Source organism: Cellulomonas sp. P2_F12 (genome assembly GCF_056403775.1).
This window is the reverse complement of the sequence record NZ_JBFUEV010000002.1, coordinates 1-115,343: the sequence shown is the minus strand read 5'-3', so window position 1 is coordinate 115,343 and position 115,343 is coordinate 1. Positions and strand designations below refer to the sequence as shown.

Genomic DNA, 115,343 nt, shown 5'->3' with positions numbered 1-115,343 from the left:
GGACCGACCGCGACGTCCTCGGCCTGATGATGGCCGGCGTGCCGCTCGAGGACGCCGTGCGGCAGGCCGCCGAGCACCACACGACGCTCGGCGAGCTGGACCTCGAGGCCGACGCGCCCGGCGCGCCGACCTCCGACCCGACGTTCCCCCAGGAGGAGCTGTGAGCAGCCCCACGCCGGACCCGCTGCCCGACGCCGCCGTGCCGCCCCCGGCCCAGACCGGGGTGGTCGAGACCGACGAGTCCGACGGCGGCCGCCGGATCCTGCACGAGATGCTGTCGAGCAGCTGGCTCGTCTCGGTGCTCGCCGTCGTCCTCGCCCTGATCCTCGGTGGGGTCCTCATCGCGGCCGCCGACCCGCAGGTCCAGGCCGCGGCGACGTACTTCTTCGCCAAGCCCGGTGACGTCCTCTCGGCCGCGTGGACCGCGGTGTCCGAGGCCTACGCGGCCCTGTTCGCCGGCGCGATCTACGACCCGCGGGCCGCGACCTTCGCGCGAGCCATCCGGCCGCTGACCGAGACCCTGACCGTCGCGACGCCGCTGATCCTCGCCGGCCTCGGCCTGGGGATCGGCTTCCGCGCCGGCCTGTTCAACATCGGTGCCCAGGGCCAGATCATCCTCGGTGGCATCTTCGCCGGGTACATCGGGTTCGCGTTCGACCTGCCCCCCGGGCTGCACCTGCTGCTCTGCGTGATCGGCGCCGCGATCGGTGGTGCGCTGTGGGCCGGCATCGCGGGTGTGCTCAAGGCGCGCACGGGTGCGCACGAGGTCATCGTCACGATCATGCTCAACAACATCGCCGTCTACCTGGTGGCGTACCTGCTGAGCCTCGACGCGTTCCAGCGGCCGGGCAGCAACAACCCGGTGAGCCCCCCCATCCCCGACAGCGCCGCCTACCCGCTCCTGCTGGGCAGCGGCTACCGGCTGCACGCCGGCTTCCTGGTGGCCATCGCCGCCGCGGTGTTCACGTGGTGGCTCATGGAGCGCTCGACCGTCGGTTTCCGCTGGCGCGCGGTCGGGTCCAACCCGCACGCGGCGCGCACGGCCGGCATCTCGGTGAACTCCACCTACATCTGGGTCATGCTCACGGCCGGTGCCTTCGCCGGTCTGGCCGGGTCGGCGCAGGTGCTGGGCACGGAGCGGGTGCTCACGGCCGGCGTCGCGGCCAGCTACGGGTTCGACGCCATCACGGTCGCCCTGCTCGGCCGGTCCAAGCCGTTGGGCACGGTCTTCGCGGGCATCCTGTTCGGCGCGCTGCGCGCCGGCGGCGTCGTCATGCAGGCGCGCACCGGGACGCCCATCGACATCGTGCTCGTCGTGCAGTCCCTCATCGTGCTGTTCATCGCGGCCCCGCCGCTGGTCCGGGCGGTGTTCCGGCTGCCCTCGCCGGACACGCCACGCGCACCGAAACCTGTGGTCCCCGTCGCCGCGAAGGAGGTCAGCGCGTGAGCGCCCCCACGATCGACGCCCCGGCCGCGGCCCGCCCCGCCGGCGAGCTCGTGCTGCCGCCCATCCGCTGGCACGCCCCCATCGCCTACGGCGCCGTCGCCCTGCTCGGCCTCGTCGTGTTCGGCCTGATGGGCGAGAGCGGTGACGTCAGCACGTTCTCCATCTCGACGTCCAAGGACTTCGTCCACTTCGACCCGTTCGCGGTGCCCTCGAAGCTCACGGCGATCGTCCTGTGCCTCGGCGCCCTGGTGCTGGCGGGCCTGTCGTTCAACGCGACGCGGCAGCGGCGCAAGGTCGGCGCGTGGCTGCCGATCACGTACGGCGTGCTCATGGTGTTCGCGTTCCTGGTGTGGGCGGTGGCCGGCAAGACCAGCGGCCTGCCCCTGACCGGGCTGCTGCAGGGCTCGCTGTTCCTGGCCATCCCGCTGGTGTTCGGCGCCCTGGCCGGTCTGCTGTGCGAGCGCTCGGGCATCATCAACATCGCCATCGAGGGTCAGCTGCTCGGCGGCGCGTTCCTGGCCGCCGTCGTCGCGACCCTCACGGGCAGCGCGTACGCGGGCCTGATCGCCGCCCCGTTCGCGGGCGCGCTCGTCGGCCTGCTGCTGGTGCTCTTCGCCATCAAGTACGTGGTCAACCAGATCATCGTCGGCGTCGTGCTCAACGTGCTGGTGATCGGCGTGACCAGCTACCTGTTCTCCACGGTGCTCAAGCAGAACCCGGACACCTGGAACAACCCGCCCGGCCTGCCCGTCATCAGCATCCCGGTGCTCTCGCAGATCCCGATCATCGGCCCCGTGCTGTTCCGGCAGACGGTGCTCGTCTACATCATGTACGTCGTCGTGATCCTGCTGCAGATCATGGTGTTCCGGTCCCGCTGGGGCCTGCGCCTGCGGTCCGTCGGCGAGCACCCGAAGGCGGCGGACACGGTCGGCATCAAGGTCAACCGGACCCGGCTGCGCTCCACGGTCCTGGGCGGCGCGGTGGCCGGTCTCGGCGGCGCGTTCTTCACGGTCGCGGCCGGGCTGGCGTTCGGCAAGGAGATGACCAACGGCAAGGGGTACATCGCGCTCGCCGCGATGATCCTGGGCCGCTGGAGCCCGAAGGGCGCCCTCGCCGCCGCGCTGCTGTTCGGCTTCGCCAACAACCTGCAGCTGCAGCTGAGCATCATCCAGACGCCGATCCCCAGCCAGATCATGCTGATGACGCCCTACATCGTGACGATCTTCGCCGTCGCGGGTCTCGTCGGACGGGTGCGCCCGCCGGCCGCCGAGGGCATCCCCTACACGAAGTGAGCTGAAGTGGACATCGACTGGGACGCCCTCCGGGCGGCCGCGACGGACGTCATGCACAAGGCGTACGCGCCGTACTCGAACTTCCCGGTCGGCGCCGCCGCGCTGGTCGACGACGGGCGGGTGGTCGTCGGCTGCAACGTCGAGAACGCGTCGTACGGCGTGACCCTGTGCGCCGAGTGCTCGCTGGTCTCGGCGCTGACCGTCTCGGGCGGCGGGCGCCTGGTGGCGTTCACGTGCGTGGACAAGCACGCCAACGTGCTCATGCCCTGCGGCCGCTGCCGCCAGCTGCTGTGGGAGCACGGGGGAGCGCGCCTGCAGGTGGAGACCACGCACGGCGTCAAGCCGATGACCGAGGTCCTCCCCGACGCCTTCGGGCCCGCTGACCTGGAGGAACGCGCATGACCGAGTCGTTCGACGCCGTGGACGTCATCGTCACCAAGCGCGACGGGCGCCGCCTGTCCGACGCGCAGATCGACTGGGTCATCGACGCGTACACGCGCGGGGTCGTGGCCGAGGAGCAGATGTCGGCGCTCAACATGGCCATCCTGCTCAACGGCATGGACCGCGCGGAGATCGCCCGGTGGACGGCCGCGATGATCGCCAGCGGCGAGCGGATGGACTTCTCGGGGCTGTCCCGGCCGACCGCGGACAAGCACTCCACCGGCGGCGTCGGGGACAAGATCACGCTGCCCCTGGCCCCGCTGGTCGCCGTCTTCGGCGTCGCGGTGCCGCAGCTGTCGGGCCGCGGGCTCGGTCACACGGGCGGCACGCTGGACAAGCTCGAGTCGATCCCCGGCTGGCGGGCGGCCCTGAGCAACGACGAGATGATGGCGCAGCTCGACGACGTCGGCGCGGTCATCTGCCAGGCCGGCTCGGGCCTCGCGCCCGCCGACCGCAAGCTCTACGCGCTGCGCGACGTGACGGGCACGGTCGAGGCCATCCCGCTGATCGCCAGCTCGATCATGAGCAAGAAGATCGCCGAGGGCACGGGCGCGCTGGTGCTCGACGTCAAGGTGGGCTCCGGGGCGTTCATGAAGGACGTCGACCGCGCCCGCGAGCTGGCCCGGACCATGGTCGCGCTGGGCACCGACGCGGGCGTGCGGACGGTCGCGCTGCTCACCGACATGTCGACGCCGCTCGGGCTGACGGCGGGCAACGCGCTCGAGGTCCGCGAGTCGGTCGAGGTGCTCGCCGGCGGGGGACCGGCGGACGTCGTCGAGCTCACCGTGGCCCTGGCGCGCGAGATGCTCGCGGCGGCCGGACGGCCCGTCGACGACGTCGAGGCGGCGCTGCGCGACGGCCGGGCGATGGACGCGTGGAAGCGCATGATCGCGGCCCAGGGGGGCGACCCGGACGCCACCCTGCCGGTGGCCCGGGAGACGTCGCAGGTGCTCGCGGAGGCGGACGGCGTGCTCGCCGAGCTGGACGCCTACGCCGTCGGCATCGCGGCCTGGCGCCTCGGGGCCGGCCGCGCGCGCAAGGAGGACCCGGTGCAGGCCGGGGCCGGCGTCGAGCTGCACGCCAAGCCCGGGGACGTCGTACGGGCCGGTCAGCCGCTCATGACGCTGCACACCGACACGCCCGAGCGGTTCGGCCGCGCGATCGAGGCGCTCGACGGCGCGGTCGTCGTCGCACCCGCCGGGACCGCCGTGCCGGTGCGGCCCCTGGTGATCGACCGCATCGACGCCTGACCCCTCGCGGCTCCGCGTCGGCGGGGGCACGATGGGGTGATGAGCACCGTTCCCGGCAGCGACTCGTGGCGGGACGCCGGACTGGCCCCGGCGGACCCCGACGTCCCTCGCAACCTCGGCGACGACGACACGCCGGACGTCACCGACCCCGAGGAGTACGAGCCCGCCTTCGCCCGGCCCGACCGCGAGGGGCTCGCCGACGAGGCCGACGTGGTCGAGCAGGACACCGAGGTGCCCGACGATGACGGGGCGGACGGCTGACCGACTGCTGGTGAACGTCCGTCCCGCTACGGTGGGGCCATGACGTCGCCCTCCGACACGCCCGAGGCCACCGATGCCGTCGCATCCCTGGTCGCGCTGATCCCCGGACTTCCCAAGGTCGTCCTCCACGACCACCTCGACGGTGGGCTCCGCCCGGCGACGATCATCGAGCTGGCCGGCGAGATCGGCTACGAGCTGCCGACGACCGACGCCGACGAGCTGGGCCGCTGGTTCGTCGAGGCCGCGAGCTCGGGGACCCTGGTGCGGTACCTCGAGACGTTCGACCACACGGTCGCGGTCATGCAGACCGAGGAGGGGCTGCGCCGGGTCGCCCGGGAGTCCGTGCTCGACCTGGCCGCCGACGGCGTCGTCTACGCCGAGCAGCGGTACGCGCCCGAGCAGCACCTGAGCAAGGGGCTCTCGCTCCAGCAGGTGGTCGACGCGGTGCAGGCCGGGTTCGCGGAGGGGATCGCCGAGGCCGCGTCGCAGGGCCGCTCGATCCGGATCGGCACCCTCGTCACGGCGATGCGACACGCGGACCGGGGCGACGAGATCGCGGCGCTGGCGCTGGAGAACCGGGACAACGGCGTGGTCGGCTTCGACATCGCCGGCGCTGAGATCGGCTTCCCGGCCGCGCGGCTGGCCAGCGCGTTCGCCACCCTGTCCGAGGCGGACTTCCCGGCGACGGTCCATGCGGGCGAGGCGGTCGGGCCGGAGTCGATCGCCGACGCGATCCACGTCGGACGCGCGCTGCGGATCGGCCACGGCGTCCGCCTGGTCGAGGACATCAGCACGGACGAGCTCGGCGACAAGCTGGGCACCCTGTCCCACTGGGTCCGCGACCGGCGCATCCCGCTCGAGCTGTGCCCGTCCTCGAACGTGCAGACGGGTGCCGCCGAGTCCGTGGCCGCCCACCCCATCTCGCGCCTGCGGGACCTCGGGTTCGCCGTGACCGTCAACACCGACAACCGGCTGCAGTCCGGCACCTCGATGACCCGGGAGCTCACGCTGCTGGTCGAGGAGGCCGGCTGGACGTTGGCCGACCTGCGCGACGTCGCCGTCACCGCCGCCCAGCACACGTTCCTGCACCACGACGAGCGCCTGGCGCTCATCGAGCAGGTGCTGCTGCCCGCCTACGCCAGCGCGCGCGGCAGCCGGCACCGCGCCTGAGCACGACGAAGGCCCGCACCCGCTGCCGGGTGCGGGCCTTCGTGCTGCCGTCCTAGATCAGGCCCTTGGTGTGCCAGACCGTCTTGGTCTCCGAGAACGCCGTGATCCGGTCCAGGGACGGCGCCGCGGCGTCCGGGCCGTTCTCGGGCGGGAGGACCCGCTTGAGGGTGTCGGCGGCCGCGATCTGCAGGTCGACCCAGTCGAGGTCGCCCGCGCCGACCAGGTCGAGCGCGTTGACGTCGGCGTGGCTGGCGAGCCAGGGCGCGATCTCGGCCGGTGACCCCGTGAGCACGTTGACGACGCCCTTGGGCACGTCGCTCGTCGCGAGCACCTCGGACAGGCTGATCGCCGACAGGGGGAGCCGCTCGCTGGCCACGACGACGACCGTGTTGCCGCCGACGAGGGCGGGGGCCACCGCGGACACCAGGCCGAGCAGCGACGAGTCCTGCGGGGCGACGATCGCGACGACGCCCGTGGGCTCCGGCACCGAGATGTTGAAGTACGGCCCGGCGACGGGGTTGGCGTTGCCGGCCACCTGCGCGTACTTGTCGCACCAGCCCGCGTACCAGACCCAGCGGTCGATGGCCGCGTCCACCTGCGCGGTCGCGACGGACGTCGACACGCCCTCGGCGTCGACGATCTCCGCGACGAACTGCGCCCGGCGGCCCTCGAGGATCTCGGCGACGCGGTAGAGCACCTGGCCGCGGTTGTAGGCCGTGGCACCCGACCAGCCACCGACCGCGGCCCGGGCGGCGACGACCGCGTCCCGGGCGTCCTTGCGCGAGGCCTTCGCCGCGTTGGCGAGGAATGCGCCCTTGGCGCCGACGATCTCGTAGGTGCGGCCCGACTCGCTGCGCGGGAACGCCCCGCCGATGTAGAGCTTGTACGTCTTGGGCACGGCGAGGCGGCTCACTTGGCGGCTCCACTCTTGAGGTACGCGGCGATGCCGTGCCGACCGCCCTCGCGGCCGTACCCGGACTCCTTGTAGCCGCCGAACGGGCTGGACGGGTCGAACCGGTTGAACGTGTTCGCCCAGATCACGCCGGCGCGCAGCTTGTCGGCGACCGCGAGGATGCGGCTGCCCTTGTCGGTCCAGATGCCGGCGGACAGGCCGTACGGCGTGTTGTTGGCCTTGGCGACCGCCTCCGCCGGCGTGCGGAACGTGAGCACGCTCAGCACCGGGCCGAAGATCTCCTCGCGGGCGATCCGGTGGCTGGTCGACACGTTGGTGAAGATGGTCGGCGCGTACCAGAACCCGTTGTCCGGGATGGTGCAGGCCGCGGTCCAGCGGTCGGCGCCCTCGGCCTCGCCGATGTCGCTGAGCTCCCGGATCCGCTGCAGCTGCTCGGCGCTGTTGATGGCGCCGATGTCGGTGTTCTTGTCCAGCGGGTCGCCGAGCCGCAGCGTCGACAGGCGGTTCTTCAGACGGTCGACGACCTCGTCGTGGATCGACTCCTGCACCAGCAGCCGGCTGCCCGCGCAGCACACGTGCCCCTGGTTGAAGAAGATGCCGTTGACGATGCCCTCGATGGCCTGGTCGATGGGGGCGTCGTCGAACACGATGTTCGCCGCCTTGCCGCCCAGCTCGAGGGTCAGCTTCTTGTTCGTGCCGGCGACCGACTTCGCGATCGCCCGGCCGACCGACGTGGACCCGGTGAACGCCACCTTGTCGACGTCCCCGTGGCCGACCAGCGCCGCGCCCGTGTCGCCCGCACCCGTGATGATGTTGACGACGCCGGGCGGAAGGTCGGCCTGCTGCACGATCTCGGCGAACAGCAGCGCGGTCAGCGACGTGGTCTCGGCCGGCTTGAGGACGACCGTGTTGCCGGCGGCCAGCGCCGGGGCGATCTTCCACGCGAGCATGAGCAGCGGGAAGTTCCACGGGATCACCTGCGCGGCGACCCCCAGCGGCGCCGGGCGGGCCCCGAGACCGACGTGGTCGAGCTTGTCGGCCCAGCCGGCGTAGTAGAAGAACCAGGCCGCGACCAGCGGGATGTCGACGTCGCGGCTCTCCTTGATCGGCTTGCCGTTGTCGAGGCTCTCGGCCACGGCGAGCTCCCGGGCCCGCTCCTGCAGCAGGCGCGCGATCCGGAACAGGTACTTGCCGCGGTCGGCGCCGGACATCCGCGACCAGACCTTGTCGTAGGCCTTGCGGGCGGCGGCGACGGCGGCGTCCACGTCGGCCTCGTCGGCCGTCGCGATGGTCGCGATGTGCTTCTCCGTGGCCGGCGAGATCGAGGCGAACGGCGCGCCGTGCCCCTCGCGGAACTCGCCGCCGATGAACAGCCCGTACTCGCTGCGCAGGTTCAGGATCGCCTGCGACTCGGGCGCGGGCGCGTACTCGAGGAATGACATCTGCGGGCCCCTCAGTCGATCGTCACGTAGTCGGGACCGGAGTAGTGCCCGGTCGTCATCTTCTGGCGCTGCAGCAGCACGTCGTTGAGCAGGCTCGACGCGCCGAACCGGAACAGGTGCGGTGTCAGCCACTCCTCGCCGACCGTCTCGGCGACCGTCACCAGGTACTTGATCGCGTCCTTCGACGCCCGGATGCCACCGGCCGGCTTGACGCCGATCTTGTGCCCGCTGAGCCGGTGCCAGTCGCGCACCACCTCGAGCATCAGCAGCGTGACGGGCAGCGTGGCGGCGGGGGAGACCTTGCCGGTCGACGTCTTGATGAAGTCGCCCCCGGCGAGGATGCCGAGCCAGCTGGCGCGGCGGACGTTGTCGTACGTGTTCAGCTCGCCCGTCTCGAGGATCACCTTGAGGTGCGCGTACGTGCCGTCGGCGCGGCGGCAGGCCTCCTTCACGGCGACGATCTCGTCGTAGACCTGGCCGTACCGACCCGCCAGGAAGGCGCCGCGGTCGATCACCATGTCGATCTCGTCGGCACCCGCGGCGACCGCGTCGGCCGTGTCCTCCAGCTTGATGGACCGCGACGCGCGCCCGCTGGGGAACGCGGTGGCGACCGCGGCGACCGAGATCCCGCCCTTGTCGGGGTCGCCGTGCGAGGCACCCAGCGCCTCCACCGCGTGCGGGACCATGTCGCCGTACACGCAGACCGCGGCGACCCGCGGGCAGCCGGGGTCGGTCGGGTCGGGCGTCAGGGCCTTGGCCACCAGCGAGCGCACCTTGCCGGGCGTGTCCGCCCCCTCGAGGGTGGTCAGGTCGATGAGCGCGATGATCCGGTCGAGCGCCCACGCCTTCGAGGTCGTCTTGATCGAGCGCGTGCCCAGGCCCGCGGCCCGCTGCTCGAGCCCGACGGCGTCCACCCCGGGGATCCCGTGCAGGTAGCGCCGCAGGTTGGCGTCGTTGGCCTCACCGCCGAGCAGCGCGAGCGCGCGGTCGGAGGGGGCGATCTGCGTGCCTGTCATGCTGAGCCTCGCTGTCCTTCGCTGGTCATGTGCTTCTCGATGAGGTTCGTGGCGGTCTCCTCGTCGGTGACCAGCACGGTGCAGAGCCCGCTGGACACGACGGCGTCGGCCACGGCGTGCTTGGCCGCCCCGGCGATGACGGCGATGCTGAGCGGCGCCGCGCGCAGGCGCTCGAGCGGGAGCCCGACGGTCCGCTCGTCCAGGCGGGGGTCGACGATCGCGCCCGCGCTGTCGATGTACCGGCCGACGACGTCGCCGACCGCGCCCCGACGCACGAGGTCCGCGACGTCGTCCGCCGTGAGGTAGCCGCTGTCGACGAGCACCGAGGTCTCGTCGGCGGCGCCGGCGCTGAAGAGGTACGCGTCCGCGGTCGAGGCGAGCTCGAGGACGGCCGCGACGGCGCGGTCGGACTCGATGGCCTGCTTGGTCTCGAGGCGCTCGAGGATCGCCGGGCTGGGCAGCAGCGCCGCCTGCCCCCGGCCCTTCTGGGCGATGGCGACCGCGGTGGTCGCCGCGGTGCCGGCCCGCCGGGTGCGGCTCACGCCGCCGTTGATCTGCACGACGTCGACGCCCGACGCCCAGCCGTCCTCGAGGTGCACCGAGATCTCGTGGAGCGTCCGGCCCCAGCTGAGCCCGAGCGTGCGCGGCACCGGACGCAGGGAGGCCAGGTAGTCGGCGGCGGCCTGGGCGACCCGCGACTGGACCTCGTGCTCGTCCTGCCCGTCGACGCCCGCCGTCGAGACGACGACCGCGTCGGTCAGGCCGCAGGTCTCGCGCAGCCGACGCTCGATGGGCAGGCGCCGGGCGCGCGGGTGCACGATCTCGATCCGGATGAAGCCGTCCGCCTTCGCCTGGGCGAGGAGCCGCCCGACCTTCCAGCGCGTGAGCTCGAGGATGGACCCGATCTCGTCCTGGGTCTTGTCTTCCTCGTAGTACAGCTCGGCTGCGCGGATGGACAGCAGCTCGTCCGACTCGATCACCTCTCCACAGTAGGCACCCTGTCGACACCTCGCAACATATGCAGCAATCTCTGCTCATCTGAGCACGCGGCTGCGGGAGCGGTCAGAATCACCCGTTCGGTGGTTGTGCCCGCGATTGACTCGTCCGGGGGCGTCGGCGACAGTGGGGCAGCCGTGCGCGGGTCCCGCCGCCGGTGGCCGTGGCGCAGGGTGGCGACCGGGTCCCGGCTCGTCTCCCGCACGCGGTCCGGTCGCACCGATCGAGGCTCTCGCCCGGCGTGCGCGCCACCGCACGGGCGATCGAGGGGACAGCAGGGCATGGGTCGGTGGGGACGCGGCGCGACGATCGCCGCCGTGCTCGCGGCCGTCCTCGTCGCCGGGCTCGGGCTCACCGCCGTGGTGCGGCACGTCCGCGACGACAAGACCGTCGTCGTGCCCGCCGCCTGGAGCGAGTCCTGGAAGCGCGCGCACGTCCGCGAGGGGCGCGACGTCGTGCTGGCGTGGGGCGACCGGGCGGGCGCCGACCCGGCGACGGCGCCGGCCGAGCTCCGGTTCGACGCGGAACGCGCGGTGGCCCAGCTCGACGCCCTGTACGACCTCGACGTGCACGACCTGGGCGTGGTGGCCGCGGACGGGGCGATCGCGCGCCACAAGGTCGTCGTCGTCGTCGACCGGACGTGGTCGGACGGCCCCGGATCGCCGACGAGCGGCGCGGTCACCCCGCAGGTGGGCGGGCTGTCGCAGGACGAGCGCGGCGCGACCGGGAGCGTGACCGACGGTGTCGGGCTGCTGCGCGTGGACGTCTCGGCGCTGACCGCCCGCGGGCACGAGTCCGCGACCGTCTCGACCGCCGGCGCGGCCCCCGTCGGCGGGTCGGAGTTCGACCCGTCCTGGGAGCTCGCCCGGGGCTTCGCCGAGGTGGTGCAGGGCTTCGCGGCCCTCGACTCGCCTGGGCACGGCTTCGCCGCCGACTCGGCGACGTTCGGGTCCGCCAGCGCCGCCTACCTCGCCACCGTCGCCGCGCCCGGCGGCATCGGGAGCACCGCGGACCTGGTGCGCAGCCCGCAGCTGCACTGGTCGAGCGCGCGGCTGGGCGACAGCAGCTGGCTCCTGCTGCAGTACCTGACGGAGCGGGACGGCGAGCAGATCCTCGGTCGGCTCTGGCGTGAGGCCCGGGCCGGGGAGGACCCGCTCGCGGCCTACATGCGGCTGACCGGGATCAGCCAGGCGGACCTGAACCGGCGCGTGGCCGAGTACGCCCTGCGGACGGTCACGTGGGACTTCGCCGACCGCAGCGCGATCGCCGCGGCCGTCGCGGAGATGGACCCGGTGCTGCTGGCGGACCGGACCACGCCCGCCGAGGCGGTCCAGGGCGATCCGGGCCACTACCGCGTGCTCGACGCGTTCGCGCCGTCCGACTACGGCTTCACCATCGTGCGGCTGGAGCCCGACGCCGGCGTGCGCGACATCCACCTGCGTCTGCGAGGTCACGGCGACGCCGCCGGCGCCGGGCTGAGCTTCGGGTTCGTCGCGGTCCGCGACGGGGCCCCTCGCTACAGCCCCGTGACGGAGAGCCTCGACCAGGAGGTGCAGCTCACCCTGCGCACCGGCGAGCGGGTGGTGTACCTCGTCGTCGTGGGCACCCCGACGGCCGACCACGCGCACGCCTCGTCCGACGGGTACGGCGACGTCGCCCGATACCCGTACGAGTTCCGCGTCTCCGGTGCGACCGTCGCCGACGACGCGGCCGAGCCCGCCACCCCGGGCGGCCACCGGCACGCCAACGGGGGCGGCTGGGTGGACGACGCCGCGACGGTGGACCCGACCGCCTTCGTCGGCCCGGACGCCGTGGTCCGCGGCGATGCGCAGGTGCTCGGCGACGCCCGGATCGAGGGCCGGGCCTGGGTCGAGGCCGGGGCCGTGGTCGAGGGCGACGCGGTCGTGCGCGACGTGGCGGTCGTCCGGTCGACGGCACGGCTGGGCGGCACCGTGGTCGTTGCCGGCGATGCCGTGGTGGGCTTCACCTGCAGCTCCGGCGCCTACGGCACCTTCGACCCGGCCCGCACCTGCGACGGCGCCCCGGCCTCGCCGGACGTCAACGCGCCGGTCACGCCCTTCACGGCCGACGACCTCGCGCTGAGCGAGGCCGCGACCCCGAGCCCGAGCCCCACGCCCGAGCCGACGACGCCGTCCGAGAGCCCGACCCCGACGCCGACGAAGCCCCCGCGGGTGCAGCAGCCGGCCCCGGCGCCGACCACCGCGGTGCCGAGCCCCACCGAGGGCGGTGTGGTGCCGCCGGAGCCGATGCCGGCCAGCCCGTGCACCGCCGTCTACACGGTCACCAACCACTGGTCGTCCGACGGGCAGAACTGGTTCCAGGGCCAGGTCGTCGTCACCGCCGGGAGCACCGGCGTGGAGGGCTGGGCAGTGACGTGGGCGCTGCCCGCGGGGGAGCAGATCACCGCCGTGTGGAACGCGCGCCTGGGCACCAGCGGCTCGCTCGCGACCGCCGAGAACATGAGCTACAACGGCAGCCTGCGCGACGGCACCCAGGCGACGTTCGGGTTCCAGGGCACCGCTCCCGGGGACGCCGGGCTGCTGGTGCCGCAGGTCACCTGCACCCGGACGCGCTAGATCCCCAGGGCCGTCCGCACGTCCGCCGCGACCGAGTCCAGGCGCTCCCGGGCCTTCTCGCGCGCGCGCCCGACGGACCTGTGGTCCGCCGAGGGCTCCACGGGCAGGACGACCTCGAGGTAGCACTTGACCTTGGGCTCGGTGCCGCTGGGCCGCACGATGACCCGGGTGCCGTCGGCGGTGAGCAGCCGCAGGCCCTCGGTGGGGGGCAGGCCGTCGCGGTCGTCGTCGGTGCCCGCCGCCAGGTCGACGACCTCGATCACGCGCGACCCGCCGAGCGTCGACGGCGGTCGGCTGCGGACGCGGTGCACGGTCTGCCCGATCTGCGCGAGGTCGACGAACCGGGCCGAGACCTGGTCCGTCAGGTGCAGGCCGTGCACGCGGGCGAGATCGTCGAGCGCGTCGACGACCGTGCGACCCTCGGCCTTGAGCCGGGCGGCCAGCCCGGCGACGAGCAGCGCCGCCGAGATGCCGTCCTTGTCGCGCACGTTCGCCGGGTCGACGCAGTAGCCCAGCGCCTCCTCGTACCCGAACACCAGGCCGTCCACGCGCGAGATCCACTTGAACCCCGTGAGCGTCTGCGCGTACCCGTAGCCCGCCGCGCCGGCGATCTTGCCGAGCAGGCGCGACGAGACGATCGAGCTGGCGAAGTACGACCCGTTCGGGTTCCCGCCGCCGGCCGCCAGGGTGGCGCCGAGCAGCGACCCGGTCTCGTCGCCGTGCAGGATGCGCCAGCCCTCGGCCTCGGCGGTGTCCGGGCCGCGGAACGACCGGTGGCGCAGGTCCTGGGCGCCCACGCCGCAGCGGTCCGCGTCCGGGTCGAGGGCGATCACCAGGTCGGCGCCCTCGTCGCTGGCCAGGCCGATGGCCAGGTCGATCGCCCCCGGCTCCTCCGGGTTGGGGAACGCGATGCTGGGGAAGTCGCCGTCCGGCTCCGCCTGCTCCGGCACCACGAGCACGTCGGTGAACCCGGCCTCGGCGAGCACCCGCTGGGCCACCTCGCCGCCGACGCCGTGCAGCGGGGTCAGGACGATGCGCAGGCGCTTGGCGGCCGCGCGGGTCGCGTCGTCGGTGGGCGCCAGCGCGACGACCGAGCGCACGTACGCGTCGAGCACCTCCGGCCCGAGGACCGTCCAGCCGCTCGCCGCGCGCGGCACCGACGCGACCGAGGGGACGTGCGCGATCTCGGCGGCGATCGCGGCGTCCGCGGGGGGCACGATCTGCGCGCCCTGGCCGGAGTCCGTGACCACCCGTCCGCCCAGGTAGACCTTGTAGCCGTTGTCCTGCGGCGGGTTGTGCGACGCGGTGACCATGATCCCGGCGTCGGCACCCAGGTGCCGGACCGCGAAGGCCAGCACCGGCGTGGGGAGCGCGGACGGCAGGACCAGCACCTCGATGCCCACGGCCGTCAGGACCGCCGCCGAGTCGCGTGCGAAGTCGACCGACTTGTGCCGGGCGTCGTACCCGATCACCACGCGCGGGGCTGGGTGCACGCCGTCGAGCTCACCGAGCAGGTAGTCGGCCAGCCCCGAGGCGGCACGGATGACGACCGCGCGGTTCATCCGGTGCGGACCGCCGCCGAGCCGCCCGCGCAGGCCCGCGGTGCCGAACTGCAGCAGGCCCGAGAACCGGTCCGCCAGCTCGGCGCGGGCCTCCGTGCGGGCGTCGAGCTCCTGGCGCTCCGTGGGGTCGGGCTCGTGGCCGGGCGCGATCGTCGGAGGTTCCGCACGCGCCAGGTCGAGCAGCCTGCGGAGCTCGTCGGCCGTCTGAGGATCGGGATCGTCGTCGATCCACGTCTGCACCCGCGCCTCGAGGCCTGCCCACGCATCGTCGCCGGTCATGGGCCCAACGTACTCAGGACGACCGGTGCGCGCTCCCCTAGAGCCTGCGGACGATCTGCGCCAGGAGGGCGCTGATGCGGGGACCGGCGGCGCGGCCCGCCTCGAGCACCTCCGCGTGCGACAGCGGCTCGGCGCTGATGCCCGCGCCGAGGTTGGTCATCAGCGAGATGCCGAGGATCTCGAGCCCCGCGTGCCGCGCCGCGATCGCCTCGAGCGTGGTCGACATGCCGACCAGGTGACCGCCGAGGATCCCGGCCATCTGCACCTCGGCCGGCGTCTCGTAGTGCGGCCCGGGGAACTGCACGTAGACGCCCTCGTCGAGCGTCGGGTCGACCTCGCGGGCCAGCGCGCGCAGGCGTGGCGAGTACAGGTCCGTGAGGTCCACGAACGTCGCTCCCTCGAGCGGTGACGTGGCCGTGAGGTTGAGGTGGTCGCTGATGAGCACCGGCGTGCCGGGCTTCCACGCGGGGTTGAGGCCGCCGCAGCCGTTCGTGAGGACGACCGTCGACGCGCCCGCCGCGGCGGCCGTCCGGACACCGTGCACGACGCGCCGCACGCCGCGGCCCTCGTACAGGTGGGTGCGCGAGCCCAGGACGAGCGCGTGCCGGTCGGTGCCCTCGATCCGGATGGACCGGGTGGTCGCGCCGTGGCCGGCGACCGCCGGGGCCGAGAAGCCGGGGATCTCGTGGCTGGGCACCTCCGCGACCGTCTCGCCCAGCAGGTCCGCCGCGCCGCCCCAGCCCGAACCGAGCACGAGGAGCACGTCGTGGCGCTCGACGCCGGTCGCCTGCGCGATGTACGCGGCGGCGGCGCGGGCGACCTCGAACGGGTCGGTGGCGGGGTCGTCGAGGTCGGGGAGGGGTGTGACGTCGCTCATGGTCCGAGGTTAACGCGGACGATCCGCCTGGCCGTGCGCGCCCGGACCGGCAGAATGGGTGTCCGTGAGCACCCCCGCGCCGACATCGCCCGCCCCCCGCGTCGTCATCGTCGGCGGCGGCCCCGGCGGCTACGAGGCGGCCCTCGTCGGCCGTCGCCTCGGCGCCGACGTCACCGTGGTCGAGGCCGCCGGCATGGGTGGCGCTGCGGTCCTGACCGACGTGGTCCCGTCCAAGACGCTCATTGCCACCGCCGAGTGGATGACCATCGCGGACCGCGCGCCCGAGCTGGGCATCCGGCTCGACGGCACGGCGCTGTCCAGCGCGGTCGGCGGCACCCTCGACGACCTGCGGCACCGCATCGACCTCGCCGCCGTCAACACGCGCGTCAAGGCGCTCGCGGCCGCGCAGTCCGCGGACATCCGGTCCCGCCTCGAGCGCGAGGGCGTGAAGATCATCCTCGGGCACGGCCACCTCGACGGGCCGTCCCGCGTCGTCGTGACCACCCCCCAGGGCGTCGAGGACCTCACGCTCGACGCCGACGTCGTGCTCGTCGCCACCGGCGCGACCCCGCGTGCGCTGCCCGAGGCGCGGCCCGACGGGGAGCGGATCCTCACGTGGACCCAGCTGTACGACCTCAACGCGCTGCCCAAGCGGCTCATCGTCGTCGGCTCGGGCGTCACGGGTGCCGAGTTCGCCGGCGCCTACACGTCGCTGGGAGCCGACGTGGTGCTCGTGTCCAGCCGCGAGCGCGTGCTGCCCGGCGAGGACGCGGACGCCGCCCAGCTGCTCGAGGACGTGTTCAAGACCCGCGGCATGACGGTGATGTCCCAGTCGCGGGCGGCGGGCGCCAAGCGCACCGCCGACGGCGTCGAGGTGACCCTGTCCGACGGCCGCGTCATCGAGGGGTCGCACGTGCTCTTCGCCGTCGGCTCCATCCCCACCACGGCGGGACTCGGCCTCGAGGAGGCCGGCGTCCGGCTGACCGCGTCCGGGCACATCGAGGTGGACAAGGTGTCGCGCACCAACGTCCGTGGCGTCTACGCGGCCGGTGACGTGACCGGGGTGCTCCCGCTGGCGTCCGTCGCCGCGATGCAGGGCCGGCTCGCGATGGCGCACGCGCTCGGCGACGCCGTGAAGCCGCTGACGCTCCGCGGCGTCTCCGCGAACATCTTCACGTCGCCCGAGATCGCGACGGTCGGGTCGTCGGAGGCCCAGCTGCAGGCGCAGAGCGTGAAGTACTCGGTCAGCATGCTGCCCCTGGCCCGCAACCCCCGCGCCAAGATGCTGGGCGTCCGCGACGGGTTCATCAAGATCTTCGCCCACTCGGCCACCGGCACCGTGCTCGGCGCGGTCGTCGTCGGCCCCCGCGCCAGCGAGTCGATCTACCCGCTGACCCTGGCGGTGACGCACCGACTGACCACCGACCAGCTGGCCGAGACCGCGACCGTGTACCCGTCGATGTCCGGCACGATCGCCGAGGTGGCCCGCATCCTGCACCACCGGTCCGAGGACTGACCCCTCGTGCGCTACCCGGCGCCGCTGCAGCGCGGCGACGTCATCGGCGTCACGTCCCCGTCGGCGGGCGTGCCCGACGACCTGCGCCCGCGCCTCGAGTTCTGCGTCGCGGACCTTCGGCGGCGGGGGTTCGAGGTCGAGGTCGGGCGGTGCATGGACGGCACCGGCCCGACGAGCGCGCCGGCCGCCGAGCGGGCCGCGGAGCTCACGGCGATGCTCACCGACCCACGCGTCCGCGCCGTCGTGCCGCCGTGGGGCGGTGAGCTGGCGATCGACCTGCTGCCGTTGCTCGACCTCGACGCGATCGCCCGGTCCGCCGCGACGTGGTTCGTCGGCTACTCGGACACGAGCACGCTGCTGCTGCCGATCACGCTCGTGACCGGCACGGCCACCCTCCACGGACCGGCGCTGATGGACACCCCGTTCGTCGTGCCCGACCCGCTGCGGCACTGGCTCGACCTCGCGTCGGCGGCCCCCGGTGCCACGGTCGTGCAGGGCGCCGCGGGCCTGGCCCAGGAGTCGTGGCCGGACTTCCGGGCGGAGCCGGACGCGACGCTGCAGGTGCTGACGCGTCCCGCGCGCTGGCGACGACTGGCCGGCGACGACGGCGGGACGCTGCGGGGCCGGCTGATCGGCGGCTGTCTGGAGACGATCTCGATGCTGCCGGGCACGCCGTACGGCGACGTCGCGGGGTTCGCGGACCGGCACGCACCCGAGGGGCTGCTGGTCTACGTCGAGGTCGCGGAGGTCGACGCCTTCAGCGCCGGCCGCATGCTCCACCACCTGCGCCTCGCCGGGTGGTTCGACCGGGCGAACGCGGTGCTGGTCGGCCGCACCTCGGCGCCTGGGTCGCCGGGGTTCTCCCAGCTCGACGCCGTGCGGGACGCCCTCGGTCCGCTCGGCCTCCCGGTGCTGTACGACCTCGACATCGGGCACGTCCCGCCCCAGCTCGCGCTGGTCAACGGGGCTCTGGCGGAGGTCACGCTGGAGGACGGCGTCGGCACGCTGGTGCAGCACCTCGTCTGACCGCTGGTCCGTCGAGCAGCCGCCGCGAGCATGTGCTTGTCGCTCTCATCCGGGCGGATGGCGGCGACAACCACATGCTCGTCGCCGGGTCAGGGGCGGGCCAGGAGCAGCTCGTTGACCGCGGCCGAGAGCGGGGCGTCCAGCTCCAGGGCCTGCAGATGGCTGACGCGGACCGAGAGCGGGGAGTCGGACGTCGCGATCGACTGCACGCGGGTCTTCAGGTCGTAGCTGATCTGCGCCCGGTCCAGCAGCGCGAACAGGCGGGCGGGCACGTCGTTCGGCGCGAGCTGCGGGTCGTCGCCGACGGTGACCGTGAACGTCGCGCCGACGGGGACGTCCTCGACGGTGAGCGAGACCCGGTCGTCGGTGCGGCGCAGGGAACCGTCCGCGGCGACGCCGTCGACGGAGGCGGTCGGGGAGCCGTCGTACGCGAGGAACGTCACGGTCCACGTGCGCGCCGGGGGCAGGCAGTCGCGCGAGCCGGTGGCCGGACCCGCCGAGAACGTGCCGGTGGCCTGCGCGAAGCCCAGAGGCGTCGAGGTGACGCCCGACGAGTCGTCCTCCGCCAGCGTGAAGGACCCGTCGGCGCCGACGACCACCAGCACCTCGAGCGACGACGGGTTCACGGGCTCGTTGCCGGGGACGGTGGCCCCGTCCAGCGGGACCAGGGCCCCGGCGGGCGCGAGCACGGGGATCGTGGACAGGTCGCGGTGCAGCAGCAGCTCGCGGCCGCCGTCGTAGACCAGGCCGGTGAAGACGTCGACCCACGTGCCGGCGGGGAGCCAGGCCCGGACCGAGGCCAGGCGCGTGCGGGTGTCGGCCGGGGTGGTCAGGGGTGCGACCAGCAGGGAGGTGCCGAACAGGAACTGGTGGGGCTGGTCGTAGGCCTCGGGAACCGACGGCCACCGGTGGTACAGCGGCTCGACCAGGGGGCGTCCATCACGAGAAGCCCGGTGGTTCATGGTGTGCAGGTACGGCACGAGCCGGTGGCGCAGGCGCAGGTGCGACGTCATCACCCCGCGGGCCTCCGGGGAGAAGGTCCACGGCTCCTTCGCCGTGAACGGGTTGGCCCCCGAGTGCAGCCGCAGGATCGGGGAGAAGACCCCGAGCTGGAGCCAGCGGGTGGCCAGCTCGTCGTCCTTGCCGCCGAACATGTGGCCGCCGATGTCGTGGCTCCACCAGCCGTAGCCGATGTTCGACGCGGTCGCGGTGAAGAACGGCTGGAACGCCAGCGAGGCCCACGAGATGACGGTGTCCCCGCTGAACCCGACGGGATAGCGGTGGCTGCCGGGACCGGCGTAGCGCGAGAACGTCAGGGGCGTGCGGCCGTCACGGGCGCTGTCGAGGAAGTGGAAGTGGTTGAGCATCCACAGGGGGTCGATGCCGGCGAGCCGGGAGTGCGGCCCGGACTGCCAGTCGAGCCACCAGAAGTCGACCCCGTCGTCCTCGAGGCCGCGGTGCAGCACGTCGAAGTAGGCGTCGACGAACGCCCTGTCGGTGACGTCGAACGCGATCGGGTCGCCGTCCGTGACCCCGAGCGCGGCGGCCATGGCGGGGTACGCGTCCTCGTGCGTGCGGACGCCGTCGGCCGGGTGCACGTTGAGGGTCACGCGCAGGCCGCGCTCGTGCAGCGACGCCAGGAACTTCGCCGGGTCGGGGAACAGCAACCGGTTCCAGGTGTAGCCGGTCCAGCCGCTGCCCAGCGCGGGGTCGATGTCGGTGACGTGCCAGTCCATGTCGATGACCGCGACGGAGAACGGGATGCCCTCGGCGTCGAAGCGGTCGAGCAGCGCCGAGTAGCTGTCGGCCGTGTACCGGTGGAACCGGCTCCACCAGTTGCCCAGCGCGAACCGGGGGAGCACTGGCGTCGGACCGGAGACGGTGTAGAACGCCTGGAGGGCCTCGTGGTGGTCGAGGCCGTACGCGAAGACGTAGAGGTCGGTCCGCGAGCCGTCGCGGGGGGACACCCAGCCGTCGTCGTCGAACACCATCGAGCGGGAGTCGTCGAGCACCGCGAAGCCTTGTCGGGACACGACGCCGGGCTCCAGCGGGATGGCGCCGTCGGCCAGGTCGAGAGTGCGCGCGGTTCCGCCGAGACCGGGTTCGTCGGAGCCGAACCGCCACACCGAGTGGTAGGAGCTGATCCCGCCGAGCACCGAGACGCTCAGCCCGCTGGTGCTGAACGGTCGGCGGTCGTAGACGAGGTGGAACCGGTCGGTGAGCACCTCGACATGGGACTCCGACTCCCGCACCCGGAACGACGGCACCGGCAGCGACCGGTTCAGCGCGAACGTCGACGCCCGGTCCTCGAAGGTCCCGTCGGGGGAGTGCTCCAGCCGCACCAGCCCGTCAGTCAGCACCGTGATCCGGTAGTGGGGTCCGACGACGACCGCTCCGGGGTCGGCGACCGGGCGGGAGGGCAGGGGCTGCCGGGGCGTCATGGATCGAGCGTCCCCCGGGACCGTCCGGGCGACAACCTGATCAGCCGGCGACCGAGAAGTGCGCGACGAGCGGGACGTGGTCCGACTGACCGGCGTCGTCCAGCGCGTCCACGTGACCGAACGTCACGCCCTGCCCGAGGACCCAGTCGATCTTGGCCGTGGGATCGAGCGACGGCGAGGTGAGCAGCGACGACTCCGCCGGGACCCAGCCGGCGGACTCCAGCAGCTGGATCTCGGGCGACCCCGGCTCGGCGTTGAGGTCCCCGGCCAGGACGGCGGGCGGGGTCACGGGCACGGCCGTGAACGCGTCGAGCTGCTCCAGCCGGGTGGGGGTGTTCGACTCGCGGTGCTGCAGGTGGATCGACGTGACCCGCACCTCGGCGCCGGAGGCGGTGGTCAGCGTGGTGGACAGAGCCGAGCGGCTCTGCGGCCCGGCGCCGTAGGGCAGCCGCTGGACGACGGCGTCGGTGAGCGCCGACCGCGCGAGCACGGCGTTGCCGAACTGGTGGTCGGCCGCCGGCGCGAAGTGGATGGTCATGCCGAGCCGGTGCGCGAGCCACGTGGCCATGTCGGCGCCGCCGCCGAAGATCCAGCCGCGCTCGACCTCCTGCAGCGTGACCACGTCCGGGTGCTGCGACTCGATGGTCGCGGCGATGCCCTCCAGGTCCACGGCGGTGCTCGGCGAGACGCCGTAGTGCAGGTTCCAGTCCACCAGCGTGAGGTCGTCGCCGGCCGCCTGAGCAGGGACGGCGGAGCCGGTGGTGCTCGTGGTCGACGGGATCAGGCCGAGGAGCGCCAGCACGATCGCCGGCAGGATCAGCAGGCGCACGGAGCTCAGGCGGGCGGGCAGCCGGTCGGGGCTGGTCAGCGCCGGGTCGGCCCCGGGCGTGCGCCGCCGCAGCCCCGAGAGCGCGAGCCCGAGCGCGGCGAGCACCACGACCCAGACGTTGTCGACCGGCAGCGGGACGTCGTAGTCGAGCATGTAGAGCAGCAGCGGCCCGATGGTGCCGAGGCCGACGACGAGCGTCGCGGCGCCAGTTCGCGGGATCCCGCGGGGAGCTGGACGGTGGGCGCTCAGGGCGGCCGACAGCACGATCCCGACGGACAGCTGGAGCACGACCACGGCGACGAGCGCGCCGATCCCGGTGAGCCACAGCGCGCAGGCGACGCCGACCACGAGCAGCACCGCGGCCCCGACGCGCACGCCCGCCGACCACGGGTTGGGCCGCAGCAGGCTCCACGCGCCCAGCGCGTTCGCGACGACCACCACGAGCCCGGCCCACCCGAGCGCCACCCCGGACTGCGACGCGACGAACGCGGGGTTGGCGACGATCATCGCGGCCAGCGCGAGGAACAGCCCGAGCGCCCAGAGCCTGCGCGGCCGGCCCGTGGCCTCCGACTCGGGGGTGGTGAACGCGACCAGCCCGCGGGCGGTGACGACGACGGCGACGGCGAGCAGGCCGGCGACGCCCCAGCCGGTCCAGCTGTCGCGCCAGAGCGCGTCCCACGTGCCGAGCACCAGCTGCAGGCCGACGGACAGCCCGCAGCCGAGCACGAGCCCGGTCGCGGCCTGCCGGCCACCCGCGGGACGGCCGGCGACGAAGGCCACCGCGAGGGTCAGCACCCCCACCGACACGGCGACGGTGACCAGCCCGACCACGTCCAGCGCGAACCCGTCGAGCGCCTGGACCACCACGCGCAGCACGGCCAGCAGGGACGCGCCGATCAGCAGCGTGCGGGCGTCGGGGGTGCCCGACGTGCGTCCGACCAGCACCAGGACGACCGCCGCCACGAGGCCCGCGCCCGCGTAGGTGCCCAGCGCGGTGACCGCGGCGTTCACCGTGCCCGCCGCGAAGGCGCGGTCCAGCAGGGGACCGCTGGCGCGCACCATCTCCAGGCACATCACCGTGAGCAGCGCGACCAGCCACACGCGGGTGGGGGTCCCGGCGTCGGGCGGCGTCCGGGCGGGGGTCTCGTCGGGCGTCGTCGTCACGCGCGCGAGATTACCCCTGCGGTCAGGCGAACAGCTGCTGCCCGACGAACGGGCTGTCGTCCGTCGTCACGGGCGTGCCGTCCGGCCCGGTGACCAGGGACCCGTCCGGCACGCCCGGCGGCACCGCGAACAGGCCGGAACCCGTGTGCGTGAGGTACTCCATGAGGGCGTCGTTGCTGGACAGCGACGTCTGCATCGGGATGAAGTGCGTGCGGGGGTCGCGGACGAACGCGAGGAAGAACAGACCGGCGTCGAGCCGGCCGAGCGCGTCGTTGCCGTCCGTGAAGTTGTAGCCGCGGCGCAGCAGCCGGACGCCCTTGTTGAACTCGGGGTGCGCGAGGCGGACGTGCGAGTCGACCGCGATGAGCGGGGCGCCGTCCTTGCCCTCGGTGGTGAAGTCCGGCTCGGTGAACTCGGTCCCGCCGGACAGGGGAGCGCCCACGCCCTTGGTCCGCCCGACGAGCGCCTCCTGCTCGCCCAGCGACGTGCGGTCCCACGTCTCGATGCGCATGCGGATCCGGCGCGCCACGAGGTACGAGCCGCCCGTGAGCCATGCGGAGTCGGTCTCGTCGGCCGTCGCAGCGTCCACCGGCACCCAGACGTGCTCCTCGAGTGCCGCGGTCTCCTCGGCCTTGACGTTGGCCGTGCCGTCCTTGAACCCGAACAGGTTGCGCGGGGTGCGCTGCGCGGTGCTCGTCGACGACGTCCGGCCGTACCCCAGCTGGGTCCACCGGATGGTCGCGGAGCCGAACGCGGCCCGGGACAGGTTCCGGATGGCGTGCACGGCGATCTGCGGGTCGTCGGCGCACGCCTGCACGACGAGGTCGCCGTCGCTGCGGGCCGGGTCGAGGTCGTCCGCCGCGAAGTGCGGGAGGTCGACCAGGCCGCCGGGCAGCCGGTCGGCCAGGCCGAAGCGGTCCTCGCCGGGCGTGCCGTCGGGCGCCGGGGTGCCGACGAACATGGACCGGCCGAATCCGAACGTGATCGTCAGCCCGGCCGGGCTGAGGTCCGCGGCCTCGCCGGTGTCGTCGGGCGGCGCGTCGTACGGCCCGGACGCGGGACCGTACGGGCCTGCCCCGAGCCCCTGGGTCAGCCGCGCGGCGACGGTCGTCCAGCGGCGCAGCAGCTCCACCAGCTCGTCGCGCGAGGTCGTGGTCAGGTCGAACGCGGCGAGGTAGAGCCGGTCCTGCGCCGGGGTGACGATGCCGGCCTGGTGCACGCCGGTGAACGGGTACGTGCCGGCGGCCGTCGCGGCGGGGGCCGGCGCGGGCGCGGTGGCACGGCCGACGCCGAAGCCGGCGGCGACACCGACGGCGGCGAGCCCACCGCCGAGCCCGAGCAGCGCGCGTCGGGACAAGCCGGTGGGCTCGTCGTGCGGGTCCGTGGGGGCGGACACGGCGACTCCTTGGATCAGGCTCCGGTGACCGTGGCGGTCAGCTGGGAGAGGGGCTCGGAGAGCGCGTCGACGGCAGCGGCGAGCTGCTTGACCTGCGCGTCCGTGAGGGCGTCGTAGGAGGTGAAGCCGGTGTCCAGCGAGCCCTGGGCTGCGAGGAGCGTGTCCAGCTCGGTGAACCGCGTCTGCAGCGTGTCGGCCAGGTCGGGGTCCTTGGCCTCGACGACGTCCGCCAGCACCTCATAGCCCACGCGGGCGCCGTCGACGTTGGCCTGGAAGTCCCAGAGGTCCGTGTGCGACCAGATCTCCTCCTCGCCGGTGACCTTGCCGGTGGCGACCTCGTCGAGCAGCTCCTTGGCGCCGTTCGCGATCTGGAACGCCTCGAAGGTGAAGTCGGGCGCGTTGACCTCGTCGACCAGCTGCTGCGTGTACTTCACCAGGTCGGCCGCGGCCGCGACCCGCTGGTCCTGGGTCAGCGGCACGTAGGTCACGCCACCGTTGGCGTCGGGCGCCGGCTGCCAGAGGTCCTTCTCGATCAGGTGCCAGCCGCTCCACGGCGTGCCCGCCTCGACGTCGGCCTCGCGCAGGTCGAGCAGCGGGTCGAGGTCGCCGAACGACTCGGCGACGGGCTCGATGCGCTCCCAGTGGGCGCGCGTGTCGGCGTACAGCGACTTCGCCTTCTCGTCGTCCCCGGCGGTGTAGGCGTCGGCGAACTCCTGGGTGCCGGCGATGAGCGCGCCCACCTGGTCCTTGACGTAGGCGACGTACGACGCCTCGGCGGCCGTGAGCTGGTCGGCGGTGTCGCCCGTGGGCCCCACCTCGGCGCCGCTGTCGGTCACCGTGAACTCGGCGCGGATGCCGTCGCCCACCATGCCCGGCTTGCAGGCCGTGTAGTACGTGCCCGGCTTGACCTGCGCGATGAGGTCGCGCGAGAGCCCGGGGCCGACGTTCTCCACCTCGGCCACGACCCGCAGGCCGTCGTCGCCGAGCAGGTAGAACTCGGTGACGTCGTCGCCCGCGTTGGTGACGGAGAATCGCACGGTGCCCGACGCGGCCTCGGTCGCGGACACGTCGCACGTGGTGTCCGTCGAGGTGACCGTGAGGCCGCCGGCGCTGCCGCTGGCGCCGGGCGTCGACGCGTCGTTGGGGACGCAGGCCGCGACCAGCGGAAGGAGGAGCGAGGCCAGGGCAGCGGCGACGGCGGTGGTGCGGGGGGACATGGGTCTCCTCGGAGAACGGGTGCTCGGCGGGTCAGGCGGCGGACGCGCGCACGGCCGGCGCGACGGCGGGGGCCGACGGGCGGGCGGGCGCGGAGCCCCACGTGATGCGGATGAAGAAGTACATGGTCGGCACGATGTAGGCGAACCAGGCGACGAGCTGGAGCCACGTGGTGGCGGGCGAGAAGTTGAAGACGCCCTTGAGCAGCGAGCCGTACCAGCTGCTGGGCGGGACGGTCGCCGAGACGTCGAACGCCAGGTTGTTCAGGCCGGGCAGGATGCCGGCCTCCTGCAGGTCGTGCACGCCGTACGACAGCACGCCCGCGGCGACGACCACCAGGAACAGGCCGGTCCAGGCGAAGAACACGCGGAGGTTGAGCTTGAGGGCGCCGCGGTACAGCAGCCAGCCGCACAGCACGGCGGTCCCCAGGCCGAGCGCCGCGCCGATGAGCGGGCCGAGGTTCGGGCTCGCGTTCACGGCGGTGCCGCTGGTCGCCTGGGCGCTGGCCCACAGGAACAGCGCGGTCTCGAGGCCCTCGCGCCCGACGGCGAGCATCGCGACCACGAGGACCGCCTTCTTGCCCGCGCTGAGCGCGTCGTCGAGCTTGTGGTGCAGGTCGGACTTCATGTGCCGGGCCGTGCGGGCCATCCAGAAGATCATCCACGTGACCAGGCCGACGGCGATGATCGAGAGCGTCCCGCCGATGGCCTCCTGCGCCTCGAACGACAGCCCCGACGGGCCGAACGTGAGGATCGCACCGAACAGGAGCGACGCGAGGACCGCGATGCCGACCCCGGCCCACAGCGCCGGCAGCTGGTCGCGGCGCCCGGTCTTGACCAGGTACGCGACGAGGATGCTGACGACCAGCGCGGCCTCGAGACCTTCGCGCAGACCGATGAGGTAGTTGGCGAGCATGGAGCGGCTTCCGAGTGCAGGGACTGACACCCGGCGGGGCGTCGGATGAGGAAAGGCTTACCTCACCGGCCGTGACACTACTCCCGCCGACGGCCCGGGCGCGACACGGGTCCAGCACCCGGCCCTGTGATGCCAGTCACCGACCGAGCTCGACCAGCCGCTCGCGCAGAGAGGGCCAGGCGTCGGCGAACGCGGGCAGCAGCGGCAGGGTCTCGACCTCGTCGACGGGCACCCAGCGCAGCTCCACGCTCTCGGCGTCGGTCACCGTGGGGTGCACGGGCTCCAGCTCGTCCGCGATCACGGTCGTGTAGGACCAGTCGGGGTGCCGCAGCACCGAGGACTCGCGGAGCCGGACGGAGACGCGGTCGATCCCGGCCTCCTCCTCGGCCTCGCGCAGCGCCGCGTCCTCGGCGGACTCGTCGGGCATCCGCGCCCCGCCGGGGACCCCCCACGTGCCGCCCTGGTCGCTCCACGTCGCGCGGTGCTGCAGCACGACCGCGAGCGGGGTGCCGTCGGCGTCGCGCCGGACCAGCAGCAGGCCGGCGGCGCCGTACAGACCCCAGTGGCGTCGGCCGCAGGCGCACTCGACCCACCCGTCGCCGGGCTGGCGTCGGTGGTGCAGCGGTGGCCCGTCCGGCACGCCGGGGTCAGCCGACGATCTCGCAGATGGCGGTGCCGGCGCTGACGCTCGACCCCACGCCCGCGGACAGCGAGGTCACCGTGCCGGCGCGGTGCGCCACCAGAGGCTGCTCCATCTTCATCGCCTCGAGCACGACGACCAGGTCGCCCTCGGCCACCACGGCGCCCTCCGCCACGGCCACCTTGACGATGGTGCCCTGCATCGGCGACGCCAGCGTGGTGCCGTTGCTGCTCGCGCCCGCGCGGGCCGTGCGGCGGACCGGGCGGCGTGCGCCGGGACCGGCGGAGCCGCGAGCGCCGCCGCCGGGCCCGCGACCGAGGGCCAGCGCGGCGGGCAGCACGACCTCGAGCCGCTTGCCGCCGACCTCGACGACCACGCGCTCGAGGGCGGCGGGCTCGTCGTCCTCGTCGTCCTCCGGCGGCGCCGCCGGGGCCAGCGCCGCGACCGTCTCGGCGAACTCGGTCTCGATCCAGCGGGTGTGCACGGAGAACGGCTGCGCGGGGTCGGTCGGCGCGAACGCCTCGGCCTCGAGCACCGCGCGGTGGAACGGGACGACGGTCGGGATGCCGACCACCTCGAGCTCCGCCAGCGCGCGCCGGGCCCGGGCGAGCGCCTGCGGCCGGTCGGCGCCGGTGACGATGACCTTGGCGATCATCGAGTCGAACAGCCCGGAGATGCTGTCGCCCTCGGCCACGCCCGAGTCGACGCGGACCCCGGGGCCCGAGGGGAAGCGCAGCGTGCTGATGCGGCCGGGGGCCGGCAGGAAGCCCGCGCCGGGGTCCTCGCCGTTGATCCGGAACTCGATCGAGTGGCCGCGCGTCGCCACGTGGTCGTAGCCCAGCGGCTCACCGGCGGCGATGCGCAGCTGCTCGCGGACCAGGTCGATGCCGCTGATCTCCTCGGTGACGGGGTGCTCGACCTGCAGGCGCGTGTTGACCTCGAGGAACGAGATGGTCCCGTCCGCGGCGACCAGGAACTCGCAGGTCCCGGCGCCGACGTAGCCGGCCTCGCGCAGGATCGCCTTCGACGACTCGACGAGCATGGTGCGCTGGGCCTCGGTGAGGAACGGCGCGGGCGCCTCCTCGACCAGCTTCTGGTGGCGGCGCTGCAGCGAGCAGTCGCGCGTGGAGACGACGACCACCGTGCCGTGGGCGTCGGCGAGGCACTGCGTCTCGACGTGTCGCGGCCGGTCCAGGTAGCGCTCGACGAAGCACTCGCCGCGCCCGAACGCCGCGACGGCCTCGCGCGTGGCCGACTCGAACATCTCGTCGATCTCGCCGGACTCGCGCGCGACCTTCAGGCCGCGCCCGCCGCCGCCGAACGCCGCCTTGATGGCGACGGGCAGGCCGTGCTCGGCGACGAACGCGTGGATCTCGTCCACGCCCTGCACCGGCTCCGGGGTGCCCGCGACCAGGGGGGCGCCGGCCTTCTGCGCGATGTGCCGCGCGCTGACCTTGTCGCCCAGCGACTCGATGGCCGACGGCGGGGGACCGATCCACACCAGCCCGGCGTCGAGGACGGCCTGCGCGAACGCGGCGTTCTCGGCGAGGAACCCGTAGCCGGGGTGCACGGCGTCCGCGCCGGACCGGCGGGCCACGTCGAGCAGCTTGGAGATGTCGAGGTACGTCTCGGCCGCGCGGGCGCCGTTGAGCGCGAAGGCCTCGTCGGCGATCCGGACGTGCACGGCCTCACGGTCGGTGTCGGCGTAGACCGCGACCGAGCCGATCCGGGCGTCGCGACAGGCTCGGGCGATGCGGACGGCGATCTCACCGCGGTTGGCGATGAGGACCTTGGAGATGGCGGGCACGGCTCACCGTAACGCCCGGCACGGGTCGGACCGGCGCCCGTGGTCCGCGCCCCCGCAAGATTGTCGATCCGGCCAACCGTCCAGGGTGCTGATTTGTAGGGATCCGCAGATGACGCGGCCGTGGTGGCGCCCATGCGGCCGCGCGCTTGTCCGAACGCCACAAGGTGGGGACGCAGAAGAGCCCGGCCCCTGGGGGACCGGGCTCGTCGTGCGGGCTGTCAGACGCGGGCGAGGAGGTTCTCCTCGGCCGGCGCGACGATCGGGGCGACGGGCTCCGTGGCGGGCGCCAGGCGGCGCAGGGCGAAGCCGATGAGGCCGAAGACCACGCCGACGCCCATCACCAGGGCGGCGACGCCGAAGGCGACGACCGAGGTGAACAGCGACGCGCGCAGGAACGAACCGTTCATGACGACGGCCTTGAGACCGTTGAGCTTGGCAAGGTCGGGGTCCTTGGCCTGGTCGGCGGGCGACACACCGTCAGCGGTGAGCTGGTCGCCGAGCGCCTTCGCCTGGGTGGAGACCTCGGCGTACGTCTGGCCGCCGGTCGCCGTGAGGGCGTGGTGCTTGATGATGTCCGCCTGGGCGAACGCCTCCCACGGGGTGTCGACGAGCGAGCCGCCGAAGTGGGCCGCGTCGGGCGAGACCGTGATCTTCTCGGCCTTGAGGTTGCTGGAGACTGCTCCCCACGTCACACCGCCCGCGACGAGGAACACGGCGCCGGCGATGATCGCCAGCAAGCCGGAGATGCGGACGAAGCGGTTGTTCTGCGCTACAGAGTTGATCGACATGTCAGTGTCCCTCGGACGCCCCTCTCGGGTCCGGCCTACCCGGCCCCGATGGGCCTCTCGGGCTGGCCCACAGGTAGATCGTTCACCTGCGGGAACGCGATTCCCTGGGACCTAGGTCAGGACCGGCTCCACAGGCTCGGGATGCTGACACCGACCTCGCCCAGCAGCTCGCGCAGCAGCGGCAGGCTCAGCCCGACCACGCCGTGGTGGTCGCCCTCGATCCTGTCGACGAACGGTCCGCCCAGCCCGTCGACCGTGAACGCACCCGCCACCGCGAGCGGTTCGCCCGTGGCCACGTACGCGTCGATCTCCTCGTCGGACAGGTTCGCGAACCGCACCGTCGTGGACGACGTCGCGCCCAGCATGGCGGGCACGTCCCGCTCGTCCATGAGCCAGTGGCCGGTGTGCAGCACGCCCGAGCGGCCGCGCATCGTGCGCCACCGGGCCGTGGCCTGCTCGGCGTCCGCCGGCTTGCCGAAGATCTCGCCGTCGAGCTCGAGCATGGAGTCGCAGCCCAGCAGGAGCAGGTCGTCCGCGTCGTCGAGCTCGTCCGGCAGGTGCCGCGAGACGTCCTCGACCTTCGCCTGCGCCAGCAGCAGCACCGCGTCCGCGGGGTCCAGCGCGCCGAACCGCTCGGTGGCCGCGGCCAGGACGGCCTCCTCGTCGACCCCCGACACCGCGACGAGCGGCTCGATCCCGGCGGCGAGCAGGGTGGCGCGGCGGGCGGGGGAGGCGGAGGCGAGCAGCAGACGGGTCACGGTGGGCGAGCCTAGTTCGTCGGCCGGCCGAAGGTCCTGGCCAGGTGCACCGCTGGGCGGGGCACAATGGGCGCGCGGTGGTCGGGTGCGCGCGGGCGGTACCGCCGGCCCGAGGTCAGGAGGAGGCGCTGTGGGTGACGCGACGAGGTCGTCGGCGAAGGACAGGCACGACGGCGACCCCATCGAGATCGACGAACTCGACGACGAGTACGTCGACCCGGACCCCGACCTGCTCGAGCCGCCGGCCCAGTCGTGGCGGACCCGGACGGCGATCGAGATGGTCATCTCGGGGGCCCTCGGCCTGCTGGCGTCGTTCGTGCTGTCGATCGACGCCCTGAAGCTGGCGACCAACCCCGACGCCGCGCTCGGGTGCTCGATCAACTCCGTCATCGACTGCAAGGCCGTCGCGCTGACGTGGCAGGCACACATCCTCGGCGAGTTCTTCCCCAACGCGTTCCTCGGGATCGCCGCCGAGTCCGTGGTCATCACCGTGGCGGTCGCCATCCTCGGCGGGGTGCGGTTCCCGCGCTGGTTCATGCTCGGCGCCCAGGCGATCTACACCGTCGGCTTCCTGTTCGCGTGGTGGCTGTTCTTCGAGGCCTACTTCGTCATCAAGGCCCTGTGCCCGTGGTGCCTGCTCATCACCGTCACCACCACTCTCGTGTGGGCAGGGCTGACGCGGCTCAACGTGCGGGACCGGGTGATCAACTTCCCCGGGACGTGGGGCGGCTCGGCCCGGCGGTTCGTCGACCACGGCAACGACTGGTTCGTCACCGTCGCGCTCATCGTGCTGCTGGCGGCCGCGATCGTGCTCAAGTACGGCTCGTCCTTCCTCTGACGGGACGCCCCTGGTCCGGGGCCCGGACGCACGGACGGCCGGTGGCATCGCGCCACCGGCCCTCCGTCGTTCGTCGTCAGCCCGCGAACGCGGCCTTCAGCACGTCGAGCGGCAGCGCGCCCATGCCCAGCGCGCGGGCGTGGAAGTCACGCAGCGAGAACTCCTCGCCCTTGGCCTCCGCCTTGGCGCGGGCCTCGTCGCGCGTCTCCTCCCAGAGCCGCTGGCCGATCTTGTACGAGGGCGCCTGGCCGGGCCAGCCCAGGTACCGGTTCCACTCGAAGCGGATGAACGCCTCGGGCATGTTGACGTTGGCCTTGAGGAACTCCCAGCCCTTGTCGGCGTCCCAGGTGCCGCCGCCCCACTCCTCCGGAGCCTCGAGGCCGAGGTGGACGCCCAGGTCGAACACCACGCGGGCGGCGCGCATGCGCTGGCCGTCGAGCATGCCGAGCCGGTCGCCCGGGTCGTCGAGGAAGCCGAGGTCGGCCATGAGCCGCTCGGCGTACAGGGCCCAGCCCTCGCCGTAGCCCGAGGTCCACGACGCCAGCCGGCGCCAGCGGTTCAGCGTCGCGCGCTCGAACACGGCCTGGCCGACCTGCAGGTGATGGCCGGGGACGCCCTCGTGGTAGACCGTCGTCTTCTCGCGCCACGTGTTGAACGTGGTGACCTCCGGCGGCACCGACCACCACATCCGACCGGGACGGCTGAAGTCGTCGCTGGGCGCGGTGTAGTAGATGCCGCCCATCTGGGTGGGCGCGATGCGGCACTCGAGCGTGAGGACGGGCACGGGGATCTCGAAGTGCGCACCGTCGAGGGCGTCGATCGCCGCGTCCGACGTCTCCTGCATCCACGCCTGGAGCGCGTCGGTGCCGTGCAGGGTGCGCGTCGGGTCCTGGTCGAGCAGGGCGACGGCGTCCTGGACCGAGGCGCCGGGGCCGGCGATCTGCGCGGCGACCGCCTCCTGCTCGGCGACGACGCGGGCGAGCTCCTCGAGCCCCCACCGGTACGTCTCGTCGAGGTCGACCGTGGCGCCCAGGAACTCGCGGGACCACAGGGCGTAGCGCTCGCGGCCGACGGCGTCCTGCTGCGGGGCCTGCGGGGCGAGCTCGTCGGTGAGGAACGCGGCGAGGGTCGCGTAGGCGGCACGGGCCGCGGTCGCGCCGTGCTCGAGCTCGGCGCGCACCAGCGAGCACGCGGCGGACTCGTCGAGGACCGAGTCCACCGCGTCGCCGGTGACGAACGTGGTGAAGAACGAGGTCTCCGGGTCGGCCAGCTCGGCCGCCTGACGGGCGCACTCCTCGACCTGGCGTGCGGCGGCGACGGCGCCGTTGCTCGCGGCGAGCTGCAGGGACTCGATGTACCCGTCGACGGCGCCGGGCAGGGCGTTCAGGCGGGCCGCGATGTTCGACCACGCCTCGACGTCGCCCGTCGGCATGAGGTCGAAGACGTCGCGCAGGCCCTGCACGGGCGACGCGATGTTGTTGAGGTTCCGCAGCAGCTCGCCGGCCTCGTGCAGCTCGAGGTGCAGGCCGAGGCGCTCCTGCATGGCGGCCAGGGTGATCCGGTCGATCTCGTCGGTCGGGGACACGCCGTCGAGCGCCTGGAGCGTCGTCCGGGCGAGGTTCGCGAGCGCGTCGAGCCCGGCCGGCGAGAGGTCCGTCATCTCGTGGTCGTGGCCCGCGATGCCCATCTCGGTCGCGGCCAGCGGGTCGAGGGTGGCGAGCTGCGTCACGTAGGCCTCGGCGATCGCGTCGATCGGGGAGGCGGGGCGCGGGTCTGGTGTGGTCGTCGTCGAAGTCACCCGGACGACACTACCGGGGGGTAGCACGTGCTTATCGGGTCAGCCCCGCAGGCTCCAGCGCCACGCGTCCGGGCCTGGTCGCAGGCCCACGCGGGTGCCCCGCATGGTGCGGCGGCGGTCCGCCCACGGCGCCGCGACGGCCCGGTCCGTGACCTCGGCGAGGCGCGCCCGCTCGGACGCGGCCGCCATCAGGCCGGCGACGAGGGCCGCCAGCTCCATGTCGTCGGGAGTGCCCCGGACGACCTGGACGTCGGCGTCAGTCATCCTCGTCCTCGTCCTCGTCGTCGTGCTCGTCCTCCTCGAACGCGACGGCGGCCCCGCGGGACACGCCCCACTCGCCGACCTCGAAACCGGCGTCGACCAGGTGCTGCGCCAGCTCGGCGCCGCCCTGCTCGACCAGGTCCAGCACGGAGTCGAGCGAGAGGTCCGACGTGCCGGGAGGGGGGCCGACGACGAAGCCGAGGTGGAATGTGTCGATCTCCGCGTCGCTGGGCGGGGCGTCCGCGTCGCCGTGCTCGTCGTCGCCCCAGGACATGCCCGTGAGGTCGGCGTGCAGGCCGAGACGCTCGTGCAGGAGGTCGTACAGCTTGGCGTTCAGGCCGCCGATCTCCGACTCCAGGGCCAGGACGCGGGGGTCCTCGTCGGCCTCGGTGGACCCGAACTCGGCGCGGACGCCGACCGCGACGTCGACGTAGCCGTGCAGCGCGGTGGCCAGCGCGGCGACGGCGGCGTGCAGGTCCGCCGGGTCGACGCCGACCAGCGGCTCCGGGCCGTGCGCCGGGTCGTCGTGCCCGCCGTGCTCGTCCGAGTGGTCGTGCGCGTGCTCGCTCACAGCGGGATGTTCCCGTGCTTCTTGGGCGGCAGGCTGGCGCGCTTGGTGCGCAGCAGCCGCAGGGCCTTCGTGATCTCCGCGCGCGTCTGCGCGGGCGCGATGACCGCGTCCACGTAGCCGCGGTCGGCGGCGTCCCAGGGGTTCACGATGGCCTCCTCGTACTCGGCGGTCAGGCGTCGTCGCTCGGCCTCGACGTCCCCGCCCGCGTCCGCGACGGACTTCAGCGCGCCCCGCTGCAGGATGTTCACCGCGCCGCCCGCGCCCATGACGGCGATCTGCGCGGTCGGCCAGGCCAGGTTGACGTCGGCGCCGAGCTGCTTGGAGCCCATGACGATGTACGCGCCACCGTACGCCTTGCGGGTGATGACGGTGACGAGCGGGACGGTGGCCTCGGCGTAGGCGTAGATGAGCTTGGCGCCGCGCCGGATGATGCCGTTCCACTCCTGGTCGGTGCCGGGCAGGAATCCCGGGACGTCGACGAACGTGAGCACGGGGATGTTGAACGCGTCGCAGGTCCGCACGAACCGCGCGGCCTTCTCGGCGGCGTTGATGTCCAGGGTGCCCGCCATCGACATGGGCTGGTTGGCGACGATGCCGACCGGGTGCCCCTCGACGTGGCCGAAGCCGATCAGCACGTTCTGGGCGTACAGCGGCTGCACCTCGAGAAGTACGCCGTCGTCCAGCACGTGCTCGATGACGGTCCGCATGTCGTACGGCTGGTTGTCGGAGTCGGGCAGGAGGGTGTCCAGCTCCTCGTCCGACTCGTTGGGGGACAGCTCCGCGACGTGGTCGAACGTCACCGGGTCGGTGAGGTTGTTCTGCGGCAGGTAGGTCAGCAGCGCGCGGACGTAGTCGAACGCGTCGTCCTCGTCGGAGGCCATGTAGTGCGCGACGCCTGACCGGGTGTTGTGCGTGGTGGCGCCGCCCAGCTCCTCGAAGCCGACGTCCTCGCCGGTGACCGCGCGGATGACGTCGGGGCCGGTGATGAACATGTTGGACGTGCCGTCGGCCATGACGATGAAGTCGGTCAGTGCGGGGGAGTACACCGCGCCGCCGGCCGACGGGCCGAGGATGAGGCTGATCTGCGGGATCACCCCGGACGCGGCGACGTTGCGGCGGAAGATCTCGGCGAACTGGGTCAGCGCCGCGACACCCTCCTGGATGCGCGCGCCGCCACCGTCGCTGATGCCGATGAGCGGGACGCCCGTGCGCAGGGCCAGGTCCATGACTTTGGTGATCTTCTGGCCGTGCACCTCGCCCAGGCTGCCGCCGAAGACCGTGAAGTCCTGGGAGTAGATGCAGACCGGGCGGCCGTCGACCGTGCCGTGCCCGACGACGACGCCGTCGCCCTCGATCCGCTTCTTGTCCAGGCCGAAGTTGGTGGACCGGTGCCGCACGAACGCGTCGACCTCGGTGAACGAGCCCTCGTCGAGGAGCTGCTCGATGCGCTCGCGGGCGGACCGCTTGCCGCGTGCGTGCTGCTTGTCGACGGCCGACTGCTCGGCGTCCCGGGCGGCGTCGTAGCGTTCGGCGAGGTCCGCCAGCTTGGCAGCCGTGGTGCGCGGGGCCGTGTCGACGGGCTGCTGGGTGTCTGTCACCCGACCGAGGCTAGTTGTCGATGCCCTCCATGCACGTGCAGGCGGATCACGGTGTTGCCCGCGTCGGGGTGTCGGGTTCCCACAACGCACGCCATCATGGGCGCCATGCCATCGCTGCGTGTCGCCGAGCTCCGCGACCTCCTGCTCGCCCCGGCCGGACCGCTCTCGCGGGTCGAGATCGTCGAGCGCACGGAGTCGACGAACACCGACCTGGCCGCCGACCTGCGGGCCGACCCGCAGTCCTGGCCGGATGCCAGCGTGCTGGTCGCGGAGCACCAGGCCGGCGGGCGAGGCCGGGCCGGGCGCTCGTGGGAGACCCCCGCCGGAACCTCGCTGACCTGCAGCTTCGTCACGCATCCGCCCGTGCCCGCGGCGTCGTTCGGCTGGATCGGTCTGCTGGCCGGGCTCGGCGCCGTGAACGCGCTGCGGGCCACCGCCGGGGTCCCGGCGACGCTCAAGTGGCCCAACGACCTGCTGGTGCCGGCCGACACCGAGGTGGAGGGCTGGGGGGCGGCGCGCAAGATCGGCGGGATCCTCACCGAGGTCGTCGCGCTGCCGGACGGGCAGTCGCCGGCGGTCGTCATCGGCATCGGGATCAACGTCAGCCAGACCCTCGAGCAGCTGCCGGTGCCCAGCGCCACGTCGCTCGCGCTCGCCGGTGCCCAGCACGTGGACCGCGAGGGGATGCTCGTCGCGCTCGTCGCGGCGCAGCTCGAGGTGGCCGGGCGGTGGCGCGACTCGGGTGGCGACGCCCTCGGGTCCGGGTTGGCCGACGAGATCGCCGCGGTGTGCGGCACGCTCGGGACCGTCGTGCGGGTGGAGCTGCCCGGCGGCGGCTCGGTGAGCGGCCTCGCGGAGCGGCTCGACGACGACGGCGCGCTCGTGGTCGTCGACGACGCCGGGGTCAGCCACCGCGTGCTCGCGGGTGACGTGCGCCACGTCCGCGCCGCCGGGTGAACTACCCTCGACCCGTGCCGGACGATCGATCGCAGGACCTCGACTTCGTGGAGTCGACGGTGGGTGAGCTGGACGCGGAGCTGCTGGGCGGGGCCCGCACCCTGAGCGCCCGGGACCTGGCGGAGCGCGCCGGGATCGAGATCGACGTGGTCCGCGGGTTCTGGACCACCATGGGGCTGCCGCACGCCGACCCGGACGACCCGATCTACACCGAGCGCGACGCCGAGGCGATCGACCGCGCCGCCGCCCTCGTGCGCGAGCACGGCCTGGACCTGCGCACCGTCATGACCGTCACCCGGGCCCTCGGGCACACCTCCGACCGCCTCGCGCTGTGGCAGGTGGAGGCGTTGGTCGAGGACATGGCGGGGCGGTACGAGCTCGACGACACCACCGCGCGGCTGCTCGTCCTCGACCGGCTGGCCTCCCTGGCGCCGGTGCTCGAGGCGCAGCTGGTGCACTCGTACCGACGACAGCTGGCGGCGATCGCCGGTCGGTACGCCGGCGAGTTCGGGCAGCTCCGCGCGCCCGGCCCCGACAGCTCCGCCCTGCCGCTCGCGCGCGCCGTCGGGTTCGCCGACATGGTCTCGTTCACGCGCCGCACCGCCGGGCTCGGGTCCACCGACCTCTCGCAGTTCGTCCAGCGGTTCGAGGCCGCGGCGCGCGACGTCGTCTCCGCCGCCGGCGGGCGCGTCGTGAAGACCATCGGCGACGCCGTCCTCTTCGTCGCCGACAGCCCCGGCACCGGTGCGGTCATCGCGCTCGGTCTGGCCGACGCGCTGGGCAAGGAGCTCGACGTCGACCGCGAGACCACGACCGGCGGCCTGTTCGAGGGCGCTCGCGGCGTCACCCCCGTGCGGGTCGGGCTGGTCTGGGGGCGGGTGCTGTCGCGGTTCGGCGACGTGTTCGGGCCCGACGTGAACCTGGCCGCGCGCCTGACCGACATCGCCGATCCCAGCACGGTGCTGGTCGACGCCGCCACGGCCCAGGCGCTGTCGGACGACCCGCGCTTCGTGCTCGAGCCGCGGCCCGCCCGGCGGCTGGCGGGGATCGGGACGGTCCACCCGGTCCGGCTGCGGTCCGCGGGAGCGTAGGCGTGACCCGGGACCAGGAGAGCGCCGCATGATCGAGATCCTGAGCCCCGCCGAGCTGGTCAGGGCGCGGGCCACGGGCGCCCTCGTCGCCGACATCCTGCAGGCCGTGAAGAGCCGCACGACGGTCGGCACGAACCTGCTGGACATCGACCGCTGGACCCAGGCGATGATCGGCGAGGCCGGGGCGCAGTCCTGCTACGTCGACTACGCCCCGTCCTTCGGGCGCGGGCCGTTCGGCCACTACATCTGCACGTCCGTGAACGACGCCGTGCTCCACGGTCTGCCCCACGACTACGCGCTGGCCGACGGCGACCTGCTGACCCTCGACCTCGCCGTGTCCCTGGGCGGCATCGCCGCGGACTCGGCCGTCAGCTTCCTCGTCGGCGACGCGCGGCCGCCGGAGAGCGTCGCGATCATCGACGCGACGCAGCGCGCGCTGCGTGCCGGCATCGCCGCGGCCGGACCCGGTGCCCGGATCGGCGACATCTCCCACGCGATCGGCACGGTCCTCAGCACGGCTGGCTACCCGATCAACACCGACTTCGGGGGCCACGGCATCGGGTCGACGATGCACCAGGACCCGCACGTCGTGAACACCGGGCGGCCAGGCCGCGGGTACACGCTGCGCCCCGGGCTGCTCCTCGCACTGGAGCCGTGGGTCATGGTGGACACCGACGAGCTCGTCACCGACGCCGACGGGTGGACGCTCCGGAGCGCGACGGGCGGCCGGACGGCACACAGCGAGCACACGATCGCGATCACGGACGACGGGGCCGAGATCCTCACGTTGCCGACGCGGGACTAGCCGGTCGGCTCCGGCTCCACCTCGTCCACCAGCGACGGGCCGTTGTTCGCGACGGTGTTGACCGCCGTCGAGACCGGCGTGGCGACGATCTGCGGCGCGGGGGCCTCCAGGAGCTCGCGGGCACCGTCGGCGCCGACGGCCGGGTCGAGCCACGCCGACCACGCCTCGGGCCGCAGCATGAGGGGCTGGCGGTCGTGGATGTGCGCGAGCTCGTCGGAGGCCGGCCGCGTGATGACGGTCGCGCTGACCACCCAGCGGTCGGGGTCGTCGTCGGCCTTGCTCGGGTCCTTCCAGAACTCGTACAGCCCGGCCAGCGCGACGACGTCGCCGTCGGCGGGGTGCAGGTAGAACGGCTGCTTGCGCTTGCTGCCGGTCGCCGGGTCGGGCTTCTTCCACTCGTAGTAGCCGTCGGCGGGCAGCAGGGCGCGGCGGACCGCGAAGGGGCGGGCGAACGCCGGCTTGTCCCCGATCGACTCGACCCGGGCGTTGATCATCCGGTTGCCGACCGACACGTCCTTCGCCCACGACGGCACCAGACCCCACCGAGCCACCCGCAGCTGGCGGGTGATCTCACCGGTCTCGCGGTCCGCGCGCTCGACCACCATGCGCACGCCGTCGGTCGGCGCGACGTTCCACGAGGGCGGCAGGAGCCGGACGTCGTCGGCGATGGTGGCGATGGCGAACTCGTCGGCCAGCGCCTGGTCCTCGCGGAAGGAGGCATAGCGACCACACATGCACTCAGCGTGCCAGGAGGCACCCACGCGCGCCGGGCCGGCGGGGCGCCCGAGGATCGAGACGAGATCGAATCGATTCGTTTTCTGTGGGAGGATGGGGCCCGATGACTTCTCGCACCACCCCTCCCGCACCGACCGACCCAGCGCCGGCCGCCGGCGTCGTACCCCCGGGAGTGGTGCCGGTCGTCGGGACCGCGCCCGCCCCGCAGTACCGTCCCAACGCCAAGTACGTGCTGCTGCTGGGCCTGATGTGCGCGCTGCCGGCCATCTCCACCGACATCTACCTCCCGTCGCTCCCCGACGTCGCGCGCGACCTCCACACGTCGGCCACCGCCGCCCAGCTGACCATGACGGCGATGCTCATCGGCGGTGCCGTGGGCCAGCTGGTCATCGGGCCGCTGTCGGACCGCTTCGGCCGCCGCAAGCCCGTGCTCATCGGCGTCTCGCTGCACGTCGTGACCTCGTTGCTCTGCGCGCTGGCCCCGGCGATCGTGCCGCTGATCGCGCTGCGCACCATGCAGGGGTTCTTCAACGCGTCCGCCAGCGTGGTCGCGATGGCGATCATCCGGGACCGGTTCGTCGGCGCTGACGCCTCGCGCCTCATGTCGCGCCTCATGCTCGTCATCGGCGTCGCCCCGCTGTTCGCGCCGTCGATCGGCGGGCTCATCGCCGGGGAGTGGGGCTGGCGCGGGGTGTTCGGTGCGCTCGCGCTGTTCGGCGTGGTGCTGTGGGTCGTCGTCTGGCGCCGGCTGCCGGAGACGTTGCCGCCGGAGAAGCGTCGCGAGGGAGGCCTCACAGCCGCGTTGTCCGGGTACCGGCGGCTGCTGCGGGACCGGCACTTCGTCGCGCTGGCGATCCTGCCCGGCCTCGGCGTCGCCGTGCTGATGAGCTACGTGGTCGCGTCCCCGTTCGTGCTGCGCGAGGGGTACGGGCTGTCCGCGCACCAGTTCTCGCTGCTGTTCGCCGTCAACGGGATGGGCCTGGTCGCCGGCGCGCAGGTCAACGCGTCCCTCGTCCGGCGGGTCGCGCCCATCCGGATCGTGCGCGTCGTGCTGCCGGTCTCGTTGGGCCTGACGCTCGTGCTGCTCGCCATCGCGATCACGGGCTGGGGCGGCCTGACCGCGCTGCTGGTGGTCCTGTGGCTCATCCTCGCGATGGTCAACTTCGTGCCGCCCAACGCCTCCGCGCTCGCGCTCAGCCGGCACGGGGAGGTGGCGGGCACCGCCGCGGCGGTCATCGGGGCCACGCAGGCCGGCGTCTCGGGCATCGTCAGCCCGCTGTCGGGGCTGCTCGGTGGGGACGCCGTGGCGATGGCCGCGGTGATGGTCGGCGCCTCGGCCGCGGCACTGCTGGTGCTCGCGCTTGCCACGCCCGCGTACCACCGCGACGGCGCCTGGGCGGTCTGAGCCTCCCCGCCCGATACACGTTCGAGTGACGCCGAGACGGCCTGCTGACCAGGCGTTTCGCCCATGCCGGGACAAGTCGCACGGGTGAATTGCGGTTGCACCGCCCGGTGACCCGTCCGGCCCTGCCGTGCATCTGCCGATGTCTTTAGCGTGCCCGTCGACCCCCGCCTCGACGACCGCACGCCGGGAGACCCCCTGAGCGTGTGAGGCCGCCGGAAGGAACCGCATGCTGCGTCGCCTCGTGCTCAGCCTCCTCGTCGCCGTGCTCGCGCTCGGCGGTGCCGCCGTGCCCGCCGTGGCCTCGGGCAGCGCCGACCTGTTCCCCCGCGTCGGTACCTCCGACGCGGCGTGCGACGCGAGCCACCCGTGCCGGGCTGCGCTCGAGTGGAGGACGAACGCGTACGGCCCCGCGGGGGACACGCAGATCCAGCGCCGCACGCTGTTCACGGTGTTCGCGCGGGCCGGCGAGCAGATCCTCACGGGCTCGTCGTCGATCGGGACGGGCAGCGCGGACATCGCGATCTGGAACCCCGGCGTGATCACCGACACCGAGGCCGGCACGCTGCCGGTGGTGGTCGACGGCACCAACGGGTTCAGCTGCGCGGCGCACCGGGTGGACGCGGCGAGCCTGGTCGGCAAGATCAGCGCGCGGAACCAGGAGCTGTCGCGCGCGCAGTCGGTGGACGGGACGCAGCACACCGCCGGCTACGTGCCGTGCGTGTACACCGCGCCGACCACGGGCCTCTACCGCGTCGCGTTCTTCGGGTCGGCGGGGATCAGCAACGCCGCCGATGGGTCGCCCGACCGGGACCTCAGCCCGTCGGGCGGCTTCACCGCGGCGGCCGGCTCGTCGGTCAACGCCTGGGACCTCACGGTCCGCGCGGGCACCTCCGCGTCCTCCGTGGTCGACATCCCGGGGCGCGCGTTCACGTACGTGCTGGCCGGGTTCACGGGCGGCAACCCGCGCCCGGTGACCATGAAGCTGTTCCTCAACACGCTCGACGGCTACCGCTACGCGGTGGACACCCACGGCTTCGACCCCAACGGGTTCGTGTTCTACGGCAACCGCGAGGGGTTCCTCGACGCCGACGGGAAGACGCCCCTGAACCACGACGTCGTCGGCACCGGCACCGCCCCGCAGACGCTGCCGTCGCTGGTCGGCGGCGTGCACCTGGCCAAGGCGCAGTACCCGTTGTCGTTCGAGCCGCTGGCGCCCGAGACGCTGACCGCCCTCGGCATCCCGACCACCCCGGTCCCGCCGACGCTGAGCGCCGTCGACTTCAGCGGGCTGGCCACCACCCACGGCAGCTACGTCGGCCAGGGCGGCACGTTCCGGCTCGACGCCGGCTCGGGCGGCACCTACGAGATCGTCATCTCGCGCGACGGCGCCAACTTCGACGCCGGTCTGCCCGGCAACCGCGCGCTCCGCGGGGTCGTGCCCGCCGGCACGTTCACCGTGACCTGGGACGGCAAGGACAACAGCGGCGTCGCGCTGCCCGTGAAGAACGGGTACGCGGTGCGGGCGGTGCTGCGCGCCGGGGAGTACCACGCGCCCATGCTCGACGTGGAGAGCTCGACCCAGGGCGGTCCCAGCATCACGCTGCTCAACCCCCCGGCCGGCGTCTGCCCCTTCACCGGGGCGGCCAGCACGGGCACCAACTGCACGCGGGTGTTCTACGACGACCGCACGTACCTGTCGAGCACCGGCGTCCGCGTGGGCGACCTGACCTCGGGCACGGTGTGCGCGGCCTTCTCGACGCCGCTGCCCGCCCAGCGGTTCGCCGACCCGGTGACCGGCGTCGACAGCACCACCAACTCGCGCGCGTTCGGCGACGGCGCCGGCCTCAACGCCAACCAGTACTGCCCGACGACGGGCGGCACGCTCGGGGACGCCAAGGGCCTCGACCTGTGGACCTACTTCCCGTCCAAGCAGACCGCGACCCAGCTCGACGTGCTCCCGGTCCCCACCGCGCCGGTGCCGGTCGACGACGCGACGACGACGCCGGTCAACACGCCGCTGGTGCTGCCCGCCCCGGGTGTGCTGGTCAACGACGCGGGCACCCGGCTCAGCGTGGTGACGTCGGCGACGACGACGCCCGGGCACGGCACGGTGACGACCAACCCCGACGGGTCCTTCACCTACACGCCGGCGACGGGCTACGTCGGGCCTGACCAGTTCCAGTACACCGTCACCGACGACTACGGCCAGAAGGCCACGGCCACCGTGCGGATCACGGTCACGCCGGTCGCGGGAGACGACGCGTGGACCACCACGGTGAACACGCCGCTCACCGTCCCGGCACCCGGCGTGCTGGTCAACGACGTCGGCACGGGCCTCACCGCGGGCTCCCCGTCGACCCCGGCGCACGGCACCGTGGTCCTGGACCCGACCGGCGGGCTGCGCTACGAGCCCGACCCCGACTTCTCGGGGACGGACACCTTCACGTACGTCGCCTCGAACGGTCCGCTCTCCGACGGGGCGACCGTGACGATCACCGTCACGCCGCAGGCCGCGGACGACGACCTGGGCACCGTGCCGGCCAACGTGACCACCACCGGCGACGCCCCGGGCGTGCTGGTCAACGACTCCGGCTCGGACCTCGAGGTGACCGCGGTCGGCCCGCCCGCGCACGGGACGGTCTCCATCGCCCCGGACGGGAGCTGGGCCTACACGCCGACCCCGGGCTGGGGCGGCACGGACACCTTCACCTACACCGCGACGGACTCCTCCGGGCAGACCACGGACGCCACGGTGACCGTCCACGTGACGGCGCCGGTGCAGCTGGCCCACGCCGTCGACGACACCGCGACGGGCGTGCCCGGGCAGCCGACGACCCTCACCGAGCTGATCAACGACGTGCCCGGCGACAACCTCGCGTGGGACCCGACCAGCGTCCAGCTGCTCGACCCGGTGAGCGGCCTGCCGGTGAGCTCGGTGACCGTGCCGGGCGAGGGCACCTGGACCGTCGACGACGGCCTGGTCGTCTTCACGCCGGTGCCCGACTTCCAGGGCGACGCGCACCTCGACTACCAGGTGACCAACACGGCCGGGCAGGACGTCACGGCGACGATGACGGTCACGTACCCGCCGCCGCCGATCTCGACGCTGGCGGCGCCGCCGGTCCTCCAGGTGACGGTCACTGTGCCCGCGGGGACGCCGGCGCCCGCGACCCCGAAGCCGGCCGCCCACCCGACCACGGTGAAGGTCACCGTGCACATCTCCGGCGGGGCGCACCCGACCTCGCTCGCGCACACGGGGTCGGACCCGGTGACCGGGCTCCTGGTCGCGTTCTCGCTGGTGGGCGCGGGTCTGGCTCTCGCAGTGGGACGACGGCGGCTGGCCGCCCGAGGCTGAGGCCGTCAGGCCCGGTGCAGCCGGTGCAGGCCCTCGACGGCCTGCGCCAGCACCTCGTCGCGCTTGACGAAGGTGAACCGGACCCACGGCCGCAGGGCGGTGTCGACGTCGGACCCGGCATGCGTGAACGCGGACACGGGCACGCCGACCACGCCGGCGAGCGCGGGCAGGTCCCGGCACAGCGCGGCGCCGTCGGTGTACCCGAGCGGGGTCGCGTCGGCCAGGACGAAGTAGGTGCCCTGCGGCCGGACCACCGCGAAGCCTGCGTCCTCCAGGCCGCCGCACAGCAGGTCCCGCCGGCGGGACAGCGAGGCGGCGAGCTCGACCACCCAGGCGGCGACGTCCGGGTCGCGCAGCGCGAACGCGACCGCGGGCTGGAACGGCGCACCGTTGACGTACGTGAGGAACTGCTTCACGGTGCGCACGGCGGTGACCAGCGGTTCCGGGCCGGTGACCCAGCCGATCTTCCAGCCGGTGAACGAGAACGTCTTGCCGGCCGACGAGATGGTGAGCGTCCGCTCGGCCATGCCGGGCAGGGTCGCGATCGGGACGTGCACGGCGTCGGACCCGTCCAGCACCAGGTGCTCGTACACCTCGTCGGTCACCACCAGCGCGTCGTGCGCGACCGCCAGCCGGGCGATCGCCGCGAGCTCGTCGCGTGTCAGCACAGTGCCGGTCGGGTTGTGCGGGGTGTTCACCAGCACCAGCCGGGTCCGGGCGGTGAACGCCCTGGTCAGCGCGTCGAGGTCGAGCCGGAACCCGCCGGCCGTCGCGCGCAGGGGCGCCGTGGTGTGGGTCGCGCCGGCCATGGCGATGACGGCCGCGTAGGAGTCGTAGAACGGCTCGAGCGTGAGCACCTCGTCGCCCGGGCCGGCCAGCGCCAGCACGGTCGCCGCGATGGCCTCGGTGGCGCCGGCGGTGATCAGCACCTGGGTGCCGGGGTCCCAGCGCAGGCCGTACCGGTCCCGCTGGTGCTCGGCGACCGCCTCGCGCAGGGCGGGGATCCCCGGGCCGGGCGGGTACTGGTTCGCGCCCGCGGCGATCGCCTCGGAGGCGGCCCGGGCGACGGACGCGGGGCCGTCGACGTCGGGGAATCCCTGCCCCAGGTTCACGGCGCCGGTGCGCGCGGCGAGCGCCGACATCTCCGCGAAGACGGTGGCCCGGGGGACGCCGTCGTCGCCCATCAACCCGGTCGCGCGGGCGACGTCCTGCCAGCGGGGTGCAGTCATGCACCGAGGTTAGGGGGTGGCGGGGAACCGACCCGTCGCCGACGGGTCGTGAGCGGGTGCGCTCAGCTCACCAGTCCGGACGCGGCGGTGAGGCCCGCGACCACGACCAGTGCAAGGGACGCCCAGGCTGCGACGATCCACCACTCCACGTGGTGTCTCCGCAGAACCCGCTGCGCCTGACGTTCGGCCATACCTAGAAGATCGGCACGTCCCGCCCCAGGTACAACATCCCGCGCCGACGAGCATCGAATTCACCCTTTCGGCGCGCAACGGATCGCCGACTTGCGACACGATGCCGTCGTTCGTCGTCGCTGGACCGTGGAGAGGCGAGCGCGCAACGGATCGCCGCTCCACGACACGATGCCGTCGTTCGCGGCCGCCGGGCCGTGGAGAGCGAGCGCAACGGATCGATCAGCTGCCGGCGGCGTCCAGCTTGTCGCTGAGCGTGGCGAGCTGCTGGGAGATCTGGTCGAGACCGTCGGCGGCGGCGCCGGTGGCGTTGCCCTTGGCGGTGTCGAGCTCGCTCCTGGCGTCGGCCAGCTGGGCCTTGGCGTCGTCGAGCGACTGCTGCGAGGCGGCGGACCCGTCGGACTTGGCCTTCTCGAGCGCTGCCTGGGCGTCGGCGACGGCGCTCTGTGCGTCGGTGACGGCCTTGGTCGCGGAGTCGTCGAGGGTGCCCAGCTGGGTCTTGAGGTCGGTGATCTTCTGCGCGGCGGCGTCGGCCTCGGCCTGGGCGTCGGCGACCTGGGACTTGAGGTTGTCGACCGCGGTCTGCGCCTGGCTCGCGGCGTCCTTGGCCTTCTGCTTGGCGTCGTCGATGTCGGAGCTGGAGCACGCTGCCAGGCCCGCGGCGAGGAGGACGGCGACCAGCGGGGCTCCGACGCGGGCGAGTCGAGGGCGGATCGGGCTGGGCATGCGGTCCTCCGGTGCTCGGGTCAGGTCGGGCCCACAGTCTGCCTCTCTGCGCACCGACACGCCCAGCGAGAAGGGGCCGACGCCCCGCCCTCTGTGGAGGCGGGGCGTCGGCGGCGAGCGGCTACAGCGCGGGGGAGGGGACCCGCTCGGCTGCTGCCTGCTCGCTGCGGCGGGCACGGACGTCTCCCAGGGACGTGCCGTAGTACGCCGCAGTCATCAGGTCCTTCATGTCGCCGATCATCGGCATCCGGGGGTTCGCGGGGGCGCACTGGTCCTCGTAGGCACCCATCGCGACCTCGTCGAGCCGAGCCAGGAACTCCTGCTCGTCGACACCCTGCGCCTGGAACGACGACGGGATGCCCACGCGAGCCCGCAGCGACTCGACCGCCAGCGCGTACGACTCCACGCCCTCGGCCGGGGTCGACGCCGGCAGCCCGAGCGCGGCGGCGAGCTGCTGGAACCGCTCCGGTGCCACGTAGTGCTCGTACTTGGGCCAGCTGGTCAGCTTGGTCGGGACCGTGCCGTTGTAGCGGATGACGTGCGGCAGCAGGGTCGCGTTCGTGCGGCCGTGGACCAGGTGGTAGGTCGAGCCGACGACGTGCGCCATCGCGTGCACGATGCCCAGGAACGAGTTCCCGAAGGCCATGCCGGCGATGGTGCCGGCGTTGTGCATGGTCGCTCGCGCGTCCTGCGTCGCGGGGTCGGCCGGGTCACCGTTCACCGACATCGCGAGGTTCTCGAAGATCAGGCGGACGGCGTGCAGTGCCATGCCGTCGGTGAAGTCGTTGGCGTAGACGCTGACGTACGCCTCGGTGGCGTGCGTGAGGGCGTCGAAGCCCGAGTCGGCCGCCAGCGAGGCCGGCATCTTCGCGGTCAGGACCGGGTCGATGATCGCGACCGACGGGGTCAGCGCGTAGTCGGCCAGCGGGTACTTCTTGCCGGCCTCCGGGTCGCTGATGACCGCGAACGGCGTGACCTCCGCGCCGGTGCCCGAGGTGGTCGGGATGCACACCAGCTGCGCGAGCTCGCCCAGCACGGGGAACTTGAACGCGCGCTTGCGGACGTCGAAGAACTTCTGCTTGAGGTCGGAGAAGTTGATCTCCGGGTGCTCGTACAGCAGCCACATGACCTTCGCGGCGTCCATCGGGGAGCCGCCGCCCAGCGCGATGATCGTGTCGGGGCGGAAGTGGCGCATCTGCGCGGCCCCGGCCTGGACTGTACGGACCGACGGCTCGGGCTCGACCTGGTCGATGATCTGCAGGGCGACCTTCGAGGAGCGGCGGTTGAGCACGTCGATGATCTTGTCGACGAACCCCAGCGTGGTCATGGTCGAGTCGGTCACGATCGTCACGCGCTCGACGTCGGGCATGTCCGCGAGGTAGCGGATGGCGTTCGGCTCGAAGTACGTCTTTGCCGGCACCTTGAACCACTGCAGGTTGTTGTTGCGACGCCCGATCCGCTTGACGTTCACCAGGTTCACCGCCGAGACGTTGTTGGACACGGAGTTGTGGCCGTACGAGCCGCAGCCGAGGGTCAGCGACGGGATGAACGCGTTGTAGATGTCGCCGATGCCGCCCAGCGACGAGGGCGCGTTGGCGATGATGCGGACGGCCTTGACCCGGCTGCCGTACTCGTCGGTCAGGGCGTCGTCCTGCGTGTGGATCGCGGCGGAGTGACCCAGGCCGTCGAACTCGACCATCTGCTCGGCCAGGCTGATGCCGTGCTCGGTCGACGTGGCACGCAGCACCGCGAGGACGGGCGCGAGCTTCTCGCGGGTCAGCGGCTCGTGCGGCCCGACGGAGCCGACCTCGACCATGATGATCGAGGTGTCCTCGGGGACCGTGAAGCCCGCCTGCTCGGCGATCCACTGCGGGCTCTGACCGACGACGGACGCGTTGAGCTTGGCGCCGGCGCAGTTCTTCCCGTCGGCCTCGACCCCGAAGATGAAGCGCTCGAGCAGCGTCTTCTCCGTGGCGTTCGCCCGGTAGGCGTGCAGCACGGCGAACTCGGCCATCGCGGCGTCGTAGATGACGTCGTCGATGATGACGGCCTGCTCGGAGGCGCAGACCATGCCGTTGTCGAACGCCTTGGACAGCACGACGTCGTTGACGGCCCGCTGCAGCTTGGCGGACTTCTCGATGTAAGCGGGCACGTTGCCGGCGCCGACGCCCAGGGCGGGCTTGCCGCACGAGTACGCGGCCCGGACCATCGCGTTGCCGCCGGTGGCCAGGATCAGCGCGATGCCCGGGTGGTTCATGAGCGCCGTGGTCGCGGCGATCGACGGCTGCTCGACCCACTGGATGCAGTGCTCGGGGGCGCCTGCGGCGACCGCGGCGTCACGCACCACGCGGGCGGCCGCGACGGACGAGGCCTGCGCGCTGGGGTGGAACGCGAACACGATCGGGTTGCGGGTCTTGAGCGCGATGAGCGCCTTGAAGATCGTGGTCGACGTCGGGTTGGTCACCGGGGTGACGCCGCAGATGACGCCGACGGGCTCGGCGATCTCGGTGATGCCCGTGAGCTCGTCGCGGGAGATCACCCCGACGCTCTTGAGGTTCGCCATCGAGTTGGTGACGTGCTCGCACGCGAAGATGTTCTTCACGGCCTTGTCCTCGAACACGCCTCGGCCGGTCTCGTTCACCGCGAGGAGCGCGAGCTCACCGTGCTTGTCGAGGGCGGCGACCGAGGCCTTCTTCACCAGGTGATCGACGTCCTCCTGCGTGAAGCGCGCGTACTCGGCCAGCGCCTTGGCGCCCTGCGCCACCAGCTGGTCGATCGCGGGCGCCGGGTCGGACTCCTGGGGGGTCGGGCTGCCCTTCGTGGCGGTCGTGCGGGACGTGGTGTGATCCGTGACGGTCACCGGTCTTCTCCCTGTCGAGGCCATGTCGAGACCTTGCGGCTCGACGTTCTCGACGTTACGCAGCGGGGAGCGTCCGATTGTGGGCCGAACGTCCTCTCATGCCCGGCGCACCCGCTCGACCCACGACGACGACAGGCTCTCGTCCTCCAGGTCCAGCTCGCGCATCATCCGGCGCATGACGGTCTCGTCGAGCTCTCCGGAGTCCCGCTTGTCCATGAGCACGTCGCGCTGCGCGGCCACGATCTCGCGGCGAAGCCGCTGGGTGCGCAGGCCCTCCTCGGGGGTCGGCACGCGCGCCGGGCTGACCTCGCGGATCGCGCCGGACACGCCGGTCAGCTCGGGCGGTGGCTCGTCGTCCGGCACCAGCTCGTCGGCCGAGGAGGGGTCGAGCATCACGGCGGCCGCCGTCGCGCGGGCGCGCCAGACCCCGGAGAGCCGGTCGATGAGCTCGCCGGCCCGCTCCGGGCCGAGGTTCCTGCTCCAGTCCTCGCGCTGCCGCTCGAGCACGTCGTGCACGGCGTCGGCGGTGGCCACCCGGACGGCGGCCTCCTGAGCGGCGTCCTGCGCGGTCTCGTCGGCCGACCCGACCCCCAGGCGCCGGATCACCCAGGGGAGCGTGAGCCCCTGGACCAGCAGCGTGCCGATGGCGACGGTGTAGGCGGCGAGCTGGATGGTGGCCCGCTCGGGGAACGGCTGACCGGCGCTGGTCAGCGGGATCGCGGCGGCCGCGGCGAGCGTCACCACCCCGCGCATGCCCGCCCACGACACGACCGCCGACTCACGCGCGGTCAGCTTGTCCTTGGCGGGTCGGTGGCTGCCGCGCAGGCGCAGATGGTCGAACCGGGCCGTGGCGAAGATGTAGGCCGGCCGGACCAGGATCGCGACGAGCAGCACCATCAGCGACACCGCGACCCCGTGCCGCAGCCCCTGGTCGGAGGCGATCACGTCCCGCACCACCCACGGCAGCTGCACGCCGATGAGAGCGAACGTGAACGACTCCAGCACGAGGTCGACCGTGGACCAGATCGGCTCCTCGTAGAGCCGGGTGGCGTAGCCCGCCTGCGGGGAGGTGTGCCCCAGGTACAGCCCCGCGGCGACGACCGCGAGCACCCCGGAGCCCTTCAGCTCCTCGGCCAGCCAGTAGGCGGCGAACGGGGTGAGCAGCCCGATCGCGGAGGCCACCACCGGGTCGTCCAGCCGTAGCCGGACCCGGTGCACCACGAACGCGATGACGAGCCCGACGGTCACCCCGGCGGCGACGGCCAGCGCGAACACCGCCACCCCCTCGGCGAGCGCCCAGGTGCCCGTCGCGACGCCGGCGAGGGCCACCTTGTAGAGCGTGAGCGAGGTCGCGTCGTTGATGAGGCTCTCGCCCGAGAGCAATGTCATGACGCGCCGGGGCAGGCCCAGGCGTTTGCCGACGGCGGCCGCGGCGACCGCGTCCGGCGGTGCGACGACCGCGCCGAGCACCAGGGCGGCGGTCAGCGGCACGGCCGGCTCGGCCCACCAGAACACGAGCGCGACCGCGATCGCGCTGACCAGCACGAGCCCGACACCGAGCCGGGTGATCGAGTTCAGGGACGACCGGAAGTCGCGGTACGAGCTGGACAGCGCCGCGGAGTACAGCAGGGGCGGCAGCACGAACTCGAGCAGGATCTCCGGCTCGATCTCGTACCGCGGCACCCCCGGCACGAACGACACGACGATCGCGACGGCGACCAGGACCAGCGGGGCGGGCCACCCGCGCCGCCGGCACACCGCGGTGACCGCGACGGCTCCCGTGACCAGCACGAAGAGCTCGACGTTGTGCACGGAGCGGCCCCTCTGGTCACGACTGGTGCGGTCGTAGCGACCCTACCCAGCAGACCCGGAGAGTGAATCTCCAGCGGGCCGGGCCTCCGCTGTCCGGCGCCGCCCGAGCAGCGCCAGCACGACACCGACCACCGCGACCACGACCCCGACGACGGCCAGCGCCGCGGGCAGCCAGGTGGGGATCCCGAGGTAGACGGTGATGCCGAGGATCCGCGAGAGCCCCCACGGCAGCAGGGCCATCTGGTCGTTCCACACGGTCAGGGCGTGCTCCAGCCCGATGGCCGCGACGGCGCCGGCGGCGATCGCGAGCGTGAGCCCGCCCGCCACGGCCGTGAGCCCGACGGCACGGGCCGAACGGAGCCCGTACGCGCGCCGCAGGACGACGGCGACCACGACGAACAGCCAGCAGAAGGCGCCGAACGCCACGGTGATGTACGCCGTGCGCGCGGTCGGGGCGGTCCAGAAGCCGAACCAGTAGCGGCCCGGGCCGCGGACGGACAGGGCCACGAGCAGCACGACCGTCCGCAGCAGGATCACGCCGCCGAGCGCGGCCCACAGCAGGAACGGGTCGCGACGGCCGACGAGCAGCCGCAGCAGGAGCGCGAGCACGAGCCAGGAGCCGAGCGCGATGACGAGGTGAGCCGGCGCGGCGAACCAGGTGTAGACCTCCCGGCTGGCGACCAGGACGACGGCGGGGACCGCCCACACCAGCACCCGGTCGGTGCGCGTCGTCGGCGCGGGGACCTGCGTGATCCGCCACGGGCGGGTCGCCGCGACGAGCAGCGCGCGGAACGCCGTCGCGCCGGGGACCCGCCGACCGAGACGGGTGCCGAGCGCCAGGGCGGCGAGCGTGAGCAAGAGCAGGACCCGGGCGAACCAGGCCATGGCCGGGTCGCGGTCGGCGCGGTCGCTGCCCAGGTCCGCGGCGGTGAAGCTGTACGCCGGCAGGTCGACGTCGCCGCCGTACCGCGAGACGTGCTCGGCCCGTGCCGTCCGGTACTGCGCCTCCGCCTGGCGCCACTCGTCGTAGGCGGCGCCGCTGCCGGTGTCGAGCCACTGCGCGTGCCGCAGCACCATCGTGCGGTACGGCGCCAGCGTGCCCAGCAGGTCGGTCTCGTAGTCCAGGGCGCCGACGAACGAGTCGTAGAGCTCGGGCGAGAGCCACGAGCCGGGGTCGGTGGTGGCGACCTGTGCGCGCATCCCGGCGGCGACGTCGGCCGCTCCGGCACCGTCGGTGATGGCGGACTCGAGCTCGCTGCGGCTGACCGCGTAGATGCTGTCCAGCGCCGCCGAGTCGCCGGTGACGATGTCCCACTCGAAGATCCACATCATCGGCGGGGGCTCGAGGCCGAGCGCCTTGACGCTCTGCTCCGCGTACGGACCGATGTACAGGCCGCGGGTGATCGCCTCGCGGGACCGCCCGAGGGCGTCGGTGATCGCCGCGGAGGTGGCCGGGTCGTCCGACAGCGTCTGCCGCACCCAGTCGGTGGTGACCTGCGCCGGGTCGGAGTCGGGGTCCCAGGCGAGCCGCCCGGCCCCGTAGGTGTTGAGGTCGTACATCTGCCAGAACCCCGTGCGCAGGTACAGGGTCATCGGGCCGGCCCGCAGCGGGCCGCCGTCCTGCGTCCAGTTCCAGATGCCCTCGACGTGCGGGTTGGCCGCGAGGAACTGCTGGAGCGCCTGCGCCTCCTCGGCGACGAGGTCGTTCGGCAGGGACCCGAAGCCCTCGAACTCGCGCCGGGCCTGGAACTCGACGATCCGGCGCTGCGTGCCGACCGCGAGCGTGGGGTTCAGGGGCAGGTGGCTGTAGAAGTCGCCCATCGTGTACTTGGTGGACACGATCAGGTGCGGGTCGTCCAGGTCGCCCAGCACCGACTCGTAGGAGTCCGGGTTGGTGTGCAGGTCGCCCACGGCGCCGACCCCGACGGTCCAGGTCCGGAAGATGATGTCGCGGTCGTGCGCTCCCGCCGTCTCCAGGAGCGCGTGCAGCATCGCCCGCACCGACGACTCGGAGGTCACCGCGAGCTTCGAGGAGTAGTCCCAGCCGGCCTGGTAGACCGAGCCGCCCTCGCCGATGCGGACCATGAGCCCGTCGACGAACGGCAGGCTGTCGAACAGCTCGGACAGTCCCGCCTGGTAGACGGACCACAGCGCCGGGTCGTCGACGTCGAGGCCGCCGACGGTCCGCTCGAGGTAGGACTCGAGCGGCGGCGAGACGGCGAGCATGTCGGTCAGCAGGTAGACGTGCATGCCCATGTCGGCGGCGTACTGGAACACCGGCCCGAAGGCCGCGACCATCGCCTTCGCGCGGTCCACGTGCGGGTCGCCCTCGGGGTAGACCTGGTGGCCGTCGCCCACGCCGCTGAACGTCACGTACTCGAGGAATCCGGGCACGACGACGCCGTTGTACCCCTGCCGCAGCGCGTGCTGCACCAGCTGGCGGAACTGGGTGTCGATGCGCGCGACCGCCTCCTGGTCCACCCATGGGGCGGCCGGCAGCACGGCGCCCGCGACCACGTCCGTGTTCAGCGAGTAGTCGTCGCCGGCGGCGAACGCCTCGGGGTCCGCCTCCCGCCCGACCGAGCCCGAGTCGGTCAGCCGCAGGCCGAGCCGCGGCTCCTGCGTGGCCCCGTCGGCGACCACGGCGGCCCCGGAGCGGATCCGGTCGGCGGTCGCGTACAGGCCCGCGGCTGCCCCGGCCGGGCCGGAGGCCTGCAGCTCGTACCGGCCGTTCGCGTCCTGCTCGATCCGGTACGCCTCGTCCGAGTCGGCGAACGCCGGGACGATACGCACCGTGAGGTCGGCGTCGCCCGTCGCGGTCCCGACCGCCGGAGCCGGCAGGCCGCGGGCGGTGAGCGCGTCGGTGACGGCGGTGGCGGCCAGCCCGACCCGTTCGTCGGCCGGCACGTCGATCGTCGCGATCTGCGGCGCGGGCGCGAGGGCTGTCACCGCGCCGCCCGGCGACGCGGTGGGCGGCGTGTCCGCGGGCGTGTAGCTCAGCCCGAGCGCCTGCCCGACGCCCATGGCGACGGCGGCGCCGAGCGCGAGGACGACGAGGGCCGCCACGAGGGACGGCCAGGCGCGGGAGCGGGGCACCGCGGCAGTGTAGGAACGCCACCCGGGCGCGACGTGCCGCGGGTCCCACCGGCGTCAGGCCCGTGAGGGACAAAAGCCGTCGAACCGGTCCGGCGATCAGCCCCGTTCACCCGAACGGAGCAACCGAACGTGCCGGGACCCTCGGCCACCCGACGAGGCGGCAGGTCCGCATGCTGAGCAGTCGCGGGGACGTGTTGACGCTGGTCGGTGGGGTTCCTACGGTCCGCCGGAATCACCGCCCGCGCGTCCGGCGCGGTTGCGGGACCGTCGTCGACCGGAAGGCTCCTCGGTGACCGAACGTCAACGACGTCTGGCCCTGGCGTGCTGCCTCGGCGCCGGCTTCGCGACGCTGCTCGACTCGGTGGTGCTCAGCTTCGCCGTCCCCAGCATGACCGCCGCGCTCGGTGCGAGCACGGGGCAGGTCCAGTGGGTGCTCGCGTCCTACTCGTTGACGTTCGGGCTGGGCCTCGTACCCGGGGGACGGCTCGGCGACGCGTTCGGCCGGCGCGGGCTCTTCGTCGCCGGCCTGGTCGTGTTCGTCGTCGGCGGGTTCGCGGCCGCCGGCGCCGGGAACGTCTGGTGGGTCGTCGCCGGCCGGCTGGTCCAGGGGTTCGGCGCGGGCCTGATCAGCGCGCAGGTGCTCGGCGTCATCCAGGACCTGTTCGTCGGGGCGCGGCGGGTCCGGGCGCTCGCGGCGTACACCAGTGCGGGCGCGGCCGCCGCGCTGGTCGGACCGCTGGCGGCGGCCGCGGTGCTGTCGTTGCTGCCGCCCGCGTGGGGCTGGCGCGGGGTGCTGCTGCTCAACGTCCCGTTCGCCGTCGCCACGCTCGTGCTCGCGCTGCGCTGCCTGCCGACCGCGGCCCGCGGTGGACGGCGGCCGGACGTCGACGTCCCCGGCGTGGTGATGCTGGGCGCGCTCGCGGTCCTGGCCACGCTGCCGGTGATCGACCCGGGCGCCCATCCCGCGGCCCTGGTGCTGGTCGCCGTCGCCGTCCCGGTGCTGATCCTGGTGCTCGCCGGCTGGGAACGGCGGTACGGGCGGCGCGGGAAGGTGCCCCTGTTCGCGCCCGCCCTCGTGCGGCAGACCGGCTTCCTCGCAGGCAACGGCGTCGCGCTGCTGTGGTTCGGGTCCGTCATCTCCCACGGCACCGTCCTGACGCTCTACCTGATCCAGGGTGCCGGCCAGCCCGCCCTCGCCGTCGCGCTGGTGCTCGTGCCGTCGGCGGTGAGCCGGATCGTGGCCTCGTCGGTCGCCCCGCGCGTGTTCCACCGCCGTGGCACCCGGACCGTCCCGGTCGCGCTGCTGGGGCAGGTCGCGTGCCTGGTCGGCATCGCCGTCGCCGCGCGCGGCCTGGAGGGCGGCGAGTTCCTGGTCGTCGTCGCGGCGATCGAGGTGCTGCTGGGCTTCGCGAGCGGGCTGGTCGAACCGCCGCTGCGGGCGATCACGCTCGGGTTCGCGCCGGCCGGCTTCCACGGCGTCGCCGCCTCGTTCCTGCAGCTGACGCAGCGCCTGTCGGCCACGTTCTGCGTGGCGGTCGCGTCGGGCCTGCTGTTCAGGGGCGCCCAGGCGGTCGTGACCCCAGGGTCGTTCGTCGTGTCGCTGCTCTTCTGCGCGACCTTGCTGGTCCTTGCCGCAGGGATCGCCTGCACGCCGTGGTTCCACGCGAGCGACGGCGGATCCACCATGCGAGACGACGCCGGACAAGGGTTGGCACGGGCCGCCGCAGACCTATCGTCACCGCCGTCTCAAGACCCGCAGGGGTCGCCCCGACGTCGCAAGGAGTGCTCCATGGCGAGCGACCGTGCCCACCACCCGATCGTCGCCGTCGCGCTCGAGGGCGCCGGCTGGCACCCGGCCGCCTGGCGCGAGGACGCCGCCCGCCCGGAGGCGCTCACGGACGGCGCGTACTGGGTCGACCTGACCCGGCGCGCCGAGGCCGGCGTCGTCGACCTGGTGACGTTCGAGGACAGCTTCGGCGTCCCGGCCGACCCGCGGGACGACCCGGCCGGCGAGCGCACCGATCGCGTGAGAGTACGGCTGGACGCCGAGCTCGTCGCGGCCCGGGTCGCACCCGCGACGACCCACGTCGGCCTCGTTCCTGTCGTGACGACGATCTACACCGAGCCGTTCCACGTCGCCAAGGCGCTGGCCACGCTCGACCACACGAGCCGCGGTCGCGCGGGCTGGCAGGTGCGGGTCTCGGGGCTGACCGACGAGACGTCGCTGACGGGTCGGCGCGACTTCCCGACGCTGACGATCGAGGACTACCTGGCGGGTCGTGGGGCCGAGGCCATCGGCGAGCGGTTCGACGAGGCCGCCGCCGTCGTCGACACCGTCCGCGCCCTCTGGGACAGCTGGGAGGTCGACGCCGAGATCCGCGACGCCGAGACCCGCCGGTTCATCGACCGCGACAAGGTGCACCGCGTCGACATCGAGACGCCGTGGTTCTCCGTGCGCGGCCCGTCGATCACCCCCCGCCCGCCCCAGGGCCAGCCGGTGGTGACCGCGCTCGCGCACGCGACCGTGCCGTACGAACTCGCCGCGCGCTCGGCCGACGTGGTGTTCGTGACGCCGCACGACGACTCGTCGGCGGCGTCGATCCTGGCCGAGGTCCGAACCGCTGAGGACTCCGTCGGGCGCACGGGCGAGCCGCTGCGCGTGGTGGCGGACCTCGCCGTCGTGCTGGACGCGGGCGGCGAGACCGGTGCCGCGCGGCTCGCTCGTCTCGACTCCCGGGCCGGGGGCTGGGCCACTGACGCGCGCATCGTCACCGGGTCTGCGCGCGACGTGGCCGACCTGGTGGAGGCCTGGACGCGGCTCGGGTACGACGGCGTGCGGTTCCGCCCCGCCGTGCTGCCGGACGACCTCGACGCGCTGGTGGCCGACGTGCTGCCCGAGCTGCGCCGCCGCGGCCTGGCCCGCACCGCGTACGACGCACCGACCCTGCGCGGGCTGCTGGGCCTGCCGACCGACGTCCCCAACCGCTTCGCCGCGGCCGTCTGAGAGCGAGAGAAGCCATGACCAAGCCCCGCAAGCAGATCATCTTCGGCGCCTACCTGGGCGGCGTGAACCACCACACGCTCTGGCACCTGCCGGAGTCCGGCAGCCAGATCGACTTCTCGTCCTTCGAGCACACCGCCCGCACGGCCGAGCGCGGGAAGTTCGACTTCTTCTTCCTCGCCGAGGGCCTGGCGCTGCGCGAGCGCGACGGGCAGGTCTTCGACCAGGACATCATCGGCCGGCCCGACACGTTCACCGTGCTCGCCTCGATCGCGGCGGTCACCGAGCACCTGGGCCTGGCCGGCACGATCAACGCCACCTTCAACGAGCCGTACGAGCTGGCGCGGCAGCTGGCGAGCCTGGACCACCTCTCGGGCGGACGCGCGGCCTGGAACGTCGTCACCAGCTTCGACGCATTCACGGGCGGGAACTTCCGCCGGGGCGGGTTCCTCGACCGGTCGCAGCGGTACGAGCGGGCGGCCGAGACGGTGGCCGTCGTGCGCGAGCTGTGGGACTCCTGGGCCGCCGACGACCTCGTGATCGACAAGGACGCGGGCGTCTTCGCCCGGACCGGAGCCGGCGCGTTCGCGCACACCGGGGAGCAGTTCGACGTGTCCGGGCGGTTCGGCGTGCCGCGATCCCCGCAGGGCCACCCGGTGATCCTGCAGGCCGGCGTCTCGCCGCAGGGACGGGACTTCGCGGCGGCGAACTCGGACGCGATCTTCTCGCCCTACGGCCGGTTCGAGGAGGCTCGGGCGTACTACGACGACATCAAGGCGCGCGCCGCCGGGTTCGGGCGCAACCCCGACCACCTCAAGATCCTGCCCAGCGCGTCGTTCGTCCTCGGCGCCACCGCGGCCGAGGCCCGCGAGAAGGACGAGTGGGTGCGCGAGGAGCAGGTCACCGGACGCACGGCGCAGATCCTGCTCGAGCAGATCTGGAACCGCGACCTGTCCGGCTACGACCCGGACGGCCCGCTGCCGGACGTGGAGCCCGCGCTCGACGCGCCGTCGTTCATCGCCGGCCGCGCGCTCACCCACGCGGACCGGCCCGGGACCGTCGCGCGCCTGCGCGCCCAGGCGGAGGCGAACGGGTGGTCGCTCCGACAGACCGCGATCGAGGAGTTCACGCGCGGCAGCTTCGTCGGCACGCCGACCCAGGTGGCGGACGCCCTCGACGACTTCGTGCAGAACGACGGCTCGGACGGGTTCGTCATCGGCTCGCACCTGGTGCCGATGGGGCTCGACGAGTTCGTCGACGACGTCGTGCCGCTGCTGCAGGAGCGCGGCTCGCTGCGGACCGAGTACTCGGGCAGCACGCTGCGCGACAACCTCGGCCTGCCCGTGCCCGCCCCGCAGGTCCCCGCGACCGCCGGGGTGTGACCGCCGCCGTCCCGGACCACCGCGGGGAGTGGTCCGGGACGGCGGCGTCTGCTGTCAGTCCGGGTGCTCGACCTCGGTGCCTTCGGGGGACGCGGCACCCTGCGCCCGGTGCGCCTCGACCGCGCGGTGCACGCTCCCGTGGATCCGGTCCGTGCCCAGCCGGTCGACCACGCCGTCGCGGGCCAGCGTCGCCCGGACGGCGGGCTTGAGCCGGGCCAGCCGGACCACCACGTCCGAGTCCCTGGCCAGGTCGAGGATCTCGTGCAGGGTCGCGGCGCCCTGGGCGTCGATCACCGCGACGGCCCCGCAGTCGATCACGATCACGCGGGCGTCCGGCTGCGCGTCGGCGACCTCGCGCACCCGGTCCTGGATCGCGTCCGACGTCGCGAAGAAAAGCCCCCCGTCGATGCGGATGACCGCGATGCCCTGCTCGGGCTGGTCGTCCGGGTACTCCTCGTGCTCGCGGAACACCTGGGTCCCCGGCTCGCGGGCCATGAGCGGCAGGGACGGCCGGGTGGTGACCGAGACGAGCCACAGCAGCGACAGCCCGATGCCGATGAGGACGCCGGCCAGCACCCCGACGACGAGCGTGCTGACCAGGGCGGCGATCGCGATCCAGAAGTCGAAGCGCTGCACCCGGAACAGCCTGCGCAGCCCGGCGACGTCCATCATGCCCATGACGACCGCCTCGATGATGATGGCGGCGAGCACGGCGGTCGGCAGGCCCGAGAACAGGGGGGCCAGCAGCACGAGCGTGAGCAGCACCATCACGCCGGACGTCAGCGACGCGACCGGCGACCGCGCACCGGTGCGGTCGTTGAGCGAGCTGGCCGAGAGGCTGGTGGAGACGGGCATGCCCTGCAGGAGCCCGGCCCCCACGTTCGCCGCGCCCTGCGCGAGGGACTCCTGGTCGATGTCCACGCGGTAGCGGTGCCGGGCCGCGAACATGCGGGCGTCGCCGGCCGTCTGCGAGAAGCCGATCATCACCAGCGCGACGGACGCGAGGCCCACCGTCGCCGCGTTGTCGAGCAGCAGCAGGGGATCGGGGACCACCACCGACGGCAGCCCGCGCGGCACGTCCCCGACGAGCGCGACGCCGTGAGCCCCGAGGTCCAGCAGCCAGTTCGCCAGCAGGCCGCCGACCACCAGGACGAGCGCGCCCGGCACCCGCGGCGCGATGCGGCGCAGCCCGAACACCGTGACCAGCGCGATCCCGCCGACGAGGACCGTGGCCAGGTTCGCCTCGCCCAGGGTGCCGAACCAGGACACCAGCTCCTGCGGCGGCGACGAGCCGTCCACGCTGGTGCCGGTGATCTTGGGCAGCTCCCCGATCACGACGTCGATCGCCGCCCCGAACAGGAAGCCCGTCACCACGGCCCGGGACAGGAACTGCGCGATCCAGCCCATCTTGAGCACGGCCAGCAGCACGAAGATCAGGCCCGAGACGAGCGTGATCCCGGCGACGAACGACGCGACCTGGTCCCCGACCAGCCCGGCCGCGACCACGGCGCTCGCGGCGACGGCGGCCAGCCCGGAGCTCGGGCCCGTGGAGATCTGGCGGCTGGTGCCGAAGATCGCGTAGAGGATCGCCCCCGCGGCCGCGGCGTAGAGGCCGTTCTGCAGCGGGATCCCCGCGATCCCGGCGTAGCCCAGGTTCTTCGGGACGATCAGCGCGGCGACCGCGACCCCCGCGGCGATGTCCGTCCGCAGCCAGCGCCGGTCGTACCCGCGCAGGGCCCCGACGATCGGCACGCGGTCGGACCAGCGGCGGCGGGCGCGGGTCGACGGTTCCTGGGGCGCTGTCATCGGGTGATCACGAGGCCAGCCTCTACCCGAGTGCCCGGTGGTGTCAGGTAGTTCGTGAGCCGTGTCGCGGGCGCAAGGGTCGATGTTCCCGCAGTTCAGAAGGCGAGGTCGGACGAGTGTCGTCCGCGTGCAATACTTCGTCCTACAGTATCTGTAAGAGAAGATACTTCACCGAGAGGGAGTGTTCGTCCGTGACCACAGCTCTGACCTACCGTGCGGCGGTCGCCCGCAGGTTCGGACCGCCTGACGCGCTGGGGGTCGAGGATCTGCCCGTCGGCCCACTGGCGCCGGGGACCATCCGGGTCGCCGTCCGGGTCGGAGGCGTGAACCCCGTCGACGCGACGATCCGCTCGGGGGCGTTCGGTGGGGGAGTGCCGTTCGTGCCGGGCACCGAGTTCGCGGGTGTGGTCGTCGAGCTCGGCGCGGGCGTCTCGGGTGTCACGGTCGGTGACGAGGTCGTCGGATTCGGCACGCCCGGCGCGGACGCGGACCTGGTCACCACGACGCCCGACCGCGTGGTGCGCAAGCCGGCGGACCTGTCGTGGGAGCTCGCGGGTGCGGTGGGCGCGGTCGGCCAGACGGCGCTGACGGTGCTCGATGCGCTGGCCCTGCCCGCGGATGCGCCTGTCGTCGTCCACGGCGGCTCGGGCGGGGTCGGCACGATCTTGGTGCAGCTGCTCGTGGCGGCGGGGAACCCGGTGGTCGCCACCTCGAGCGCCGCGCGCGCCGACTACCTCACGAGCCTCGGTGCACGGCCGATCGCCTACGGTCCCGACCTGGCCGCCCGGCTGGCCGCCGAGCACCCGGTCGGCTTCGCCGCCTCGATCGACCTCGCGGGCAGTGCGCAGGCCGGCGAGATCGGCAGCGCCGTGCGGACGGCGGGCGGCAAGGCCGTCACCATCGTGCCTGCGACCACGCAGAGCCACCGGATCCCGCTGATCCAGGTGCAGCGGTCCCAGGGCCGCCTGGCCCGGCTGCTCGCCGACGCGGCCGACGGCACGCTCCGGATGCCGGTGCAGACGATGCCTCTCAAGGAGATCGTCGAGGTGCACCGCCGCCTCGACGCCCGGCACGCCGTCGGCAAGACCGTCCTCGACCTGTCCGACAACCCGCACCTCCCGGAGGCCTGACCGTGACCACCCTCTCGCTGATCGGCCCGGGCCGTCACGGCACCGCGATCGCGCAGCTCTTCGCCGCCCACGGCGTCGAGGTGACGCTCTTCCACTACCGCCCGCAGAAGGCCGAGCAGGCCGCCCGGACGATCACCGCGGTCGTGCCGGATGCGGCGATCAAGCTCGCCGAGAGCCTGGAAGCGGCGGTCGACAGCTCGGACGTCGTCGCTCTGACCACGCTCTGGGACGCGCCGCAGCGGGAGGTCCTCTCGCGCATCGGCGACCGGCTCGTCGGCAAGGTGCTGCTCGACGTGTCCAACCCGCTCGACGTCACTCCGGCCGGGATCTTCTTCCGCACGCCGGTCGACGGGTCCGCGGGCCAGTTCGTCTCCACGCTGCTGCCGGCCGGGGCCGGACACGTCAAGGCGTTCTCGAACGTGGCGACAGCGGTGCTCGGCGCGGCCGCCGACCAGCAGCCCTGCGCGGTCCTGCCCTACCTCGCCGACGCGGTGGCCACGGCCCACCGGGTGAAGCCCCTGCTGGAGCTGACCGGGTGGCAGCCGCGGTACGTCGGCGACATCCAGCGTTCGGCGGACCTCGAGATCGGTGGCCGCTACAACAAGGTGGCCGGCCGCCTGGGTCGTACTGTCCTCGACGTGCGGGAGTTCACCGAGCAGTTCGGGCCAGAGCGGCTTCCGCGGCGCTGACGATGACGACGACCGTGGAGGAGGGGCGAGTGGACGCGGAGCGGGAGAGCCGGATCGCGGTCTGGCGTGACCTGGTGGCCGCGCACGACCGGCTGATGAAGCAGTTCCAGACGGAGCTCAAGGCCGAGTTCGACCTGTCCGTGCCTCAGTACGACGCCCTGCTGCGTCTGTCGCTGGCCGGAGGGACGTGCCTGCGGATGGGTGAGGTCGCCGACGCGCTGCTGTTCAGCAGCGGCGCCGCGACCAAGGTGTTCGACCGGCTCGTCGAGCGCGGGCTCGTCGAGCGCGGCGCCGATCCCGGCGACCGGCGCACCGTGCTCGTCGGGCTGACCGATGCGGGCCGTGAGCTGTTCGCCCGGGCTCAGGGGTCCCACGGCGACAGCATCCACGACACGCTCGGCCCGTTCGCCTCGGCCACCGAGCGCCGGCACGTCGAAGCGTTCCTGGAGCGGCTCGCCGCGGCGAGCTGATCTACGCCTTGCGGACCTCGGCCCAGAGCTGCTCGTAGCACTGCGCGACGCGGCTCGTCGGGGCGAAGGCGGTCACCGGCGACTGCCGCTCGGCCATCTGCTCCACGATCGACAGGGCCGGGATCTCGGTGCTCGCGATGCGCGTGCCCTCCCGGGGGGCGGAGTCGATGACGTCGCGGTGCAACCGCTTGCGACGGTCGACCATCGAGAAGAACGCCACGAGGTTCGGTCGCGGCTTCTCGGACTCGGCCACGAAGCCCTTCAGCTGCTCCAGCGTCCGCATCGAGAGCGTCGCGGGGATCAGCGGCACCAGCAGCGTGTCAGCGGCGTGCAGGACGTTCTCGGACATCAGCGAGATGCTCGGCGGGCAGTCGAGGAACACCACGTCGTAGTCGTCGGAGACGTCGGCCACCAGCTGACGGAGCCGGCGGGTGCGCTTCTTGGCGTCGTCGAGCTCGAGGTCCAGGTTGCGGTAGCTGAAGTCGGCGGGCAGCAGGTCCAGGTTGTCGAAGTGGGTCGACTTGAGCGCGTCGTCCATCGCGCGCTTCCCGGTCACCAGCGCGTGCCCGCCGCCCTTGACGCGTGGGCGGACCCGGAAGATGTAGGTCGCCGCGCCCTGCGGGTCCAGGTCCCACAACAGCGTCCGTCGCCCCTCGCGCGCGGACAGGTGGGCGAGGTTCACGGCCGTGGAGGTCTTTCCCACGCCGCCCTTGATGTTGTACGACGCGAAGACCTTCACCGTCGGCCGCTCAGTCGCCGACGGTGTGGCGGCCGCGCTGGACGATCAGCGGGTCGACCTCGCCGATGACGGCCTCGTCCTTGCCCTCGTACGAAAACTGGCTGAGGAAGGAGCGCATGGCGTTGAGCCGGGCGCGCTTCTTGTCGTTGCTGCGGATCGCGATCCACGGCGAGGGGTCGGTGTCCGTGCCCGCGAACATCGCCTCCTTCGCCGCGGAGTACTGCTCCCAGCGGTCGAGGGACTCGAGGTCCATCGGCGAGAGCTTCCAGCGGCGCACGGGATCGATCTGGCGGATGGCGAAGCGGGTGCGCTGCTCGCGGCGGGTGACCGAGAACCAGAACTTGGTCAGGTGCGTGCCGTCGTCGACGATCAGCCGCTCGAACTCCGGGGCTTGGCGCATGAACGCCGCGTACTCGTCGTCGGAGCAGAAGCCCATCACCCGCTCGACGCCCGCGCGGTTGTACCAGGACCGGTCGAACAGCACGATCTCGCCGGCGGTCGGGAAGTGCTGGACGTACCGCTGGAAGAACCACTGGCCCCGCTCGGTCCGCGTGGGCTTGGTCAGCGCCACGACGCGTGCCGCGCGCGGGTTCAGGTGCTCCATGAACCGCTTGATCGTGCCGCCCTTGCCCGCCGCGTCGCGGCCCTCGAACACGATGATGTGGCGCTCGCCGTTGTCCTCCGCCCAGTACTGCAGCTTGAGCAGCTCGATCTGGAGGCGGTACTTGGCCTCCTCGTACTCCTCGCGGTCCATCAGCTCGTCGTACGGGTAGTCCTCGCGCCAGGTCTCGACGGCCTTGCCGCCCGGGTCGATGAGCACGGGGTCCGCACCCTCGCCGCCGGACACGGTGTAGCCCTCCGCGACGAGCCGGTCGATGTACTCGCGCAGGCTGTCCTCGGCCCCGGGCCGGTATCCGTCGAGATCGAGTGTCGAGTCCATCACGTCCTCCTGACGGGGCTGGGCGCTGCGACTGTATCCACGTAACTGTCCAGCGACCATGCCTGGGGCGCACGTGCTGGCACCTTCGCGCGGATCCACCGCTCCTATGCTCGTTCGGTGCGAGCGACCAGGGTGGTCCAGACCCGTCTCGGTGCCGTCGAGGTCATGCTCCTGGTAGGCGACGAGGCGCCGGTGCTCTTCTTCCCGGGAGGGCATTGCCCCGCGACTGTCGACTGCGGGTGGAGCGTCTACGCGTCCCTCGGCCACGGCATCCTGTCGTTCTCCAGGCCCGGCTACGGGGCCACCCACGTGGGGCAGCTCGCTGCTCAGGAGTTCGTGCCGGCCGTGGCGGAGTGCTGCGAGCGGTTGGGAGTCACCGAGACGGCCGGTGCTGTCGGGGTGTCCTTCGGCGGCATGCAGGCGATCCATTGCGCTGCGGCGCTGCCGGGGCTGGTGCCGCGCCTCGCGCTGCACAGCTGTGCGCCGTCCACCCACGCCTATCCAGACACGGCTCGGCAGGCGCTGCTCGGGCCGCTCGTGTTCGCACCGGGCTCGCAGAGTGTGGTCTGGTCGGCGATCGCACGGCTGGTCGCCTCGGACGGGGACCTGCGGAGGATGGTCGCGACGCTCTCGACGAGGCCGCTCGACGACTGGTGGCACACGTGGTCGGCGGCCGACCGGACCCTTGCTCGGGAGCTGTTCCAGACGATGTCCTCCGGGGCGGGGTTCGTGAACGACCTACGCCAAGGCCGGGCGGGGCGGCGTTCCTATCGCCGGCTGTTCCAGACCGAGGTCCGCTGTCCCACCCTGGTGACGGCCTCCCGCGACGACGCAGGGGTCGCGTTCAGGCATGCCGAGGACCTCGTGCAGACGATCCCGACCGCCACTCTCGTCGAGCTCGACGCACCCAGCCATCTGTTCTGGATCGGGCCGGCTCGCGCCCAGGTCGAGGCGGCCGTGCGCACCTTCCTCGCGACACCCACATGACCGGCGGCATCGTCCGCCACACTCGTTCCATGACTGTGCCGATCGCGCCGCCGGTTGTCGCGCCGCGGTTGCCATCGACCAGGGTGCGCTGGCTTCGCCCGATCGGTGCCACCCTCACGATCCTCGGTTGTGTCGTGCTCGGTGCGATCGCGCTCGTCTCGATCCTCACGCGCATGTCCGACCCGGCCACGCCCTGGGTGGGGTTCGTGCCCGGCCCGGACGGGACGCCGATGGCGGTCGTCCAGCGGTCCGGAGCCGACGCCGTGACGACCGTGTCCGTCGAGGCTGCGGGCGCGGATCGGTCGGTTCTCTGGGCCATCGACCGGGTACCGGGTTCCGCATGGGACGGTGCGGTCGGGCTTGGTAGCGACCCCAAGGCATTCGTCGTGAGGACCGCGCTGGAAGCTGCGTCGATCCCCGCCGGCTCGGTGCTCGTCGTCACGAACGGGTGCTATGCCTCGTACGCAACGGTGCCGGTCGGGCCGCTGACGCCGGGCGTCGTCACGACCGAAGACCAGCAGGTCAGCCTCGACGAGTTCTACAGCGACGGGGGTGCGTTCACGGCCTGCGGTGCGGCGGAGTTCGAGACCCCGCTGAGGATCGCCGGGGGCGGACTGGTCCTGCTGGTTGCCGGCCTGGTCGCGCTGGTTGCCAGCGTTCGGCGCCGTACGGCGTGACCCCACCCGGGTTCTGCTCGGCGGGCTCTGCCTCGGCCGCGACTCAGGCCACGTCTAGCCGTGGCCGCCGATTCGATCTGGCACGTGTCTTGGCACGGACCCTGGTTCCGACGCTCTGACCCGAACTGATGTGTGCCCGCGAAAGGACTCGAACCTTCGACCTTCTGCTCCGGAGGCAGACGCTCTATCCACTGAGCTACGCGGGCGTTCGCACCGGCCCGGGGGTCGATGCGGTGCACGACACTACCAGCCGTCGCTCACTCGCCCAGCAGTGCGGACAGGTAGCGGGTGGTCTCGCTGGCGGCCCGGCCGTCGTCGCCGGCGACGATGGCCTCGACCAGGACGTCATGGGCGTCGTGGCCGTGGGTGTCGGTGACGAAGTTGAAGCGGATGTTCTCGCCGATCGCGTCGAGCAGGTTCTCGTACAGGGTGACCAGGACGGGGTTGGCGGTCGCGCGGACGATCGCGCGGTGCAGGTCGAGGTCGGTCGACACCATCGCGTCCAGGTCGCCCGCGTGATAGGCCTCGGCGCGCTCGTCGCGACGCTGGAGGAGGCCCGCCGCGTCGGTGGCCGAGCGGCGTCGGGCGGCCAGGCGGCCGGCCTCCACCTCGAGGGCTCGGCGCACCTCGACGACGTCGCGCTGCCGGGCGTCGGCGATCTGCCGGCCCATGGTGACCGCCAGCTCGGAGCGGGACAGGACGTAGGTGCCCGAGCCCTGGCGACGCTCGAGCAGGCCGGCGTGCACCAGCGACTGCACGGCCTCGCGCACCGTGTTGCGGCCGACGCCGAGCAGGTCGACGAGGGCGGGCTCGGGTGGGATCCGGGAACCCACCGGCCACTGCTCCGACTCGATCCGGCCGCGGAGCTCGGCAACCGCGGTGTCGATCAGTCCGGTCCGTCGCACCATCCGGTTAGGCTCCGTGTCCAGGCATGCGGTGCAGTCAACACCGGCGGGTCGGTCCACGCCAGACCCCCGTACGGATGATCTGCGGGACGCGCCCTGGCCTACCGGAAAGTTGTCTGTGGACCCGTCGACGCCCTCGCTCGCGCCCTGGCGCGGCCGCCTTGTCGTCCTCGCCGGCATCGTCCTGGTCGGGCTCAACCTGCGCATCGCGGTCGCGGCCGTCTCGCCGATCATCGGGGTGGTCCGCCAGGACTTCGCTCTCAGTGCGACGCAGGTGGGGCTGCTGGGCACCATCCCCGTGGCGTCGTTCGCGGTCTTCGGCTCGCTGGCCAGCCCGATCGCGCGTCGTCTCGGGCTCGAGCCGACGATGATCCTCGCGCTCCTGCTCTCGGCGGCCGGCGAGGTCCTGCGCGCCCTGTCGGGGGCCGCACCCGCGTTCCTCGGGTGGTCGGTCATCGCGCTGGCCGGCATGGGCATGGGCAACGTGCTCCTGCCGCCGCTGGTCAAGCGCTACTTCCCGGACCGGATCGGCGCCGTGACCGCGTCGTACTCCGTGGCCCTGTGCGTGAGCACCGCCGTCCCGCCCCTGGTCGCCGTCCCGCTCGCGCAGACCGCGGGGTGGCGGTGGGCGGTCGGCGTGTGGGCGGTCGTCGGGCTGGGCGCGGTCGTGCCGTGGGTCGTCGTCATCGCACGGTCCGTGTCGGCACGCACCCACCTGCGGGAGATCGTCCGACGGGCGCCCCGCCGCGAACGTCCCGCCGCGCTGGTCCGGGCGGGTGGCGACGAGACGCGCATCGTGTGGCGCTCGCGCCTGGGCTGGGCGCTGGTCCTCACGTTCTTCGCCAACACCACCGGCACGTACGTGCTGTTCGCGTGGCTGCCGCAGATCCTTGCCGACGCCGGGCTGGGCACCGACGTCGGCGGGCGCTGGCTCGCCGTGTTCGCCATCGTCGGGCTGCCCGCCGCGCTGTTCGCGCCGATCCTCACGGCCCGGATGCGCAACCCGTACCCGCTGATCGTCGGCTTCGTCGCGTGCTGGATCGTCGGCTACGCCGGGCTGCTCGCGGCGCCCACCCAGGCGACGGCGCTGTGGATGATCCTCATCGGGCTCGGGCCGGGTGCCTTCCCCGTGCAGCTCGCGCTGATCGGCCTGCGCTCGCGGACACCCGCCATCGCCGTCGCGCTCTCGGGCATGGTGCAGGGGCTCGGGTACGGGCTGGCGATCGTCGGGCCGGTCGGGATCGGGATCCTGCACGACGCCACGGGCTCGTGGACCGAGCCGTTCGTCGTGCTCTTCGCGCTGCTGGCCCTGCTGCTCGTGGCCGCCTGGTTCGCCTGCCGGCCGACCATGCTGGGTCCGGAACCGGCCTGAAACGCTCGGTACCCTTCTCCGGTGACTCCCGCCCAGCTCTCCGAGGCCCTCAAGGCCGCCCTCGTGCACGCCGTCGACGACGGCACGTTCGCCCTCGACCCCGCCGCGATCCCCGCGACCGTGCACCTCGAGCGACCCCGCCAGCGCGAGCACGGGGACTGGGCCACCAACGTGGCGATGCAGCTGGCCAAGAAGGCCGGCACCAACCCGCGTGCATTCGCCGAGGAGCTCGCGCGGCGCCTGGCCAGCACGGAGGGCGTCTCGGCCGTCGAGGTGGCGGGCCCCGGCTTCCTCAACATCCGGCTCGACGCCGCGGCCGCCGGTGAGCTCGCCCGCTCCGTCGTCGAGCAGGCCGGCGCCTACGGCCAGAACGAGACGCTCGCCGGCGTCTCGCTCAACCTCGAGTTCGTCTCGGCCAACCCGACCGGGCCGCTGCACATCGGCGGCGTGCGGTGGGCCGCGGTCGGGGACAGCCTCGCGCGCGTGCTGCAGGCGTCCGGCGCGACCGTGGCGCGCGAGTACTACTTCAACGACCACGGCGCGCAGATCGACCGCTTCTCGCGCTCGCTGCTGGCCCGCGCGCTGGGCAATCCCGCGCCCGAGGACGGCTACGGCGGCGACTACATCTCGGAGATCGCCGAGCAGGTGGTGGCCGACGCTCTCGCCGCCGGCGAGCCCGACCCGCGCACGCTGCCCTACGACGAGGCGAACGAGGCCTTCCGGGCACGCGGCGTGGAGCTCATGTTCGCCGAGATCCGCCAGTCCCTCGAGGACTTCGGCGTCCACTTCGACGTCTACTTCCACGAGGACTCGCTGCACAGGTCCGGTGCCGTGGACCACGCCGTGGCCCGCCTGCGCGAGCTCGGGCACGTCTTCGAGGCCGACGGCGCGGTCTGGCTGCGCACCACGACGTTCGGCGACGACCGCGACCGCGTGATCATCCGGTCCAACGGCGAGGCCGCGTACATCGCGGGCGACATCGCGTACTACCTGGACAAGCGGGAGCGCGGGTTCGACCGCGTGGTGATCATGCTGGGCGCCGACCACCACGGGTACATCGGCCGCATGATGGCGATCTGCGCGGCGTTCGGGGACACGCCCGGCGTCAACCTCGAGATCCTCATCGGGCAGCTGGTGAACCTGGTCAAGGACGGCGCGCCCGTCCGGATGAGCAAGCGGGCCGGCACGGTCGTCACCATCGACGACCTCGTCGAGGCCGTCGGCGTGGACGCCGCCCGGTACGCGCTCGCGCGCTCGTCGGCGGACTCGAGCATCGACCTCGACCTCGACCTGCTCAGCAGCGCCAAGAACGAGAACCCCGTGTTCTACGTGCAGTACGCGCACGCCCGGTCCGCCTCGGTGGACCGGAACGCCGAGGCCACCGGGGTCCGCCGCGAGGAGGGCTTCGACGCCTCGCTGCTCGACCACGAGAGCGACTCCGTGCTGCTGGGCCAGCTCGCGGAGTTCCCGCGGGTGGTCGCGCAGGCCGCCGAGCTGCGTGCCCCGCACCGGGTCGCGCGCTACCTCGAGGAGCTCGCGGGGGCGTACCACACCTGGTACGGCCAGGTCCGCGTCGCGCCGTTCGGCGACGAGGTCGTCGGCGACGTGCACCGCACGCGCCTCTGGCTCAACGACGCCGTGCGGCAGGTGCTGGTCAACGGGCTCGACCTGCTGGGCGTGAGCGCGCCGGAGCGCATGTGACGGGCGAGCCCTGGTCGACCGGCGTCCACCGGTCGGCCGACGGTGCCGTCAGCGTCGCCGGCGTCGACGTCCGCGCCCTGGCAGCCGAGCACGGCACGCCCGCCTACGTCCTCGACGAGGCCGACCTGCGCTCGCGGGCACGCGGCTACCGGCGCGCGTTCGAGACGGCGTTCGCCGAGATCGGCGCGGGCGTCGACGTCTACTACGCGGGCAAGGCGTTCCTGAGCGTCGCCGTCGCCCGCTGGGTGCACGAGGAGGGCCTGCGCGTCGACACGGCCACCGGCGGCGAGCTCGCCGTCGCGCTGCGGGCGGGCGTCCCCGGCGCGGACATCGGCCTGCACGGCAACAACAAGTCGGACGCGGAGATCGCCCGCGCGCTCGAGGCCGGGGTCGGCCGGATCATCGTCGACTCGCTGGTCGAGATCGAGCGGGTCGCCGACGCCGCCTCCGTCGACCGCCCCGCCCCCGTGATGGTCCGCGTGACCACCGGCGTGCACGCCGGCGGCCACGAGTACATCTCGACCGCTCACGAGGACCAGAAGTTCGGCCTCTCGATCGCGTCCGACCAAGGCTCGGACTCGCCGGCCATGCAGGGGCTGCTCGCGGTGCTGGCCCGGCCCGAGCTGCGGCTGCTCGGCATCCACTCGCACATCGGCTCGCAGATCCTCGACCCGTCGGGCTTCGAGGTCGCCGCGCGCGCGGTGCTGACCCTGCGCGCGCAGCTGGCCGAGCGGACCGGGGTGCTGGTCGAGGAGGTCGACCTCGGCGGCGGCTACGGCATCGCGTACCTGCCGGGGGAGGTCGCGCTGGACCCGGACCGGATCGCCAAGGACATCGCGTCGTCGGTGCAGTCCAGCGCCGCCGACCTCGGGACCCCGCTGCCGCGGTTCTCCATCGAGCCCGGGCGCGCGATCGTCGGTCCCGCCGGTCTGACCCTCTACACCGTCGGGACGGTCAAGCCGGTCCGGATCGAGGACGGCCGCACCCGTACCTACGTGTCGATCGACGGCGGCATGAGCGACAACATCCGGCCCGCCCTCTACGGCGCGCAGTACCACGCGGAGATCGTCGGCCGGCTCGCGAGCGGGGACACCGTGCTCGCACGCGTCGTCGGCAAGCACTGCGAGAGCGGCGACATCGTCGTGCACGAGGTGCAGCTCCCCGCCGACGTCCGCGCCGGCGACCTGCTCGCCGTCGCCGCCACGGGGGCCTACGGACGGTCGATGGCGTCCAACTACAACCACGTCCCGCGCCCGCCGGTGGTCGCGGTCGCCGACGGGACCTCCCGCGTGCTCGTCCGCCGCGAGACCGAGGACGACCTCCTCGCGCTCGACCTCGGCTGACCCCGGCTCACCGGTCGGACCGCGCGTCCCAGCGCCTGGACGCACCCCTATCCTGGGGGCGCTCCCGCCCGACCCGACTGGAGGCCACCCCGTGCCCTCGCCCGTGCCCGCCCGCCCGCCCCTGCGCGTCGCCGTCCTCGGCTGCGGCGTCGTCGGCACGGAGGTCGTGCGGCTGCTCACGACGCAGGCGTCGGACCTCGCCTCCCGGGTCGGGACGTCGCTCGAGCTGGTCGGGGTCGCGGTCCGCGACGTGGACGCCCCCCGCGACGCGGTCGTCGACCGTGCGCTGCTCACCGCCGACGCCGAGTCGCTGGTCGAGCGCGCCGACGTCGTCGTCGAGGTCATGGGCGGGATCGAGCCGGCGCGGAGCCTGCTGCTGCGGGCGATCGCCGGCGGCGCGTCCGTCGTCACCGCCAACAAGGCCCTGCTCGCGCAGGACGGTCCGACTCTCTACGCCGCTGCCGACGAGGCGGGCGTGGACCTGTACTTCGAGGCCGCGGTCGCGGGCGCCATCCCGATCGTGCGCCCGGTGCGCGAGTCGCTCGCCGGGGACCGCGTGACGCGCGTGCTCGGCATCGTCAACGGCACCACCAACTACGTGCTCGACAAGATGGCGTCGGAGGGTCTCGACCTCGACCAGGCCGTCAAGGAGGCCCAGGCGCTGGGCTACGCCGAGGCGGACCCGACGGCCGACGTCGAGGGGTACGACGCCGCGGCCAAGGCGGCCATCCTCGCCTCGCTCGCCTTCCACACCCGCGTCTCGATCGACGACGTGTCCCGCGAGGGCATCACGTCTCTGACAGCCGACGACGTCCTGTGGGCGCAGCGCACCGGCTACGTCCTCAAGCTGCTGGCCATCGCCGAGCGGGGCAGCGCCGACGGCGCCGAGGGCGTCCAGGTGCGCGTGCACCCCGCGCTCGTCCCCTCCAGCCACCCGCTGGCAGGAGTTCGTGGCGCCTACAACGCGGTGTTCGTCGAGGCCGAGGCCGCCGGCGAGCTGATGTTCTACGGGCGCGGCGCGGGCGGGGAGCCCACCGCGTCGGCCGTCCTCGGCGACGTCGTCTCCGTGGCCCGGCACCGTGTGCTCGGCGGCAAGGGACCCGTCGAGTCCCGGTACGCCGAGCTGCCCGTGCTGCCCGCGGCCGCCGCGCGGACCCGGTACCAGGTCCGGCTGGAGGTCGCGGACCGTCCCGGCGTCCTGGCGCAGGTGGCCGCGGTCCTGGCGTCGCACGACGTGTCGATCGAGGCCGTGCGCCAGTCGCCGGCGAGCGAGACGCCCGACGCCGACTTCGCGCGACTGGTCATCACCACGCACGTCGCCCCCGAGCACGCCCTGCGCAGCACCGTCGACGCCATCGCCGGCCTCGACGTGGTCCGCCGGGTCGTGTCCGTCCTGAGAGTCGAGGGAGCCTGATGGCCCACCAGTGGCGCGGCGTCATCGCCGAGTACGCCGACCGCCTGCCCGCCCACGTCCAGGAGCGCATCGTCACGCTGGGGGAGGGCGGCACGCCGCTCGTCCCGTCGCCGACGCTGTCGCAGCGCACGGGCGCCGAGGTGTTCGTCAAGGTCGAGGGCATGAACCCGACCGGCTCGTTCAAGGACCGCGGCATGACGACGGCCATGTCGGCCGCGGCCGGTCGCGGCGCCAAGGCCGTGGTCTGCGCGTCGACCGGCAACACCTCCGCCTCGGCGGCGGCGTACGCCACGCGCGCCGGCATGGTCTGCGCGGTGCTGGTGCCGGACGGCAAGATCGCGATGGGCAAGCTCAGCCAGGCCGTCGCGCACGGGGCCACGCTGCTGCAGGTCGACGGCAACTTCGACGACTGCCTGGTCGCGGCCCGCAAGCTCGCCGAGGCGTACCCGGTGGAGCTGGTGAACTCGGTCAACCCCGACCGCATCGAGGGCCAGAAGACGGCCGCGTTCGAGATCGTCGACGCGCTGGGCGACGCCCCGGACATCCACGCGCTGCCGGTGGGCAACGCCGGGAACATCACCGCGTACTGGAAGGGCTACCGCGAGTACGCGGGGCTCGACGCCGGCGCGGAGCACACGGCGGTCGCCACCCGGACGCCGATCATGTGGGGCTTCCAGGCCGCGGGCGCCGCGCCCATCGTCAAGGGCCACCCGATCGACCACCCCGAGACCATCGCCACGGCGATCCGCATCGGCAACCCCGCCTCGTGGCGGCAGGCCGAGGAGGCGCGCGACGTGTCGGGTGGGCTCATCGAGGCGGTCACGGACGAGGAGATCCTCCGGGCGCACCGCGTGCTCTCGGCCGAGGTCGGCATCTTCGTCGAGCCCGCCTCCGCGTCGGGCGTCGCCGGCCTGCTCCGCCTGAGCGACGAGGGCCGCGTGCCCGCGGGCGCGCGCATCGTCATCACGGTGACGGGGCACGGGCTCAAGGACCCGCAGTGGGCGCTGCGCACCCCGGACGGCGGCGACGTCGTGCCGGTGCGGATCTCCTCGGACGTGGTGTCCATCGCCACCGCCCTCGGCCTGGACTGAGGCCCCCGCGATGCGCCTGGGTGCGGACCACGTCCGCGTCCGCGTCCCCGCCACCAGCGCCAACCTCGGCCCGGGGTTCGACGCGTTCGGCATCGCGCTCGGGCTGTACGACGAGCTCGAGGTGCGGGCGCTCGGCTCGCCGGGCGTCCGGGTCGAGGTCACGGGTGAGGGCGCCGGGCAGGTTCCCGACGACGAGCAGCATCTCGTGGTCAGCTCGCTGCGCGCCGCCCTCGACCTCGTGGGCGCCTCGCAGACCGGCCTGCACCTGGTGTGCCACAACCGCATCCCGCACGGCCGGGGGCTCGGGTCGTCCGCGGGCGCGGTCGTCGCCGGCATCGTCGCGGCCCGCGGCCTGATCGCCGAGCCGGACGCGCTGTCCGACGACGTCGCGCTCGACCTCGCCGCCCAGATCGAGGGCCACCCCGACAACGCGGCCCCCGCGGTGCTCGGCGGCGCGACCCTCGCGTGGCGCGACGACCGGTTCCGGGCTGTCGACCTCGCGGTGCACGACGACGTGGCGCTGCTGGCGATCGTGCCGCCCCACCACCTGTCCACCAAGGCCGCCCGCGGCGTCCTGCCGGCGACCGTGCCGCACGCCGACGCCGCGTTCCAGGCGGGCCGGGCAGCGCTGCTGGTCGAGGCCCTGGGCCGCCGTCCCGACCTGCTCCTCGCAGCGACGCAGGACCGGCTCCACCAGGAGTACCGGCGCTCGGTGATGCCGGGCTCGCTCGCGCTGGTCGACGTCCTGCGGGCCCAAGGGGTCGCCGCCGTCGTGTCCGGCGCCGGGCCCACGGTCCTGGTGCTCGCGCGGCGGCTGGGGACCACGTCCGGGGCCGACGGCGTCGTCGCCACCGACGCCGACGAGGCCGTGCGCGCCGCGTTCGGCGGTGCGATGGGCGGCTGGCAGATCCTGCCGCTCCCGGTCGACCGCGAGGGCGCCACCGTCCAGAGGGTGACCTGACCGGGTGAAGTACGGCCCAGTCGTTCACCCGGCCGGGTGGCAGAGCCGACAGTGATAACATCGATGCGTTCCCCGGATCTCGTCCTCCGGAGGCCCGTGTCGACCTGACCGGCCACCTCACAGTGAGTAGACGACCCGGGAACGATCCAGCCCACCGTGCGCAGACGTCGTCGTACGCAGCGCGTGTGGCTCCAGCACCGTCTCGGTCACCGCGACCGGACGTCGACCGATCCCCGAACCATCGGGTCCCGGTCACCGACGAGGGGAAGGGTCCTTCGTGACAGACATCATCGAACCCGCCGTGAGCACGTCCGGCGGGTCCGCCCGCAGCGCCGGGATCTCGGCGCTCCGCCTGCCCGAGCTGCAGGCGATGGCGTCCGACCTGGGCGTCAAGGGCACCTCCAAGATGCGCAAGGGCGACCTCGTCCAGGCCATCTCGGACGCGCGTGGCGGCACCCGGCCGCAGGCGCTCGAGCCGCGCCGCGCCGAGGCGGTCGCAGTGGCCGACGCCCCTCCGGCCCGCCGTACCCGCGCACCGCGGGTCCAGGCCCCGCAGCTCGACCTCGAGCCCGTCTCCACGCCGGTCCAGGACCGCGCACCGTCGCAGGCGCCTCGCGGTGACGCGCTCGCCGGCCTCGAGGCCGCGCTCGACGCCAAGCTCGCGCCCGTCGAGACCCGCGACGACCGCGCCGCACGTGCGGCCGACGCCGTCGGCGGCGTCTCCGGTGAGCGCCGCTCGCGCCGGGCCGGCCGCGGTGCCGGAGCCCCCCAGGGTCAGGACGACGAGGGCGACCGGGCGCAGGCCAACGGCCAGGCGTCCAACGGACAGCAGGACCGTCAGCAGGGCAACCAGCAGCAGGACCGCCAGCAGGGCAACCGCCAGCAGGGCGCCAACGCGCCGCAGGGCAACACGCAGCAGGCCACCCAGCAGCGCCGCGAGCAGGACGAGGACGGTCTCGACGAGCGCGGCGGTCGTCGTCGGCGCTCGCGTGACCGCTACCGCGACCGCGACCGCAAGCGCCCCGGCACGCGTGGTCGGCCGGGCGCCGGCGAGCTCGCGGGCCTCGACGACATCGAGGTGAACGAGGACGACGTCCTGCTCCCCGTCGCCGGCATCCTCGACCTGATGGACAGCTACGCGTTCGTCCGCACCACGGGCTACCTGCCCAGCGCGAACGACGTCTACGTGTCGCTGAACCAGGTCAAGCGCTACGGCCTGCGCCGCGGCGACGCGGTGACCGGTGCCGTCCGCCAGCCCCGCGAGGGCGAGCAGCCGCCGGCGCAGGGCAACCGGCCCAGCAAGTTCAACGCGCTGGTCCGCCTCGACTCGGTCAACGGCCTGGAGCCCGATGGCGCCCGCGTGCGCCCCGAGTTCAACAAGCTCACCCCGCTCTACCCGCAGGAGCGCCTGCGCCTGGAGAGCGACTCGGGCAAGCTCTCGCCGCGCGTGATCGACATCGTCGCGCCCATCGGCAAGGGCCAGCGCGGCCTCATCGTCGCGCCCCCCAAGGCGGGCAAGACGATCATCATGCAGCAGATCGCCAACGCCATCACGACCAACAACCCCGAGGTCCACCTCATGGTCGTGCTCGTCGACGAGCGCCCCGAAGAGGTCACGGACATGGAGCGGACGGTCAAGGGCGAGGTCATCGCCTCGACCTTCGATCGCCCCGCCTCGGACCACACGATCGTCGCCGAGCTGGCCATCGAGCGCGCCAAGCGCCTGGTCGAGCTGGGCCAGGACGTCGTCGTGCTGCTCGACTCGCTGACCCGCCTCTCGCGGGCCTACAACCTGGCCGCCCCGGCGTCCGGCCGCATCCTCTCGGGTGGTGTCGACGCCTCGGCGCTGTACCCGCCCAAGCGGTTCTTCGGCGCGGCCCGCAACATCGAGCACGGCGGCTCGCTCACCATCCTCGCCTCGGCGCTGGTGGAGACCGGCTCCAAGATGGACGAGGTCATCTTCGAGGAGTTCAAGGGCACCGGGAACATGGAGCTCCGGCTCTCCCGCGGCCTGGCCGACAAGCGCATCTTCCCGGCGGTCGACGTCAACGCGTCGGGCACCCGCCGCGAGGAGATCCTCATGCCGCACGACGAGCTGAAGATCATCTACAAGCTCCGTCGCGTCATGGGCGCCCTCGACCAGACCCAGGCCATCGAGCTGCTCATCGGCAAGCTGCGCGAGACCAAGTCCAACGTGGAGTTCCTGCTGCAGGTGCAGAAGACGACGCCGGGCAACGACTGACCGACCCGCTCGTCGACGGCCCCGCCCTCCTCCGGGAGCGCGGGGCCGTCGCGCATCCGCTCCCGTCGCGTGCTGTCGCCGAGCGCGGCCTCCGGTCGCCGAGCGCTGCCTCCCGTCGCCCAGCGCTACCACCCGTCGCCGAGCGCTGCTGCCCGTCGCCGAGCGCGCCCGCCCGGCGACCGCGCTCGCGGACGGGCGACCGCGCTCGTCGACACGCCACCGCGCTCGCCGTGCATCCGCACCCGGGCGCTTCCGGTCGCCCAGCGCTACCTCCCGTCGCCGAGCGCTACCTCTCGTCGCCGAGCGCGACCTCCCATCGCCCAGCGCGACCTCACGCGTCCGCTCCGGTCGCGTGCTGTCGCCGAGCGCACCCTCTCGTCGCCGGGCGCGGCCTCCCGTCGCCGGGCGCGGCCTCCCGTCGCCGAGCGCGCCCGCCCGGCGACCGCGCTCACGGACGGGCGACCGCGCTCGTCGACACGCGACCGCGCTCGCTGCCGCCGTCAGTGAGCGCGCGGGCGTGCACCCGGGCGGCTAGCGTGCAGTCGTCCGTCCGGCACCCAGGAGGCGATTCGATGGCGAAGTCGTGGAGCACACCGCCCGGAGAGGCCCTGCGGGTGGGTCCGGGGTTCGACCTCGTGGACGCGGACCTGTCGGCCACCCCGGGCTGGGAGCACGGCGAGGCGGCGGCCGAGAAGCGGCTGCGCAAGGACGGCGAGCGCCTGGGCGAGGCGCAGGAGCGGCTGTTCGCCGACGGCCGCTCGGGCGGCAGCCGTGCCGTCCTGCTGGTGCTGCAGGGCATGGACACCGCGGGCAAGGGTGGCATCGTGCGGCACGTGCTCGGCCTGGTGGACCCGCAGGGCGTGCAGCTGCACTCGTTCGGGGTGCCGACGGAGAAGGAGCGCGCACAGCACTACCTCCAGCGGATCCGCGAGGCGCTGCCCGTCCCCGGTCACATCGGCGTGTTCGACCGGTCCCACTACGAGGACGTGCTGGTGGTCCGCGTGAACGAGCTGGTGCCGCCCGAGGTCTGGGAGCCGCGGTACGACGAGATCAACGCGTTCGAGCGCGAGGTGGTCGACTCGGGCACGGTGATCGTCAAGGTCGCGCTCCTGGTGTCGCAGGCCGAGCAGAAGGCCCGGCTGCGGGAGCGCCTGGAACGGCCCGACAAGTACTGGAAGTTCAACCCCGGCGACGTGGACGAGCGGGCGAAGTGGGCCCGCTACCTGCAGGCGTACCAGGCGGTCCTCGACCGCACGAGCACCGACGTCGCGCCGTGGTACGCCGTGCCGGCCGACAACAAGTGGTACGCCCGGCTGGCGGTCGGGCGCCTGCTGCGCGACGCGGTCGAGGGGCTGGACCTCGGCTGGCCGCCGGCGGACTTCGACGTCGAGGAACAGCTGGCCCGGCTCGACGCCCAGCCCTTCTGACCGCGCCCGACCCGCGAGGAGCGGCCGACGGACAGCCGAACCGCACGCACGTCGGCGGATCCGGCTGTCCGCGTGCGGTTCGCCTGTCCGGGGCCCGGCCTGAGCCATGTGAGCGGGTCGGCGTGACGCACCTCATGCGCCGCCCGTCCCGGGATGATTTCGGGCGTCCGCGCTGTTCTGGCACAATGGTTCGCTGGTCTGCGGTTCACCGGCGCCGTCTCGTGCGTCCGGACCCGGAGACACCCACCCGAGGAGAAGTTTCGTGAAGGCTGACATCCACCCCGAGTACGTCCTGACCGAGGTCACCTGCACCTGTGGCAGCACCTTCGTCACGCGCTCGACCGTGACCTCCGGCAAGATCCACGCCGACGTCTGCAGCGCCTGCCACCCGTTCTACACGGGCAAGCAGAAGATTCTCGACACCGGTGGCCGCGTGGCCCGGTTCGAGGCGCGCTACGGCAAGAAGGCCGCCAACTAGCACTCCCGCAGCGCCGGTGCCCGGCGCGGACGACCGCCCTCCATGGCGGTGTCCGCGAGGGCACCGGCGCTGTGTCGTTGTCGGAGCACGCCGGACCCCAGCCTGAGGACACCCGCATGAGCGAGGCATTCGCCGCCGCCGAGCCGCTGCTCGCCGAGCACGCGCAGATCGAGGCGCAGCTGGCCGACCCCGCCGTGCACGCGGACCCCGCGAACGCGCGCAAGCTCGGTCGCCGGTACGCCGAGCTCGGGCGGGTCGCGCAGGCGTACACCGCCTGGAAGGCCGCGTCCGACGACGTCGAGGCCGCCGCCGAGCTGGCCGAGGTCGACGAGAGCTTCGCCGCCGAGCTGCCCAGCCTGCAGGACGCCGCGAACGCGGCCTCGGCCCGGCTGCGCGAGGTGCTGATCCCGCGCGACCCCGACGACGCCCGCGACGTGATCCTCGAGGTCAAGGCGGGGGAGGGCGGCGAGGAGTCGGCGCTGTTCGCGGCCGACCTGCTGCGGATGTACACCCGGTACGCGGAGAAGATGGGCTGGGCGACGCAGCTGCTCGGCGCCACCGAGTCGGACCTCGGCGGGTACAAGGACGCCCAGCTGGCCATCAAGAGCCGCGGGGCCGTCGCACCCGAGGACGGCGTGTGGGCGCACCTGAAGTACGAGGGCGGCGTGCACCGGGTCCAGCGTGTCCCCGTCACCGAGTCGCAGGGGCGCATCCACACGTCGGCCGCCGGCGTCCTGGTGTTCCCGGAGGCCGAGGACGAGGCCGAGGTCGCCATCGACGCGAACGACCTGCGGATCGACGTGTACCGGTCGTCGGGCCCCGGCGGGCAGTCGGTCAACACCACCGACTCCGCCGTCCGCATCACGCACCTGCCCACGGGCATCGTCGTGTCCATGCAGAACGAGAAGTCGCAGCTGCAGAACCGCGAGGCCGGCATGCGCGTGCTGCGCGCCCGGATCCTGGCCGCCCGGCAGGAGGAGGCCGCCGCCGCCGCGAGCGAGGCCCGCCGGTCGCAGGTGCGCACGGTCGACCGCTCGGAGCGGATCCGGACCTACAACTTCCCCGAGAACCGCATCGCCGACCACCGGACCGGCTACAAGGCGTACAACCTCGACGCGGTCCTCGGCGGTGACCTCATGCCCGTCGTGCAGTCGGCGATCGACGCCGACGAGGCCGCGCGCCTGGCGTCGGCGGGCGCGTGATGGCCGGCCCCGACATGCGCGCGCTGGTCGAGGGCGCCACGCGGATCCTCGCGGAGGCCGGCGTGCAGTCGCCGCGGCATGACGCCACCGCGCTCGCCGCGCACGTGCTCGGGCAGGAGCGGCTCGAGCTCGTGCTGGCGCCTCCGGTGCCGGACGGCTTCGCGGAGGAGTTCGCCGGGTTGGTCGAGCGTCGCCGGAACCGTGAGCCCCTCCAGCACCTCGTCGGCACCACCGGCTTCCGGTACCTGACGCTGCTGGTCGAGCCCGGCGTGTTCGTGCCGCGGCCGGAGACCGAGGTCGTCGCGCAGGTGGCCGTCGACGAGGCGCTGCGGCGGGCGAACCCGCTGGTCGTGGACCTGTGCTGCGGCGCCGGGGGGATCGCCGTCGCGGTCGCGACCGAGGTCCCCTCCGCCCGGGTCGTCGCGGTGGACCTGTCGCCCGAGGCCGTCGACCTCACGCGCCGCAACGCCGAGCACAACGGCGCAACAGTCCGCGTCGAGCTCGGGGACGTCGCCGACCCGACGCTGCTGAGCGAGCTCGACGGCACCGTCGACGTCCTCGTCGCCAACCCGCCCTACATCCCGCCGGACGCCGAGCCGGTCGACCCCGAGGTCCGCGACCACGACCCCGACCTCGCGCTCTACGGGGGCGGCCTGGACGGGCTGGAGGTGCCGCGCGCGGTCCTGCGGGCGGCCGCGCGCCTGCTCGTCCCGGGCGGTCTGCTGGTGATGGAGCACGCCGAGGTGCAGGACGCCGCGGCGCGCGCGGACGCGCTCGCCACCGGCGCGTTCGTCGACATCGAGTCCCGCCCCGACCTGACCGGTCGACCCCGGATGCTCGTCGCCCGCCGGATCGGGCACCCGCACGTGACAGACTCGGCGCCGTGAACGACCGGATCACCCCCGCGAGCGACCCCACGACCTGGGGCCCGGCGCTCGACGAGGCGGTCAACGTCCTGTCCCGCGGCGGCCTCGTGGTCATGCCGACGGACACGGTGTACGGGATCGCCGCCGACGCCTTCACCCCGCCCGCCGTGCAGGCGCTGCTCGATGCCAAGGGCCGGGGCCGGCAGATGCCGCCGCCGGTGCTCATCGCTGACGTGCGCACGCTCGACGGGCTGGCCACGGCCGTGCCCGCGGGTGCTCGAGCGCTCGCCGAGGCGTTCTGGCCCGGCGGCCTGACGCTCATCGTCCGGGCGCAGCCGTCGCTCGCCTGGGACCTGGGGGAGACCCGCGGCACCGTCGCGCTGCGCGTGCCCGACCACGAGACGGCCCTGGCGCTGCTGCGCCGCACGGGTCCGCTCGCCGTGTCCAGCGCCAACACGACCGGCTCGCCCGCGGCCGTCACCGCGCAGGGCGCGTACGACCAGCTCGGCGACTCCGTCGCGGTCTACCTCGACGCCGGCGACGCCCCCGGGCAGGTCTCGTCGAGCATCGTCGACGCCACGGGCGACCGGCTGCGGCTGGTCCGCGTCGGCGCGGTGAGCCTCGAGCAGCTCAACGAGGTCACCCCGGTGGAGGGGCCTGCGACGTGAGGGTCTACCTGCTCGCGCTGATGATCTCCGCCACCGTGGCGTACCTGATGACCCCGGTCGCCCGCTGGTGCGCGCTGCGCTGGGGGGCCATCACCGCGGTCCGGGACCGGGACGTGCACGCCATCCCGACGCCCCGGCTCGGGGGGATCGCCATGTTCGCGGGGATCCTCGTCGCGATCATCATGGCCAGCCGCCTGCCGTTCCTCGAGGGCGTCTATGCCAACCCGCGCCCGCTCGTCGGCATCGTCGGCGGCGCCGCCATCGTCTGCGCGCTGGGCGTGGCGGACGACATCTGGGACCTCGACTGGCTGACCAAGCTCATGGGCCAGGTGCTCGCCGGGCTGTTCCTCGCGTGGCAGGGCGTGCTGGTCTACCAGCTGCCCACCGGCAGCATGCCCACGCTCGGGTCCACCCGGATGGCCATGTTCCTCACGGTGCTCACCGTGGTCATCGCGATGAACGCCGTGAACTTCGTCGACGGGCTCGACGGGCTCGCCGCCGGGGTGCTCGCGATCGGCGGGACCGCGTTCTTCCTCTACGCCTACCTGCTGACCGAGGGCGCGAACCCCGGGGCGTACGCCAACGCGAACCTCGCCACCCTCGTGCTCGCGGTGCTGGTGGGGGCGTGCGTGGGCTTCCTGCCGCACAACGTCTACCCGGCGCGCATCTTCATGGGCGACTCGGGGGCCATGCTGCTCGGGTTCGTGTTCAGCGCCGCCGCGATCGTGGTCACCGGGCAGATCGACCCGGAGCAGGTGCTCGAGCGCCAGCGGTTCCCCGCATTCCTGCCGATGCTGCTGCCGTTCGCGGTCCTGCTGCTCCCGCTGCTCGACATGGGGCTCGCGATCATCCGGCGCGTCGGCGCCGGCAAGTCGCCGTTCCACCCCGACCGCATGCACCTGCACCACCGGATGCTGCAGCTGGGCCACTCGCACCGCCGCGCGGTCGCGATCATGTACGTCTGGACGGCGGTGTTCGCCTTCGGGGTCGCCGCCCTGGTCCGCTGGTCGACGACGGCGGTGCTGATCGCCTTCGGCGCCGCCGTGCTCGCCGCCACCCTGCTGACGCTCGGACCGCTGCGCGGCCGGGCCGCCACACCGCCTCTGGAGGCCGCCCCGTGACCACCCCGTCGTCGACCGATCTCGTCTTCCGCCAGGCGCTGCGCGACATGCTCGTGCTGCTCGGCGTCCTCACGGTCGTCGGCGTGCTCGTCGGCTACCTCGTGGACGGCCTGCCCGGGGTCTGGGGCGCCCTCATCGGCGTGGGCGTCGCCCTGCTGTTCTCGGGGACCACCGTGATCTCGGTCCAGCGCACCACGCACTCGGCTCCCGCGACCATGATGGCGGTCATCCTCGGCGCCTGGCTGGTCAAGATCATCCTGGTGATCGTGCTGCTCGTGGTCCTCAAGCCGCTCGACTTCTACAACCCGCAGGTGCTGGCGATCGTCATGCTCCTCGGGGTCATCGGATCGGCCGTCCTGGACGCCCGCGCGGTGTCCCGCGGACGGGTCGGCTACTTCGAGCCCGCAGCCGGTCCGACCGCCTCCCAGACGCCTTCGGGCAACCCCTCGCCGGGTCCGGACCAAGCCGGTTCATAGGTTAGGCTTCCTCCCATCCAAGACGGCCCGACGCCGTGCTCGTGCCCGCACTGACGCGGCACTCGGCGCCAACGACCACAGGAGACCGCCCTGTTCAGCCTTGCGACGATCCTGCCGCTCGCCGCGGAAGAAGACGGCAGCGGGGGCTTCCACGCCCCTTCTCTCGCCGACTTCTTCCCGCCGGCCATCTGGTTCGAGGGCACACCGTTCGAGATCAACCGCATCATCCTGGTCCGGTTCATCGCGGTCATCGCGCTCCTGCTCATCTTCATCATCGGCGCCAAGCGCGCGAAGCTGGTCCCCGGGCGCTTCCAGAGCCTGCTCGAGATGGGGCTGGACTTCTGCCGCAACTCGATCGCCTACGAGATCCTCGGTGAGAAGGAGGGGAAGCGTTTCGTCCCCCTGATCACGACGATCTTCTTCGCCGTCCTGTTCTTCAACATGACCGGCGTGATCCCGTTCCTCAACATCGCGGGAACCTCGGTGATCGGCCTGCCGATCATCTTCGCGCTCTGGGTGTACGTCGTGTACCAGTACGAGGGCGTCAAGAAGTTCGGCTTCGGCGGGTACCTCAAGCACAGCCTGTTCCCCCCGGGTGTCCCGTGGCCGATCTACATCCTGCTGACGCCGGTGGAGTTCCTGCAGGTCTTCATCCTGCGGCCCGCCACCCTGGTCATCCGGCTCCTGGCCAACATGCTCGCCGGGCACCTGCTGCTGGCGCTGTGCTTCGCGGCCACGTCCTTCCTCCTCTTCGAGGCCTCGGCCGGGCTCAAGGCGTTCGGCGTCGTGACCTTCGTCGCCGGCTTCGGGTTCTTCCTGCTCGAGGTCTTCGTCGCCGCGCTGCAGGCGTACGTCTTCTCCATCCTGGCCGCCGTCTACCTGCAGATGGCGACCACCGCAGAGCACTGATCGAACCCGCGACGGCCTGATCCCCGGGTCGTCGCCCGCAACGGACGCGCCGAGCGGCGCGCAGATGAAAGGAACCAGATCCAGTGGAAATCACCGGTCTCGCCCTCGTCGGCTACGGTCTTGCGGCCATCGGCCCCGGCATCGGCCTCGGCATCCTGTTCGGCAAGACGATCGAGGGCATGGCGCGCCAGCCTGAGATGTCCGGCCAGCTCCGCTCCACCATGTTCATCGGTCTGGCGTTCATCGAGATCCTCGCGCTGCTCGCCATCGCCACGCCGTTCTTCTTGAAGTGATCACCGCGCAGCTCTCCGCTGCCGCGCACGGCGTGGTGGCGGCCACCAGCACGGAGGACATCAACCCCCTCCTGCCGGAGACCTACGACATCGTCTGGTCCCTGGTCATCGTCGTGATCATCGCCCTCGTGTTCATCAAGTACGCCCTGCCGAAGTTCCAGGCGATCTTCGATGAGCGCGCGGAGAAGATCGAAGGCGGGCTGCAGCACGCCGAGGCCGCACAGGCCGAGGCCGCTGCCCTGCGTGCGGAGTACGAGCAGCACCTCGCTGACGCCCGCACGGAGGCCGCTCGCATCAAGGAAGCCGCTCGCGCTGAGGGCGGTGCCATCGTCACCGAGCTCAAGGCGAAGGCGGCCTCCGAGGCGGCGCGCACGCTCGAGACGGCCCAGCGCCAGATCGAGGCCGAGCGTCAGCAGGCCGAGGTCTCGCTGCGCGCGGACGTGGGCGCTCTCGCCACCGACCTCGCGTCGAAGATCGTCGGCGAGTCGCTCGAGGACGAGGTCCGGCAGTCGCGTGTGGTCGACCGGTTCCTCGCTGAGCTCGAGGCGTCGACGGCTGCGACGAGCGCAGGCAAGGAGAACTGATGCGCGGCACGAGTCTCGCGTCCCTGTCCGCGGCACAGGTCCGGTTCGAGCCGGTGCTGGCCGCGGCGGGTACGCAGGCGCGCGGTCTCGGCGAGCAGCTGTTCGCCGTCGTCGACGCACTGGACTCCTCGGGCTCGCTGCGGCGCACCCTGTCGGACCAGTCCATCGAGTCGGGCGCCAAGGCCGGCCTGGTGGCGGGCGTGCTCGCCCGGTCCGACAAGCGGGTCATCGCGGCGGTCACCGACCTCGCGCAGGCGCACTGGTCGTCGGCCGAGGACCTGGTCGACGCCGTCGAGCAGCTGGGCTTCGACGCGCTGCTCGTCTCGGCTCAGGCCGCGGGCGAGCTCGAGCGGGTCGAGGACGAGCTGTTCCGCATCACGCGGTCGCTCGTCGGCCAGCGCGAGGTGCGGTACGCCCTCTTCGACGACCGGGTGCACGCGGACAACCGCGTCAAGCTGGTCGACGACCTGCTGAAGGGCAAGGTTGCCGACGCCACCCTCGCGGTGGCCCGGCGCGCGACGGCCGCCCCCCGCGGTCGGCGCTTCGTCGCGACCCTCGGCCACGTGGCCGACCTCGCGGCCGCACGGCGCGAGCGCCTGGTGGCGTCCGTGACCTCGGGCAGCGAGCTGACGCAGGCGCAGCTGGACCGCCTCGGCGCCATCCTGCAGCAGGCCTACGGGCAGGACCTGCAGCTCAACGTGACGGTGGACCCCCAGATCCTCGGGGGCCTGCGCATCCAGGTGGGCGCGGACGTGGTCGACTCGACCGTGCTCGCCAGGCTCGCCGACGCACGACGACGACTTGCCAGCTGAGCATCGGCCCCAGGCCGGTCCCTTGAACGACGTGCACGAACGTACGACCGCCCGACCGGCGGTCACGACAGGAGAAGAGCAATGGCTGAGCTGACGATCCGGCCGGACGAGATCCGGGCCGCGCTGGACAGCTTCGTGAAGTCCTACGAGCCGACCGGCGTCGTGTCCGAAGAGGTCGGTCGCGTGACGCTGACCGCCGACGGCATCGCGCAGGTCGAGGGCCTGCCCGGCGCGATGGCGAACGAGCTGCTCCGCTTCGAGGACGGCACGCTCGGCCTCGCGCTCAACCTCGACGTCCGCGAGATCGGCGTCGTCGTCCTGGGCGAGTTCACCGGCATCGAGGAGGGCCAGGAGGTCCGCCGCACGGGCGAGGTCCTCTCCGTCCCGATCGGTGACGGCTACCTCGGCCGCGTGGTCGACCCGCTGGGCCAGCCGATCGACGGCCTGGGCGAGCTGAAGACCGAGGGCCGCCGCGCCCTCGAGCTGCAGGCCCCGGGCGTCATGCACCGCAAGTCGGTCGACGAGCCGCTGCAGACCGGCCTCAAGGCCATCGACGCGATGATCCCGATCGGTCGCGGCCAGCGCCAGCTCATCATCGGCGACCGCCAGACCGGCAAGACCGCCATCGCGATCGACACGATCATCAACCAGAAGACCAACTGGGAGTCGGGCGACCCGAAGAAGCAGGTCCGCTGCATCTACGTCGCCATCGGCCAGAAGGGCTCCACCATCGCCGCCGTCCGCGGCGCCCTGGAGGAGGCCGGCGCGCTCGAGTACACGACGATCGTCGCGGCCCCCGCGTCCGACCCGGCCGGCTTCAAGTACCTCGCGCCCTACACCGGCTCGGCCATCGGCCAGCACTGGATGTACCAGGGCAAGCACGTCCTCATCGTCTTCGACGACCTGTCCAAGCAGGCCGAGGCGTACCGCGCCGTGTCGCTGCTGCTGCGCCGCCCGCCGGGCCGCGAGGCGTACCCCGGCGACGTCTTCTACCTGCACTCCCGTCTGCTCGAGCGTTGCGCCAAGCTCTCGGACGACCTGGGCGGCGGCTCGATGACGGGTCTGCCGGTCATCGAGACCAAGGCCAACGACGTGTCGGCGTACATCCCGACCAACGTCATCTCGATCACGGACGGCCAGATCTTCCTGCAGTCGGACCTGTTCAACGCCGACCAGCGCCCGGCCGTCGACGTCGGCATCTCGGTGTCCCGCGTCGGTGGTGCCGCGCAGGTCAAGGCGATGAAGAAGGTCTCCGGCACGCTGAAGCTCGACCTCGCGCAGTTCCGCTCGCTCGAGGCGTTCGCGATGTTCGCGTCCGACCTGGACGCGGCGTCCCGCGCGCAGCTGACGCGTGGTGCCCGCCTGATGGAGCTGCTCAAGCAGGCTCAGTACACGCCGTACCCGGTCGAGGACCAGGTCGCGTCGATCTGGGCCGGCACGAAGGGCAAGCTGGACGACGTCCCGCTGGCCGACGTCCGCCGGTTCGAGACCGAGCTGCTCGACCACCTGCGCCGCAACACCGAGGTCCTGTCGACCATCGCGTCGTCCGGCAAGCTCGAGGACGACACGGAGAAGGCACTCGGCGACGCGATCGACGAGTTCCGCAACGGGTTCCTCGTCGGTGACGGCTCGACGCTGGTCGGCTCCGCCGACGACGGCGCCGAGGTCGAGGTCGAGCAGGAGCAGATCGTCCGGCAGAAGAAGGGCTGACCGTGGCAGGTCAGCAGCGCGTCTACCGGCAGCGGATCCGGTCGACACAGTCGCTGAAGAAGATCTTCCGCGCGATGGAGCTCATCGCTGCCTCGCGCATCGGCAAGGCGCGCGACCGGGTGACGGCGGCGACGCCGTACTCCCGTGCGCTGACCCGTGCGGTGTCGGCCGTGGCCACGCACTCCAACGTGACCCACCCCCTCGTCACCGAGCGGACGGACACCAACCGGGTCGCGGTCCTCGTCGTCACGTCGGACCGCGGCATGGCCGGCGCCTACTCGGCGAGCGCGATCCGCGAGGCCGAGCGCCTCATCGGCCGCCTCACCGAGGCGGGCAAGGAGCCGGTCGTCTACGCCGTCGGTCGCCGCGCCATCTCGTACTACGCGTTCCGCGGGCGTGAGCTCGCCGAGCAGTGGTCGGGCAACTCGGACGCGCCGTCCGTCGAGACCGCCACGGAGATCGCCGAGACCCTGCTCGCGGCGTTCGAGGCGCCGGTCGACCAGGGTGGCGTCTCGGAGCTGCACGTCGTGTTCACGCACTTCAAGAACATGGTGTCGCAGACCCCGCGCGTGATCCGGCTGCTGCCGCTCGAGATCGTCGAGGGCGTCGAGCCCCGCGACGAGAACGAGATCCCGCCGCTGTACGAGTTCGAGCCGTCGCCGGAGGCCGTGCTGGACGCGCTGCTGCCGATGTACGTGCGCAGCCGCATCTACACGTGCCTCCTGCAGGCCGCGGCCTCCGAGCTCGCCGCCCGGCAGCGGGCCATGCACACCGCGACCGAGAACGCCGAGGACCTGGTGCGCATGTACACCCGGCTCGCCAACCAGGCCCGCCAGGCCGAGATCACCCAAGAGATCAGCGAGATCGTGTCGGGCGCCGACGCGCTCGCCTCCTGACGACCACGTCCACGAAGAGACGAACCGGAGAAACACCATGACTGCTACCACCACCGAAGCGGCCGTCGAGCACGCGTCCGGCCCCGGCGTGGGCCGGGTCGCGCGGGTCATCGGCCCCGTGGTCGACATCGAGTTCCCGTCCGACCAGATCCCCGAGATCTACAACGCCCTCCAGGTCGACATCGACCTGTCCAGCCAGGGCGAGGGCGAGGCTGAGGGGTCGACGACGATGACCCTCGAGGTCGCCCAGCACCTCGGCGACTCGCTCATCCGGGCCATCGCGCTCAAGCCGACCGACGGCCTGGTCCGCGGCGCGCTCGTGCGCGACACCGGCGAGGCGATCTCCGTTCCCGTCGGCGACATCACCAAGGGCCACGTCTTCAACGTCATCGGCGAGGTGCTCAACCTCAAGGAGGGCGAGAAGCTCGAGATCACCGAGCGCTGGCCCATCCACCGCAAGCCCCCGGCCTTCGACCAGCTCGAGTCGAAGACGCAGATGTTCGAGACCGGCATCAAGGTCATCGACCTGCTGACGCCGTACGTCCTCGGCGGGAAGATCGGCCTCTTCGGCGGTGCGGGCGTCGGCAAGACGGTCCTCATCCAGGAGATGATCCAGCGCGTCGCGCTCAACCACGGTGGTGTGTCGGTGTTCGCCGGTGTCGGCGAGCGCACCCGTGAGGGCAACGACCTCATCGTCGAGATGGAGGAGGCCGGCGTCTTCGACAAGACGGCGCTCGTCTTCGGCCAGATGGACGAGCCGCCGGGCACGCGTCTGCGCGTCGCCCTGTCGGCCCTGACGATGGCGGAGTACTTCCGCGACGTGCAGAAGCAGGACGTGCTGCTCTTCATCGACAACATCTTCCGGTTCACGCAGGCTGGTTCCGAGGTGTCGACGCTGCTCGGCCGCATGCCGTCCGCGGTCGGCTACCAGCCGAACCTCGCCGACGAGATGGGCATCCTGCAGGAGCGCATCACCTCGACGCGTGGTCACTCGATCACCTCGCTGCAGGCGATCTACGTCCCCGCCGACGACTACACCGACCCGGCGCCGGCCACCACGTTCGCGCACCTGGACGCGACGACCGAGCTCTCGCGCGAGATCGCCTCGCGCGGTCTGTACCCCGCCGTCGACCCGCTGACCTCCACCAGCCGGATCCTCGACCCGCGGTACGTCGGCCAGGCGCACTACGACGCCGCCACCCGCGTGAAGTCGATCCTGCAGCGCAACAAGGAGCTCCAGGACATCATCGCGATCCTCGGTGTCGACGAGCTGTCGGAGGAGGACAAGACGGTCGTCGCACGCGCCCGCCGCATCCAGCAGTTCCTCTCGCAGAACACGTACATGGCCGAGAAGTTCACCGGCGTCGTCGGCTCGACGGTCCCGCTCACGGAGACGGTCGAGGCCTTCGGCAAGATCGCCGACGGCGAGTTCGACCACATCGCCGAGCAGGCGTTCTTCAACATCGGTGGCCTCGAGGACCTCGAGCGCAACTGGGCCCGCATCCAGAAGGACTACGGCGTCTGACCGCCTCGGCCAACGCAGGGGCGTCCGTCTCGGACGCCCCTGCGTACCCGTAGTCCCGCACAACATCGAAGGAGGGTCTCGTGGCAGAGATCGAGGTCGAGATCGTCGCGACCGCCGGCAAGCTGTGGTCCGGCACGGCCTACATGGTGTCGGCCAAGGCGGGCGAGGGCGAGATCGGCATCCTGGCCGGTCACGAGCCCGTGCTGTCCGTGCTGCAGCCCGGCGAGCTCCGCGTGTTCCCGTCGCAGGGTGCCCAGCCCAAGCGCTGGCAGGTCGAGGGCGGGTTCCTGTCCTTCGACTCGAACCACCTGACCATCGTCGCCGAGCACGTCGTCGAGGGCGCACGCCCCGCGACGCCGTCGGCCACGCACTGAGGTCGCACCCACGGTGAGCGGGGTCGTCGTCACACTCGGGTGTGTCGTCGTCGTCGTCCTGCTCGTCCTCGGCGGGCTCTGGGTCTCCCGGGTGCACACGCTGAACCGGCGCGTCGGGTCCTTCCACTGCGCGCTGGGACGCACGGCCGAGGGGTCCTGGTCGTCGGGCGTCGCGCAGTACGGCGCCGACCGCCTCTACTGGTGGCGTTACCGCTCGCTGGCCACCCGCCCGCGTGCCCGCTGGCAGCGCCTGGGCCTGACGGTGCTGGAGCGTCGTGAGCACTCCGACGGCCAGGTCGTCGTGACCTGCCGCCCCGGCTCGTCGACGGACACCGTCCACCTGCTCATGAGCGCCGACGCCTACGCCGGCCTGACGTCCTGGATCGAGGCCACGCCGTCGCGCGTCGGCTCGGTCATCTGACCGGAGAGCTCCGATGCGTCTCGTCGTGGCGTCCTGTGCTGCCCGCTACAGCGGTCGGCTCAACGCGCACCTGCCCCGCGCCACCCGCCTGCTGGTGGTGAAGTCCGACGGCAGCGTGCTGCTGCACTCGGACGGCGGCTCGTACAAGCCGCTGAACTGGATGAGCCCCCCGTGCACGCTCGCGGTGTCGGAGCCCTCGGACGAGTCCCGCGCCGCCGGCGTCACACAGGTGTGGACCGTGCAGCACCAGAAGTCCGACGACCGCCTCGAGATCGAGCTCTACGACGTGCAGCACGACTCCGCGCACGAGCTGGGCGTCGACCCGGGCCTGGTCAAGGACGGCGTCGAGGCCCACCTGCAGGAGCTGCTGGCGGCCCAGATCATCCTGCTCGGCACCGGCCACACCCTGGTCCGCCGCGAGTACCCGACGGCCATCGGACCGGTCGACATCCTGGCCAAGGACCCCTCCGGCGGCACGGTCGCCGTCGAGATCAAGCGCCGCGGGGACATCGACGGCGTCGAGCAGCTGGCCCGCTACCTCGAGCTGCTCAACCGCGACCCGCACCTGGCCCCTGTCCGCGGGGTGTTCGCCGCGCAGGAGATCAAGCCGCAGGCCCGCGTGCTCGCCACCGACCGCGGAATCGGCTGCCTCGTCCTCGACTACGACGCCATGAAGGGCGTCGACGACTCGGGCTCCCGCCTCTTCTGACCCGGTGCGGCCGCGGCCGCCCACTCCTTCAACGCTGCCGCTGCGCTCCACGCGCGCGCCCTCGGACAGCCGAACCGCACCCGGACAGCCGTCTCCGCCCGACCGCGTGCGGTTGACCTGCCGGGCGGCGCCGGCGCCACAGCGGAGCAGGAGTTGAACATGTTCAACTGAACGTGGCCAAATGGCCACATGAGCGACGACACCAAGGCCCTCGTGCGGTCCACGGCCCTGCGGCTGTTCCGCGAGCGCGGCTACGCGGCGACGACCATGCGCGCGATCGCGCAGGAGGCCGGGGTCGCCACCGGCAACGCGTACTACCACTTCGCGTCCAAGGACCACCTGGTCCAGGAGCTGTACCTCGACGTGACCCGCGAGCAGTCGGCGGCCGCGAGGGCCGTGCTGGCCGACGGCGGCGACCTCACGGCACGGCTGCGTGGCGTGCTGCTCGCGGGTGTCGACGCGTTCGTGGACTACCACGGGTTCGGCAGCGAGTTCGTCACGGTCGCCATCCGCCCGGGGTCGGCGGCGAGCCCGTTCTCGGCCGAGTCGGGGGAGGTGCGCGAGCTGAGCCAGGGCATCTTCCGCGAGCTGGTCGAGGGCGCGTCGCCCGCCGTGCCGTCGGTGCTGCGCGAGGAGCTGCCCGAGCTGCTGTGGCTCGCACAGCTGGGCGTGACGCTGTTCTGGGTCTACGACGGCTCGCCGGGGCAGCGCCGGACGCGCACCCTCGTCGAGGGGGTTTCCCCACTGATCGGCCGGCTGGTCCGGCTGTCCCGGCTCCCCGTGCTGCGCGGTGCCGCCGACGACGTCCTCGCGCTGGTGCGGGCGGTCCGGGCATGAGCCGGCTGACGTACGACGAGGTCGGCGCCACGCAGGCCGACGCGCTGCCCGACGGCTTCCGGCACCTGCGGGTCCGCCACCTGCTGGCGCACGGGTCCCGCGCGGAGGACGTCGCCGTCGTCGGCGAGGCCCTGCTGCGGTGGCAGGTGCACGCGGCCGCCGGGATCGACGTGCGGCCCGACGCCGACGAGGCGGCCGTGGGCGTGCGGGTCGTGAGCCGTCCGGGCGTCGGACCGGTGCACCTGTCGGTGCCGTGCGAGGTCGTGTGGGTGCAGCGGTCGCCCGGGCGGACCGGGTTCGGGTACGGCACGCTGCCCGGCCACCTGTTCCGCGGCGAGGAGGCGTTCACCATCGAGCGCGACGACGCCGGCGACCTGTGGTTCGTCGCGACCGCGTACTCGGTGCCGGACCGGTGGTGGGTCCGGGCCGTCGGGCCGGTCGCGGTGGCCGGGCAGCACCTGTACCTGCGGCTGCTGGCCCGGGGTGCGTGCCGGGTGCTGGGGCGCGCGTCGTGACGGTCCGTGGGCCGGCGGCGATCTTCCTGCTCTGCGTGCGGTGCTTCGTCGTGCTCGTCGCGGTCAACGCGACGGTGGTCGTCGGGGTCCAGCTGATCACGGACCCCACGACCCTGAGCGGCAGTGGGGTCGGGTTCCTCGTGTACGTGGCGCTGGTCGCCGCCGTGCCGATCGGCGTGGTCGGCTTTCCCGCGGGCGTGCTGACCGCGCACCTGCTCCGCCGCAGTCGCAGCGAGCTCGTCCACGTCGCCGTGTTCGCGCTGGTCGGCGCGGTCCTGTCCGTCGCGATCTGCCTCGCCGTCGGCCTCGTCGATCCCGCCGGCCCCCAGGCCCTGCTCGCCGCGGCCGAGGGTGCGGTCGGCGCGGGCGGCGCGCGCTGGTGGTCCGGGTGGGCGACGGCGCGACGTGAGCGGCGTCCGGCGACGCCGACGGCGGAGCAGGTCGAGGACGCCCAGCTGGACGGCGCCGAGCGGGCGTAGGCATGCGGAAGGATGAACCCGTGAGCACCGAGCCCCTGATCCTGCGCGGCCGCCTCGTCACCCCCCGCGGGGTGCTCGACGACGGGGTGGTCGTGATCGACGACGCCACGATCGTCTGGGTCGGTCCCGCCGACGGCCTCCCCACCGGCTGGGCCCCGCCGGACCCGTCCGACGCGACGATCCTGCCCGGCCTGGTCGACCTGCACTGCCACGGCGGCGGCGGGGCGAGCTTCCCGGACGCGGTCGACGCGGCGGACGCCCAGCGCGCGGTCGACGAGCATCGTCGCCACGGGACCACGAGCCTGGTCGCCTCGCTGGTCACGGCCCCGCCGGACGTCCTGCTGGAGCGCACGGCCCTGCTCGCGGGGCTGGCGGACGCCGGCGAGATCGTCGGCATCCACCTCGAGGGCCCGTTCCTGTCGGCGGACCGCTGCGGCGCGCAGAACCCGGCGGACATGCTGGACGGCGACGCCGACCTGGTCCGCCGGATCGCACAGAGCGCGGACGGCCACCTGGTGACGATGACGGTCGCCCCCGAGGTGCCCGGCGCGGACGAGGTGATCGCGGCGCTCGTCGACGTCGGCGCGGTGCCGTCGATCGGGCACACGGACGCGTCGGCCGAGCAGGTGGGCGAGGCCGTCGACCGCGGCTTCGACCTGCTGGCGGCCCGGTCCAACGGCCGGCTGACCGCCACGCACCTGTTCAACGGCATGCGCCCGTTGCACCACCGCGACCCGGGCCCGATCGCCGCATGCCTGGCGGCGGCAGCCCGCGGCGAGCTGGTGGTCGAGCTCGTCGCCGACGGCACGCACCTCGCCGACGGCACGGTCCGGTCGGTGTTCGACCTGGTCGGCCCCGGCTCGATCGCGCTGGTCACGGACGCGATGGCGGCCGCGGGGATGCCCGACGGTGCCTACCGGCTCGGCCCGATGGACGTGACCGTGGAAGGCGGGGTCGCGCGGATCGCCGACGAGACCGGCGCGATCGCCGGGGGAGTGGCGCACCTGCTCGACGTCGTCCGGAACGTCGTCGCCGCCGGGGTCCCGCTCGAGGACGCGGTGCTCGCGGCGGCGACGACCCCGGCCGACGTGCTGGGCCGCCGGGATCTCGGCGCGCTCGCCGCGGGCCGGCGCGCAGACCTCGTCGTGACCGACGACGACCTGCGGCCCGTCCGCGTGCTGCGCGGGGGCGCCTGGATCTAGCGCTGCATCAGGACGGGGTGCTGGTCAGCGTCCACCCGTCCCTCGAACGCTCGCGCACGACGGCGTAGCCGAGGCCGGCCACCGACAGGCCGTCGTCGGTCGCGACGGAGCCCAGCAGCTCCTCACCGGGTCCGCGGACGACGACCGGACGGTCGGAGTGGTTGAGCACGAACAGGTAGGTCGCCTCGGCGCCCCGCCGGCGGACGACCTCGACGCCGGGCGGCACGTCCGCGAGGACGGGCGCGACGCCGGCCCTCGCGGCCAGGGACCCGAGGAAGCCGGTGATCGACGCTTCGTCGAGGGCGGTGGACACGTAGGTCGCGGTGCCACCGGACGGGTCCGTCGCCCGGGTGATCGCCGGGCTGCCGTCGAGGTCCCCGCCGGTGTAGGTGGCGACGGCCGAGGCGGTCGTCGGCTGGACGAGCTCCGACCAGGTCTGCCCGCGCATGCCGCCCGTGAGCTCGACGTGCTCGCCGGGCGCCAGCGGCGCCAGGTGCTCGACGCGCACGCCGAGCAGGTCGCGCAGGCGCCCGGGGTAGCCGCCGGTGACCACGTGCAGGTGCTCGTCGGCGATCCCCGTGAACGGTCCGACCACCAGGTGTCCTCCGCCGCGCACGTAGGCCTCGAGCGAGTCGACCGCGGCGTCGTCCATCGCGAACATGCTCGGGACCACGACCAGCCGGTAGCCCGACAGGTCGCGGCCCGGCGGCACGAAGTCGACCGCGACGCCCGCGTGCCACAGCGCGCGGTGCGTGGACCGGACGGCGTCGGAGTAGGTCAGGTGGTCGGACGGCAGCGACCGGTTCTCCAGCGCCCACCACCCCTCGGCGTGCCACCAGACGGCGACGTCGGCATCGACCACCCGGCCGTCGGCGGGCGGCTCCGTGATCTCCGCGATCGCGTCGAGGGCAGCCCCCAGCTCGCACATCGCCCGGTAGGTCGCCGAGTCGGCGCCCGCGTGCGGCACCATCGCACCGTGCCACGCCTCGGACCCGGCGGCGGACGCGCGCCACTGGAAGAACAGCGACGACTGCGCGCCGCGGGCGACGTACGACAGCGAGTTGCGCACGGCGCGCCTCGGGTCCTTGAACGCGATCCGGCCGTGGACGGAGATGGAGCTCGCCGACTGCTCCATGAGCAGCCACGGCCGCCCGTCGGACCACGACCGCGTGAGGTCCGCCGCGTAGGCCACGTGCGCCTCGCCGTCGGGGCCGGTCGTGTCGAGGTAGTGGTCCATCGACACCACGTCCTGCTCGGCGGCCCAGCTCCACTGCTCCAGGTGGTTCCACGTCGGCAGCATGAAGTTCGTCGTGACCGGGGCCGTCGAGCCCGCCGCGCGGATCTGCTCGGTCTGCTCGCGCAGGCAGTCGAGCAGCTCGTCGGAGAAGAACCGGCGGAAGTCGACCGCGTGGGTCGGGTTGTGCAGGTACTGCGTGGCGCGCGGCGGCTGGATCTGCTCCCAGGAGCCGTAGTGCTGGCTCCAGAACGCGGTCGCCCAGGCGTCGTTCAACGCGTCGAGCGTGCGGTAGCGGTCGCGGAGCCAGGTGCGGAACGACTCTGCGACGTGGTCGCACCAGCAGAACGTCCCGTACTCGTTGTGCACGTGCCACGCCCGCAGGGCCGGGTGGTCGCCGTAGCGCTCGGCCAGCGCCGCGGCGATCCGGCGGGCAGCGGTGCGATAGGCGGGCGCGCACGCGCAGTACGTGTCGCGGCTCCCGTGCGTGAGGCGCGTCCCGTCGGCCAGCACCGGCAGCGCGTCCGGGTGCGCCAGCGAGAACCAGGGGGGCGGCGACGCGGTGGGGGTGGCCAGCACGACGCCGATGCCGCCGTCGTGCAGCAGGTCGAGCACGTCGTCCAGCCAGCCGAACTCGTACCGGCCCTCCTCGGGCTCCAGCAGGGCCCAGGAGAACACGCCGACGGTCGCGGTGTTGACCCCGGCGCGCTGCATGAGCTCGACGTCCTGCTGCCACACCTCGCGCGGCCACTGCTCCGGGTTGTAGTCGCCGCCGAACCAGAACCGGTCCGTGCGCAGCGGTGCCTTGCTCATCGTGCTCCTGTCGTCGTCAGCGGCCGTCGGGCCCGAGCCACACGTCGCGGTGGGGGAGGTACGCGCGCAGCTCGTCCCACAGCTCGTCGGGGATGTCCTGCCGCGCCCACGCGAGCGCCTGCTCGATCTGCTCGGGCCGGCTCGCGCCCACGATCGTCGAGGTGATCCGCGGGTCGCGGGTGCTGAGCTGCAGCGCGGCAGCGGGGAGATCGACGCCGTGGCGTGCGCACGCCGCCGCGATCTGGTCGAGCGCCGCGAGATGCTCCGCGGTGGCCGGCCGGTAGGCGTAGAGCGGCGGGTCGGCGCGGCGGCCCGCGAGGATGCCGCCGCCGAACGGCGCGGCGTTGAAGGCAGCGACCCCGAGCTCGGCGCAGGCATCGAGCACGCCGTCCGAGGACCGGTCCAGCAGGGTCAGCCGGTTGTGGGTGATCGCGGCGTCGAAGGCGCCGGTCCGGATGTACTGCTCCATCATCGCGGACGGGCCGCCTGCGACCCCGACCAGCCCGATCACGCCCTCGTCCCGGAGCCGCAGCAGCGCGTCGACCGCCCCGCCGGGCGCCATCGCCTCCTCGAACGTCGTGCGCTCCGGGTCGTGCAGGTGGACCAGCGGGAGGTGCTCGAGGCTCAGCCGCTCGCAGCTCTCCTCGACGCTGCGGCGCACCCGGTCGCCCGAGAAGTCGGCCGACCCGGGCGGCGGGTCGACCTTCGTGGCGACCGCGTGCCCGGCCGGCACCCCGCCCAGCCGGCGCAGCACCCGGCCGATGCGCCGCTCGCTCTGGTCGTAGTCGTTGCTCGTGTCGAGAAGGGCGAGGGGGCCGGTCAGGGCGGCCTCGATCGTCGCCTCCGCCACCTCGTCCGCGAGCGACTCGCGGCCGAGGGCGGACGCGCCGACCGTGAGCACGCTCACCGGGAAGCCGCCCAGCACGACCGTCCGGGCAGGGTCGGGGGCGAGGCTCATCCCTTGAGCCCTCCGCTGAGCAGGTCGAGCCGCCAGAAGCGCTGGAGGAAGAGCAGGAGCGCGACGAGCGGGATGATCGACAGGGCCGCGCCGACGATCGCGATGCTGTACAGCGCCGGTTCGCCGGACCCCTTCGAGAGCAGGGTGTACAGGCCCACGGTGATCGGGTACTTGTTCTGGTCCGAGAGCATGATGAACGGCAGCAGGAAGTTGTTCCAGATGCCGACGAACTGCAGCATGAACACGGTCACCATGCCCGGGAGCATCATCGGCAGCCCGATCGAGGTGAAGATCCGGGCCTCGCTCGCGCCGTCCAGCCGGGCGGCCTCCATCGTCTCCATCGGCACCGACGCGGCGGCGAAGACGCGCGACAGGTAGATGCCGAACGGGGAGATGATCGCGGGCACCAGCACCGAGAGGTACGAGCCCGCCATCCCGATCTTGGACATCAGCAGGTACTGCGGGATCGCGAGCGTGATCCCCGGGATGAGCACGCCCGCGAGGATCGCGAAGAAGATCGCGTTGCGGCCGCGGAACTGGTACTTCGCGAGCCCGTAGCCGGCCATCGTCGAGACGAGCATGGACAGGATGGCGCCGACGCCGGCGTACAGGAGGCTGTTCAGTGCCCAGGTCATGTACTGCCCGTCGCCGTAGGCGAACAGGTCCCGCAGGTTGTCGACGAGCCCGTTGCCGGGAGCGAACGTGAAGGTGGTGAACAGCTGCGACTTCGACTTGGTCGAGGCCGTGATGACCCACAGGACCGGGATCAGGCAGTAGACCGCGCCGAGCACGATCACTCCGGTCGGCACGGCCTTGGTCAGGAACGACGTCCGCGTCTGCAGCGGACGCACCGCCGTGATCGTCGCCATCAGTCCTCCCCGAAGGCGCGCTTCTGCGTCACGCGCAGCAGCAGGACGGAGAGCAGGACGGTGAGGACGGCGAGGATCACGGACGACGCGGCCGCGAGCGGCAGGTCGTCGCGGGTGAACGCGTCGCGGTAGATCGTCATGAGGGGGACCCACGTCTGGGTGATGGCGCTCGTCATCGGGCGCAGGGTGGTGGGCTCGCCGTAGACCTGCAGGGTGCCGATCAGCGAGAAGAGGCCGGTCAGGATGAGCGCGGGCGACACCAGCGGGATCTTGACCCGCCAGGCGATCTGCCGCTCGTCGGCCCCGTCGATCCGGGCGGCGTCGTAGATCTCCGACGGGATCCCGCGCAGCGAGGTGTAGATGATGATCATGTTGAAGCCCACGCCGCCCCAGATCGCGATGTTGGCGACTGAGCCGAAGATCTCGGGGTTCTCGAGGAAGGGGATCGAGCCCCAGCCGAGTGCCCGCGTGATGTAGCTGAACGGGCTCGTCGCCGGGAGGTACATGAAGCCCCACATCAGCGAGGCGACCACCCCGGGGACCGCGTACGGGATGAAGATCGCGGTCCGCGAGAAGCGCTTCGCGCGGGTCACCGTCGAGTCGAGCAGGAGCGCGAACAGCAGGGCGAGGCCGAGGGTCAGCGGGATCGCGATGGCGCCGTAGATCGCGAGCCGTCCGAAGCCGGCCAGGAAGTCGGGGTCGGTCAACGCGGCGACGTAGTTGTGCAGCCCGACGAACACCTCGGTCCGCTTGCCGAACGCACCGCCGCCGACCAGCCGCAGCCCGCGGAAGCTCAGCCAGACGGAGTACAGCATCGGGACCAGCAGGAAGGCCACGAACAGCACGACCGCGGGGGCGAGGAAGACGTAGGGGGCGATCGTCCCGCGGCGGGGCCGGTTCCCGGAGGGTGCCGTCACGGTCGCGGTGACCGGCGGCGTGAGCGTGGTGGGGATGGTCATGTCACTCTCCAGCGCGAGGTCGACCCCGACGCCCCGGGGCGTGCCGGGGCGTCGGGGTCGATAGCCTCACTCGTTGACGGTGAACCCGGTCGTCTTCATGTCGTCGACGACCACCTTCTGGGTGGCGGTCAACGCGTCACGCAGGGGCGTGCCGTTCTCCACCGCCTTGGCCATCGCGTCCTGGAACGCGCTCGACGCCACGTTGACGTTCGGCCCCCAGGTGATCGACGGGATCGTGTCGGCGGCGATGCTCGACGCGAGCTTCCAGAAGTCCGTCTGCTGCGGCATCAGGACGGGCGGGGCGGACGTCTCGGCCTTGGTCTGGCCCAGCGTCGAGGCCGGGTACTGGCCGGTGTCCAGCTGGATACCGGCGCCCTCGTCGCTGGAGTTGATCCAGGCGGCGAACTCGGCGGCCTCCTTGGGGTGCTTGGACGACGTCGTCACGACGACCGCCGAGCCGCCCTGGTACGCCACCGCGGTGTCGCCGGGCGTCCACTGGGGCAGGGGGGCCATCGCCCACTGGCCGGCCATGTCCGGAGCGACGCCGTAGATGACGCCCGGTGCCCAGAGCGCCGACGGCCAGGACAGGATCTGACCGGCGTTGACCTCCTGGTTCCACTGCGGCGTCAGCAGGTCCTCGACCTTGATGAGGTCGTTGTCGATGAGGTCCTGCCAGTAGTCGGCGACCTCCTTCGACGCCTCGTCGTCGATGCCGACGGTCCACGTGTCGCCGTCGACCGACCACCACTTGGCGCCCGCCTGCTGCGCCATGCCGGCGAAGAAGCCGAACTCCGTGGTGTTGAAGGTAGCGAGGTACGTGCTCGGGTCGGCGGTGTGCACGGCTTCGGCAGCCGTCTTGAACTCCGCCCACGTCGTCGGCACCTTGACGCCGAGCGCGTCGAGACGGGCCTTGTTGTAGACGAACGCCATGGGCCCGACGTCCTGCGGGACGCCGTAGATCGCGTCGTTGAACGTGGTCAGGCCCCAGGTGGAGTCGGTGAAGGACTTCTTGACGTCGTCGCCCACGTACTTCGTGATGTCGGCGGCCACGTCGCCGACGATCATGGCGGGGAGCGTCTGGTACTCGACGACGGACAGGTCCGGGGCGTTGCCGGCGCGCGTGGCCGTGAGCAGCTTGGCCGACGAGTCGGTGCCGCCGCCGGCGTCCGTGTGCTTCACCTGGATGTCGGGGTGCGCCTTGTTCCAGGCGTCGACGAGAGGGTCCTGTGCGGTGCCCCAGGCCCAGTACTGGAGGGTCACGGGTCCCGCGGCGGACTCGCCCGACCCGGCGTCGTCGCCGGCGCCGCTCGAGCAACCGACCAGGGCGAGGCTCGTTGCGGCGACCACTCCGACCGCCGTCAGCAGTCTCGAACGCATGTCACATCTCCTTCGACGTGTTCGGGTTCTTCGGGCGTGCACTTCGCTGTCAGGCGAAGCGCTTCGATGCGCCCACGGCGGTTAGTCTTGACGGCAAGATGTCCGGATGTCAATACGTGGATGGGGCCGAGAAGCCCGACGTGATGGCAGATTCGTCCGACGATTTCGAAACGCTTCGACGATTCCTGGGCGGATCAGCGTGCCGCGAAGACGCTCCCGCGCTCCTCGAGGGTCGGCGCGACGAGCCGCGTCTCGGCGACGCCGCCGCCCTCGAGCCGGGCCATGACCATCTCCACGGCGATCCGGCCGATGTCGTGCCCCGGCACGGTGATCGCGTCGATGGGTCGCTCGATCGACTCGGCGATGTGCGCCGCGTTGATGGCCACGATCGCCATCGACTCGCCCGTTCCGCGCCCGTGCCGCTCGAGGGCCTCGACCACCCCGGCCAGCGCGGCCTCGTTGTGGACCACCAGCCCGGTCGTCTCGGGATGCGTGGCCAGCAGCTCGTCCACGGCGGCGACGCCGCCGGCGTAGCTCGGCTCGCAGGGCACCACGACGACCGACGCGGAGTCGGTCGTCGCCTGCTCGACGACGCCGTCACGCATGCGGACCGCGTAGTTGGCTCGGTGCTCGAACCTGTCGCGCGAGGCGCCGATCAGGGCGAGCCGGCGGTGGCCGTGCACCGTGAGCTGGTGCGCAGCGAGCCTGCCCGCGGCCGCGAAGTCGAGGTCGACGCAGGAGAGGCCGCTCGTGTCGGCCGGCACGCCGATGAGCACCGCGGGGCGCGTGAGCGCCCGCAGGTACGGCAGGCGAGGGTCCTCGGACTCGATGTCCATGACGATGAGGGCGTCGGCGAGCGACGTCGCCGAGACCCGGTCGATGCCGCCGACGTCCTCCTGCGTGAGCAGCAGGACGTCGTGGTCGAACTGGCGCGCCGTGGTCAGCACCCCGGCCACGAACTCCATGATGATCGCCACGTTGATCCCGGGGCGGAACGGCACCATCAGGGCGATCACGTTGCTCCGGCTCGACGCCAGCGCCCGCGCGCCCGCGTGCGGGTGGAACGACAGCTCACGGATCGCCCGTTCGACGCGCTCGCGGGTCGGCTGCGAGATCGGCCGCTTGCCGCTCAGCACGTAGCTGACCGTGGAGACCGAGACCCCTGCCGCGCGAGCCACGTCGCCGATTGTCGCCATGGCGTCAGGGTAGCGGCAGGGGCACCCGGATGGTTCGACGGTGCTTATCGATACGCTTCGATTACCTTCTTCCGCACGGTAGGTGCACATTTCCGCAGCGATGCCGTACGCTCGGCCAGCGAAGCGCTTCGACGATGCGGCGAGCGCCTGCGACACTGCGTGGAGACGCAGCGCAGGCCCGAGAGGACGACGATGAAGTTCACCGACGGCTACTGGCAGACGCTCCCGGGCGTCACGGTGCTGCACCCGCGATCCGTGGTCGACGTCGAGGTCGGCGAGCAGGTGCTCACCGTGCACGCGGCGACCAAGGCGATCGCACGGCGTGGCGACACCCTGAACCGTCCGACGGTCTCCGTGACGTTCACCAGCCCCATGCCCGACGTCGTCCGGGTCCGGGTCGAGCACCACAGCGGCGGCGTTGACCGTGGGCCGTGGTTCGACGTCGCCGAGTCCACGGCCGACGTCAAGGTCACGGGAGCCGACGCCGACGGCGTGGCGACCTTCCGGTCGGGCGACCTCACGGCGCGCGTGTCCACGGCAGGGGAGTGGGACGTCGAGTTCGAGGCGGCGGGGCGGGTGCTCACCTCGTCGGGCGCCCGGTCGGTCGGCATCGCGACGGACGCGAAGGGCGACTCCTACGTCCACGAGCAGCTCGGCCTCGGCGTGCGCGAGCACGTCTACGGACTCGGCGAGCGGTTCGGCGCGTTCGTGAAGAACGGCCAGACGGTCGACATCTGGAACGAGGACGGCGGCACCGCGAGCGAGCAGGCGTACAAGAACGTCCCGTTCTACCTGTCCGACGCGGGCTACGGCGTCTTCGTCGACCACCCCGGGCACGTCTCGTTCGAGGTCGGCTCCGAGGCGGTGTCCCGCACGCAGTTCTCCGTCGCGGGCGAGTCGCTGCAGTACTATGTGATCCACGGACCGACGCCCAGGGACGTGCTGCGCCGCTACACCGCGCTGACCGGCCGCCCGGCGCGGGTGCCGGCCTGGTCGTACGGGCTGTGGCTGTCGACGTCGTTCACCACGCAGTACGACGAGGCGACCGTGATGTCGTTCGTCGACGGCATGGCCGAGCGCGGGCTGCCGCTGAGCGTCTTCCACTTCGACTGCTTCTGGATGCGCGCGTTTCACTGGACGGACTTCACGTGGGACCCGGCGACGTTCCCGGACCCGGAGGGGCTGCTGTCCCGGCTCCACGCCAAGGGGCTCAAGGTCTGCGTGTGGATCAACCCCTACATCGCGCAGCGCTCGAGCCTGTTCGAGGAGGGGCGCGCGGGCGGCTTCCTGGTGAAGCGCGCCGACGGCTCGGTCTGGCAGACGGACCAGTGGCAGGCCGGCATGGCCCTGGTCGACTTCACCAACCCCGACGCGGTCGCCTGGTACCAGGGGCACCTGCGGCGGCTGCTCGGTCAGGGTGTCGACGCGTTCAAGACCGACTTCGGCGAGCGGATCCCCACCGACGTGGTGTGGCACGACGGGTCCGACCCCGAGCGCATGCACAACTACTACACGCACCAGTACAACCGCGCGGTGTTCGACCTGCTCGAGGCCGAGCGCGGCGAGGGCGAGGCCGTGCTGTTCGCGCGGTCGGCGACGGCCGGCGGCCAGCAGTTCCCCGTGCACTGGGGCGGCGACTGCGAGTCCACCTTCGTCTCGATGGCGGAGTCGCTGCGCGGTGGCCTGTCGCTGTCGTCGTCGGGCTTCGGCTACTGGAGCCACGACATCGGCGGGTTCGAGGGCACGCCCGACGCCGCCGTGTTCAAGCGCTGGCTGCCGTTCGGGCTGCTCTCGTCGCACAGCCGGCTGCACGGCTCGGACTCGTACCGCGTGCCGTGGGCCTTCGACGACGAGGCCGTCGACGTCACCCGCACGTTCACCGAGCTCAAGCTCGCGCTCATGCCGTACCTCGGCCGCCTGGGCGCCGACGCGCACGAGCAGGGTCTGCCGGTGATGCGGCCGATGGTCCTCGAGTTCCCGGACGACCCGGGCGCGGCCACCGTCGACACGCAGTACATGCTCGGCGAGGACGTGCTCGTCGCGCCGGTCTTCTCCGCGGACGGGCAGGTCGACGTCTACGTGCCGGAGGGCGTCTGGACCTCGCTGCTCACCGGCGCGCAGGTCACCGGCCCGCGCTGGGTCCGCGAGCAGCACGGCTTCTCGTCGCTGCCCGTCTACGTGCGGCCCGGTGCGGTCCTGCCGGTCGGTGCGCGCACGGACCGGCCGGACTACGACTGGGCCGACGGCGTCACGCTGCGGCTGTTCGAGGTCGCCGACGGGCACCGCTCCGTCGTCACCGTGCCGGCGCCGGACGGGACCGAACCGGTCACGTTCGTCGTGCGGCGCGACGGCGGCACCGTACGCGTCGAGGCCCGGGGAGCGACGGCTCCGTGGAACGTGCAGGTCGGTCTCGACGGGCCCGCCGCACGCGCGACTGCGGGGCAGGCCGCGGTCGAGCTCTCGCTCTGAGGGCTCCCACCACCTCAGGGGCAACCCGGGTGGCGGGAGCGTTCCCACGGCGTGTATCGTATCGTTTCGACAAACCGGGGCGAGGTGTGTGGAAGCGCGGCACGGACGCCGCTCGTCGCCCGCCGCCCAGCCCCTGCAGACCCGCTGCGTCGACCCGCAGCCGCCGCCCGCACCAGTCCGTTCGACCTGAAGGACCCGCACATGACGACCACGCGCCCCTCCGGACGCCAGTTCCCCGCCGACTTCCTCTGGGGGTCGGCCACCGCGTCGTACCAGATCGAGGGCGCGTTCGACGAGGACGGACGCCTGCCGTCCATCTGGGACACGTTCTCCCGCACGCCCGGCAAGGTGCTCGACGGCGACACGGGTGACGTCGCGGCGGACCACTACCACCGCGTGCCGCAGGACGTCGCGATCATGCAGGACCTGGGCCTGCAGGCCTACCGCTTCTCCATCGCGTGGCCCCGCGTGCAGCCCACCGGCTCCGGCGAGTTCAACCAGGCCGGCCTCGACTTCTACGTCGACCTCGCCGACCGGCTGATCGCCGCCGGCATCAAGCCCGTCGCCACGCTGTACCACTGGGACCTCCCGCAGCCGCTCGAGGACGAGGGCGGCTGGGCCAACCGCCAGACGGCCCTCAACTTCGAGAAGTACGCGCGCAAGCTCGCCGAGGTGCTGGGTGACCGCATCCACCTGTGGACCACGCTGAACGAGCCGTGGTGCTCCGCGTTCCTCGGCTACGCCTCCGGCGTGCACGCCCCCGGCGTCACCGACGACGCGTCGGCACTCGCGGCCGTGCACCACCTGAACCTCGCGCACGGCCTGGCCGGTCGTGCGATCAAGGACGTGCTCGGGCAGGACACGCCGATCTCGGTGACCCTCAACCTGCACGTCACCCGCGCGGCGTCGGACGCCCCCGAGGACGTCGAGGCCAAGCGCCGGATCGACACCATCGCCAACGAGGTGTTCCTCGGCCCGATGCTCGACGGCGAGTACCCCAAGCAGGTCTTCGCGGACACCGAGCACATCAGCGACTGGTCCTTCGTCCTCGACGGCGACCTCGACCTGATCCAGGTGCCGCTGGCGCTGCTGGGCATCAACTACTACTCGACCGGTCGCGTCCAGCACGGCACGCCCGCCGGCGGCGACGGCACCCCGGGCCCGGACGGGCACCGCTCGTCGGAGAACAGCCCGTGGGTCGGCGCCGGCAACGTGGAGTTCCTCCCGCAGCCCGGCCCGCACACCGCGATGGGCTGGAACATCGAGCCCCAGGGCCTGGTCGATCTGCTGCTCGAGATCCACGACCGCTACCCGCGCATCCCCATGGCCATCACCGAGAACGGCGCCGCCTTCTACGACGAGGTCAGCGAGGACGGCCGGGTGCACGACGCCGACCGCGTGGCCTACCTGCACGACCACATCGACGCCGTCGGCGAGGCCATCGAGCGCGGCGCCGACGTGCGCGGCTACTTCGTGTGGTCCCTGATGGACAACTTCGAGTGGTCCTACGGGTACGACCGCCGCTTCGGCGTGGTCCGCGTCGACTACGACTCCCTCGAGCGGACGGTCAAGGACTCGGGCCTCTGGTACCGCGAGCTCCTGCGCACCAACGCGATCCCGACCCCGGAGTCTGCCGCCCTCTGACGCACGTCCACGACGTCCGCGCCCCCTCGGGAGCGCGGACGTCGTCGTTCCCACCCCACGACGTCCGCACTCGGTCGGGCTCCGACCCCCACGAGTGCGGACGTCGCTTCTGCTCCCGCAACGTCCGAGCAAGTAGCTGCCCCGACGCCTACGTGCTCGGACGTCCCGCTCACCACCACCACGCGCAACGTCCGCACTCGGTGAGCCCAGGGCCCCACGAGTGCGGACGTCCCGTCGCGGTGGGGGAGGATGGGGACGTGGGACGACGATCGACGAAGCGGCCGTACGGCGCCGAGCACGTCGAGCTCGACCTCGACCGGGCCACCGGCGGCCGCCGCTCGGAGACCGCCCCCGACGGCGAGTGGGTGGTCCAGCAGGTCCGCGGGTCCGACCGCGCGTTCCGCTGCCCGGGCTGCGACCAGCTGGTGACGGCCGGGACCGGCCACGTCGTCGCCTGGCGCACCGACGGCCTGTTCGGCGAGGCCCTCGACGACCGCCGGCACTGGCACACGTCGTGCTGGCAGGCACGCGGCCGCCGCGGACCCACGCGCCGATGACAGAGACGCGCGCGCCGCGGCTTCTCGCGACCGATCTCGACGGCACCCTCCTGCGCCCCGACGGCTCGCTGTCGGAGCGCACGGCCCGCGCACTGGTCCGGGCCGCCGACGCCGGGATCGAGGTGGTGTTCGTGACGGCGCGGCCACCTCGCTGGCTGCGCGACCTCGCGCCGCACGTCGCCGGGCACGGCATCGCCATCTGCGCCAACGGCGCCGCCGTGCTCGAGGTCGGCACCGGGAAGGTGCTCGCGGAGCGCGGGATGGACCCGGCACTGGTCGGCGGCATCGCGGACCGGGTCCGAGCCGCCTGGGGAGGCCCGGAGCACGTGCACCTCGCGGCGGAGAGCGGCGCCGGCTTCGCGCACGAGACCCGGTTCCGCTCCACGCACCACGTGCCGGCGGGGAGCCCGACGGCCGACCGGATCGAGGACGTGCTCGGGCCGTCGACGTACAAGCTGCTGGTCCGCAGCACCCGGCCCACCACCGACGACTTCGCCACCGAGCTGGCAGCGGTCGTCGGCGACCTCGGGGTGGTGGCCGACTCGGGTGCGGTCGGCCTGGGGGAGATCTCCGGCCCGGGGATCACGAAGGCCGCGACCCTGGCCGACTGGTCGGCGGCCCGCGGGATCGACCCGGCCGACGCCTGGGCGGTCGGGGACGCCCCGAACGACCTGTCGATGCTCGGCTGGGCGGGCACGTCGTTCGCGATGGCCAACGCGCACCCGGCCGTCCTCGCGGCCGCGACCCGGCGGTGCGCCTCCAACGCCGACGACGGCGTGGCCGACGTGCTCGACCTCGCGGGTGCCCTCGCCGAGCGCGGCCTAGGCTCGTCCCGATGACCACGAACACGACCGACCCCGGCCTCATCCGCTCGCTCACGGTCCTGCCGGCCGCCCGCCAGGACGTCGAGCTGCACACCGCCGACGGCCTCACGCTCGTCGGCGAGCTGGCGCGGCCGGCCGCCACGCCCCCGGTCGCCACGCTGGTGACGCTGCACCCGCTGCCGACGCACGGCGGCTACATGGACTCGCACGTCTTCCGGAAGGCGGCGTGGCGGCTGCCGGCCCTCGCGGACCTCGCGGTCCTGCGCTTCAACACCCGGGGCACGTCCAGCCCGCGCGGCACCAGCGGCGGCGCGTTCGACGGCGGCGCCGCCGAGCGGTACGACGTGCACGCCGCGATCGAGTTCGCCGAGTTCCACGACCTGCCGAAGCGCTGGCTGGTCGGCTGGTCGTTCGGCACCGAGCTGGTGCTCATGCACGGCCGCGACCCGTCGATCGAGGGCGCGATCCTCCTGTCCCCGCCGCTGCACCGTGCCACGGACGCGGACCTCGACGCCTGGGCGGAGCTCGGCAAGCCGCTGGTCGTCCTCGTGCCGGAGCTCGACGACTACCTGCGTCCCGAGGAGGCCCGCCGCCGGTTCGCCCGCGTCCCGCAGGCCGAGGTCATCGGCGTCGACGGTGCCAAGCACCTCTGGGTGGGCGAGACCGCGGTCCGCCGGGTGCTCGACGAGATCGTCGCCCACGTGGTCCCGGGCCACGAGCTCCCGCTGCCGACGCACTGGGCCGGTCCGAGCACGACGGCGGAGGACGACGCATGAGCCTGCACACCTATCGCGACGGGGGCGACGGTGTCCCCGTCGTGCTCCTGCACGGCTTCCCGCTGGACCACCGGATGTGGGACGCCGTCGCGGCCGCGATCCCGGCCGGTCGCGCGGTGCACGCCGTCGACCTGCCGGGCACCCCGGGCTCGGCCACGGACCTGCCTGAGCCGGCGCTCGAGGCCTCGGCCGACCTGGTCGCCGCGGACCTGCGGTCGGCCGGCGTCGAGCGCGCCGTGGTCGCCGGCCTGTCGATGGGCGGCTACGTGGCCCTCGCGCTGCTCGAGCGGCACCCCGACCTGATCGCCGGTCTCGCGCTGGTCGACACGAAGTCCACCGCCGACGCCCCCGAGGCGCACGCCAACCGGCTGCGCATCGCGGCCGAGGTCGAGACCGCCGGCACGGTCGACGCGGTCCGACCGATGTCGTCGTCGCTCCTGGGCGAGACCACCCGGGCGGCACGGCCCGGGCTCGCCGACGAGGTCGCCGCCTGGATCGACCAGCAGCCGCCCGCGGGCATCGCCTGGTCGCAGCGGGCGATGGCGGCACGCCCCGACCGCTCCGACGTGCTCGGCGCGTACCGCGGGCCGGTCGTGGTCGTCGTCGGAGACGAGGACACGGTCACGCCGGTCGAGGCTGCCGAGCACCTGGTCGCGACCGCCGCGGACGCCCGGCTCGTCGTCGTGCCGCACGCCGGCCACCTCTCGGCCGTGGAGCAGCCCGCCGCGGTCGCGGCCGCGCTGGCCGAGCTGGCCCAGGTCGTCGACTCCGGGTAGGAGTCAGCGACGCGTAGGGGTCAGCGACCCAGCACCCGCGCGAGCGCCTCTGACATATCCAGCGACTCGCCGTCCTTGCCGCCCGCGCCGATCACCAGCGGGGGAGCGGACGGCTCGGGGGTCACGCCGCGGAAGCGCGCTGCCAGGCTCGACGGCGTCGTGAGCACGTAGAACTTGCCGGCCGTGTCGATCGCCACCGTCTCGTCCCGCCGCAGGTACCAGCCGGTCAGCGGCGTCCGGTAGCGGGCCCGCCCGTCGTAGCTGCGCGCCGACAGCTCGACGGGCTGCGGGCCGAACCGGGTCACCCGGACCAGGAACGCGTCGATCAGCTCCTGTGCCCGCGCGGACTCGGCCCGCTGCCGGTCGGCCAGCAGCTCACCGTGCGCGGCAGCCGCGGCGCGCCGCTCCTCGCGCCAGCGGGCGGTCGCGTCGGACGAGGTCTGATCGGTCACGGGTGCCCTTCCGACGTCTGCCCGTCAGCGGGTCGGCGCGGCTGCGTCGTCCTTCTCGGCGGGCTGCTCGTCCTGGGCATCGGCAACGGGGGCCTCGCCCTTGACGTCGGCCGGCGCCTCGACGGACTCGGCCTTGTCGTCCGTGGCGGGCTCGGCGACCTCGGGCTTGTCGGACCCCTCGGCAGCGGGCGCCTCCTCCACGACCGGCACGGCTGCGGACACCGGCGCCGGGCGCGACTTCGTCGGACGCGACGCCGGGCGCGCGGGCTTGCCGGCGGGAGCGGAGGCGTCGTCGGCACCCTTGGCGGGCGCCTTCGCGGCAGCCGGAGCGGACTTCTGCTCCTTCTCGAACGCGGCCTCGGCCCGGGTCGCCCGCTCGAGCGTCGCCCGGTCGGGGTTGTGGCCGAGCAGGTTGCGCAGCTCGTCGAGGTAGGAGGTGATCGACTCGCGCTGGCGGTTGAGGTCCTCGACCTGCCGCGTGGCGGACGTGCGCTCGCGCTCCGACTCGATCATGGCGTCGGAGATCTGCTTCTCGGCGTGCTCGCGGGCCTCGGCCACGACGCGGTCGGCGTTCTTGCGCGCGTTGGAGATGAGCTCCTTGGCGTGCTGCTCGGCGTCGGTGCGGACCTTGTCGGCCTGCGCCAGCGCCTTGGCGACCCGCTGCTCGGCCTCGGCCGCGTGCGCCTCGGCGTCGCGCACCAGGTGCTCGGTCTCGGCCCGTGCCGTCTCGTGGCGCTCGGCGTCCTCGCGCTCGGCGGCCTCGCGGCGGGAGGCGATGGTCAGCTCCGCGTCCGCCAGCTGCTGCTCGGCGGAGCGCACCAGCTCGTCGGCGTGCGTCTTCGCCGACGTGGTGAGCTCGGCCGCGGCCCGACGCGCGTCGGTGAGCGCGCGCTCGACCTCGAGGCGGGTGCGCTCGCGCAGCTCGCCGGTCTCCCGGTCGGCGGCCGACCGGAGCTCGCCGGTCTCGCGTGCGGTGACCTCCTGGAGCTCCGCGGCCTCGCGGGTCGTGACGTCGCGCAGGTGGGCGGTCTCGTGGGTGGCGCGCTCGCGCAGCTCGCCGGTCTCGCGCTCGGCCTGCGCCCGCAGGTCGGCCGCGTACCGCTCGGCGTCGCCGCGCAGGGCCACGACCGTCTGGTCGGACTCGGCCCGCTGGGCCGCGAGCTCGTCGGACGTCTTCGAGCGCAGCTCGCCGGTCTCGCGCTCGGCCTGGGCGCGGACGAAGGCCGCGTACTGCTCGGCCTCGACGCGCAGGGCGGCCACCTCGGCGGCGACCCGCTGCTGCAGCGCGGCGGCATCCCGCTCGGCCGCCGCACGCACGCCGTCGGCGTACTCCTGCGTCTGCACGCGCAGCGACGTGACCTCCTCGGCGGCCTGCTGGCGGGCGGCGCCCACCTCGGCCGCGGCGTCGCTGCGCTGCTGCGCCACGTACCGGTCGACCTCGACCCGGGCTGCGGCCAGCTCGGCCTCGACGCGCTGACGCAGCTCGGTGGTGTCGGCGTCCGCACCCTGTCGCAGGTCCTGCGCGTAGCGCTCGGCGTCCTCGCGCTGGGCGGTGGTCTCGATCTCGGCGCGCGACCGCAGCTCGCTGGCGGTCCGCTCGGTCGCGATGCGCAGCTGCGTCGCCTCGTGCTCGACGCTGGCGCGCAGCGTTCCGAGCTCGCGCTCGAGCGAGCTGCGCCGCTCGCTCTCCTCGGTGGTGATGGCGCTCTGGATGCGGGCGGCCTCGCGCTCGGCGGAGCCGACGAGCTCCTCGGCCCGGCGCTGCGCGGCCAGGAGCGTGCTCTCGGCCTCCGACGACGCCGTCGTGCGGACCTCGTCCGCCTCGCGGCGGGCGGTGGCGACGACCTCGGCGACCTCGTTCTCGGCGCGGGCGCGCAGCTGGCCGGAGGCGAGCTTGGCGCGGGCCAGCGCGTCGGCGGCCTGGGCGTTCGCCTGCGTCACGACGTCCGAGGACTGCTCCTCGGCGGAGCGCAGGAGCTGCTCGATGCGCGAGCCCAGCCCGGAGTAGGTGGGGCGCTCGGCCTCGCGGAGCTGGCGGTGCGCCTCGGAGAGCTCACCGGCGACCTGCATGGCGCGGCCGTCGAGCGACTCCACCTGGGCGCGGGCGTCGGCGAGGGCCTTCTCGAGCCCGGAGATGCGTTCGTCGACGGCTTCGCGCTCGTATCCACGGAAGTTGACGACGGGGAAAGGGGTCCGGGCGTCGGGCACGAGCAGTCCTCCTGGGCACGGTGGCTCCGCGCGGAGCGGCCTCGGTCGAGGCGCTCGTCGACTACCGGAGCCCGGCGGACAGGATACGCGTGTTCACGGTGCTGCGGTCGGCCTCCTGCGCTCGCCTGCACACCCGGGACGATCCGTCCACTCGATCCCGGTTCGGTCGTGACGAGCCCCTCTGCCTATCCTGGGGCCTCTCGTCCCTGGAGGATCCTGCGTGCTCAAGCGACTGATCATCGCCGCCGTCGGCGTCGTCGGACTGGTCGTCATCGGTCTCGGCATCGCGTCCGCGACGGTGTGGCGAGCCGACGACGTGCTCGTGGCGACGACGTCCGGCGACCAGCACACCCTCGTCACCGAGCCCGGTGTCCTGGAGCTCGGCGGAGACCCCGTCACCGTCAAGGTCACGGTGCCCGGCGGCGGCCCGGTCGTCCTCGCCGTCGGTCGCGACACCGACGTCGCCGGCTGGGTGGGTTCCGACGCGCACGGCACCGTCACCGGCCTGTCCGGCTGGCACTCGCTCGCCGTCGACGACGTCGCCGCCCCGGCCCCGAGCCCGGCACCGACCGACGCGGCCACCGCGCCGCCGGCGGACGCAGCCACGCCGACCCCCTCCGAGGGTGCCGCCGAGGCGCCGGCCACCGCGGCCGACCCGACGGGTTCCGACCTGTGGGTCGCCGAGGTCAGCGGCACCGGTTCCGCGCAGCTCGTGTGGCCCGCGCAGGAGGGCCGCTGGAGCCTGCTGGCGGTCAGCACCGGAACCTCCGCGCCGACCCTCTCGCTGGCGTGGCCCCGCGTCGTCACGACGCCGTGGCTCTGGCCCTGCGTCGTCGTCGGCGCCCTGCTCGTGCTGCTCGCTGGCTGGCTCCTCCTGCGCGACGTCCGCCGTCGCCGGGCCGGGCTCGACGAGCCGGTCTGGCACCCCGTCACCACCGGCGCCATCCCGGCCGTCACCGCCGGGGTCGCCGTGGGAGACGTCGACGACATCCCGGTCCTGACCCGTCGCCAGCTCCGGGAGGCGGCGCAGGCCCGCGCCGCGCGACCCCGCACGGGCTCGTTCCCGAAGGTCCCCACCACCACGGGATCCGTTCCTGCGACGACGCCGACCGGCAGCGAGGCTCCGGCCGTGACACCGGCCGTCGTGGCCACGAGCCGCCGCGACCTGAGGCCGCCCACGGGGTCCGTGCCTGCGGTACCTCCTGCCGCGGCGCCCGCCGCTGCGGCCGTCGCATCCGACCGCGCCGTCCCGGCGTCGGGCTGGACACCGACCGCCCCGGCCGCCGACGTCGCGCGGACGCCCGCCACACCGGTCGACCCGCCCGCCGGCACACCGCACGGCCGCCCCTCGTGGGCCCACGCCGCAGCACCGGCTCCGTCCGCGGCCGGTGCGGCCGGCGCGGCCTCCGCCGCGGGCGCGGCTGACGCGCCGACGAACCCCGCCCCGGACCCGAAGGACCCGACCGCCTGGTCGGCGGGCCCGCCTCCTCCGGGCGCGCGCCTGCGCCCGGGCTCGCCCGCCGGTCCCGACGCCGAGCCCGTGCACGCGGGACGGCCGGCCTGGGTCCGGACGACGACGCCGGAGCCCGCACCCGCCGACGAGGCCGCCACGGCCGGCTCGCGGGCCGACGCGTGGCGCCGGGCCTGGGGCCTGCCCCCCACGGAGGGCGACGCCCCGACCGAGCCGGACACCGACGAGACCACGGAGGAGGGTCGATGACGCGCACCGCCTGGTCCCGCCGGGTCGTCGCGGCCCTCGGCAGCGTGCTGCTGCTCGGGCTCGCGGCGTGCGGCAACCCGCTCCCGGAGGCCCAGCCCGAGCCGGTCCCCGCCGTCCCGCCGGCCGCCACGACCGTCGTGCAGTCCCAGGACGTGCTGACCGACCTCGGCGCCGTGCTGGCCGCGGCCGACGCCGCGCTCGACCCGGCCCAGCTCCCGCCGCGGGTGTTCGGACCGGCGCTGGCCGTGCGCTCGGCGGAGTACGTCCGCGCCAACGCGACCGCGGGCGCGAAGGCCCCGACCGCGCTCCCCACCGACGCGCAGGCGCTGATCGTGCCGCAGACCGACGAGTGGCCACGGACCCAGCTGGTCGTCACCAAGCAGCCCGACGACCTGCAGGCCCCGCGCATCCTCGTCATGCAGCAGGCCGCGCCCCGCGACCCGTACAAGCTGTGGGGCTGGGGCCGGATGGGCGCGGGCGTCCAGATGCCCCCCACCGCCTCGCCCGAGACCGGCAGCCCGGTGCTCGCGCCGGACGCCACCGGCCTGGTGGTGACCCCGACCGAGGCGCTCCAGCAGTACGCCGACGTGCTGGCCAACGGAGACGCCTCGGCCTTCGCCGCGACGTTCGCCCCGGACACGTTCCGGTCGAGCATCGAGGCGGCCCGCGCGGCGACGGCGGCGGGCGTCCAGGCGGCCGGGACGGCCAGCGAGACCTACACGCCCGAGGCCGCGCCGGTCGTCAGCCTCGGCACGGTGGACGGCGGCGCGATCGTCGTCGGCCAGCTCACCACGGTGTCGACGGTGACGCTGACGGTCGCGGGTGGGACGATCCCCATCTCCGACCCCTTCTATGCAGCGCTCACCGGCAAGCAGAGCGCCGGCAGCAACTTCGTCCGGACGTTCACCGACGTGCTGGTCATGTACGTGCCCCCGGCAGGCAGCGGAGCACCCGTGCAGCTGCTCGCCGCCGAGCACGCCGTCACGTCGGCCACGGCCGAGTGACCGACCGATAGCCCGACCGACCACCCACCGACGCAGGCCTCGAAGGAAGATCGACGCATGTCCCAGCCCACCGGACCCCGCCCCCGCCTCGACGTCCGCGGCGCGGTCGACCTCTCGACGCTGAACCGCCCCGCGACCCCGGCCCCGGGCAGCCCCGGCGGCCTGCCGGCGCCGGGCACCTACGTCGTCGACGTGGACCAGGGGTCGTTCCCGGCGCTGGTGCAGAGCTCGACCGAGTACCCGGTGGTCGTCGTCCTCTGGTCCCCGCGCAGCGAGGCCAGCGCGACGGTCGCAGCGGACCTGGCCGCGCTCGCCGACGAGGACGGTGGGCGCTGGCTGCTGGCGCGCATCGACGCCGAGGCCAACCCGCAGATCGCCCAGGCGTTCCAGGCGCAGAGCGTGCCGACGGTCGTCGCGGTGCTGGCCGGGCAGCCGCTCCCGTTGTTCCAGGGCGCCTACCCGCTCGACCAGGTGCGCGCGGTCCTCGACCAGGTGCTCGCTGCGGCCGAGGCGAACGGCATCACCGGACGGGCCGCACCGACCACCGGCGGGGAGCCGGCGGAGGAGGAGCCCGAGCCGGAGCTCCCGCCGCTGCACCAGGCCGCGTACGACGCCATCGAGGCCGACGACCTCGCCGCGGCGACCGCCGCCTACGAGCAGGCGCTCAAGGAGAACCCTCGCGACGCCCTCGCCCGCGCCGGCCTGGCCCAGGTCGGCCTGCTCGAGCGGACGCGCGACGCGGACCTCCAGGCAGCACGCGCCGCTGCGGCCGCCGACCCGTCCGACGTCGACGCGCAGCTGGCGGTCGCCGACCTCGACATCCTCGGCGGCAAGGTCGAGGACGCCTTCGCGCGACTGATCGACGTGCTCCGCACGACGTTCGGCCCCGAGCGTGAGCGCGTCCGCGTGCGCCTGGTCGACCTGTTCGAGGTGATCGGCGGCGAGGATCCCCGCGTCATCGCCGCCCGACGCGCCATGGCCAGCGCCCTGTACTGAGCGTTCGCCCAGGTCAGCGGCATATCGACCGACGTGACCCGCGTCACCGGCCACGGATTTGCCACCTGCGCCGGACGCTGCGTAATGTTCTCGATGTCGCCCGGCAGGGAGGAACGGACACCGCGGATCGCACCGCAGTGGCTGGTCCCCCGGGCAGACCACCCCGGACACTCCGACTGGCGATCTGATCGTCGGTCAACGTGGAGCGTCCGGAAGCGGAACCGCTGGTTCTCACCGCAACAAATGCCCTCTGACGAGGGGGTTTGACGCGGAGGGGCCGCTCCGCTAAGTTAGAACGGTTGCCTCCGGACAGGTTGAAAGGCCTGGAGGGATGCGCGTCTGTTCCTTGAGAACTCAACAGTGTGCCAAATAGTCGATGCCATATGGCTCGCTATCGGAGGTGTTTGCGGCCCGTTTGGGTTGTGGGTGCTGAGGTGGTGGGTCTTGGTTGAGATTGGTGTCCGTTCTTCCACCTCCGTGGGGGGCGGGTGCCACAATTCAGCCGAATCTGATTGGTCCTTATCGGGACCGTTTCGTGTGTCGGTTGCTCTGCTGCTTCGGTGGTGGGGTGCCATGTAGACATTTACGGAGAGTTTGATTCTGGCTCAGGACGAACGCTGGCGGCGTGCTTAACACATGCAAGTCGAACGGTGATGGCCAGCTTGCTGGTCTGATCAGTGGCGAACGGGTGAGTAACACGTGAGCAACCTACCCCAGACTCTGGAATAACCATGGGAAACGATGGCTAATACCGGATACGAGACACACACGCATGTGTGGTGTCTGGAAAGAT

97 protein-coding genes, 1 tRNA gene and 1 rRNA gene (1 of these 99 running past the window's edge) are annotated in these 115,343 nt (G+C 73.0%); 61 read left to right on the top strand and 38 right to left on the bottom strand.

Features of this window, described 5'->3' with window-relative positions:
* The 7 genes in view from AC1DWH_RS05375 to AC1DWH_RS05345 are tightly spaced (at most 39 nt apart) and all read left to right on the top strand, a layout consistent with a single transcriptional unit that may run on beyond the window.
* Positions 1–164: the final stretch of an ABC transporter ATP-binding protein gene (locus AC1DWH_RS05375; protein WP_477092807.1), read on the top strand. The gene continues 1,450 nt to the left of window position 1, outside the view; the window shows 164 of its 1,614 coding nt (coding positions 1,451–1,614); its start codon lies beyond the left edge, outside the window; its stop codon occupies positions 162–164.
* The gene (locus tag AC1DWH_RS05370; RefSeq protein WP_477092806.1) at positions 161–1,447 is read left to right on the top strand and encodes an ABC transporter permease; all 1,287 of its coding nucleotides are present in this window, start codon (positions 161–163) and stop codon (positions 1,445–1,447) included. The genes AC1DWH_RS05375 and AC1DWH_RS05370 overlap by 4 nt, the downstream gene beginning before the upstream one ends.
* The gene (locus AC1DWH_RS05365) at positions 1,444–2,739 is read left to right on the top strand and encodes an ABC transporter permease (RefSeq protein WP_456844106.1); all 1,296 of its coding nucleotides are present in this window, start codon (positions 1,444–1,446) and stop codon (positions 2,737–2,739) included. The genes AC1DWH_RS05370 and AC1DWH_RS05365 overlap by 4 nt, the downstream gene beginning before the upstream one ends.
* Positions 2,740–2,745: 6 nt before the next feature.
* Positions 2,746–3,141 (top strand): cytidine deaminase, encoded by a 396-nt coding sequence (locus AC1DWH_RS05360; protein ID WP_456844105.1) that lies wholly within the window; start codon positions 2,746–2,748, stop codon positions 3,139–3,141.
* Positions 3,138–4,430: a thymidine phosphorylase gene (locus tag AC1DWH_RS05355; RefSeq protein WP_477092805.1), complete on the top strand. Its 1,293-nt coding sequence runs from the start codon at positions 3,138–3,140 to the stop codon at positions 4,428–4,430. The genes AC1DWH_RS05360 and AC1DWH_RS05355 overlap by 4 nt, the downstream gene beginning before the upstream one ends.
* A gap of 39 nt (positions 4,431–4,469) precedes the next feature.
* On the top strand, positions 4,470–4,691 hold the full coding sequence (locus AC1DWH_RS05350) for a hypothetical protein (RefSeq protein WP_456844103.1): 222 nt from the start codon (positions 4,470–4,472) through the stop codon (positions 4,689–4,691).
* A 39-nt stretch (positions 4,692–4,730) separates the two neighbouring features.
* Positions 4,731–5,861, top strand: a complete 1,131-nt coding sequence (locus tag AC1DWH_RS05345) for an adenosine deaminase (RefSeq protein WP_477092804.1) — start codon at positions 4,731–4,733, stop codon at positions 5,859–5,861.
* Positions 5,862–5,913: 52 nt separating this feature from the next.
* On the opposite strand, the gene AC1DWH_RS05340 is transcribed toward AC1DWH_RS05345, so the two are convergent.
* Genes AC1DWH_RS05340 through AC1DWH_RS05325 form a run of 4 tightly spaced genes read right to left on the bottom strand, consistent with a single transcriptional unit; the run spans position 5,914 to position 10,212 of the window.
* Positions 5,914–6,774: an aldehyde dehydrogenase family protein gene (locus AC1DWH_RS05340; RefSeq protein ID WP_477092803.1), complete on the bottom strand. Its 861-nt coding sequence runs from the start codon at positions 6,772–6,774 to the stop codon at positions 5,914–5,916.
* Positions 6,771–8,216 (bottom strand): aldehyde dehydrogenase family protein, encoded by a 1,446-nt coding sequence (locus AC1DWH_RS05335; RefSeq protein ID WP_477092802.1) that lies wholly within the window; start codon positions 8,214–8,216, stop codon positions 6,771–6,773. The genes AC1DWH_RS05340 and AC1DWH_RS05335 overlap by 4 nt, the downstream gene beginning before the upstream one ends.
* A gap of 11 nt (positions 8,217–8,227) precedes the next feature.
* Entirely contained in the window at positions 8,228–9,232 is a 1,005-nt protein-coding gene (gene deoC / locus AC1DWH_RS05330; protein ID WP_477092801.1) for a deoxyribose-phosphate aldolase, read from the bottom strand.
* Complete coding sequence (locus tag AC1DWH_RS05325) at positions 9,229–10,212, bottom strand: sugar-binding transcriptional regulator (protein WP_477092800.1); 984 nt, start codon at positions 10,210–10,212, stop codon at positions 9,229–9,231. Before AC1DWH_RS05325 ends, deoC begins: the two co-directional genes overlap by 4 nt.
* 297 nt (positions 10,213–10,509) lie before the next feature.
* Here AC1DWH_RS05325 and AC1DWH_RS05320 point away from each other — a divergent pair, with 297 nt between their 5' ends.
* A complete protein-coding gene (locus AC1DWH_RS05320) occupies positions 10,510–12,825 on the top strand; it encodes a DUF6055 domain-containing protein (protein WP_477092799.1) in 2,316 nt (771 codons plus the stop codon).
* On the opposite strand, the gene AC1DWH_RS05315 is transcribed toward AC1DWH_RS05320, so the two are convergent.
* Both AC1DWH_RS05315 and AC1DWH_RS05310 read right to left on the bottom strand, forming a co-directional pair.
* Positions 12,822–14,666: a phospho-sugar mutase gene (locus AC1DWH_RS05315; protein ID WP_477092798.1), complete on the bottom strand. Its 1,845-nt coding sequence runs from the start codon at positions 14,664–14,666 to the stop codon at positions 12,822–12,824. The genes AC1DWH_RS05320 and AC1DWH_RS05315 overlap by 4 nt on opposite strands.
* Before the next feature lie 37 nt (positions 14,667–14,703).
* Positions 14,704–15,543 (bottom strand): purine-nucleoside phosphorylase, encoded by an 840-nt coding sequence (locus AC1DWH_RS05310; protein ID WP_456844095.1) that lies wholly within the window; start codon positions 15,541–15,543, stop codon positions 14,704–14,706.
* 64 nt (positions 15,544–15,607) lie between these two features.
* Here AC1DWH_RS05310 and AC1DWH_RS05305 point away from each other — a divergent pair, with 64 nt between their 5' ends.
* A complete protein-coding gene (locus AC1DWH_RS05305; protein ID WP_477092797.1) occupies positions 15,608–17,059 on the top strand; it encodes an NAD(P)H-quinone dehydrogenase in 1,452 nt (483 codons plus the stop codon).
* A gap of 6 nt (positions 17,060–17,065) precedes the next feature.
* Entirely contained in the window at positions 17,066–18,085 is a 1,020-nt protein-coding gene (locus AC1DWH_RS05300) for a S66 family peptidase (RefSeq protein ID WP_477092796.1), read from the top strand.
* A gap of 89 nt (positions 18,086–18,174) precedes the next feature.
* Here the strand turns inward: AC1DWH_RS05300 and AC1DWH_RS05295 are convergent, their stop codons facing one another.
* From AC1DWH_RS05295 to AC1DWH_RS05255, 9 genes are all read right to left on the bottom strand, one after another.
* The gene (locus tag AC1DWH_RS05295; RefSeq protein ID WP_477092795.1) at positions 18,175–20,526 is read right to left on the bottom strand and encodes a glycoside hydrolase family 31 protein; all 2,352 of its coding nucleotides are present in this window, start codon (positions 20,524–20,526) and stop codon (positions 18,175–18,177) included.
* A 40-nt stretch (positions 20,527–20,566) separates the two neighbouring features.
* The gene (locus tag AC1DWH_RS05290; RefSeq protein ID WP_477092794.1) at positions 20,567–22,519 is read right to left on the bottom strand and encodes an endonuclease/exonuclease/phosphatase family protein; all 1,953 of its coding nucleotides are present in this window, start codon (positions 22,517–22,519) and stop codon (positions 20,567–20,569) included.
* Between the two features lie 22 nt (positions 22,520–22,541).
* Positions 22,542–23,915, bottom strand: coding sequence for an iron uptake transporter deferrochelatase/peroxidase subunit (efeB, locus tag AC1DWH_RS05285; protein WP_477092793.1), 1,374 nt, complete (start codon positions 23,913–23,915; stop codon positions 22,542–22,544).
* A 14-nt stretch (positions 23,916–23,929) separates the two neighbouring features.
* Entirely contained in the window at positions 23,930–25,132 is a 1,203-nt protein-coding gene (gene efeO, locus AC1DWH_RS05280; RefSeq protein WP_477092792.1) for an iron uptake system protein EfeO, read from the bottom strand.
* Positions 25,133–25,163: 31 nt separating this feature from the next.
* A complete protein-coding gene (efeU, locus tag AC1DWH_RS05275) occupies positions 25,164–26,045 on the bottom strand; it encodes an iron uptake transporter permease EfeU (protein ID WP_456847534.1) in 882 nt (293 codons plus the stop codon).
* A 136-nt stretch (positions 26,046–26,181) separates the two neighbouring features.
* Positions 26,182–26,685: an NUDIX domain-containing protein gene (locus AC1DWH_RS05270; RefSeq protein ID WP_456847533.1), complete on the bottom strand. Its 504-nt coding sequence runs from the start codon at positions 26,683–26,685 to the stop codon at positions 26,182–26,184.
* A 7-nt stretch (positions 26,686–26,692) separates the two neighbouring features.
* Complete coding sequence (locus AC1DWH_RS05265; protein WP_477092791.1) at positions 26,693–28,492, bottom strand: acetyl/propionyl/methylcrotonyl-CoA carboxylase subunit alpha; 1,800 nt, start codon at positions 28,490–28,492, stop codon at positions 26,693–26,695.
* Positions 28,493–28,710: 218 nt separating this feature from the next.
* Complete coding sequence (locus tag AC1DWH_RS05260) at positions 28,711–29,280, bottom strand: aromatic ring-opening dioxygenase LigA (RefSeq protein ID WP_477092790.1); 570 nt, start codon at positions 29,278–29,280, stop codon at positions 28,711–28,713.
* A gap of 116 nt (positions 29,281–29,396) precedes the next feature.
* Positions 29,397–30,038, bottom strand: coding sequence for a nucleoside triphosphate pyrophosphatase (locus AC1DWH_RS05255; protein WP_456845643.1), 642 nt, complete (start codon positions 30,036–30,038; stop codon positions 29,397–29,399).
* 130 nt (positions 30,039–30,168) lie between these two features.
* On the opposite strand from AC1DWH_RS05255, the gene AC1DWH_RS05250 reads away from it, so the two are divergent.
* On the top strand, positions 30,169–30,876 hold the full coding sequence (locus AC1DWH_RS05250; RefSeq protein WP_477092789.1) for a vitamin K epoxide reductase family protein: 708 nt from the start codon (positions 30,169–30,171) through the stop codon (positions 30,874–30,876).
* Positions 30,877–30,952: 76 nt separating this feature from the next.
* Here the strand turns inward: AC1DWH_RS05250 and AC1DWH_RS05245 are convergent, their stop codons facing one another.
* Genes AC1DWH_RS05245 through AC1DWH_RS05230 form a run of 4 tightly spaced genes read right to left on the bottom strand, consistent with a single transcriptional unit; the run spans position 30,953 to position 35,104 of the window.
* A complete protein-coding gene (locus AC1DWH_RS05245; RefSeq protein ID WP_477092788.1) occupies positions 30,953–32,674 on the bottom strand; it encodes a DUF885 domain-containing protein in 1,722 nt (573 codons plus the stop codon).
* 39 nt (positions 32,675–32,713) lie between these two features.
* Positions 32,714–32,938 (bottom strand): acyl-CoA carboxylase subunit epsilon, encoded by a 225-nt coding sequence (locus AC1DWH_RS05240; RefSeq protein WP_456845640.1) that lies wholly within the window; start codon positions 32,936–32,938, stop codon positions 32,714–32,716.
* The gene (locus AC1DWH_RS05235; protein ID WP_477092787.1) at positions 32,931–33,506 is read right to left on the bottom strand and encodes a hypothetical protein; all 576 of its coding nucleotides are present in this window, start codon (positions 33,504–33,506) and stop codon (positions 32,931–32,933) included. The genes AC1DWH_RS05240 and AC1DWH_RS05235 overlap by 8 nt, the downstream gene beginning before the upstream one ends.
* On the bottom strand, positions 33,503–35,104 hold the full coding sequence (locus tag AC1DWH_RS05230; protein ID WP_456845638.1) for an acyl-CoA carboxylase subunit beta: 1,602 nt from the start codon (positions 35,102–35,104) through the stop codon (positions 33,503–33,505). The genes AC1DWH_RS05235 and AC1DWH_RS05230 overlap by 4 nt, the downstream gene beginning before the upstream one ends.
* 105 nt (positions 35,105–35,209) lie before the next feature.
* On the opposite strand from AC1DWH_RS05230, the gene AC1DWH_RS05225 reads away from it, so the two are divergent.
* Genes AC1DWH_RS05225 through map form a run of 3 tightly spaced genes read left to right on the top strand, consistent with a single transcriptional unit; the run spans position 35,210 to position 37,957 of the window.
* A complete protein-coding gene (locus AC1DWH_RS05225) occupies positions 35,210–36,061 on the top strand; it encodes a biotin--[acetyl-CoA-carboxylase] ligase (RefSeq protein ID WP_477092786.1) in 852 nt (283 codons plus the stop codon).
* Between the two features lie 14 nt (positions 36,062–36,075).
* Complete coding sequence (locus AC1DWH_RS05220; RefSeq protein ID WP_456845636.1) at positions 36,076–37,152, top strand: adenylate/guanylate cyclase domain-containing protein; 1,077 nt, start codon at positions 36,076–36,078, stop codon at positions 37,150–37,152.
* 28 nt (positions 37,153–37,180) lie between these two features.
* A complete protein-coding gene (gene map, locus AC1DWH_RS05215) occupies positions 37,181–37,957 on the top strand; it encodes a type I methionyl aminopeptidase (RefSeq protein WP_477092785.1) in 777 nt (258 codons plus the stop codon).
* Here map and AC1DWH_RS05210 read toward each other — a convergent pair.
* The gene (locus AC1DWH_RS05210) at positions 37,954–38,691 is read right to left on the bottom strand and encodes an SOS response-associated peptidase (protein WP_477092784.1); all 738 of its coding nucleotides are present in this window, start codon (positions 38,689–38,691) and stop codon (positions 37,954–37,956) included. The genes map and AC1DWH_RS05210 overlap by 4 nt on opposite strands.
* 104 nt (positions 38,692–38,795) lie before the next feature.
* On the opposite strand from AC1DWH_RS05210, the gene AC1DWH_RS05205 reads away from it, so the two are divergent.
* Entirely contained in the window at positions 38,796–40,097 is a 1,302-nt protein-coding gene (locus AC1DWH_RS05205) for a multidrug effflux MFS transporter (RefSeq protein ID WP_477092783.1), read from the top strand.
* 226 nt (positions 40,098–40,323) lie between these two features.
* A complete protein-coding gene (locus tag AC1DWH_RS05200; protein ID WP_477092782.1) occupies positions 40,324–43,452 on the top strand; it encodes an Ig-like domain-containing protein in 3,129 nt (1,042 codons plus the stop codon).
* Positions 43,453–43,457: 5 nt separating this feature from the next.
* Here the strand turns inward: AC1DWH_RS05200 and AC1DWH_RS05195 are convergent, their stop codons facing one another.
* The 5 genes from AC1DWH_RS05195 to AC1DWH_RS05175 all read right to left on the bottom strand — a co-directional run bounded on the left by AC1DWH_RS05195 (position 43,458) and on the right by AC1DWH_RS05175 (position 53,364).
* On the bottom strand, positions 43,458–44,681 hold the full coding sequence (locus AC1DWH_RS05195) for a pyridoxal phosphate-dependent aminotransferase (protein WP_477092781.1): 1,224 nt from the start codon (positions 44,679–44,681) through the stop codon (positions 43,458–43,460).
* A gap of 411 nt (positions 44,682–45,092) precedes the next feature.
* The gene (locus tag AC1DWH_RS05190; protein WP_477092780.1) at positions 45,093–45,596 is read right to left on the bottom strand and encodes a hypothetical protein; all 504 of its coding nucleotides are present in this window, start codon (positions 45,594–45,596) and stop codon (positions 45,093–45,095) included.
* A 121-nt stretch (positions 45,597–45,717) separates the two neighbouring features.
* Complete coding sequence (adhE, locus tag AC1DWH_RS05185) at positions 45,718–48,456, bottom strand: bifunctional acetaldehyde-CoA/alcohol dehydrogenase (RefSeq protein ID WP_477092779.1); 2,739 nt, start codon at positions 48,454–48,456, stop codon at positions 45,718–45,720.
* Positions 48,457–48,552: 96 nt separating this feature from the next.
* On the bottom strand, positions 48,553–50,268 hold the full coding sequence (locus AC1DWH_RS05180; protein ID WP_456846876.1) for a Na+/H+ antiporter: 1,716 nt from the start codon (positions 50,266–50,268) through the stop codon (positions 48,553–48,555).
* A 42-nt stretch (positions 50,269–50,310) separates the two neighbouring features.
* Positions 50,311–53,364 carry a hypothetical protein gene (locus AC1DWH_RS05175; RefSeq protein ID WP_477092778.1) on the bottom strand — a complete coding sequence of 1,018 codons (3,054 nt, stop codon included), beginning with the start codon at positions 53,362–53,364 and terminating at the stop codon, positions 50,311–50,313.
* Between the two features lie 289 nt (positions 53,365–53,653).
* On the opposite strand from AC1DWH_RS05175, the gene AC1DWH_RS05170 reads away from it, so the two are divergent.
* Complete coding sequence (locus tag AC1DWH_RS05170) at positions 53,654–56,368, top strand: MFS transporter (protein ID WP_477092777.1); 2,715 nt, start codon at positions 53,654–53,656, stop codon at positions 56,366–56,368.
* A gap of 14 nt (positions 56,369–56,382) precedes the next feature.
* Positions 56,383–57,747: an NtaA/DmoA family FMN-dependent monooxygenase gene (locus tag AC1DWH_RS05165; RefSeq protein ID WP_477092776.1), complete on the top strand. Its 1,365-nt coding sequence runs from the start codon at positions 56,383–56,385 to the stop codon at positions 57,745–57,747.
* 54 nt (positions 57,748–57,801) lie between these two features.
* On the opposite strand, the gene AC1DWH_RS05160 is transcribed toward AC1DWH_RS05165, so the two are convergent.
* Positions 57,802–59,553, bottom strand: a complete 1,752-nt coding sequence (locus AC1DWH_RS05160; protein ID WP_477092775.1) for a SulP family inorganic anion transporter — start codon at positions 59,551–59,553, stop codon at positions 57,802–57,804.
* A 191-nt stretch (positions 59,554–59,744) separates the two neighbouring features.
* Here AC1DWH_RS05160 and AC1DWH_RS05155 point away from each other — a divergent pair, with 191 nt between their 5' ends.
* Genes AC1DWH_RS05155 through AC1DWH_RS05145 form a run of 3 tightly spaced genes read left to right on the top strand, consistent with a single transcriptional unit; the run spans position 59,745 to position 61,842 of the window.
* Positions 59,745–60,683, top strand: coding sequence for an NADP-dependent oxidoreductase (locus AC1DWH_RS05155; RefSeq protein ID WP_477092774.1), 939 nt, complete (start codon positions 59,745–59,747; stop codon positions 60,681–60,683).
* Positions 60,684–60,685: 2 nt separating this feature from the next.
* On the top strand, positions 60,686–61,372 hold the full coding sequence (locus AC1DWH_RS05150; protein WP_477092773.1) for an NADPH-dependent F420 reductase: 687 nt from the start codon (positions 60,686–60,688) through the stop codon (positions 61,370–61,372).
* 2 nt (positions 61,373–61,374) lie between these two features.
* Positions 61,375–61,842, top strand: coding sequence for a MarR family winged helix-turn-helix transcriptional regulator (locus AC1DWH_RS05145; RefSeq protein ID WP_477092772.1), 468 nt, complete (start codon positions 61,375–61,377; stop codon positions 61,840–61,842).
* A 1-nt stretch (position 61,843) separates the two neighbouring features.
* Here AC1DWH_RS05145 and AC1DWH_RS05140 read toward each other — a convergent pair whose 3' ends face one another.
* Together AC1DWH_RS05140 and ppk2 are read right to left on the bottom strand one after the other, a co-directional pair.
* A complete protein-coding gene (locus AC1DWH_RS05140) occupies positions 61,844–62,581 on the bottom strand; it encodes a ParA family protein (RefSeq protein WP_477092771.1) in 738 nt (245 codons plus the stop codon).
* 10 nt (positions 62,582–62,591) lie between these two features.
* Positions 62,592–63,521: a polyphosphate kinase 2 gene (gene ppk2, locus AC1DWH_RS05135; protein ID WP_477092770.1), complete on the bottom strand. Its 930-nt coding sequence runs from the start codon at positions 63,519–63,521 to the stop codon at positions 62,592–62,594.
* Positions 63,522–63,857: 336 nt separating this feature from the next.
* On the opposite strand from ppk2, the gene AC1DWH_RS05130 reads away from it, so the two are divergent.
* The gene (locus tag AC1DWH_RS05130; RefSeq protein WP_477092769.1) at positions 63,858–64,508 is read left to right on the top strand and encodes an alpha/beta fold hydrolase; all 651 of its coding nucleotides are present in this window, start codon (positions 63,858–63,860) and stop codon (positions 64,506–64,508) included.
* A gap of 29 nt (positions 64,509–64,537) precedes the next feature.
* Positions 64,538–65,185 (top strand): hypothetical protein, encoded by a 648-nt coding sequence (locus tag AC1DWH_RS05125; protein WP_477092768.1) that lies wholly within the window; start codon positions 64,538–64,540, stop codon positions 65,183–65,185.
* Between the two features lie 133 nt (positions 65,186–65,318).
* Here AC1DWH_RS05125 and AC1DWH_RS05120 read toward each other — a convergent pair.
* Both AC1DWH_RS05120 and AC1DWH_RS05115 read right to left on the bottom strand, forming a co-directional pair.
* Positions 65,319–65,391 (bottom strand) — tRNA-Arg (locus AC1DWH_RS05120).
* A gap of 51 nt (positions 65,392–65,442) precedes the next feature.
* The gene (locus AC1DWH_RS05115; protein ID WP_456846324.1) at positions 65,443–66,093 is read right to left on the bottom strand and encodes a FadR/GntR family transcriptional regulator; all 651 of its coding nucleotides are present in this window, start codon (positions 66,091–66,093) and stop codon (positions 65,443–65,445) included.
* A 115-nt stretch (positions 66,094–66,208) separates the two neighbouring features.
* On the opposite strand from AC1DWH_RS05115, the gene AC1DWH_RS05110 reads away from it, so the two are divergent.
* The 28 genes from AC1DWH_RS05110 (at position 66,209) to AC1DWH_RS04975 (ending at position 93,718) form a co-directional block, all read left to right on the top strand.
* Positions 66,209–67,462 carry an MFS transporter gene (locus tag AC1DWH_RS05110; protein WP_477092767.1) on the top strand — a complete coding sequence of 418 codons (1,254 nt, stop codon included), beginning with the start codon at positions 66,209–66,211 and terminating at the stop codon, positions 67,460–67,462.
* A gap of 21 nt (positions 67,463–67,483) precedes the next feature.
* Positions 67,484–69,163: an arginine--tRNA ligase gene (gene argS / locus AC1DWH_RS05105; RefSeq protein WP_477092766.1), complete on the top strand. Its 1,680-nt coding sequence runs from the start codon at positions 67,484–67,486 to the stop codon at positions 69,161–69,163.
* Complete coding sequence (gene lysA / locus AC1DWH_RS05100) at positions 69,160–70,506, top strand: diaminopimelate decarboxylase (RefSeq protein ID WP_477092765.1); 1,347 nt, start codon at positions 69,160–69,162, stop codon at positions 70,504–70,506. The genes argS and lysA overlap by 4 nt, the downstream gene beginning before the upstream one ends.
* A 91-nt stretch (positions 70,507–70,597) precedes the next feature.
* Positions 70,598–71,920: a homoserine dehydrogenase gene (locus AC1DWH_RS05095; RefSeq protein ID WP_477092764.1), complete on the top strand. Its 1,323-nt coding sequence runs from the start codon at positions 70,598–70,600 to the stop codon at positions 71,918–71,920.
* On the top strand, positions 71,920–73,011 hold the full coding sequence (thrC, locus tag AC1DWH_RS05090; RefSeq protein WP_477092763.1) for a threonine synthase: 1,092 nt from the start codon (positions 71,920–71,922) through the stop codon (positions 73,009–73,011). Before AC1DWH_RS05095 ends, thrC begins: the two co-directional genes overlap by 1 nt.
* Positions 73,012–73,021: 10 nt before the next feature.
* Positions 73,022–73,972 (top strand): homoserine kinase, encoded by a 951-nt coding sequence (thrB, locus tag AC1DWH_RS05085; protein WP_477092762.1) that lies wholly within the window; start codon positions 73,022–73,024, stop codon positions 73,970–73,972.
* Positions 73,973–74,342: 370 nt separating this feature from the next.
* Positions 74,343–76,214 carry a transcription termination factor Rho gene (gene rho, locus AC1DWH_RS05080; RefSeq protein WP_477093215.1) on the top strand — a complete coding sequence of 624 codons (1,872 nt, stop codon included), beginning with the start codon at positions 74,343–74,345 and terminating at the stop codon, positions 76,212–76,214.
* Between the two features lie 572 nt (positions 76,215–76,786).
* Positions 76,787–77,641, top strand: a complete 855-nt coding sequence (locus AC1DWH_RS05075; RefSeq protein ID WP_477092761.1) for a PPK2 family polyphosphate kinase — start codon at positions 76,787–76,789, stop codon at positions 77,639–77,641.
* 262 nt (positions 77,642–77,903) lie between these two features.
* Complete coding sequence (rpmE, locus tag AC1DWH_RS05070; RefSeq protein WP_056096298.1) at positions 77,904–78,119, top strand: 50S ribosomal protein L31; 216 nt, start codon at positions 77,904–77,906, stop codon at positions 78,117–78,119.
* A 116-nt stretch (positions 78,120–78,235) separates the two neighbouring features.
* Entirely contained in the window at positions 78,236–79,321 is a 1,086-nt protein-coding gene (prfA, locus tag AC1DWH_RS05065; RefSeq protein ID WP_456846520.1) for a peptide chain release factor 1, read from the top strand.
* A complete protein-coding gene (prmC, locus tag AC1DWH_RS05060; protein WP_477092760.1) occupies positions 79,321–80,208 on the top strand; it encodes a peptide chain release factor N(5)-glutamine methyltransferase in 888 nt (295 codons plus the stop codon). The genes prfA and prmC overlap by 1 nt, the downstream gene beginning before the upstream one ends.
* Positions 80,205–80,855: an L-threonylcarbamoyladenylate synthase gene (locus tag AC1DWH_RS05055; protein WP_477092759.1), complete on the top strand. Its 651-nt coding sequence runs from the start codon at positions 80,205–80,207 to the stop codon at positions 80,853–80,855. Before prmC ends, AC1DWH_RS05055 begins: the two co-directional genes overlap by 4 nt.
* Positions 80,852–81,976 carry a glycosyltransferase family 4 protein gene (locus AC1DWH_RS05050; RefSeq protein ID WP_456846517.1) on the top strand — a complete coding sequence of 375 codons (1,125 nt, stop codon included), beginning with the start codon at positions 80,852–80,854 and terminating at the stop codon, positions 81,974–81,976. The genes AC1DWH_RS05055 and AC1DWH_RS05050 overlap by 4 nt, the downstream gene beginning before the upstream one ends.
* Positions 81,973–82,452: a hypothetical protein gene (locus AC1DWH_RS05045; protein ID WP_477092758.1), complete on the top strand. Its 480-nt coding sequence runs from the start codon at positions 81,973–81,975 to the stop codon at positions 82,450–82,452. The genes AC1DWH_RS05050 and AC1DWH_RS05045 overlap by 4 nt, the downstream gene beginning before the upstream one ends.
* A 186-nt stretch (positions 82,453–82,638) precedes the next feature.
* A complete protein-coding gene (gene atpB / locus AC1DWH_RS05040; RefSeq protein WP_456846523.1) occupies positions 82,639–83,361 on the top strand; it encodes a F0F1 ATP synthase subunit A in 723 nt (240 codons plus the stop codon).
* An 83-nt stretch (positions 83,362–83,444) separates the two neighbouring features.
* Entirely contained in the window at positions 83,445–83,654 is a 210-nt protein-coding gene (atpE, locus tag AC1DWH_RS05035; protein ID WP_370504580.1) for an ATP synthase F0 subunit C, read from the top strand.
* Positions 83,654–84,238 carry a F0F1 ATP synthase subunit B gene (locus AC1DWH_RS05030; protein WP_456846522.1) on the top strand — a complete coding sequence of 195 codons (585 nt, stop codon included), beginning with the start codon at positions 83,654–83,656 and terminating at the stop codon, positions 84,236–84,238. Before atpE ends, AC1DWH_RS05030 begins: the two co-directional genes overlap by 1 nt.
* Complete coding sequence (locus AC1DWH_RS05025; RefSeq protein WP_456846515.1) at positions 84,238–85,050, top strand: F0F1 ATP synthase subunit delta; 813 nt, start codon at positions 84,238–84,240, stop codon at positions 85,048–85,050. Before AC1DWH_RS05030 ends, AC1DWH_RS05025 begins: the two co-directional genes overlap by 1 nt.
* Positions 85,051–85,131: 81 nt before the next feature.
* Positions 85,132–86,760: a F0F1 ATP synthase subunit alpha gene (gene atpA, locus AC1DWH_RS05020; RefSeq protein ID WP_477092757.1), complete on the top strand. Its 1,629-nt coding sequence runs from the start codon at positions 85,132–85,134 to the stop codon at positions 86,758–86,760.
* Positions 86,761–86,762: 2 nt separating this feature from the next.
* Positions 86,763–87,656: a F0F1 ATP synthase subunit gamma gene (locus tag AC1DWH_RS05015; RefSeq protein WP_477092756.1), complete on the top strand. Its 894-nt coding sequence runs from the start codon at positions 86,763–86,765 to the stop codon at positions 87,654–87,656.
* Positions 87,657–87,693: 37 nt separating this feature from the next.
* Complete coding sequence (gene atpD / locus AC1DWH_RS05010; RefSeq protein WP_477092755.1) at positions 87,694–89,181, top strand: F0F1 ATP synthase subunit beta; 1,488 nt, start codon at positions 87,694–87,696, stop codon at positions 89,179–89,181.
* 80 nt (positions 89,182–89,261) lie between these two features.
* Complete coding sequence (locus tag AC1DWH_RS05005) at positions 89,262–89,555, top strand: F0F1 ATP synthase subunit epsilon (RefSeq protein WP_456846659.1); 294 nt, start codon at positions 89,262–89,264, stop codon at positions 89,553–89,555.
* A gap of 13 nt (positions 89,556–89,568) precedes the next feature.
* Positions 89,569–89,976, top strand: a complete 408-nt coding sequence (locus AC1DWH_RS05000; RefSeq protein ID WP_456846658.1) for a DUF2550 family protein — start codon at positions 89,569–89,571, stop codon at positions 89,974–89,976.
* Positions 89,977–89,989: 13 nt separating this feature from the next.
* Entirely contained in the window at positions 89,990–90,685 is a 696-nt protein-coding gene (gene nucS, locus AC1DWH_RS04995) for an endonuclease NucS (protein ID WP_477092754.1), read from the top strand.
* 189 nt (positions 90,686–90,874) lie between these two features.
* Positions 90,875–91,522 (top strand): TetR/AcrR family transcriptional regulator, encoded by a 648-nt coding sequence (locus AC1DWH_RS04990; RefSeq protein WP_477092753.1) that lies wholly within the window; start codon positions 90,875–90,877, stop codon positions 91,520–91,522.
* Entirely contained in the window at positions 91,519–92,037 is a 519-nt protein-coding gene (locus AC1DWH_RS04985; protein ID WP_477092752.1) for a DUF1990 family protein, read from the top strand. Before AC1DWH_RS04990 ends, AC1DWH_RS04985 begins: the two co-directional genes overlap by 4 nt.
* Positions 92,034–92,516, top strand: a complete 483-nt coding sequence (locus tag AC1DWH_RS04980; protein WP_477092751.1) for a hypothetical protein — start codon at positions 92,034–92,036, stop codon at positions 92,514–92,516. Before AC1DWH_RS04985 ends, AC1DWH_RS04980 begins: the two co-directional genes overlap by 4 nt.
* A gap of 2 nt (positions 92,517–92,518) precedes the next feature.
* The gene (locus AC1DWH_RS04975; protein ID WP_477092750.1) at positions 92,519–93,718 is read left to right on the top strand and encodes an N-acetylglucosamine-6-phosphate deacetylase; all 1,200 of its coding nucleotides are present in this window, start codon (positions 92,519–92,521) and stop codon (positions 93,716–93,718) included.
* Positions 93,719–93,725: 7 nt separating this feature from the next.
* Here AC1DWH_RS04975 and AC1DWH_RS04970 read toward each other — a convergent pair whose 3' ends face one another.
* The 6 genes from AC1DWH_RS04970 to AC1DWH_RS04945 all read right to left on the bottom strand — a co-directional run bounded on the left by AC1DWH_RS04970 (position 93,726) and on the right by AC1DWH_RS04945 (position 101,124).
* On the bottom strand, positions 93,726–95,765 hold the full coding sequence (locus tag AC1DWH_RS04970) for a beta-galactosidase (RefSeq protein WP_477092749.1): 2,040 nt from the start codon (positions 95,763–95,765) through the stop codon (positions 93,726–93,728).
* Between the two features lie 16 nt (positions 95,766–95,781).
* The gene (locus AC1DWH_RS04965; protein WP_477092748.1) at positions 95,782–96,723 is read right to left on the bottom strand and encodes an aldo/keto reductase; all 942 of its coding nucleotides are present in this window, start codon (positions 96,721–96,723) and stop codon (positions 95,782–95,784) included.
* A complete protein-coding gene (locus AC1DWH_RS04960; protein ID WP_477092747.1) occupies positions 96,720–97,592 on the bottom strand; it encodes a carbohydrate ABC transporter permease in 873 nt (290 codons plus the stop codon). The genes AC1DWH_RS04965 and AC1DWH_RS04960 overlap by 4 nt, the downstream gene beginning before the upstream one ends.
* Positions 97,592–98,551, bottom strand: a complete 960-nt coding sequence (locus AC1DWH_RS04955; protein ID WP_477092746.1) for a carbohydrate ABC transporter permease — start codon at positions 98,549–98,551, stop codon at positions 97,592–97,594. Before AC1DWH_RS04955 ends, AC1DWH_RS04960 begins: the two co-directional genes overlap by 1 nt.
* A 66-nt stretch (positions 98,552–98,617) precedes the next feature.
* Positions 98,618–99,928 (bottom strand): ABC transporter substrate-binding protein, encoded by a 1,311-nt coding sequence (locus tag AC1DWH_RS04950; RefSeq protein ID WP_456847601.1) that lies wholly within the window; start codon positions 99,926–99,928, stop codon positions 98,618–98,620.
* Between the two features lie 194 nt (positions 99,929–100,122).
* Positions 100,123–101,124, bottom strand: a complete 1,002-nt coding sequence (locus AC1DWH_RS04945) for a LacI family DNA-binding transcriptional regulator (RefSeq protein ID WP_477092745.1) — start codon at positions 101,122–101,124, stop codon at positions 100,123–100,125.
* 192 nt (positions 101,125–101,316) lie between these two features.
* On the opposite strand from AC1DWH_RS04945, the gene yicI reads away from it, so the two are divergent.
* The 6 genes from yicI (at position 101,317) to AC1DWH_RS04915 (ending at position 108,170) form a co-directional block, all read left to right on the top strand.
* Entirely contained in the window at positions 101,317–103,593 is a 2,277-nt protein-coding gene (gene yicI / locus AC1DWH_RS04940; protein WP_477092744.1) for an alpha-xylosidase, read from the top strand.
* Between the two features lie 201 nt (positions 103,594–103,794).
* The gene (locus AC1DWH_RS04935; protein ID WP_477092743.1) at positions 103,795–105,237 is read left to right on the top strand and encodes a GH1 family beta-glucosidase; all 1,443 of its coding nucleotides are present in this window, start codon (positions 103,795–103,797) and stop codon (positions 105,235–105,237) included.
* A 257-nt stretch (positions 105,238–105,494) separates the two neighbouring features.
* Positions 105,495–105,794: a hypothetical protein gene (locus AC1DWH_RS04930; protein ID WP_477092742.1), complete on the top strand. Its 300-nt coding sequence runs from the start codon at positions 105,495–105,497 to the stop codon at positions 105,792–105,794.
* Positions 105,791–106,633, top strand: coding sequence for an HAD family hydrolase (locus AC1DWH_RS04925; protein ID WP_477092741.1), 843 nt, complete (start codon positions 105,791–105,793; stop codon positions 106,631–106,633). The genes AC1DWH_RS04930 and AC1DWH_RS04925 overlap by 4 nt, the downstream gene beginning before the upstream one ends.
* The gene (locus AC1DWH_RS04920) at positions 106,630–107,394 is read left to right on the top strand and encodes an alpha/beta hydrolase (RefSeq protein WP_477092740.1); all 765 of its coding nucleotides are present in this window, start codon (positions 106,630–106,632) and stop codon (positions 107,392–107,394) included. The genes AC1DWH_RS04925 and AC1DWH_RS04920 overlap by 4 nt, the downstream gene beginning before the upstream one ends.
* Complete coding sequence (locus AC1DWH_RS04915) at positions 107,391–108,170, top strand: alpha/beta fold hydrolase (protein WP_477092739.1); 780 nt, start codon at positions 107,391–107,393, stop codon at positions 108,168–108,170. The genes AC1DWH_RS04920 and AC1DWH_RS04915 overlap by 4 nt, the downstream gene beginning before the upstream one ends.
* Positions 108,171–108,190: 20 nt before the next feature.
* On the opposite strand, the gene AC1DWH_RS04910 is transcribed toward AC1DWH_RS04915, so the two are convergent.
* Together AC1DWH_RS04910 and AC1DWH_RS04905 are read right to left on the bottom strand one after the other, a co-directional pair.
* Positions 108,191–108,622, bottom strand: a complete 432-nt coding sequence (locus tag AC1DWH_RS04910; protein WP_477092738.1) for a hypothetical protein — start codon at positions 108,620–108,622, stop codon at positions 108,191–108,193.
* Positions 108,623–108,646: 24 nt separating this feature from the next.
* Complete coding sequence (locus tag AC1DWH_RS04905; protein ID WP_477092737.1) at positions 108,647–110,830, bottom strand: hypothetical protein; 2,184 nt, start codon at positions 110,828–110,830, stop codon at positions 108,647–108,649.
* Between the two features lie 220 nt (positions 110,831–111,050).
* Between AC1DWH_RS04905 and AC1DWH_RS04900 the strand changes: the two genes are divergently transcribed.
* The 4 genes from AC1DWH_RS04900 to AC1DWH_RS04885 all read left to right on the top strand — a co-directional run.
* Entirely contained in the window at positions 111,051–112,550 is a 1,500-nt protein-coding gene (locus AC1DWH_RS04900) for a hypothetical protein (RefSeq protein WP_477092736.1), read from the top strand.
* Positions 112,547–113,554, top strand: coding sequence for a DUF8094 domain-containing protein (locus tag AC1DWH_RS04895; protein ID WP_477092735.1), 1,008 nt, complete (start codon positions 112,547–112,549; stop codon positions 113,552–113,554). Before AC1DWH_RS04900 ends, AC1DWH_RS04895 begins: the two co-directional genes overlap by 4 nt.
* 57 nt (positions 113,555–113,611) lie before the next feature.
* Entirely contained in the window at positions 113,612–114,550 is a 939-nt protein-coding gene (locus AC1DWH_RS04890) for a co-chaperone YbbN (protein WP_456847585.1), read from the top strand.
* A gap of 582 nt (positions 114,551–115,132) precedes the next feature.
* A 16S ribosomal RNA gene (locus tag AC1DWH_RS04885) occupies positions 115,133–115,343 on the top strand; the annotation flags it as partial.

Coding starts and splice junctions, on each gene's coding strand:
- AC1DWH_RS05355 (WP_477092805.1), top strand. CDS start 3,138: ATGACCGAGTCGTTCGACGCCGTGGACGTCATCGTCACCAAGCGCGAC.
- AC1DWH_RS05350 (WP_456844103.1), top strand. CDS start 4,470: ATGAGCACCGTTCCCGGCAGCGACTCGTGGCGGGACGCCGGACTGGCC.
- AC1DWH_RS05345 (WP_477092804.1), top strand. CDS start 4,731: ATGACGTCGCCCTCCGACACGCCCGAGGCCACCGATGCCGTCGCATCC.
- AC1DWH_RS05335 (WP_477092802.1), bottom strand. CDS start 8,216: ATGTCATTCCTCGAGTACGCGCCCGCGCCCGAGTCGCAGGCGATCCTG.
- deoC (WP_477092801.1), bottom strand. CDS start 9,232: ATGACAGGCACGCAGATCGCCCCCTCCGACCGCGCGCTCGCGCTGCTC.
- AC1DWH_RS05320 (WP_477092799.1), top strand. CDS start 10,510: ATGGGTCGGTGGGGACGCGGCGCGACGATCGCCGCCGTGCTCGCGGCC.
- AC1DWH_RS05315 (WP_477092798.1), bottom strand. CDS start 14,666: ATGACCGGCGACGATGCGTGGGCAGGCCTCGAGGCGCGGGTGCAGACG.
- AC1DWH_RS05310 (WP_456844095.1), bottom strand. CDS start 15,543: ATGAGCGACGTCACACCCCTCCCCGACCTCGACGACCCCGCCACCGAC.
- AC1DWH_RS05295 (WP_477092795.1), bottom strand. CDS start 20,526: ATGACGCCCCGGCAGCCCCTGCCCTCCCGCCCGGTCGCCGACCCCGGA.
- efeO (WP_477092792.1), bottom strand. CDS start 25,132: ATGTCCCCCCGCACCACCGCCGTCGCCGCTGCCCTGGCCTCGCTCCTC.
- efeU (WP_456847534.1), bottom strand. CDS start 26,045: ATGCTCGCCAACTACCTCATCGGTCTGCGCGAAGGTCTCGAGGCCGCG.
- AC1DWH_RS05260 (WP_477092790.1), bottom strand. CDS start 29,280: ATGTCGATCAACTCTGTAGCGCAGAACAACCGCTTCGTCCGCATCTCC.
- AC1DWH_RS05240 (WP_456845640.1), bottom strand. CDS start 32,938: ATGACTGACGCCGACGTCCAGGTCGTCCGGGGCACTCCCGACGACATG.
- AC1DWH_RS05225 (WP_477092786.1), top strand. CDS start 35,210: ATGCCATCGCTGCGTGTCGCCGAGCTCCGCGACCTCCTGCTCGCCCCG.
- map (WP_477092785.1), top strand. CDS start 37,181: ATGATCGAGATCCTGAGCCCCGCCGAGCTGGTCAGGGCGCGGGCCACG.
- AC1DWH_RS05210 (WP_477092784.1), bottom strand. CDS start 38,691: ATGTGTGGTCGCTATGCCTCCTTCCGCGAGGACCAGGCGCTGGCCGAC.
- AC1DWH_RS05205 (WP_477092783.1), top strand. CDS start 38,796: ATGACTTCTCGCACCACCCCTCCCGCACCGACCGACCCAGCGCCGGCC.
- AC1DWH_RS05200 (WP_477092782.1), top strand. CDS start 40,324: ATGCTGCGTCGCCTCGTGCTCAGCCTCCTCGTCGCCGTGCTCGCGCTC.
- AC1DWH_RS05195 (WP_477092781.1), bottom strand. CDS start 44,681: ATGACTGCACCCCGCTGGCAGGACGTCGCCCGCGCGACCGGGTTGATG.
- AC1DWH_RS05190 (WP_477092780.1), bottom strand. CDS start 45,596: ATGCCCAGCCCGATCCGCCCTCGACTCGCCCGCGTCGGAGCCCCGCTG.
- AC1DWH_RS05165 (WP_477092776.1), top strand. CDS start 56,383: ATGACCAAGCCCCGCAAGCAGATCATCTTCGGCGCCTACCTGGGCGGC.
- AC1DWH_RS05160 (WP_477092775.1), bottom strand. CDS start 59,553: ATGACAGCGCCCCAGGAACCGTCGACCCGCGCCCGCCGCCGCTGGTCC.
- AC1DWH_RS05145 (WP_477092772.1), top strand. CDS start 61,375: ATGACGACGACCGTGGAGGAGGGGCGAGTGGACGCGGAGCGGGAGAGC.
- ppk2 (WP_477092770.1), bottom strand. CDS start 63,521: ATGGACTCGACACTCGATCTCGACGGATACCGGCCCGGGGCCGAGGAC.
- AC1DWH_RS05125 (WP_477092768.1), top strand. CDS start 64,538: ATGACTGTGCCGATCGCGCCGCCGGTTGTCGCGCCGCGGTTGCCATCG.
- AC1DWH_RS05115 (WP_456846324.1), bottom strand. CDS start 66,093: ATGGTGCGACGGACCGGACTGATCGACACCGCGGTTGCCGAGCTCCGC.
- thrC (WP_477092763.1), top strand. CDS start 71,920: ATGGCCCACCAGTGGCGCGGCGTCATCGCCGAGTACGCCGACCGCCTG.
- thrB (WP_477092762.1), top strand. CDS start 73,022: ATGCGCCTGGGTGCGGACCACGTCCGCGTCCGCGTCCCCGCCACCAGC.
- rho (WP_477093215.1), top strand. CDS start 74,343: ATGGCGTCCGACCTGGGCGTCAAGGGCACCTCCAAGATGCGCAAGGGC.
- AC1DWH_RS05075 (WP_477092761.1), top strand. CDS start 76,787: ATGGCGAAGTCGTGGAGCACACCGCCCGGAGAGGCCCTGCGGGTGGGT.
- prfA (WP_456846520.1), top strand. CDS start 78,236: ATGAGCGAGGCATTCGCCGCCGCCGAGCCGCTGCTCGCCGAGCACGCG.
- prmC (WP_477092760.1), top strand. CDS start 79,321: ATGGCCGGCCCCGACATGCGCGCGCTGGTCGAGGGCGCCACGCGGATC.
- AC1DWH_RS05025 (WP_456846515.1), top strand. CDS start 84,238: ATGCGCGGCACGAGTCTCGCGTCCCTGTCCGCGGCACAGGTCCGGTTC.
- atpA (WP_477092757.1), top strand. CDS start 85,132: ATGGCTGAGCTGACGATCCGGCCGGACGAGATCCGGGCCGCGCTGGAC.
- atpD (WP_477092755.1), top strand. CDS start 87,694: ATGACTGCTACCACCACCGAAGCGGCCGTCGAGCACGCGTCCGGCCCC.
- nucS (WP_477092754.1), top strand. CDS start 89,990: ATGCGTCTCGTCGTGGCGTCCTGTGCTGCCCGCTACAGCGGTCGGCTC.
- AC1DWH_RS04990 (WP_477092753.1), top strand. CDS start 90,875: ATGAGCGACGACACCAAGGCCCTCGTGCGGTCCACGGCCCTGCGGCTG.
- AC1DWH_RS04985 (WP_477092752.1), top strand. CDS start 91,519: ATGAGCCGGCTGACGTACGACGAGGTCGGCGCCACGCAGGCCGACGCG.
- AC1DWH_RS04975 (WP_477092750.1), top strand. CDS start 92,519: ATGCGGAAGGATGAACCCGTGAGCACCGAGCCCCTGATCCTGCGCGGC.
- AC1DWH_RS04970 (WP_477092749.1), bottom strand. CDS start 95,765: ATGAGCAAGGCACCGCTGCGCACGGACCGGTTCTGGTTCGGCGGCGAC.
- AC1DWH_RS04965 (WP_477092748.1), bottom strand. CDS start 96,723: ATGAGCCTCGCCCCCGACCCTGCCCGGACGGTCGTGCTGGGCGGCTTC.
- AC1DWH_RS04960 (WP_477092747.1), bottom strand. CDS start 97,592: ATGGCGACGATCACGGCGGTGCGTCCGCTGCAGACGCGGACGTCGTTC.
- AC1DWH_RS04955 (WP_477092746.1), bottom strand. CDS start 98,551: ATGACCATCCCCACCACGCTCACGCCGCCGGTCACCGCGACCGTGACG.
- AC1DWH_RS04950 (WP_456847601.1), bottom strand. CDS start 99,928: ATGCGTTCGAGACTGCTGACGGCGGTCGGAGTGGTCGCCGCAACGAGC.
- AC1DWH_RS04945 (WP_477092745.1), bottom strand. CDS start 101,124: ATGGCGACAATCGGCGACGTGGCTCGCGCGGCAGGGGTCTCGGTCTCC.
- yicI (WP_477092744.1), top strand. CDS start 101,317: ATGAAGTTCACCGACGGCTACTGGCAGACGCTCCCGGGCGTCACGGTG.
- AC1DWH_RS04935 (WP_477092743.1), top strand. CDS start 103,795: ATGACGACCACGCGCCCCTCCGGACGCCAGTTCCCCGCCGACTTCCTC.
- AC1DWH_RS04925 (WP_477092741.1), top strand. CDS start 105,791: ATGACAGAGACGCGCGCGCCGCGGCTTCTCGCGACCGATCTCGACGGC.
- AC1DWH_RS04920 (WP_477092740.1), top strand. CDS start 106,630: ATGACCACGAACACGACCGACCCCGGCCTCATCCGCTCGCTCACGGTC.
- AC1DWH_RS04915 (WP_477092739.1), top strand. CDS start 107,391: ATGAGCCTGCACACCTATCGCGACGGGGGCGACGGTGTCCCCGTCGTG.
- AC1DWH_RS04895 (WP_477092735.1), top strand. CDS start 112,547: ATGACGCGCACCGCCTGGTCCCGCCGGGTCGTCGCGGCCCTCGGCAGC.
- AC1DWH_RS04890 (WP_456847585.1), top strand. CDS start 113,612: ATGTCCCAGCCCACCGGACCCCGCCCCCGCCTCGACGTCCGCGGCGCG.